Genomic DNA, 113,790 nt, shown 5'->3' with positions numbered 1-113,790 from the left:
CGGCGGCAAACTATATCGACGACCGCACCAAGATTGGTGTCGCCGTCAAGGAGTTCGGCCGTAAGGTCTTCCCAGACCACTGGTCCTTCCTCCTTGGCGAGGTCGCCCTCTACAGCTTCGTAGTGATTCTGATTTCGGGCACCTTCCTCACCCTGTTCTTCCAGGCATCGATGGTGGAGACGGTTTACACCGGCCCTTACCTCCCGATGAAGGGCGTCGAAATGTCTGCGGCTATGGCCTCGACACTCGATATCTCCTTCTCGATCCGCGGCGGTCTGCTGATGCGCCAGGTTCACCACTGGGCAGCACTGCTGTTCGTGGCGTCCATCGGCCTCCACATGCTGCGTATCTTCTTCACGGGAGCCTTCCGCAAGCCGCGCGAGCTCAACTGGGTCATCGGTTTCGTTCTCTTCATCCTTGCGATGGCTGAGGGCTTCACTGGCTACTCACTCCCCGATGACGTTCTGTCGGGCAACGGTCTCCGCATTATCGACGGCCTTGTGAAGTCGATCCCTGTGATCGGCACCTACTTCTCGTACTTCTTCTTCGGAGGCGAGTTCCCGGGTACCGACATTGTCGGACGCCTCTACATGCTGCACATCATGGTGTTGCCGGCCCTTGTGATTCTGTTCGTCGCGCTTCACCTCGCGTTCGTTGTGATCCACAAGCACACGCAGTACCCTGGCCCCGGCAAGACGCAGCAGAACGTTGTGGGCTTCCCCGTTCTCCCCGTGTACGCGGCCAAGGCCGGTGGATTCTTCTTCATCGTCTTCGGTGTGATCGTGCTCATCGCGTCTCTTGTCAGCATCAACTCCATCTGGGCTTACGGACCATACGACCCCTCACCGGTGTCCGCTGGTACCCAGCCTGACTGGTACATCGGCTTTGCCGACGGCATGCTGCGATTGATTCCGCCGGGCTTGGAGACCGAGTGGTTCGGCTACACCTGGTCCTGGAACATGTTGATCCCCATGGCAATCATGGGCCTCTTCCTCGTGCTCGTTGCTATCTACCCGTTCATTGAGTCCTGGGTAACTGGCGACAAGCGAGAGCACCACATCCTGGATCGCCCGCGCAATGCTCCAACCCGCACCGCGATTGGCGCTGCCGGCGTCACGTTCTACGCGGTCATGTGGGCCGGCGCAAGCTCGGACATCGTGGCAACACACTTCCAGCTGTCGATGGAGGGCGTGATCCACACGCTCCAGGCACTCCTCATCCTTGGACCGATCATCTCCTACGTGGTCACGAAGCGTATTTGCCTCGCGCTGCAGAAGAAGGATCGCTCCATCGCTCTGCACGGCTACGAGTCGGGTCGCATCGTTCGACTGCCCGGTGGTCAGTACACCGAGATTCACAAGCCGCTCAGCAGCTACGAGCAGTGGGAGCTGGTCAGCTACCACGACTACGCTCCGCTGATGCTCCGTCCAAACGACGATGGCAAGATTCCATTCTCCAAGCGTCTGCGTGCTGGATTCAGCCGCTGGTTCTTCGAGGACAGGATCGTTCCCCCGACCAAGGGTGAAATCGAAGAGGGACACAACGAGGGCCACTAGTCCCTGAGTGTCTTTCAGACAGCGCATCGTTAGACAGTGCAACGTCAGACAGTGCAATGGGCCCCGCAGGTACTTCCTGCGGGGCCCATTGCGTTTGCTCCACTGAAAGGATCGAGTCATGGCCGAGATCTTTACGCGCCACGTCGTGAAGGGACAACCCCAAGACCTGGTTGCGGTCTCTTCTCTGGCCGAAGCCCTGCAGCAGTCAGCTGAAGATTCGTCACTGGCCAGTCACACTGTGCTGACGCACCCCAACCCTCAGCTCATTGCTGAGCTCGCTGAGATTTGGGATCTGCACCCCATGCTCACCGAGGATCTGTTGCAGGCGGGGCAGCGCCCCAAGCTCGAGCGCTACGGCGACGTGCTTTCGCTCGTGCTGCGATCTGCACACTACGTGGACGAGCTCGAAGAGGTTGTGTTTAGCGAGTTCCACCTGCTCGTAAAGTCGCGCGCCGTTCTGATCGTGTGCCAAGACGGGCGCCTCATCGACGGCACGGAGATCCCCGAGGATCCCGAGCTAGCCGCCAAGACCCTGCGCACCACCGCACTCGCGAGTGTCCCTGACGCATACCTCAAACACCTCGGTACCGAGGGAGTTGTGTATCGCCTCATCGACGCCGTCGTCGACTCCTACTCCCCCGCTTTGGACGGGCTTCAGTTCGATCGCGAACAAATTGAGCGCCAGGTGTTCAGCGGAGATGCGGCGGCCGCCGCACGCATCTACCTGCTGAGTCGCGAGGTCATTGACGTGCTGCACGCGACCACCGCTCTCACGCGACTCGTGCAAGGGTTGCGCAATGGCGCAGATAAGTATGCGATCCCCGACGAGTTACAGACCTATCTGGAAGACGTCGCGGATCATCTCGCACACGTGCTCACTGAGACGATCGAACTCAAAGACGCACTTTCACAAATCCTGAACGTCAACGGCACGCTTGTCGCGCAGCGGCAGAACGAGGATATGAAGAAGATCTCGGGCTGGGCCGCGATCCTCTTCGCGCCAACCCTCATCGGCGCCATTTACGGAATGAACTTCGACAACATGCCGGAGCTGCACTGGGCCTTTGGCTATCCGCTTGCGCTGCTGTCGATGGTGGGCCTCGGCACCGGGCTGTGGATCGTCTTCAAACGCAAGAAGTGGATGTGACGGTGTGCCGGTGACGGCGTAGCTCCGCTACCGGCCCCCACACCGTCACTCACGCTACACCGGCACCGGCACGCCCTTCAGTGCTCGAAACTACCCCTTTCGATAGTCCGTTACCAGGCGGTAGATGAACGCGGCCATAGCCTGCCGCGACAGATCGTCCTTGGGCCAGTATTCTTTTGCGCCGCCCACCCTGTTACCGGTAGTCAGGCCTTCGTCCCACATCCAGGAGATCTCTTTGTAGAACTTCATACCCGGCTTCATATCGGTCATCGGTGACACGCTCGGAGCCCTGTAGCTCTTTACTGCAGAGTTCTTCGACGCCTCAAGGCGGTAGATGAACGCAGCCATCGCCTCACGCGACAACGACAGGTGCGGGCGGAAGGTCGGTTTGCCCGTTGGCTCGGCCCAGCCGGTTGCGTAACCCATCTCATGCATCCAGGCGACCTCCTTGTAGAACTTGTCGCTCGGCTTCATGTCTCGAAACGGGGACACCTTCGGCGCCCTGTAGTTTTTCGGGGCCTCCATGCGGAATATGAACGCCGCCATCGCTTGACGCTCAAGATTCCAGGTTGGGCGATACTCTGGTTTGCCCGCCGGCATGCGCCAACCTGTGGCGTACTTCATGCATTCCATCCAGTCGATCTCTTTATAGAACTTGTGGGTCAGAGGAGCGTCAGAAAATACTGGAACGGGTCGGGGTGCGGAACAGGGCCCAACGAAGCCCTTCTTATCGATGGTGATCGAAAACTCTTTCGTGGCGAACACACCGCCTATGTCGGCTCTGATGGTGAATCTGAACGTGCCGGTTTTCGTTGCCTTGCCCGCAATCTTCCCGCTCACCGCATCAAATGTGAGACCGTCAGGCAGCGCTCCACCGTCGATAGACAGCGTTGCAACACCGTTTCCCTTCGTCGTAATGGTGGCCGCATACACGTCGCCTACGGTTCCCTTCGGCAGAGAGCCCGGCATGATCTGAGGCACCACAACCTCGGGCTCAGTTACCTCAGTCCAGGTTGCGTGAAGAACGATGTCGGCGGTTACCGGTGAGCTCGCGAAGTCGTAGCTGGCTCCGTCGAGGGTCCAGCCTGCAAAGGTGTGTCCGTCGCGACTTGGATCAACGGGCGCGGAGACAACAGCGCCGTGTAGTACACCCTCAATTGGGTCGACCCCGCTGCCGCCGTTCGATTCGAAGGAAACCGTGTAGGTTTGTGGCGTCTCGTAGGCACCCACATCACTCAGCGGGGTCTTGCGATCCACACCGTTCTGGGCCTGTGAAAGCGTGCGCGCACCCTCGATCGCCTTGTATGCTGCACCATCCGTTCGGATGGGGGCGACGAAGTTCGTCTCGGAAACCTTCTCAAGTGTTGCGGAGGTGTTGACAGTGAACAGGCTCGGAGCGTAGGCCAGGGTCGTTTCGCTGTAGGTGACTGCCGGGTTGGCCAGCTTCGGAAGCACCGAATCCTTCACCCGAATCTGCGTTCCGGTACCGTGCACTCCCAGCGCGTTTGACAGGAACGTGGACGAGTCAATAGCGACCGCCGAGGAGTAAGCGCTCACTCCTGAGCCGCCGAGAACCGAGCTATTTCCGGCGAACGTGCTGTTGATGATTGTGTTGTCGGGAGAATTCTCGTAGTAGACAGCGCCGCCATACCTGGTGGAAGTGTTGTCGATAAACGTCGAATTGCTGATCGTCGAATTCGGTGTGGTCATGAAGCCAATTGCTCCACCGCTCTGGGCGACCGCGATTTTGGTTGAGTTTCCCCTAAAGAGAGAGTTGTCGATCAGCACTGACTTCAGGTTCGGCGTTCCAAAGATGCGGATGGCTCCGCCCGTGCTCAGATTGCCACTCGCGGAGCTGAAGTTGTTCGTGAATATGCTGTTCGTAATCTCAACGGTGCTGTCTGCTACCCCGGGCTGCTTAACGCTGATGGCGCCACCGTACTGGTTCTGGTTGCCGACGCGCTTATTGCCGTCAAAGACAGAATCGTTGATGCGAACGTTTCCACTGCCCTCGGAGCTGATGGCTCCGCCGTCGCTTCCAGCGGCAGCGCTATTGTTCGTAAAAGTCGAGTGATCAACCTCGAGCGCGCCACCGGTGACCCGAATGGCACCACCCCCACTGACACCGTCGCCGGTGTGATTCGTCTCAAAAACTGTGTTGTTCGCGATCACGTTACGAGCGGAAACACCACCACTCTTCCCCTCAACACCCGTGAAGCGGATGTTACTGAGGTTCAGAGTGCCATTCTCCGCACGAATAAACCGGGGGCCACCGTCAAGCTGCTCCCCATAAGGAACTGGGTCACCGGGTTTCCGCTCGGATCTGTTGCGCCAACGAGGGTCACGCTGATCGCTCGCGTGTTGTTGATCTGCTGAGACGAACCAGCACTCATTTCAAACGAGTACACGCCCGGGTTGAGTTCAATAGTGAGATCTGAGGTGGCAGCTTCGATCTGAGCTTTGAGCTCTTCTGCGTTCTCCACTGCAGCGTGTGCGGCATTCGGCGAGGCCGTAGCCACTATAGGCGACAAAACTAGCGCGGCAGCCACTCCCAAAGCAGCGGCTCGCGAGAATCTTGCGGCTCCCCCGGTAATCCCCAACCCAAACATTCGTTTCCAATCAGTATGTGCGCGCAAACAACACATGAAATCGGCGCGCGCCAGATGAGTCCCCCTTGGACACGAAGAAATTCTTCAACTCAACCCCCGGCCGAGTCAGAATCGCTTCAAAGGGCCTACAACGCAAAGTGCCGAAGACTTAATACGCAGATGTAAGTTTTCCCCAGTCATAGAGTAACACCGGCGTGTGGGCTCGCACACGGAGTCGCACTTCTTCAGTACGCGGAGACTCAGATGTCAGTAGCTCTAAGTAGTTCCAGTGCTCCGTCTACGAGCAACTCGTTAAACCGTGGATCACCCAGTTCGCGCTTCAGTGCGGCGACAGAACTGGGAAGCAGGTGCACCAAGAGTGGATCATTCACCGCAGCGACCGCTTGGTAGAGAAACACGGAGAACGCAGGATCGACGGACGCCTCAGGATCAGAGGCGTGAGCCGAGGCGCGCTGAAAGCACGCGAGAAATAGCTCCTGCTTGTTGGCGAAGTTAGCGTAGACGTGGGGTTGTGGCACGTCAGCGCGAAGCGCGATCGCCCCTGTCGAGGCACCCTGGTACCCGAACAGACCAAACTCAACGAGTCCCGCTTCAATTAGGAGCTCGCGATTTTCCCCGGGTCTACGCCGCGGTCGACGCGAGGACATAGCCTAGGAGAGGTCGAGGATCTTGCGGTAGTGCTCGCCCATGGGCTCGAAGCCACGATGGTTGTAGAACGAGCCAATTCTCGAGGTAGAAGCAGACAGCTGGCGCACACCACGCCCCATGCAGTAGTGCTCGTTTGCCTGCATGAGCCTGTCACCAACACCGTGGCCACGGGTCGTCTCATCAACAACAATCTCTTGCAGATGAGCGGTGAGGCCGGGTGCGTGAAGCAGGCGGGATACGGTCATGAGCGAGTAACCCACAACCTTGCCGTCGAGCTCAGCGACAAAGAGAACGTTTGCCTCTTGGTCGCGGTGACGCAGGATGTTGTCGAGCGCCACAAGAAACTCGTCGCGACCGATGGCCTCGCGGCCGGTTTGATACTGACGAGCCAGAGCGAAGAGCGCTGTTGCGTCTTCGCTCTGGCCGCGTCGAATAGAGATGCTCACAGGTATGGAACCTAGCGGGCGAAGTTACCGCGGTAGTACTCGTAAACCCAGCCGACAACGCCGACGATCACGAGAGGCAGCGACAGGAATACCATCCAGAACTGGAATCCGATGCAAACACCGAGGATCACAAGACCCAGAGCGAAGGCAAGGAAGATCGGCCACCAGCTCCACGGGCTGAACTCACCAATCTCAGGATCTCCGTCATCGATGTCAGCAAGATCGCGGTCAGCAACCTGAACGCCACCCTGCTTCTTCTTCACGAGGCCCAGGTAGGACGCGATGAATGCGGTCAGGCCGCCGGAGAGCAGGATCGCGATCGATCCGGCCCACTCGGGACCACCGTGGACATTGATGTTCCAAACGGTGTAGACCGTTGAAAGGATGATGAAGTAGGCCGTCAGCAACCAAAAGATAACAATGTTTGATTTCATGATTCAGTTTGCCTCCGGTTACTTCTGCTCGGCAATCGCGGGAGCCGGCTTTGGCTGCTCTACACCACTCACTTCAGGGTGGTGCAGATCGAAAGCAGGAGACTCCGAGCGGATGCGCGGGATAGAGGTGAAGTTGTGTCGCGGTGGCGGGCAAGAGGTTGCCCACTCGAGCGAACGACCGTAACCCCACGGGTCATCAACAGTGACCTTGGGTGCACGACGCGCAGTAATGTACACGTTCAGCAGGAATGGGATCACAGAGACACCCAGCACCATCGCACCGACGGTCGACAGCTGGTTGCCCCAGGTGACGCCATCCGCGGGCAGGTAGGTGTAGTAACGACGCGGCATGGCCATGACGCCCAGCCAGTGCTGCACGAGGAAGGTCATGTGGAAGCCGATGAAGAGCACCCAGAAGTGGATCTTGCCAAGACGTTCGTCGAGCATCTTGCCGGTCCACTTTGGCCACCAGAAGTAGAACCCTGCGAACATCGCGAAGACCACGGTACCGAAGATGACGTAGTGGAAGTGAGCCACAACGAAGTAGGTATCGGAGAGGTGGAAGTCAAGTGCGGGCGATGCCAGGATGACACCGGTCAGACCACCGAACACGAAGGACACGAGGAAGCCGAGCGACCACAGCATGGGGGTCTCGAAGGTAATCGAACCGCGCCACATGGTGCCGAGCCAGTTGAAGATCTTCACACCGGTCGGGACCGCGATGAGCATGGTCATCAGAGCGAAGAACGGCAGCAGCACTGAACCGGTGACGTACATGTGGTGAGCCCACACCGTCATGGAGAGCGCAGCAATCGAGATCGTTGCGTAGATCAGAGTCTTGTAACCAAAGAGCGGCTTACGACTGAAGACCGGGAAGACCTCAGAGACAATACCGAAGAACGGCAGCGCGATCACGTAGACCTCTGGGTGGCCAAAGAACCAGAAGAGGTGCTGCCAAAGGATTGCGCCTCCCTCACCACTGTAAATCTGAGCCCCGAAGATACGGTCTGCTGCGAGGCCAAATGCCGCGGCTGCAAGAACTGGGAAGATCAGGATGACCAGGAGTGAAGTGATAAGCGTGTTCCAGGTGAACACCGACATACGCCACATGGTCATGCCGGGAGCGCGCATCGTAATGATGGTCGTAATGAAGTTAACGCCACCGAGAATCGTTCCGAAGCCGCTGAGGCCAATGCCGAGGACCCAAAGGTTTCCGCCGATACCCGGAGAATAGGTCATCTCAGAGAGAGGCGCGTATGCAAACCAGCCGAATGAAGCAGCACCCTGCGGGGTGAGGAAGCCACCAACAGCGATCAGCGATCCAAAGGTGTACAGCCAGAACGCGAAGGCGTTCAGACGCGGGAACGCCACGTCGGGTGCACCAATCTGGAGCGGCATGAGCGCGTTCGCGAACCCGGCAAACAGCGGGGTTGCAAACATCAGCAGCATGATCGTGCCGTGCATGGTGAACAGCTGGTTGTACTGTTCCTTCGTCGGAATTATCTCGAGGCCCGGAGCAAAGAGCTGCGCACGGATCAGGAGAGCCATCAGGCCGCCGATCAGGAACCACACGAAGGAGCTGATCAGGTACATGTACCCAATCACCTTGTGGTCCGTGGACGTCAGCCACGAGACAATGATATTGCCCTTCTTCATGTTGCTATCCCTCATTATTCGTTCTCAGCCTTGGCTTCGTCACCGAAGAAGTGTGCCTGGTTCGGGTTGAGGTTGCCCTCAACCTGGCCCTTGTTGCCGGCAGCCTTCAGCGAGTCGATGTAAGCGTCGTACTCGTTCTGCGTAACAACGCGAACCTCAAACAGCATCATCGAGTGGTACTCACCGCAAAGCTCTGCGCACTTACCCATGTAAGTGCCGGTCTTGGTCGGAGTGAAGCTCATGTAGTTGGTCTGACCGGGGATCATGTCCTTCTTATAGAGGAACTCGACCACCCAGAAGGAGTGAATAACATCGCGAGTCTCAAGCTGGATCTCGGTCTTCTTATTCACCGGAAGGTAGAGAACCGGCATGGTTCCCTCTTCAGGGTTGCCCTTCTTGTCGGTCTGCACCTGGACGCCCTGGAAGTAGGCGTCGTCTTTCACGTAGTTGAAGTCCCACGCCCAGCGCTTGCCGAACACCTGCACGACGTTCTCAGGCTTGTCGTAGCGAGCTTCAATCTTGCTCTGCTCCTGTGCGGTGAAGGCGAAGAAGCCCAGCACCAGGATCACGGGAACAACCGTAAAGAAGGTCTCGATCGGCATGTTGTAACGCAGCTGCACAGGAAGCCCGGTCTGGCCCTTGCGGCGGCGGTAAGCGATGGTTGCCCAGAGGATCAAACTCCAGGTAATCACACCCACGGCGAGGAGCACGATCCAAGAGGTAACCCAGAGACCGGTGATACCCGGCGTCAGGTTCGTAGCATCCGTGGATCCTGCGGGAAGAAAGCCCCGCTGCTGCTCTGGAGTGCAACCTGCAAGCAGTAACCCAATTGAGAGTACTGCCGGGGCCGCGACCCATTTCATTCGACGATTGGAACGCACCGCATACCTTTCGAATTGTTTCTCGTCCGCACGTGAAGCGCGCGAAACTGATGACTCCCTGATAGCTTAGCGCGAACCTGAGCGTTCGCCGTACACGTAGAGGGTGTCGTGCGCACTAATTTGCGCAAATACGCGAAAAATTGGCACTAGTGGATCAGCTAAAGCTGTCTCCGCAGGCGCAACTTCCTTCTGCATTGGGGTTATCTATGGTAAAACCCTGCTTTTGGATCGTGTCTTCGAAGTCAATCGTCGCTCCGTTGAGGTACGGGATGCTCATGGCATCCACCACGACCCCGACACCATCAAAATCAACTACGGCATCGTTCTCGAGCTCTCGCTCATCGAAAAAGAGCTGGTAAATCAGGCCAGAGCAGCCACCGGGCTGCACAGCAATGCGCAGGCGGAGGTCGTCTCGCCCCTCTTGCGCCAATAGGCTACGTACCTTGTCGCTCGCGGCGACACTCAGCTTCACTCCGTGGGCCTGATCTGCGGCAGTACCCGTTGTTACAGTGCTCATACGTACTCCTCGCTCACGTGATGATCGTGGGAATTAGTCTACCTCCCACATTCGCGGCTTCTCCATGATTTCGCCAGGTAGTCTGGTAGGCGGTCGATATTGCGTCGACGGAATACTTAACAGCACACAGTGTGCACAGCGAGAGGGATTAGGCGTGGCAAAGAAGGGCGCGGCAGACGCCGCAGAGACCAACGAAGACGTCACAGAGGCGCCTGTCGGCAAGGGTCGCCCCACCCCCTCGCGCAAAGCAGCGCAGGCGGCAAACGCACGACCCATCGTTGGCTCGAAAGACAAAACGATCGCCAAAGAACAGCGCCTCCAGCAGGCGAGCGAGCGCGAGCGCGCACGCATTGGCATGATGAACGGCGAGGAGCGATTCCTCACCGCGCGCGACAGGGGCCCCCAGCGCAGGTTTGTGCGCGATTATGTGGACGCGCGCTGGAACATCGGCGAAATGCTCATTCCGATGATGCTCGTTGTGCTGATCATGACGTTCATCCCCGGCATTGTTCAGATCGTCAGCCTGGTTGTGATCTGGATCTTCGTCGGCCTTGCCGTGCTCGATGCAGTATTCCTTGGTTTCCGTCTCAAGCGGATCCTTGGCAAGAAGTTCGGCGAGGATCGCGTGCAGCCCGGGTTCCGCTGGTACGCGGCGATGCGCGCGTTCCAGTTCCGCATGCTGCGTGCACCGAAGCCGCAGGTCAAGCGCGGCAAGTTCCCGAACTAGCCAGAAAAACTACGCAGTGGCTGGCGCCCGCCACCCCATACGCTGCAGATCGCGGTTAATACGTCGCACCCATAGTGGGCCCTCGTAGATGAACGCCGTGTATCCCTGCACAAGGGTGGCGCCAGCCCGCAGGCGCTCCACAACATCTTCAGCGGTGGACACACCGCCCACCGAGATAATGCAGAACCCCTCGGGCGCAGTCGCAACGATTCGCCGCAGCACCTCCTGCGAACGATCCTTAAGCGGCTCGCCTGAAAGCCCGCCGGCTCCCATGCGCTCAACGTCAGCGTCAGCAGCGGTCAGCCCCTCGCGAGAGACAGTGGTGTTTGTTGCGATGATCCCGTCGAGGCCCAACCTCACAGCGAGCGCAACGATGCCGTCAATCTGCTCGTCACCCATATCGGGAGCGATCTTTACGAGCAGGGGTGTCGTTCCCGAAGCATCCCGCACCGCGGCGAGCAGCGGCTCGAGCGACTCAAGCTCCTGCAGGCCACGAAGGCCCGGTGTGTTCGGCGAGCTCACGTTCACCGCGAGATAGTCAGCGACGGGAGCGAGCCGTTCGGCACTCCACACATAATCTTGTGTGGCGTTTTCAACCTCGGTGACCCGGCTCTTGCCAATGTTCACACCGATGACAGGGCGATTGCGTGAGAGTCGCGCCTTCTCGACCCGCGGCAGCGCGGCAGCGGATCCTCCGTTATTAAATCCCATGCGGTTAATGAGACCGCGATCCCCAATCAGCCTGAACATGCGTGGTTTGGGGTTGCCCGGCTGGGCGTGCCGGGTGAGCGTGCCGACCTCAACATGGCCAAACCCGAGGGCCCCGAGGCCGAGGATCGCGGTGCCATTTTTGTCGAAACCCGCTGCAAGCCCGAAGGGGCTCGGAAAATCAATGCCGAGCGCAGAGACGCGCAGCGAAGGATCCGGCGCACACACCCGTCGCACGACACCGCCGAGCAGCGGAGCCGCCTGAATCACTCGGAAGGCAAGGTGGTGAGCCCGCTCGGGGTCCATCCTCTTGAAAACCAAATTGAACAGGTGTGGGTAGAGTCGCATGCCGAGTTACTCCTTGGTTGAGTCTGGTCGCGCGGCACTCGGGTGGGTGCGCAACTCTGAAATCGCTGATTCGAAGTCCGCAAGCGTGTCGAAGGCCTGGTACACGCTCGCAAAGCGGAGAAACGCAACCTGGTCAAGGTCACGCAGGTGGGGCAGGATCGCAAGGCCGATTTCATTTGCGTCGAACTGGGCAATGCCCGTGGATCGCACCGATTCTTCGACCTGTTGCGCGAGTATCGCGAGATCCGCCTCGGTGACCGGGCGACCCTGGCAGGCCTTACGCACGCCGCTCATAACTTTCTCGCGGCTGAACGGCTCGACCACACCCGAACGCTTGATCACGGTGAGGCTCGCGGTCTCGGTGGTTGTGAAGCGGCGACCACACTCGGGGCACTGCCGGCGGCGCCGAATCGAAAGACCGTCATCTGCCGTGCGTGAATCGATAACGCGGCTGTCGGGGTGCCTGCAGAACGGGCAATACATCAGTGTTCTCCTTGCTCGCGCTGAGCTGACTGTTTGAATCGAGCGGTCACGGCTTCACCGTGCGCGGGCAAGCCCTCGGCCTGGGCAAGCGCGACAAGTAGTTCGCTCGTTTCTGCCAGCGCGGCTCGATCGTAGTGAATGACCTGCTGGGGTCGCAGGAAGGTGTGGGCGCCGAGCCCCGAAGCGAAGCGAGCCGTGCCGCCCGTGGGCAAGACGTGGTTGGAACCGGCGAGGTAGTCCCCCAGACTGACCGGGGTGTAACCGCCCAGGAAGATGGCGCCGGCGTCAAACACGTTCGCGAGTACGGCGGCATCGTCGCGCGTCTGAATCTCGAGGTGTTCGGGCCCATAGGCATTGCTCACCCGCGCCGCGGTTGCGAGGTCATCGACCAGGATCACGGCAGACTGCTGGCCTCCCAGCGCGGTAGCAACACGACTCGCGTGCCGGGTTGTCGGCGCGATGACCTCAAGTTCGCGGGCGACGGCCTCTGCAAAAGCAGCCGAATCCGTCACCAGTACGGAGGCCGCGGCCTCGTCGTGCTCAGCCTGGCTGATCAAATCTGCCGCAACGAAACCGGGATCGGCTGAGTCGTCGGCAATGATCAGGATTTCGGTGGTGCCCGCTTCGGAGTCAATGCCAACGATGCCGTTGACGACCCGCTTAGCCGCGGCGACAAACACGTTCCCCGGCCCGGTGACAACGTCAACGGGGTCAAGCCCGATGGTGGGAACACCGTGCGCAAACGCAGCGATCGCCCCGGCACCACCAATCGCGTACACCTCATCAATGCCGCAGAGCGCAGCAGCCCAGAGCACGGCCGGGTGCGGAAGCCCGCCATTGTCTCGCTGCGCTGGCGAAGCGAGCGCGAGGCTCGGCACCCCTGCGGTCTGCGCCGCAACGGCGTTCATAATGACGGACGAGGGGTAAGCCGCCTTGCCACCGGGTGCGTACAGCCCCACTCGAGACACCGGCTGCCATCGCTGGCGAATCTCGGCGCCGTCGGCGAGACGAGTTACCTGCTCGGCCGGAACCTGTGCCGCTGATCCTTTGCGGAGACGAACGATGAGCTCCCGCAGAGCCGCCTCAACATCGGAGGGGCAGTCGGCGAGAGACGCCGCGACGGCCTCGGCTGGAACGCGCAGCGCGTGATCCTCGACCCCGTCAAATTTCAGCGCCTGCTCACGCAATGCCGCCTCGCCACGCTCGGCAACATCGGCGACGAGGGGTCGCACCTGTTCAACGGCGGTCTCGGCGCTCAGTGCAGCCCGCGGCACGAGGCTCAGCAGTTCGGCCCGAGAGAGGCTCTGGCCTCTCAGATCGATAGTTCGCATCACTGAGCCAGTCTACCGGTCTGCCACGGACAGCATGGGGGAGAGCATCCCCATCCAGACAAGTTCGCGCGCGCTCGCAATGAGCGCTTCTTCGGCCGCGGACGCGTCAACTTCGAGGAGTGTCGCGAGGGCGTCGGCGATTTGCCCGAGAGTGAGGTCGCCGTCACAGGCTCCCACCGCGGCGGCGAGCAGAGGATCAGCGGTCACGCGACGGGCGGTTCCACGTCCGGTAACGAGAGTGATCGCTCTCGGGGATTCCTCTCCCGGCTGATGCTCGCGCTCTTCGGTCACTCCCGAGTCAAGCAGCCAGCGGGTTTCAAGCAGCTGCGCATCGCTCATCTGGGCGGCACGGATCGCGGCTTCAAATGCAGACTGGAGCGCCTCACCGGCGTCGGGCGAGAAGGATCCTCCGGCGCGTTCGACATGGATCGGCGCGGAGTGTGAGAGGGCAGAGTGTGAGGGGGCAGAGTGTGAGGGGGCGGAGTGTGAGGGGGCCGCGCCTAGACGCTGCAGTCTGATCGATCCCAGTCCAATCGCCACAACGTTACGCGCCGCAAAATCGTCAAGCCACCCGGTCATCAGCGTGTCGAATGCTTCGGAGCCCGGCCGTGCCCCACCGTCACGCGCCCAAGTTTCGGCGTACTGCGCGGGTTCGACGCGGTCGCGCTCGATCACCCAGGCAGCGACCTGCTCGGCGCGATCCTGAGGCCCTGCGATCCACTCTTGCACTCGTTCGAGCCCGTCAACGCCCCACGGGCACTCCCAGTTTGCGAGGCACAGCAGGGTGCCGCCGGTTGTGAGGTGCGCTGGGGCGTCACGAACCACGCCCGCTACGAGGTCGTCACCGCGCATGCCGCCATCACGGTATTCGTAGCGCTCGGAGTTTTCCTCGTCTTCGCTCTGCGGGGTGATGACAAAGGGTGGGTTCGAGAGGATCAGGTCGAATTGCTCATTCGCGACCGGCTCAAACAGGCTGCCCTGACGAAACTCGATGCGATCCTGCAGGCCGTTCAGGGTCGCGTTCGCGCGGGCGAGCATGAGCGCGCGCTCGGAGATGTCGGTCGCGACGATCTTCGCACCTGGTGCGTCCGCGAGCTCGCGGGCGAGGTGGAGCGCCACGATGCCGCAGCCGGTGCCGAGGTCTAGAGCGGAGTCCAAAGCGGAGTCGAGGGCGGATCCGGCTACGCTCGGGGGCGCCTGCGCGATCAGCGAGCGAGTCGCTCCCCCGACGCCCATCACGTGGTCTGGGCGTGCGGGTCCGCGGCGCAGCTGATCGTCGAGGTCGGAGATGATCCACCAGTCGGATGCCCCGCTTGCCGCTTCGAGCGCAACCGGGTTCAGCGACAGGGCGGCGCGAAAATACTGCGACTGGGGATCCTGAGCCACCAAGCCCAGGTGCTCGGCGCCAGCGCACCCGAGTTTCGGCAGGGCAGCGTCGAGCTCATTCGCAGCGACAGCTTCGCCGAGCAGAAAAACTCGAACGAGTACTGAAAGTGGCGACGAGTTGCGCGCGGCGAGCACCCGTCTCGCCGGAGCGAACACCCCGCGCTGCCGCGCACCATCGGCCGTTGCGCTCAGCAGTGCAGAGACCGAAGCGGTGTTGTAATCGGCGGCGGTTAGATCCGCGCGCAGGCGGTCGATGAGTTCAAGATCCACCCCACTAGCGTAGGGCGTTCGCCACCGCAGCGCTTCTAGTAGGCAACCGTAAAGCGGGCGCGGTGGTGACGCGGGGTCTCGAGCTCATCGGTGATGGCCAGTCCGAAGTCTGCGCCGCCAATCGCGGACTTGCCGTTCGCGTCCTTCAGCAGCACGTCGCCGCCAACGCGGTACTCACCGGTGTACTCGCCAGCTACCCACGGGCCAAAGTCACCAGCCGGGCTGACGAAGAACCAGTCGAGGCCCTCGGGCATCGCGCGCAGGTCTTCAAGCACCGCACCCATCTCTTGCGCCTCGGGCTTAAACTCGTCGCCAAACTCGGGGGTGTCGACCAGACGCGGGCCTCCCTCGGACACGAGCAGAGATCCCGCACCGCCGATAACACCGAGGCGCACACCGGCAGCAGCGGCTTCAGCGGCGAACTCTGCGATGAGCGGCCGAACCTTGCCCGCCATATCGCCACGAGGGGCAATCGCAATGACAACAGCATCGGCGCCGTCGAGGATCCGGGCACGGTCAGCGGGCTCGGCGATGGATCCCGTCTCGTACTTCACTCCGGCAATCTGCTGTGCGGCTTCCTTGCGGCTAAAGCTGCGAACGTTGAGGCCGCGAACGGCTGCGGCCTCCGCGATGTGTGACCCCGCGTAGCCACTTCCGCCGATAATGCTCACGTTGGTTGTCACAGATTCAGGCGTCACAGATTCAGTCATCGCTGGTTCCTCACTTCTCGGGGGTCGCTGGGTCACGGCCCGACACTGACAGCAACCGGTGTCGGGCGCGCGCTATTCCCAACGATCCGAGATTACGCGAACGCCCTGGCGTCAGCGGTAACGGGCGACGGCAGTACCGTCTCCCCCGTGAGATACGCGTCGACCGAGGCCGCGGCGGCGCGCCCCTCGGCGATCGCCCACACGATGAGCGACTGCCCGCGGCCGGCATCACCAGCAACAAACACTCCGGGTAGGTCGGTCGAGTAGTCACGCTCGCGCTCGAAGGCACCGCGCGACCCAACCGGCAGCACAAACGCGGACTCTTCGATCTGCTCGGGCCCGGTGAATCCCATCGCAATGAGCACCAGATCGGCTTTGATGAGCCGTTCGGTGCCGGGGGTCGGCTCGCGGCGGCCATCAACGAAGCCGGTCTCGGCGACACGCAAGCCGCGCACCTCACCAGACTCCCCCGCCACAAACTCAACCGTCGAGGCGAGATAACTGCGCTCGCCACCCTCCTCGTGAGAACTCGACACCTCAAACAGCGTCGGGTGCACGGGCCACGGCTGATGCTCCGCCCGCTCGACACCCGGCTGCCGCCCGATCGCGAGGCTCGTAACCGACTTCGCGCCCTGCCGGTGCGCGGTACCGACACAGTCGGAGCCGGTGTCGCCGCCCCCGATCACGATGACGTGTTTGCCAGCAGCGTCAAACGGAGTTGACTCTGCCGCGCCCGACTGCACCAGGTTCGCGGCAACGAGGTAGTCCATCGCGGGCATCACACCCGCGAGGTCGCGACCCGGCAGCGGCAGTTCGCGCGGGATCGTCGCGCCCGTCGCAACAACCACCGCGTCGAAGCGGCGCCGCAGCTCTGCCCAGCTCATGTCTCGCCCGGCCTCGCTGCCACCGATCTCAACACCGCAACGGAAGCGTGTGCCCTCGGCGCGCAGCTGCTCGACGCGGCGCGCAACGAGCTCTTTTTCCAGTTTGAAGTCGGGAATGCCGTAACGCAGCAGTCCACCCGGCTCAGCGTCGCGTTCGTAAACGGCTACAGTGTGGCCCGCGCGCGTGAGCTGCTGCGCCGCGGCGAGACCGGCCGGCCCCGATCCAACCACCGCGACCGTCTTACCGGTGAGGCGAGACGGCGGCTGCGGCTGCACCCAGCCGTTGGCGAAAGCCTGATCGATGATGCTGTTTTCGATCTGCTTAATGGTGACCGCGGGCTGGTTGATGCCGAGCACACACGCCGACTCGCAGGGAGCCGGGCACGCACGACCGGTGAACTCCGGGAAGTTATTGGTCTCGTGCAGCCGCTCGATCGCGTCGCGCTCGCGACCGCGATAGGTGAGGTCGTTCCACTCCGGGATCAGGTTGCCGAGTGGGCAGCCCTGGTGACAGAACGCAACACCGCAGTCCATGCAGCGCGAGGCTTGTCGGGCAACAACGGTCGGATCCGCCGGATCCACGACGTCACGCCAGTCCTGCAGCCGCAGAGCAACCGGCCGTTTCGGGGCAAGCTCGCGCTCGCGCACCTTCAAAAATCCGCGCGCATCAGCCATGGGTCGCCTCCAAAATCTCAGTCCAAACCTGATCGCCGTCGGGGTCGGCGCCGCGCTCGTTCGCGCGCACCCGAATGTCGAGCACCCGCGAGTAGTCACGCGGAATCAGCCGCGTGAAGCGAGCAAATGCGCGCTCGGGATCGGCCTCGATCTCAGCCAAGAGCCCCGCCGCCAGCTGGGAGTCGGTCTGCTCGCTGTGCCGCTGCAGCAGCCCGACGACCTTCTCGCGCAGCGCGCTCTGTTCGAGCGCCGGCAGTTTGCCGGTGAGCGACTGTAGCGTCAGCGATCCCGAACCGACCTCGGCCGCGTTGATGTTCGCGGGGTCGAGGTCGAGCAGCACCGCCTCGCCACCCGACATTCCAGCGCCGATGTTGCGGCCGGTGGGGCCCAGGATCAACGCAAAACCACCCGTGAAGTACTCGAGCGCGTGATCGCCGGTGCCCTCGACCACTGCTGTCGCGCCGGAGCCACGCACCAGGAAGCGCTCGCCGACCACCCCCGCGATCCAGAGCGAACCGCTCGTGGCACCGTAGCCGATCACGTTGCCCGCGATCACGTTGCCCGCTGAGCCGTGGCCCGCGCGCGGGTCGGGCCGCACCACAATCTCGCCACCCGAGAGGCCTTTGCCGACATAGTCGTTGGCATCGCCGATGAGGCGCAGCGTGAGGCCCGGCGGAATGAACGCGCCGAGCGACTGGCCGGCCGAGCCAGTCAGGGTGACGTCAACCGTGCCGGGAGCGAGGCCCTCGGAACCGAAGCGCTTGGTGATCTCGTGCCCGAGCATGGTGCCGACCGCGCGGTCGATGTTGCGGATTGGCAGCTGAGCGAACACCGGATCGCGGCGCTCCAGGGCATCCGCGGCCATCGACAGCAGTTGCTGGTCGAAGTGGGTAGCCAGCTCGTGGTCTTGCTCTTGACCGTGGCGACGCGGTTCGCTGTTGTTAAACACCGGGCCGCGCAGGATCGGCGTGAGATCCAGGCCCTCGGCTTTCCAGTGCCGAATCGCGTCGTCGATATCGAGGGCTTTCGTGTCGCCGACGGCTTCTTCGATTGAGCGGTACCCAAGCTCGGCGAGCAGTTCGCGCACCTCTTCAGCAATAAAGCGGAAGAAGTTGATGACGTGCTCGGCCTGGCCGGTGTAGCGCTCGCGCAGTTCGGGGTTCTGGGTCGCGACACCAACCGGGCATGTGTCGAGGTGGCAGACGCGCATCATGATGCAGCCGGAGACGACCAGCGGGGCCGTCGCGAAGCCAAACTCTTCCGCACCGAGCAGCATGGCGATCACCACGTCGCGGCCCGTCTTGAGCTGGCCGTCGACCTGCAGCACGACGCGCTCGCGCAAGCCGTTCAGCATGAGTGTCTGCTGCGCCTCGGCGAGGCCGAGCTCCCAGGGTGAACCCGCGTGCTTCAGCGAGTTCATGGGGCTCGCGCCCGTGCCACCGTCGTGGCCGGAGACCAGGATGACGTCGGAGAGCGCCTTGGCAACTCCCGCGGCGACGGGGCCGATCCCACTCTGCGCGACGAGCTTGGTGCTGATGCGCGCGCTCGGGTTGGCGCGTTTGAGGTCGAAGATGAGCTGCTTTAGATCTTCAATTGAGTAGATGTCGTGGTGCGGCGGCGGCGAGATGAGTCCAACCCCGGGGGTCGCGTGGCGGGTGCGCGCGATCCACGGGTACATCTTTGCCGGGGGCAGCTGGCCTCCCTCGCCCGGCTTTGCACCCTGCGCGAGTTTGATCTGGATCTCGTCGGCGTGCGTCAGGTACATGCTCGTCACGCCGAAGCGGCCCGAGGCGACCTGTTTGATCGCGCTGCGCCGCTCGGGATCGAGCAAGCGCTCCTCTTCTTCGCCACCCTCGCCGGTGTTCGACTTGCCGCCGAGGCGGTTCATGGCGATCGCGAGCGTCTGGTGGGCTTCGAGGGAGATGGAGCCGTAGCTCATGGCACCCGTGGCGAAGCGCTTCACGATGGTGTCCACCGGCTCGACCTCGTCGAGCGGCACCGGTGGCCGCTGCGGGGCAAACTTCATGAGGCCACGCAGGGTCATGAGGCGCTCTTGTTGTTCATTGACCCGCGCGGTGTATTCGGTGAAGATCTCACGGCGCGCGGTGCGAGTGGCGTGCTGCAGTTTGTAGATCGTCTCGGGATCGAAGAGGTGGGGTTCCTCGCCGCGGCGCCAGCGATACTCACCGCCGGTTTCGAGGCGCTTGTGCGCGAGGGTCGCGGGATCGTCGGGGTAGGCAGCGCGGTGCCTAGCGGCGACCTCGGTCGCGATCACGTCGAGGCCCACACCGCCGAGCCGCGAGGTCGTGCCGGTGAAGTAGCGGTCCACCACGTCTTGCGCGAGCCCGATCGTTTCGAAGGTCTGGGCGCCGCAGTACGAGGCAACGGTCGAGATGCCCATCTTGCTCATTACCTTGAGCATGCCCTTACCAAGTGCCTTGATCAGTTTTGCGACGGCTTCGTCGGCGGTGACGCCCGTGATCGAGCCGTCGCGCACGAGCAGCTCCGCGGTTTCCATCGCCAGGTACGGGTTCACCGCGGCTGCGCCGTACCCGATGAGAGCGGCGACGTGGTGCACCTCGCGCACATCGCCCGCCTCCGCGATGAGGGCGACCTGCATACGCTGGCCCTCACGAATCAGGTGGTGGTGCACGGCCGAGATGGCCAACAGCGATGGCACGGGCGCAAGATCCTTGTTGGAATCGCGATCCGACAGGATCACAAATTCGGCACCCGCCTCGATGGCGGCGCTTGCTTCCCAGCACATGGCCTCAAGGCGATCGGCGAGCCCCTTAGCGGCAAAATCGACCGGGTACAGCCCCCGAATGGTCACGGCGCGCTCGCGCTCGGGATCCTCACCGAAGTGCTGAATTCGAGCCAGGGCATCGTTGTTGATGACGGGAAAGTCGAGGATCACCTGGCGAGCGTGGTCCGCCGACGCCGTGAGCAGGTTCGCCTGCGGTCCGATGCCCGTGAGCAGGCTCGTAACGAGCTCTTCACGCAGTGCATCGAGCGGTGGGTTCGTCACCTGCGCAAACTGCTGCACAAAGTAATCGAAGACGAGCCGTGGCCTGTCAGAGAGCACCGCGATCGGGGTGTCGGTGCCCATCGCCGCGAGCGGTTCGATGCCGTCGCGCGCCATCGGGGTGATGAGCAGGCGCAGCTCCTCTTCTGTGTAGCCGAAGGTGCGCTGGCGGCGGCTCGTTGACGCGGGCGGGTGCACCAGGTGCTCGCGCTCGGGTAGATCGCTCAGCCGGATCCTGCCCTCGCGCAGCCAGTCCCCCCAGGGGGCGAGCTGCGACAGCTCGTGCTTGACCGCTTCGTCGTCGCGCACTGTGCCGGTCGCGAGATCAACCGCGAGCATGCGCCCCGGCTGCAGGCGGCCACGCTGCGTCACACGCTCGGGCGCGATGTCGAGCACACCCGTTTCGCTCGCGATGACCATGAGGCCGTCTGCGGTGGTGAGATAGCGACCGGGGCGGAGGCCGTTGCGATCGAGGAGCGCAACGAGTTCGTTACCATCGGTGGCGATCATCGCGGCCGGGCCGTCCCACGGCTCCATGACCAACGAGTGGTACTCGAGAAAGTCGACGAGTTCGGGATGCAAGCCCGTTTCTGATTCCCACGCCTCCGGCACCATCATCGCGAGCGCGTGCGGCAGCGAACGACCGGCCATCACCAAGAGCTCAAGCACCTCATCGAAGCTCGCGGAGTCGCTGCCGCCCTCTGAACAAATGGGCTGCAGCGGGCGCAGATCCCCAAGCACCTCGGATTCAAGCTGGGCCTCGCGGGCGCGCATCCAGTTGCGGTTGCCGCGTACGGTGTTGATCTCGCCGTTGTGCGCGACCAGACGCAGCGGTTGCGCCAGGTGCCACGACGGGAAGGTGTTGGTCGAGTAGCGCGAGTGCACGATCGCGAAGCGCGAGGTGAAGCGCTCGTCGGAAAGTTCTTCGTAGAACCCGGGCAGCTGCAGTGTTGTGACCATGCCCTTGTACACGATGGTGCGGGCCGAGAGCGACGGCAGATAGCAGCCGGTCTCGTGCTGGACGCGCTTGCGGGTGCGGTAGGCGCGGCGTTCGAGCTGAACCGAGGTGATCTGGGCAGCTTCGATCGGATCGCTGCCGCGCGGCGCAAGAACCACCTGTTCGATGACGGGGCTCGCGGCCCGTGCGCTTTCGCCAAGCACTTCCGGCCGCACAGCCACGGGTCGCCAGGCAAGCACCTCAAGACCCTCTTCAGAGGCGATTGCGGCGATGCGATACTTTACGGCTTTTCGCTCGGTTGAGGCCTGGGGTAGGAAGACAAGGCCCGCGGCGTAGTTTCCGGGTGCCGGCAGCTTCAGCCTGGGCTGTTGCGCGTGGAGTTCTTCTCGAATGAGCTGATCCGGGAGGTCACTCAGGATCCCGGCGCCGTCTCCCGTTCCAGCGTCTGAGCCGACCGCGCCGCGGTGCTCGAGGTTTTCGAGAGCTTCAAGAGCGAGCGCAATAATTTCGTGTGAGGGCTCGCCCTTGAGTGACACAACAGAGGCAAGACCGCAGGCGTCTTTTTCATTCGCCGGATCGTAGAGACCTACGGCGTTTGGGAAATCAGGGTTGCTGTTTCGGCTCGATTGATGCTCGCTCATCGACGCCCTTTCTCTCGACGGGACGTCGGTGGCCCCCGCTCAGGGCCTTGAGTTTACCACTCGTTTATTCGGTGGAAATAATCGATAGCTAGGCTTTATGCAGAGAATGTGGCGAATTCGGGAGCCGGTTCGAAGATTCTGCGGCAAAGGCATTCTTTAACCGCAGGCCACCGGCTCCCGAAACAAGCCTGAAACAATCAGTTTGCAGAGCTGAAACCAGTCTTGTCGACTAGCCCTCGCCACCAAAACTCGAGGTATCACCAATCAGGCGAGTGTTGTCGGCGGGCACCGGCTCAACGGCCGCGCGCGCGACCTCAGCCGCGAACTCAGACACGTTGTAGAGCTTTCCGGCAGACTCGCGGCGCTCCGCGATCGCACCCGGGTTCGCGCGCTCAAGCAGCGTCGCGGTAACGGTGCCCTCGATCATGTCGCCAGACACCACCACAAACTCAATGCCACGCTCGGCAAGCTCGGGGATCCTCTCCCGCAGCGCATCTTCGCCGGCCCGCTTCGAGCGAGCAACGGGCTCATACTCGGGCATGGTCGGGGTGGTGCGAATGAAGTGCGCCTGGTGGCTCGTCACAAAGACCACCCGCGCGCCTTCGGCGAGCAGCGGCAGGGCCGCATCGAGCACCGCGAGCTGAGCGTCGCGATTGAGCTTCAGCGCATAGTCCTCCCCCATGCCACTTTCCATACCGCCGGAAGCGTTCAGCACCAGAATGTCGAGACCGCCAAACTCCTCGCGAATGGCAGCCATCATCGCTTCGAGAGACTCGGGGTCGGTCAGGTCAGCACCCTGCACGAGCGCCCGAACACCAAGCTCCCGCAACTGCGCAGCAAGTTTCTCGGCACGCGGCGCCTTGTTGCGGAAGTTCACAACAACATCGGCGCCTGCCTCAGCAAACATACGTACGGTATCGGCGCCAATTCCGCGCGACGAACCGGTAACGAGGGCCCGGCGGCCTGCGAGGCTACCTGATTCGAGTGTCTGAGTCACAAATGCTCCTATTGGTATTGAGGTTCAGTGCTCTAAGCGTAGTAGACGGAACATGCGCCATACGCGAGCGCGCCGATCACTTTCGAATCGGGTGGTGTCACAATTTCACTCGAGTGACTTGCGGTGACACCACAATGGTGTCATGATGATGTCATGGAACTTGAACAGTACGTCAGAAACATCCAGCAACAGCTGGAAACCGCGGCCGAGGCGGGTGGAGAAGAGGCCAGGATCGTGGCCGAACGACTCCTTGCCCCTTTGGAGTCAAGCGTGCGACTCGCACTCCTTGAAGCCCTGAGCGATGCAGCAAGTGAGATTACGCTTGAGCTCTCTCCCGGCTCCGTGGAGGTTCGTCTGCGCGGCAGCGATCCCGAGTTTGTGGTGTCAGCAGCCGAATCGACCGCTTCAGAGAACAACGAGCGCGACGACTCGGAAGGTGATCCCGAGCCGACTCACGCTCCTGAATTTGCAGCGACCGAACCCGACGACGGCGCGACCTCACGCACAACCCTCCGTCTCCCGGACCACCTCAAGACCCAGGTCGACGAGGCCGCGGCCCGGCAGGGCATTTCCGTGAACGCCTGGCTCGTTCAAGCGGTCGCCGCAGCAATTCACGCACCCCGTGTTCGCCAGGAACACCGGAGTGCACAATCACGCAAGAGCTTTAAAGGATGGGCACAGTCATGAACACGTTTGCAACCCCGAACCCAATCACCGCGATGATCGACATGTCGACGCGCTCCAACATTCTGGTCGTCGCCGAGGATCGCCAAGACACCACGGTTGAAATTGTGCCCAGGTCATTTCGACGAGGTGCAGACCAGCGAATGATGGATCAGATGACGGTCGATTTCTCGAACGGTCTCCTCCAGGTGATCCTCAAGCCCGCCCACCTGTATAACTGGTTCGATTTTGGGGCCGCGGTGGATGTCACCGTCAGAATGCCAAGTGGTAGCAACCTCACCGCAAGCTCCGGCATGGGAAACCTGCGCTGCGAGGGTGACTTCGACGCCGCCGAGCTGCGATCAGGCAAGGGTGAGATCAGGATCGACCGCTGCACCAGCCTGCGCTCACGCACCGGTCACGGAGACACGTACATCGGTCAGGTAACTGGGGCCGTCGACGTTTCTACTGGCAACGGGACGCTTCGCGTCGGCAGCCTCGCCGGAGACGGCGTCGTGAAGACGGCAAACGGTGACGTGTATGTATCCGAGGTTTCCGGGCGAGTTCGCCTGAAGAGTGCACACGGCAACATGATGGTGAGCCAATCGTCTGGTGAGCTGGAATTGAAGTCTTCAAACGGAAACCTGCGCGTAGAAGACGCGCTTCGGGGTTCGGTCTCCCTGCGAACCGCCAACGGGGCACTCGCCGTGGGGGTGCACGAGGGAACCGCTGCCTGGCTCGACCTCAACTCGTCCAGCGGTCGGGTGCGCAACGAGCTTGGCGAGGCGAGCGGCCCGGGCGAGGCACGGGCAACGGTAGAGGTAACGGCGCGCACGAGCCACGGCGACATTACAATCCGCCGATCCACCCCGATCGCCGCCTAGCTGGGAAAGACCGGGCTCTTTATCAGAACTCTCTCACCGTTGGAAGGGTACCAACGATCACTTCAAGAGAGTACGCTTCACCTTAAGGAGTAGGGGCGCATTCGATATTGGAGTCGCCCGGCTGTGGTGAACACCGGCAAGGAGGGGCACATGGCTGATCGGACGCTTCGCGGCACGCGCATCGGCGCGACAAGCTTGCAGGGCGAAGAGGGTGTTGAACTCTCCCCTAGACGCGCCGTCGAGTACCTCACCGACCGAGGCCGCGCCTTCACCGTCATGTTTGATGCCGATGCGGAACCCCCCGTTGAGTGGGTGGATCAGAGAAGTGGAGAGGTGGGGTTTCTCGACGACGAAGCTGGGCGGACCGCCCGCACCGAGTTCGAGGAAAAAGAAGCCTCTCAACGAACGCCCTGGGACATGCTGATCGAGCGCCGCAGCCGCGAGGAACTCGAAGAGCTCTTAGAAGAGCGTCTTCAGTTGCTCCGCGCGCGCCGCGGAGGCGCAGACTAGCTTCGGGGTTGGCAGCTAGATAGGGAGTTCATCATGGGACGCATCCACATCGACCTGTTCACCACGCTCGACGGGGTTGCGCAAGCTCCCGGCGGACCAGAGGAAGACCCGTCAGACGGGTTTCAGTTTGGGGGTTGGCAAGCCCCGCTCATTGACGAGGTCGTTGGCCAGCAGGTGCAAGACGGGATCGCGAGCATGGACGCGCTGCTGCTCGGCCGCAAAACCTACGACATCTTTGCCGCGTACTGGCCGCACCAAGAGGGCGGAACCGACGACAGCATTGCCAGGCGATTCAATCGGGTTCCGAAGTACGTTGCGTCTCGCCAGACTCTTCATCTTGAGTGGCCCGGATCCTCACTTCTCGGCCCGAACCTCGCCGAGGCGATCAGCGAGTTGCGCGAGCGGCACGACGAGGTTCACGTCATCGGCAGCCTCGACTTTGTGCAGTCACTTCTTGAAGAGAGCCTCTACGATCAACTGACGCTGTGGGTGTACCCGATCCTGCTGGGGCGCGGAAAGCGGGTGTTCGAAGACGGTGCGATTCCCACCTCGCTCAAACTGCTGGAGCCGGTCGTCGTCTCCCCCAGCGGCGCGATCATGCAGCGCTACGAGCGCCTCGAGGGCAGACCACTCACCGGCGATATGAGCGCGCGCGACTAGCGATCCGCTGTCAGTTCAAGCCTGAACATTTCTATGTAGCGTCGGAGCAGGCTGAGGTAACTCGCCTCGGCAATGTTTGTCTGATCGGTGCGATCTCGCGTGATCTCAGCGAGCAGCGGGGCCCCAAGCCCCGCCGCGATGGCCGAGTCGAGCATGAGGTCTTCTGCGTTCCACTCGAACGCGAACCCGAGCGCGAGGTGCTCGATGCCGAGCAGTGCCTCGAAAGCGCGTGCTCCTTCCCAGCCGTCGCGGTGCAGCGTCTGCAAGAAGGTCTCGTACATCTGGAGGGTTGCCGCGTCGCGCACGGGAGTTGTACTGAGTACCTGAATCACGTTGGGGTGGTTTGTGAAAGCGCGGTAGTACGCAACGCCGAAGCGGTGCATCGCCTCGGGCCAGGGCAGGTTCACGATGGCGGGATCGTGGATCTCACTCACCACCAGCTCCCGCACCAGGTCAACGATCTCCTGTTGCCCGCTGACGTAGTGGTAGAGCGAGGGTGCGCGAACACCCAGGCGCCTCGCAAGCGCCGCCATAGTGCAGGCGCTCCATCCGAACTCATCAATAATGTCAAGCGCAGCCTGCGCAATGAGAGCCTCGTTGAGCGGCGGACGGCGCGGACGCCCGGGCTTGCGTGGCTGCAGTTCTAGGCTTCGCGGTGCGCTCATCGTTGAGGCCCCCTCTCGAGTGTTGGGGATCATATCCGTAATGTTTCAGCTTGGTAAAGCCTTGAATCAGACCTTGCGCAAGAAATCTACGGCCATTAGCTTTATCAAAACACGTCGGCTTGCACAGGCGCAAGCTGCTAGCGAGAGAGTTGGCGACGCTATGACAACGCCCATCCCGACCATCAGCGGGTTCGACCGTATTGCCCCCGAAGACTCCCCCTCCCGAGAACTCACAATCTCACACGCGCGTAAGTCGTTTATGACGCCGGAGAAGGTCTCCCTGAACGCGATCGACGACGTGTCGTTCTCGATCAAGCAGGGTGAGTTCTTTGTGATGCTTGGCCCCTCGGGCTGCGGGAAGACCACGCTGCTTCGCAGCATTGCCGGGCTGGAAACGCTCGACGAGGGTCAGATCTTGCTCGGCAGCCGCCGCATCGATCAGCTCGCTCCCCACGATCGCCCGGTCAACACGGTGTTTCAGTCGTACGCGCTGTTCCCCCACCTCACGATCTCCGAAAACATCGCGTTTGGTCTGCAGATGGAGCGCAAGTCAAAAGCCGAGATTCGCGACCGCGTCCAAGAGATGTTGGATCTCGTGCAGCTCTCGCAGATGGCCAACCGCAAGCCCGACCAGCTCTCCGGCGGCCAGCAGCAGCGTGTGGCGCTCGCCCGGGCCCTTGCCAAGCAACCGGAGGTGCTGCTGCTCGATGAGCCGCTCGCGGCACTTGATCTCAAGCTTCGCCGCGGTATGCAGAGCGAACTCAAGCGCCTGCAGCGCACGACGGGTATCACCTTCGTGTTTGTGACCCACGATCAAGAAGAGGCCCTGAGCATGGGCGACCGGATCGCGGTGTTTAATCAGGGGCGACCCGAACAGATCGGCACACCCGAAGAAATCTACGAGAAGCCGGTCAGCCGCTTCGTCGCCGACTTCATCGGTGAGACCAACTTCATCAAGACCCCGGCTACCAGAGTGGATGTCGGGGGCGACGATCTCATTCAGGTGCAACTGCCGGGTGGCGATCCCGTGGTGCTGCCAAAGTCGGTTCCAACACCCGACGGTACCGTCACGGTTACGATCCGCCCGGAGCGGATCAGCCTCGCCCCGGGCGGACACCGCTTTGCGAGCGGCACGATCTCAAAGCTGGTCTACATGGGCACGGACCTTCGCTGCACCATAGCGCTCGACGACGGCACTCAGGTGAGCGTGCGGGTTCCGCCGCCGTTTCACGAGGGACTCCAGCCGGAAGCTCTTGTTTCGCTCTATGCAGAGACGACCGCGCTGCGGCCGCTCAGCCCCGAACCCGCTGAGGTGCGCTCATGAGTGTGCAGGCGCCGGAGCGAGCGCAGGATCCTGCCAGCCAGACAACACCCGCGACAGCAGCGAAACCAAACCGTCTGCGCACCCCGCGCCGACCGGGCCAACTGGGGTGGCTCGCGAGCACACCGGCGATCATCATTGGCCTGCTCTTTACCGTTGGCCCGCTCATTATCATCGTGCTGTTCTCGTTCATGTCGCGGCCGCCGCAGGGTGGCGGTGTCGTTTACGACTTCACGCTCGATCCCTACATCGGATTCCTCTTCCAGAGCGACTTCGTCGGTAACACCACCTTCGATCCTCGCTATCTGCAGGTGTTCGGGGACTCGCTCTGGCAGGCGCTGGTCACGACCGTCATCTGTCTGCTGCTGTCATTCCCGCTCGCCCTGTGGATGGCGACTCGCTCCACAAAACTGCAGAACTTCCTCGTGCTGATCGTGACGATCCCGTTCTGGACGAACCTGCTCGTGCGCACCTACGCCTGGATGCTGATCCTGAACGACAACGGGATCATCAACAATGCGTCATCTGCCCTGGGCTTCGGCAAGATGGAGTTGCTCTACACCCCCTTCGCCTCGCAGCTCGGCCTGATCTACACGTTCCTGCCGTTTATGGTGCTGCCGATCTACGCGTCACTTGCGGGCTTCGACTTCCGGCTCGCGGAGGCCGCGTACGATCTCGGCGCGCGCAAATGGGCCGTGATCCGGCGCATCATCTTGCCGATTGCGACTCCGGGAATCATCTCGGGTGTGCTGCTGGTGTTCATGCCCGCGTTCGGCTCGTACGTGCAGCCCGTGTTGCTCGGCGGCGGCAAAGTGCTGTTGATCGGTAACCTCATCGCCTCACAGTTTGGAGATGCCCGCAACTGGCCATTCGGTGCAGCACTCTCCGTCATCATTCTCGTCATGCTGATGATCGCGCTCATGGCGATCGCGTTCTACTCCCGAAAGTCGGGACGAAAGGTGGAGATCTCGCTATGACCTACACCGATGCAACCAAGCCCGTCAACGCCGTTAGTCGGCGCGACCGCAAACCGTCGCGTGCGCTTCGCCTGCGGGACTTTCCGGGCGTGGGACCCATCTCGATCTTCGCGCTCATCTTTCTCTACGTTCCGATCATCATCACGACGATCTACGCGTTTAACGACGGCTCCTCCGCGCTGGTGTGGAAGGGGTTCAGCTTCCGCTGGTTCGGAGAGGTCGCCCAGAACGCGAACCTGATGAGTTCGGTCTGGGTCTCGCTGCAGATCGCGATTGTCGCAACCGTCGTCGCCACGGTCTTCTCGATCCTGTTTGCGCTGTCGGTGGAGCGGCTACGCAGGCAGGGTAGTGCGATCGCCACCGCGATCCTGACCGCCCCGCTTGTGATCCCGGAGATCGTGCTCGCGGTCGCAACACTCGGCTTCATTCGCATGATCGGGCTGCAGCCCGGAATGTTCGCGCTGATCCTCGCCCACACCTCGTTCTGCATCCCGTTCGCGCTCATGCCGATTAGGGCGCGCCTGAAGGGCCTCGGCAACACCTACTTCGAAGCTGCGACGGACCTGGGTGCGACGAACCTGCAGGTGTTCCGCAGGATCACACTCCCGCTGCTCGTACCGGGCATCATCTCGGGGGCGATCCTGGCGTTTGTGATCTCGCTCGACGACTTCATCATCTCGAATTTCCTCTCGGCCGCGGGGGCGACCCCGCTGCCGGTGTTCCTGTTCAGCCTGATTCGACGCGGCGCGAGCCCAGCCGTCAACGTGGTGGCAACCATGCTGCTTGTGCTCGCCATCGTCGTTACCACCATCACGTTCCTGCAGTCTCAACGAAGGAGTAACAAACATGCGTAATTCACTGCGAAAATCACGGGTCATCTCGGCGCTCGCCATCGGCGCGGTCGGTGCCCTCGCCCTCACCTCGTGTGGAGGTGGGGTGAGCGATAGCGGCGGCAACGATAGCAGCGACAAGGCTTCATCGAAGTACGTCGAGGCGACGAGCGGCGAGCTCAACCTCTACACCTGGAGCGACTACTTTCCTGACGAGCTCGTGAAGAAATTCACGAAAGACACGGGGATCAAGCTCAACGTCGACTACTACGACAGCAACGAGAACCTCGAGGCCAAACTGCGCGCCTCCGACGGAGCGGGCTACGACGTCGTAGTGCCGAGCGACTACATGGTCGAGATTCTCAAGAACGACAACCTGCTGATGAAGTTCGATTCTTCAACCCTGCCAAACGGCGGCAACATTAAGGACGACTTCCTGGATGTCTACTTCGACGAGGGTCGCCAGTACTCGACCCCGTACCTCTACGGCACGACGTCGTTCGCCTACGACAAGGACGTGATCAAAGAAGATCTCACCTCGTGGAATGACTACTTCAACCCGCCGGCCTCGGCTGGCAAGGTCGGCATTATGAACGACCAGGTTGAGGTCGTGAACTCGGCGTTGCGCGCAACGGGTGGCGAGTTCTGCACGACTGACGGCACCGAGCTGCAGGCGGCACAGGATCTACTCACCGCATTCAAGCCGCACGTTGGCACGATCAACAGCGACGCGATCCTCGAGCGCCTCGCAAACGGCGAGCAGTCGATGGCGATGATCTGGAACGGTGCCGCGCACCGCGCGATGCAGGAGAAGCCGTCACTGACCTACGTGTACCCGAAGGAGGGCATCGCGCTGTGGCAGGACAACTTCACGATCCCGTCGGGCGCCAAGAATGTCGACCAGGCCAAGACCTTCTTGAACTGGATGCTTGATCCCGAGAACATGGCCGTCGCCGTGAACTTCCAGGCCTACGCCTCGGGTGTGAAGGGCACCGACGAGCTGATGTCGCCAAAACTCGCGAAGAGCGAGGCGATCGTGATTCCGAAGGGCTACGATCTCGCGAAGCCGGTGAAGCCCTGCAGCAACGAGGAGCTCACCAACTACACGAAGATCTTCGAGACCTTCAAGGGTTAATCACTCAACGGCTAATCGTTGTACTTACGTGGGCGTCGCAGCAGAGCTGCGGCGCCCACTGCTATGCCGGCCACAGCGCACAGGCCCCAGAGGGTCGCGATTGCGGATCCGAAGCGGAGCGCGGGAGTTTCACCCTCAACAAGCGGCACCTCCGCGACCATCGCGTCGGCGGTGAACGGTTTCAGCCGGGCGAGATCCGTGCCGTCGGGAGCAACGACCGCGCTCGTGCCGACGGTTGAGATGTTGACGAGAGCGCGGCCGGTCTCGATCGCCCTCATGCGAGCGATCGCGAGCTGCTGGGCACTCTCGTCGGTGTGACCGAAGTCGGCGTTGTTGGTCTGCGCAAAGATCACTTCGGCGCGGTCTCGGGTGAGCTCCACAGCCTGCTGGTCAAAGATGATGTCGAAGCAGATCGCGAGGCCCGCTCGCACGGTGCCTGCCTCGGTCGTCACATCGATCACCGGCGAGCGCTTGCCGGGAGTGTATTCCAGCTGCACCAGGTCCACAAGATCGGGAGCGAGCGCGTGGAAGAAGTCGCGGTTCGGCATGTACTCGGCGAACGGCACAGGGTAGTTCTTGTCGTAGCGCCCCGGCTCTTCGCCCGCGCTCCCCCACACAAGCGTGCTGTTGGTGTAGGTGCCGTCTTCGTTTGGCATCACCGAGCCGATGACGATAGGCGCGTTCGCGCGATCCGCAAGTTCTTCAACTTGGAACCGGCCAATGCGGTTTCCAGCGAAGTTGAACTCGGCACTATTCTCGGGCCAGACGATCACATCGACGGACTCGCCCTTGGCTTCTAACTTGTCGAGCAGGGTTTTGGTGGCCCGAATGTGATCGTTCAGCACCGCACCAGATTCACGGTCATCAAAAATGCCCGATTTCGAGTTGCCCTGCACCGCGGCAACCCGCAGGGTGCCCCGAGAGTCGAGGGCGGCATTGGGAACCAGCGCGAGCAACACAAGAAGTGCCAGAGAAGCGGCAGCGGCAACAAGGGGTGCATACCTGCGGAGCACAGGATCGCTGAGTACAGGATCACCGGGCACAGGATCACGGAGCGCAGCAGCCTCCGAGGCTTTCTGGCTTCGGGTCATAAACCACACGGCTACTGGCACCGCGCAGGCCAGCGCGATGAGACCGCTCAACCCGGCGAACCCCACCCACGAAACAGACTGCGCGAGCGGGCCGTCTGCCTGCGTGTGGACGAGCCTGCCCCAGGGGAAGCCGCCATAGGGCAGGGATCCCTGCACCTGCTCGCGCGCGACCCACAACCCCGCCACGGCAAGGGCTTGAGCGCCAGCGAGCAGCAGCGGTCGCCGGACAAGCCATGAGGTGATGGCCATTCCGCGGGTCGTGAGTGCCGCAAGGAACCCGAACAGCGCAAACCAGATAATCATGAGGCCACACAGGCCAAGCCACGGCACGGGCCCGAGGTACAGCGTCAGCCACGAAATGTGAGGCATCCAGAAAGCGGCACCAGCGGCAGCACCGATGAGGGCTCCGCGCCAGATCCGCTGTTGCCACAGCGCGACCAGGATCACGGCGACCCCCGGGAACACCACCCACCACCAGCCGAGTGACGGCGTCGCGGCGTCAAGCAGCAAACCACCCACGATGGCGAGGAGCAGCGCCTTCCACAGCGAAATCCGTGGCACCGTTTCTGACTGCGTCATCAGCTTGAACTCGAGGCTTCGACAATGCCACGACGAATGCTCCGTTTTGCCTCACGAGCAAGACGGGCGAGGTCGCCGAGCCGATCCTCATCGAGCTCTGCGCGCACACCGGCTTCGCAAGCCTGAGCGATCTGATCGAGCAGGTCAATGGTCTGTTTCGACCAGCGCACAAAGTCTCCGGCGCCGATACCGGTGTCTTCAAGCAGGCGCTCGATCGAGATTCCCCGAGACCACGCGTGCATGGTTGACGCGAGGCCCGCGTGAGGCATTTCAGTTCGGGGCAGGCGGTGGCGCTCCGCGAGATCGTCCAGTTGCACCCAGGTATCGAGCACACGGTCGTGCGCGGCAGCAAACGCCGCACCACCGGGCAACCGGGGCTCAATGTCATCGTCTCGGCGCGGCTCATAACTGAGCACACAGCACATCGCGGCGAGGCCAGCAGCGTCGAGGCCGCGGAAGGCATCGTGACGGAGGCACTCGGCAACGAGCAGGTCGCGATCACCGTAAATTCTGCGCAGCAGCTCACCCCAGGGGGTCACCTCGGGCTCACCCGCCGCGCCCTCGAGATACTCAAGCTGCAGCAGTTCTTCGACCACCCGCTCGAACGTGCGCGCAATAGTGCCGGTGCGGGAAGCGATCTGGCGCCTTCCGCGCTCAACCTTGCGGCGCAACTTGCGCGCTCGATCCTCCCAGCGCTTACGGTCAGAACCGTGTGCGCGGGCCGCTGCCGCGTCGTAACTCGCCAGCGATTCTTGTTCGGCGCGCAGTTCGCGGGCCTGATCCACCACTGCGCGGTCCGTCTGGAACTGCGCAAACGACAGCTCCAGGGTGTCGCGCGCAACCTCAAAGTTCATGCGCTGCAGCAGGTTCACGGTCATGTTGGCTGTCGGGCGGAAGCTGGACTTCACCGGGAAGGATCGCGCGCCCGCGAGATGCGCGAGCGATTCGAGCTCGACACCGTCATTCCAGACAACGATCGCGTGGCCCTCGGTGTCGATGCCGCGGCGACCGGCGCGACCGGTGAGCTGGGTGTACTCCCCCGAAGTCAGCGCCACGCGCTCTTCGCCATTGAACTTGTCGAGGCGCTCGATCGCAACGGCCCGAGCGGGCATGTTGATGCCGAGCGCCAGTGTTTCGGTTGCGTACACGAGTTTCACGAGACGGCGCTGAAACAGCTGTTCGACCACGGTCTTGAAGGCGGGCAGCAGTCCCGCATGGTGCGCGGCGATGCCTCGTTCGAGGCCCGCGATCCACTCGCTCACCCCGAGCACCCGGCGCTCTTCATCGCTCATGTCGGCGATCTCTGCGAGGGCTACCTTGCGAATCTCGTCGCGCTCCTCGCGGGTCGTCAGACGGATGCCGTCGTACAGGCACTGTCGCACGGCCTGGTCGCAGCCATTGCGACTAAACACAAACACGATCGCTGGCAGCAGCTCTGTCTCGTCGAGTGCACGCGCGATGTCGGCACGCGACACTCGTTTGGTGCGCACGGGAGCGCGGCCCCGGCTGCGCTGGTTTTGATCGTACTGATTGCGGCCGTGCTGGTTACGACCGTGCTGACCACGCGCGCTGTGGCTACGATCGTGGTGGTTACGTCCCCCGCCCGCGCCGTACTCGCTGCTTCTACCTCGTCCGCCCTCGCGGTTGCCCCGGCTGCCTCTTCCCTCAAGCATCCGCAGCTCAGGGTTCAACCGGCCTCGGGCCACCAGCCCACCGTCTTCGCCAACGTAGAGCGGCAGCAGATCCTTCGAGGTTAAGACGTGCTGGTACAGCGGAACCGGGCGATGCTCCGAGAGCACAACGTCGGTGTCGCCGCGCACCGCGTGCATCCAATCACCAAACTCTTCCGCGTTCGACACGGTCGCAGAGAGTGATACCAGTCGCACCTCACGCGGTAGGTGCAGAATAATCTCTTCCCACACGGCCCCGCGAAAGCGGTCGCCCAGGTAGTGCACCTCGTCGAGCACCACAAACGCAAGATCGTGCAGAGCCTCTGACTCGGCGTAGATCATGTTTCGCAGCACCTCGGTTGTCATTACGACAATTGGCGCGTCCCCGCGAATGTTGGTGTCGCCGGTGAGGAGACCAACCTCGTCTTCACCGTACTCAGCGCAAAGCTCGTGGAACTTCTGGTTCGAGAGCGCCTTGATGGGTGCCGTGTAGAAGATGCGCGCGTCTCGCTCGCGCCGTGCGAGGTACACCGCGAACTCCGCGACCGTGGTCTTGCCCGATCCCGTCGGCGCCGCGACCAACACGCTGCGCCCCTCTTCCAAGCGCTCACAGGCGGTGATCTGAAAGGTATCTAGTTTGTAGCCGAGGCGGGCAGAGAACTGCGCGAGCGCGGGGTAGTCGCTCACGCGGCATCCTTGTCGTCGGTGGTCGAGAGATCGTAGTTGGCGAACTCAGCGGCTCGGCGTTTATCAACGCGTCGGTCGTGCAGGATCGCTATGCCCGCCGCCGCGAAGTACAGCACAACAATGGGCGCGGCCAGCAGGAACATGCTCAGCAGGTCTGCCGCCGGGGTGGCGATACCCGCGAAGAGAATGATGACGAGCAGTGCGATGCGCCAGCTCTTCAAGATTGATGCACCGCGCACCACACCAATAAAGTTCAGCATGACGAGGAACACCGGCAGCACAAACCCGACTCCGACGACAAGCAGCAGTTTGGTCGCAAAGTCGAGATAATTGCGCGCATCCAAGAAGAATGCGTCCTTCTCCGGCTGGAACGACGCCATGAGTCTCACAATATTGGGAAGCACGATCCACCCGGCAAACGCACCACCAAGAAACAGCGGCACTGCAGCTCCGAGGAAAGCCACACCATAGAGCTTCTCGCGCCTGGTGAGCCCCGGAGCGACAAAAGCCCAGATCTGGTAGAGCCACACGGGCGAGGCAACAATCACTGCGACGAACAGCGCGATCTGCATCTTGGTATTGAACGCGCCCGTGATGTCGCCGTACGCAATAGTTGCTTGACGCCCCTGTTCGTCGAGCTGTTCGATGGGAACACGAAGAATGTCCCACACCCACGCCGACAAGAACCAACCAACCACGAGTCCAACGACAATCGCAACGGCCGAAATGAACAGCCGTTTGCGCAGTTCAACGAGGTGTGCACCGAGACTCATACGTCCTTCGGTGTTGCGCTTTTTTCGCGCCTCAGTTGCCATTCGCTCAGTTTATCCCAGGGTGCCTGCGTGTATCGCTCACGCGTCGTATGCCGCGAGGGCACGCGCGGTCCAGTCGCGCACCGCGGCGCACGCGGTGGCGGGTGACTCCACAATTATTTGCCCTGGCGCGACCTGAACAAGCTGGATCGCGGCGCGCTCATGCCAGGCCTCAACCGCCACGAGCACACGCTGCGCCGGCAGCTCCTGAATAACCTCGGGGTCAAACCCCTGGATGCTCGGCAACAATTGCGCGGGCAGCGAGGCGGTCAGTGTAAAGCTGTGCCGGTCTTCATGAGACACGGCGTCACGAGGGGGGTGAGGATCCTCCCCCTGCGTTGTCTCGACAGCCTCGAGCAGCTGAAGCTCGCTCATGTGGCCAAGCCGGAAGGTTCGTGCGGCATGACGGTCGTGGCACCACGCGCGCAGGTACCAGGAACCACCGTGCTGCGAAAGCTCAAGCGGATCCACCTTACGAGAGGTGTGGTGCCCCGCGGCATCACGATACTCAAACGCGAGCACTCGCTGCTCTTCAATCGCGGATACCGCGACCGGCAAGCGCGCATCCTCTCGATCTGCGGTGACGGTGAGCGCGGCAGTTCGTTCGGGATCGCCGAGCGCTGCACCAAGCTTCTCTGCGGTTGCGCGGGCGAGCTCCGCCGATTCCCCGGGCAGCACACCTGTCAGGGCGTGCAATCCCGCGATCAGCGCAGCGGTCTCTGCGGGAGCGAATCGTGGCGCATCATCGACACCAACCACCTTCGTGAGGCTGACGAGATCGTCATGTTCGAACGCGTCCCAGTTGATGTCGAAGAGGTCATCGTCTTGGTAGGTGAGCGTCTCACCGGGAACGCCGGCCGTTCCAAGTATCGTCACGAGTTTGCGCAACAGCGATGGGGAGACATCAAAAGCCGCGGCAAGCTCGGTCACTGTTGTGGGCCCGTGTTCGGCCAAGTAGGGAACGAGCGAAAGGAGCAGCATCACCCGGTCAGAACTCAGTACAGCCTTATGCATGTTTGCCCTCCGCGTGAGCGTGCGCAACGGCACGGAGGCGGTTCACAACGAGTGTGCGCAACTCGTCCGGGGCAATCACCGTCACGTCTGATCCGTAACCGACAAGCTCGGCGGCGAGCACGTGTGCATCGAGCATGCCGATCACGAGCTCGGGTTGCTCGTTCTCATCGCGTTCTGCACCGCGCTCTGGAATCACACCAGCGTTGACCACCACTCGCGGCGTCAGCCTGGCCTCAGCAACACTGCCCTGCCGCACCCGAACTGTTGCGAGCTGGCTTTCACTGCGGTGCAGCAAATCAGCCACGATGCCGTCCGCGCGATCGAACAGCTCAGCGTCGAAAGTCTCGGGGCTAACACGAACATCACCCGAGATTCGTGACAGCAGGAACACACGGTCTGCGTCTCGCTGCAGATCCCAGGCAATGAGGTGCCAGCGACCGTCGAGCCGATGCAGTCGAAGCGGTGCGACCATTCGCAGGAGCGGGGTATCTCGTCCAGGAAGCGTGTAGTCGAAGCGGACCACAACCCCTGCGTCAATTGCGCGCTGCAAGGGAGCAGCGGCGGGTTCTGCCGTGCCCAGACGCGGAGCGACCCCCAGGTGCTGAACGTCGAGCCCGGCACCCAGTGATTCAAGCTTCATGGCAGCGCGGCGGGACTCGGCACTCAGACTGCCCTCGCTCCAGGCAACCGCCGCGAGCCGCAGCAACATCAGCTCGCGCTCGCTGAAGCGCAGGTCTTCAGGAAACTGCAACAGCTCCTTTGAAATGCGGTAGCGCGTGAGCAAATTGTTGCCCGGCTCTAGCGGAGAATCGAGGGTCTCGATCTGAATGCCGAGCGACCGCAATAGCTCTTTGTCGCGTTCGAACTGCCGGTCGAGTGTGGCGTTGTCGCCACCGCGCCGGTAACGCTCAGAGTATCCGTACACCGACGAGAGCAGTGAACTCTTCGTCAGGCCTTCGGTACTCGCAACCAACGCGAGAACTAGACCGAAGACCCGCTGCTCGCTCGGAACGGTTGAGCGTTCGGGGGTGTTCGACACTCGTCAGCTGACTCCGAGGATGTCAACAACAAGAACGCGAGCCTTTCCGCCGGTGTTCTCGATGATCACGACCTGTGAGCCAACGGTCTTGCCGGTGAGCTCGGTGCGGAAGGTGTTGCCCGACTGAGAGATCTGAGCCTCGTTGCCGAGCGCCTTGATACCGTCTGTCCAGGTGTCAGAGAGAAGCTTCTGAGCGTTGTCGGTGACCGTCGGATCCCAGAGAACCTCGGTGACCTGAGCGACAACGTTTTCTGCGTCGGTGACCGTCGCGCCGTCGCCCTCAATGCGCACCGCAGAGCGGGTACCCTCGGGAGCTTTAACTGGGGGAACAACAACGCCGGGCCGACCTTCGTCGTTGGTCACCACGGCCGGGAAGCCGTTTGGCAGCCCGCGCATCTTGCCCTGAGCACGAAGTGGGCTTTCCGCGACCACGTCGATCACACCGACGAGCGCGGATCCCTCGTCGCCGCTAATCTGGGCGGCGTCTTTGGCCGAAATACCAACAACCACGCGGTCACCAACGGCGGCGCAGCGCACCGCTTCGCTCACGGGGTTCGACTGCTTCTTAGAAACCATCAAAAACTCGGGTCCGGCTGCCTGCCCGCTGAAGGCGGGGCTTGCGTAGACGGGAGCACTCGTCTTTGCATCGAAGAGTGCCATGTTGATGGACACGAGAGTATCTTCTCCTGCCACCTCGCTGCGATCTTTAGCTTTCTCAGCGAAGGATCGCTGCGAAACCTCAATGTCAACATCCTTCGGGATGGTCACATCGGGCAGCTCGCCGAAGCCGTTCTTTACCTTGACACCGTCGCTCAGCGCACCGGGCTTCAACTGCGAAACGCAGTCGCTCGACTGATCCTGCTGCGCACTGCAAGCAGTGAGCCCCGTGAGTAGCAGCACGGCGGCGGCAGTAGCGGGAACAATTCGACGAAGCATATGCACCTCTGCAAGAGACTGTGTGTGGTTGATCCTTGCGGATCCTCCAAGCGTGTGAACTCAGCTATCCTATCGAATCCTGGCTGGGATCCTGCACGCCGCGCTCCTCAGCGAACTTCCTCGCGTCCCGAACTTTCTTGCGCAGAATCTTGTCGCTCTTGGGACGTTCACCCACGCTCTCAGGATCCCAGGCCTCGGGGTTGCCATCGGCTCCGAGGTCGGGCAGCCAGGTCGCCAGGTCTTCGTCACTGAATTCGCTCTTCGAGGCGCGGCGCTTAAGCTCTGGGAGCACTGTGCCAGGTGCGAGCCTGCGCGCGGTGATCAGGAAGCCTGTGTGCGCCACCATGCGGTGGTCCGGCCGGACGGCGAGCCCCTCGACGTGCCAACCGCGCACCATGGTTTCAGAAGACTGCGGGTGGGTAAACAGGCCGCTCCGCTGCAGCTGCTCAGCGGTTCGCGAGAGCTGGGTCACCGTTGCAACGTAACAGATCAGCACGCCGCCCGGCTTCAGAGCCGTCGCAGCAACATCGACGCACTCCCACGGAGCGAGCATGTCGAGCACCACGCGGTCGATTGACCCCGCCTCGCAGCGCGAGGGGAGCGCGTCTTGCAGATCCCCCACTGTGATGCTCCAGTTCTCGGGAACCGAACCCGAGAATGCCGCAACGTTGCCGCGGGCAATATCGGCGAACTCCTCGCGTCGCTCGAAAGAAAACAGCTCACCCTCTGCGCCGGTAGCGCGCAGCAGGTGCAGTGAAAGTGCGCCTGAGCCAACACCGGCTTCGACCACGCGGGATCCCGGGAAGATGTCGGCGAGCGACACGATCTGCGCGGCATCCTTCGGATACACGATCGCCGCGCCTCGCGGCATCGACATCACAAAGTCTGAGAGCAGCGGGCGAATCGCGAGGTATTCTTCACCGTTGCTGTTGACCACAACGGAGGCGTCGGGCAGTCCCACCAGCTGCGCGTGCGGGATGATGCCACGGTGGCTGTGAAACTCGCCGTCGGGAACCAGGGTGATCGTATTGATGCGCCCCTTTGGGCCGGTGAGCTTGACGCGATCACCGTAGCCAAGCGGTCCGCTGGGTGAGGGGGTGTGCGTTGTGTTCTCTGTCACTTACTTGCTTCCGTCTGGTTGTGAACTACGGGCGTCTCCCCGCAGCTGAGTAAATCGTTGGCTCAGGATCGTTGCGTCGATCCCAGCCAGTGTCGGCCAGAGCGCGTGGCTCGGTGCCTGGCTCAGGTCGATGAGGTTTGGCACCCCGATCGCCACCGCGCCCGCGGCGTGTGCCGATCGCAGCCCCGTCGGGGAATCCTCAATTGCGACGCAGTGCTCGATCGGCACGCCGAGCATGGCGGCGCCGCGAAGGTAAGGATCGGGGTCGGGCTTCTCTTTCGCCACCTCGTCTCCCCCGATAATCGCTTTGAATGATCCTGCTGGCAGCATCCCAACCACCGCGTCGGCGATCGGCCGCACCGCCATCGTGACGAGCGCGCTCGGGATCCCGGCTGTCTCGAGCGACGCAAGCAGTTCAACGGCACCGGGCCGCCACGCCGGTTCACCCTTCAGCAAGCCCGCGATGACCGCGTCGCGCCACTCCGCAATAATCTCGTCCGACGACATCGGCACACCAAGCTCTTGAAACCTTGCCGCCGCCGCGCGCAGCCCGGAGCCCACCAGCCAGTGCTTTACTTCATCTGTGAGCTCGATGTCGTACCGCGCGAGCATCACGAGTTCGGCCTCAAGCCAGAGCGGTTCGGAGTCAATCAGCGTGCCGTCCATGTCCCACAGCACGGCCGCGGGGGCCGAACTGGAAGGGGGCATGGAAGAAACTTTGCTCATCCGAGCAAGTCTATCCAGCCGCGGTCGATATTCTAGAGAGAATCACCTGTCTCACCGACCCACCTGTTTTAGGAGCCCACACCAGTGACCGAATCCGATTCCCAACACCCTCGAGTGCTCATTATGGCGTTCCAGGGATGGAGCGACGCGGGCGACGCCACGACCGAGGTGCTCCAGCATCTCGGTGGGCTCATCGATGCCGAGGTGCTGCACGTGATCGCGGCGGAGGGCTACGTCGATTTTCAGGTGCATCGCCCCAAGCTGGTGTTTGACGAGGCCGGTAATCGAGTTCTTGACTGGCCGGACACCCGCCTTCTGGGGACGGTGCAGCGGCCGAGTGCGGTTCCCGAGGCGACCAGTGAACTCGCTGCTGAACTCTCGACCGAGCTCGCCAGCGAACTCGCAGCTGAACTCGCCGCCGAACCCCGCACTGAGGATCCTCAGGCGGAGACACTTCGACGACTCGACGGCACTCCCGTTACCGATCTCTTTTTGCTTGCCGGAGTTGAGCCCGCGCGTGACTGGCAGAATTTCGCCGACGAGGTGCTCGAACTTGTTGATGTGTGGGCGATCGACACCGTCATTATTTTGGGTTCGATGTTCTCAGACGCGCCCCACTCGCGCCCGATCGTCACGACTGTTTCGACCGAGAGCGCGAAGCGCCGCGCCGAGACCGGTGCCGTGCGCAGCAGCTACGAGGGTCCGGCGGGGATCGCCACCGTCATCGATCTCGCACTCGCGGAAGCCGGGATCGCTCCCATCTCGCTCTGGGCCCAGGTGCCCCACTACGTGCACAGCACGCCTTCGCCCAAGGCGACACTGGCTCTGCTCGACAAGCTCGAGGAAGTGCTCGACATCGTGATCCCCCGCGGCGAGCTGCTGGCGCAGGCAAATGAGTGGGAGTCGAACATCAACCGGATCGCCGCAGCTGACGACGAGATGTCGCGCTACATTCGCAGGCTTGAGGAGTCGCGCGATGAGGCGCTTGCTGCCGAGTCGACGGGCGATGCGATTGCGCTCGAATTCGAGAAGTTCCTCGAGGATGACCGCGAGTCGAAGCCGAAGTTTGAAGATCCGGATGAGGATCCCGGGTTCGAAGGCCCGCGAGCGTAAACCTCGGCCGTTCTGCGCCGACTGGACGCTTCCCATGAGCGGCCAGGTTACCGACGAGTGACCAGGCTAAATACACGTAGCTAAGGCAGGCTCTCGTTGCTTGCCTCGTCATTGGTCAGCGAAAAACCCTAGAGCGTCACCCCGAGCAGCGCCGAAACCGCATCCGCGATCAGCTGAGGATCGTCGACGCCACGATCAAGTGCCGCATCGAGAGTCGCGAGCATGACGGTGGTATCAAGATCGTTAGCGAGCGCCGCGCGCAGCTGTTGCAGTACCGCGAGCGAGGAGGCAGGGTCATCGCTCTGACGGGTGAGCCCCTGTTGCCAGCCCTTCAGCCGGCGAGTCGCGACCTCGAGGTCGCCGTCGCTCCACTCCCACTCCGAGCGGTAGTGATGCGCCAGCAGGCCGAGTCGAATAGCGGACGGATCCGCCCCCGCATTCAGCAGCTTCGAAACGAAGACGAGATTGCCGCGCGACTTCGACATCTTGTGTCCCTGATACGACACGAGTCCGGCGTGACAGTACGCGTGCGCAAGCGGGGTGCCGGACAACGCTGTTGCGTGGGCGGCCGTGAACTCGTGGTGCGGGAAGACGAGGTCTTCGCCACCACCCTGCACCGTGAACGCACCGCCGAGCGCGCGCGTCGCGATGACCGAGCACTCAACGTGCCAGCCGGGGCGCCCCTCGCCCACTGGGCTCTCCCAGCTGGGCTCACCCTCGCGGGCTGAACGCCACAGCAGCGGATCAAGCGCATTACGCTTGCCGGGTCGCTCAGGATCGCCACCGCGCTCAGCGCTCAGCTGCAGCATGATGCTGTGCTCGTAAGGGGCAACATCGCCGAGCCGCCACTGCGAAGACTGCTGCGCTTCATCGATGTCAAAGTAGATGTCGTGGCCGACGGCACCCTCCGTGGGTACTTCGTACGCAAACCCGAGTTGTTTCAGCTCGCGCACGGCCTCCGCGATCTCGATGATCTGTTCGGTGACCGCAACGTAGTGCTCGGGCGGGATCATGCCCATGCGGTGCATGTCTGAGCGGAAGAGTCCGATCTGTTCTTCAGCGAGTTCTTGCCAGTCGACGTTCGTGGCGTTTGCGCGCTCAAGCAGCGGATCATCGATGTCAGTGATGTTCTGCGCGTACACGGTTTCGATGCCGGCGTCACGCCAGGCCCGCTGCATGATGTCGAAGGTCAGGTAGGTGAACGCGTGCCCGAGGTGGGTCGCGTCGTAGGGGGTGATGCCACACACGTAGAGAAGAGCGCGGCCATCGGGGATGGCGGGGTGCTCAAGCCGTTGTTTTGCCGTGTTGAACAGCTTGGGGGTCAGTCCCTCCCCCGGCAGCTCGGGAAGAACGGGCGGAGTCCAGGTTCTCACAGAGCGACCCCCGTCGTCTGCTGGGCAATACCGGCTGCAGAGCTGCCACCATCGGCCGAGAGCACACCGGTGCTCAGCAGCACGATGATCGCGATACCAACAACCACGCGGTAGATCACAAAAGGCAGGAAGCTGCCCTTCGAGATGTACTTCATAAAGAGGCCGATCACAAAGATCGCAACGATAAACGCGACCACGGTGGCGATCAGCGTCATGCTCATGGGGGTCTCAGATTCAGGAGCCTTCAGCGCTTTGTATACCTGGTAGAAACCGGAGCCGAGCACGGCCGGGATCGCTAGCAGGAACGAGTAGCGAGCCGCGGCCTCACGCTTGTAACCCATGAAGAGACCCGCGGTGATGGTGCCGCCGGAGCGTGACACACCGGGGATCAGCGCGAGCGCCTGGGCGAAGCCGTAGATGAGGCCGTGCTTCCAAGTGAGCTTTTCGATCGGGCGCACCTTTTGGCCCACACGATCCGCGACGCCGAGCAGCAGACCAAAGACGATCAGGCTGATCGCGACGAACCACAGCGAACGCAGGGTCGTTTCGATTTGATCCTGAAACAGCAGGCCGAGCACCACGATCGGCACCGTGCCGATGATGATCCACCAGCCCATGAGGGCGTCGGGATCCTTGCGCGGCACCGATCCCGTCAGCGAACGGAACCAGCGGCCGATGATCCGCACGATGTCGCGCCAGAAGAACACAATCACGGCGGCTTCGGTGCCGATCTGCGTGATTGCGGTGAACGCGGCACCCGCGTCACCAATGCCCATAAGCTCGCTCGCCACTCGCAGGTGTGCGCTCGACGAGATCGGAAGAAACTCGGTCAGGCCTTGCAAAATGCCGAGCAGGATCGCCTCGATGATTCCCATGTTTCCTTTCACAGCGAGGGGGTCTCGCCCAGCCCAGACTCACGCAAACGTGACGGGGCCGCCGTCCAGAATAGCCGACGGATCCTTAATATGCGCGAAGCGGGTCAGTGTATGTGTGCAGCAGATCGGTGTATGTGCGACACAGGTCGGTGTGTGCGAAGCGGATCAGTAAGTGCGGAGCAGATCGACGAGCACACGGTGACCGAAGTCGATCGCGTCGAGTGGCACCCGCTCGTCTACGCCGTGGAACATGCCGGGGAAGTCGAGATCTGCGGGCAGCCGCAGCGGGGCAAACCCGTATCCCGTTATGCCGAGTTTCGAGAGCGCCTTGTTGTCGGTGCCTCCAGAGAGCAGGTAGGGCAGCACGCGTGCCCCAGGGTCTTGGCGCTGCAGACTCGCGGTCATCGCGTCGGTGAGTTCACCGCCGAAGGGAACCTCAAGGCCGATGTCGGAGTGCACCACCTCGATTTCGATGTCGTCACCCACGATGCGCTGCACACCCTCGAGGATCGTCGCCTGATCTGCGGGGATCGCCCGCACGTCGACCAGCGCCTCAGCCGTATCAGGGATCACGTTGTGCTTATACCCCGCGGTCAGCACCGTCGGGTTACTCGTGTTGCGCAGGCTGGCGTGAACGAAGCCACCACCCTTGCCCAATCGCATCACGAGGTCTTCGGCGCCGACCTCGGTGGGATCCTCGCCGAGAATCGCCGCGAGCTCATCGATCAGCTCGCGGGTCGTGTCACACAGATTCAGCGGCCACTCGTGCCGCCCAAGCGCCGCCACTGCCTCGGCGAGCCTGGTCACCGCGTTTTCTTGCCAGACCCGCGAACCGTGGGCCGCGGTGCCGCGAGCGCGCAGCTTGATCCAGTCGAGGGATTTCTCGCCGGTCTGAATCAGGTAAGCGCGGGTGCCTTCAACGTCGATCGAATAGCCACCGACCTCGCTGATCGCGGTTGCGGCTCCTTCAAACAGTTCGGGGTGGTGTTCAACCATGTGGTGCGAGCCGAGCTCACCGCCGGCCTCTTCGTCGGCAAAAAAAGCAAGAATCACCGTGCGGCGGGGGCGCTCGCCAGCACGCAGGAGTTCTGCGATGGCCGTCAGGATCATGGCGTCCATATCCTTCATGTCGACGGCGCCGCGACCCCAAAGCATGCCATCTTTGATGACCCCTTCGAACGGATCCACCGACCAGTTCGCCGGATCGGCTGGCACAACGTCGAGGTGCCCGTGCAGCACGAGGGCAGGTAGCTCGGGATCCGCACCCTCAACACGCGCGATGACACTTGCGCGGCCTGGATTCGATTCAAAAATTTGCGGTTCAAGCCCCAGCTCAGTGAGATAGGCGGCCACATAGTCGGCAGCTGGCCGCTCGGGTTCCGCATCTCCGCCGCCACGGTTTGTGGTGTTGATACGAATGAGATCACGCGCGATGCGCACCGTTTCAGAGAGCTGCTGCTCCCCCTCGTCTGCAGTTGCCAACATGTCCACCAGCGTATCTGGCCTCGACTGGGAGCGGGCAAATTTCATGACACCGCGTGAAGTTTGGAAGTTAAAGTACGATGGGACTTGAACTAAAGTTCGACATCACGAACAATATAGTTAGGGCCACCAACCACTTGAACGAACTCGACAGGAGTCACGCATGAACCGCGGTCAATTCGCACGACGGACCCTCGCATCGATTGCGACGGTGGTGCTTGCGATCACCGCAGCGGGCTGCAGCTCGCAGGGTGGCACGGGTGGCGGCGCTGCAAACAGCGGCACCAACAGCACCAACAGCACCAACAGCACCAGCAGCAAACCCGTCGTGCTCACCACGTTCACAGTGCTTGCCGACATTGCGAAGAACGTTGCCGGTGACCACCTAGAGGTCGAGTCCATCACCAAAGTGGGTGCCGAGATTCACGGCTACGAACCCACCCCCGGCGATATTCGCAAGGCTGCCAATGCCGATCTGATCCTCGATAACGGCTTGCACCTTGAGGCCTGGTTTGAGCGGTTTGTCGCAGATCTCGATGTGCCACACGTTGTGGTGTCTGACGGAGTCGAGCCCATCGATATTGCCGAGGACACGTACGCCGGCAAACCAAACCCGCACGCCTGGATGAGCCCTCTCAACGTTCAGATCTATGTCGACAACATGGTCGAGGCGTTTAGCAAGCTTGACCCTAAACACGCCCACGACTACGCCACCAACGGCAAGGCATACAAGGCCGAACTGCAGAGCGTGCAAGATGAGCTGGTGGATCAGCTGGCCACCCTGCCCGAGAAACAACGAGCGCTTGTGAGCTGTGAGGGTGCGTTCTCGTATCTCGCGCGAGACGCTGGGCTCACGGAGCAGTACATCTGGGCAGTGAACGCCGAACAGCAGGCAACCCCAAAGCAGATCGCGGCGGCGATTAAGTTTGTGCGCAAGAACGACGTGCCTGCGGTGTTCTGCGAGTCGACCGTGTCGGACGCGCCCGTGAAGCAGGTTGTAGATGCCACCGATGCGAAGTTTGGCGGCACACTCTATGTTGACTCACTCTCGGAGGCCGACGGCCCGGTGCCCACCTACCTCGACCTGATTCGTTACGACAGCGACCTCATCGCTTCTGCGCTGACGGGAACAGAGCTGACGGGAACAAAGCCGACAGACACAAAGCCAGCCAGCACAAAGCCAACCAGCACAAAGCCAGCCAGCACAAAAGAGGACAAGTCATGACTACGCCCGCGATCCAGGTCACCGACGTCACGGTGCACTACGGCGAGGTGCTCGCGCTCGACCACGCTTCGCTGAGTGTCGCGCCTGGCCGCGTATGTGGGCTGATCGGCATGAACGGCTCCGGCAAGTCGACCATGTTCGGAGCCATCATGGGTCGCCTGCGGCCAGACACCGGAAACGTACTCATCAATGGCGAGAACCCCGCGAAGGCCCGCAAACAGGGCACGATCGGATACGTGCCACAGAGTGAGGCCGTGGACTGGGCGTTTCCGCTGTCGGTGCGCGATGTTGTGATGATGGGTCGCTACGGCGGGATGGGGATCACGCGCCGACCACGACGCGCCGACCACGACGCAGTTGATCGCGCTCTTGAGCGCGTCGAACTCACCGAGTTTGCGGGGCGGCAGATCGGCCAGCTCTCCGGAGGACAGAAGAAGCGCGCATTCGTTGCGCGCGGGATCGCGCAGGGCGCCACAACGCTGCTACTCGATGAGCCGTTCGCCGGAGTCGACAAGCGATCCGAAGCGACAATGACCCGCCTGCTGCGTGAACTGGCGAGTGACGGGGCGACGATCCTCGTTTCCACCCACGACCTACACGCCCTGCCCGCGCTCGCCGACGAAGCGGTATTGCTCATGCGGCGTGTGCTGATGCACGGCTCCCCCGCGGAAGTCTTGAAACCGGAGAATCTCGCCCTCGCGTTTGGGCTTGATGTGCTGGACAGAGCAGAATCGCAAGACAGCACAGAACCACAACACAGCCCCCACGCACAAGACAGCGAGGACGCCGCATGAACCCCCTCGACTTTTTCCTTGAGCCGCTGAGCTACGACTTCATGGTGCGAGCACTCGCGACCGCTCTTGTTGCCTCGATCGTGTGCGCCGTGCTGTCGTGCTGGCTCGTGCTAGTTGGTTGGTCCCTGATGGGCGACGCGGTGTCGCACGCGGTGTTACCCGGTGTTGTGCTCGCCTACGTTGTTGGCGCGCCGTTCGCGCTCGGAGCCGTGATCTTCGGATTTCTCGCGGTTGCCCTCATCGGAGCGGTGCGCGACACGAGCCGAGTGAAAGAAGACGCGGCCATTGGGATCGTCTTCACGTCACTCTTTGCGCTCGGTTTGGTGCTCATCTCGGTAACCCCATCCCAAACCGACCTCAACCACATCATCTTCGGGAACCTGCTCGGGGTGTCGTGGGCGGACCTGCTGCAGGTATTGATCCTCGGTGCTGTGACGTTCGCGATCCTCATCGTGAAGCGCCGCGACTTCACGCTCTTCGCGTTTGATCCCACGCACGCGCACGCCATCGGACTCAACCCGCGTGTGCTCGGCGCCGCCCTGCTCGGTTTGCTCGCGCTGACTGCGGTTGTGGCGCTGCAGGCGGTGGGTGTGGTGCTCGTCGTGGCGATGCTGATCATTCCGGGGGCTATGGCATACCTGCTGACGGATCGTTTCAACCGCATGCTCGTCATTGCCCCGGCCATCTCGGCACTGTGTGCCGTGATCGGCCTCTACGTGAGCTACTACCTCGACACGGCGACCGGCGGCATGATCGTGTTGACACAGGGAGTGGCGTTTGCGCTGGTCTACTTCTTTAGCCCCCGGCACGGGCTGATTGTGACGCGTCTGCTTGCTCGGCGACGCCGCTCTCGGGTGACTGCCGTCACCGCTCACTGAGCCAGGTGAGCACCTGCTGCGCGTGGGTGTTCGGCGGAAAAATCGGGTAGAAGGCGTGCTCGATCACGCCGTCCAAAACAACGAGAGTCAGTCGCGAGTACAGTCGCTCGTGTCCGGGCGCGGCGAATGTGGGCAGCCGCAGCGCGTCGGCGAGGGCAAACGACGGATCCGAAAGCATCTCAAACGGGAGCCGCAGGCGCTCGACCACCTCGGATTGGTACTCCGGATCCTGACTCGACATCCCGAACACGTGCTGCACACCGGCCTCACGTAAGTCTTCGAAGTGATCCCGAAAATCACACGCCTCCGTCGAGCACCCGCGCGCGCCGGGGATACTGTCCCAGCCGTCAGGCAGGTCAACCCCGGGGCGACCCGTCAATGGATAGAGATACAGGATCGACCTCCCCTCACCGAGCTCTGAGAGTGTCACGGTTCGCCCGTCACTCGTCGTGAGCGCCAGCGCGGGCATGCGCATGCCCGCGAGGTGAGCGGCGGCCCCGTCGTCCTGCGGAACGGGCAGCCCCTTGGGAAGCTGAGAAAAATCGGTCACGGTGTTCTCCTTTTGGTGCGTCGATTTTTGATGCGTCGATTTCTGGTGCGTCGATCGGTTCGCGCTGAGATCAAGTCGGGACTGCAGCGCGGCGCGGCGCTCGGCAAGGGCCGCGATCATTCGATCCAGCTCAGAGATGGTGTCTCGGTAGACGACGAGTGAGCTCACACATTCGTCGCCGTGTTTGTGGCCCGCGTCGAGGCACTCCACAAACGGACCAGCGCGGTTCGGCGCGATCCCGGCGGCACTCAGCTCGCGGATCTCGGAAACGACTCGCAGATGCTGCTCGTTGAAGCTGCGGTAGCCATTTTCTTGGCGGTCAGGATCGATGAGCCCGATCCGCTCGTAGTACCGGATCGCTTTGACCGTTACCCCGGCGCGCTGCGCCAGCTGCCCAATGTGCATTGTCTACCTCCACGCACACTGTAAACCCTGCCCCCTGGGTCAGGGTCAAATCTCACCCAAAGACCCCGCCAGCTACGCCACGTGAACCCAAGGTCGGCAGGTGTGCCGCGGTTCTGCCTCGCGCAGCACCTCGCGCGTCACCGCCGCGATCTCGCCCTCGCCGAAGAGCAAAAATCGGATGAGGTTCGCGACAGGGTTGCCCTCGGTCCAGCGGAAGTAGATGTGAGGCATGCCCCCTGTGCGATCCCGAAGCTCGATCAAAACTGCCGCAAGCGTGTTTGGCACGTTGCTGCTTGTGATCGAGAGCACCCGGTAGCCGTCCCGGACCTCACCGTGCACCACAAGTTCTTCTTCAAAGTCAGAGCTGTCGCCAATCGTCACCTCGATAAACCACGGCTCCAGATCAGAAAGACGGTGCGCGTGCTGAGCGTGCACGAGCTTCAACGGGTACCGCGAGGTGGGCCCGGGCTCTCGGGCGATGAGGTCGATGCGTTCCGCGGTGCGCTCGGTGATCCATCGCTCTGCCTGGGAATCGAACGCGATTGTAAGCGCGCGCAACTCCGTCGAGCGGGCCACGCGCGACACAAAACTTGTCACGAGGATGCCCAGGATGAAGCACCCCGCGATTTTTATGCCCTCTGGCCGCTCAACGATGTTCGTGACGGTCGTGTAGAGAAACACCAGCGTGATGATCGCAAACGCTATCGCCGATTTGCGCTGCCGCTGGCGTTTTGCAGACAGCGTTACGGCCACGGCAGCGGACGTGATCAATACGAGCACTCCGGTCGCGTACGCACCACCCTGGGCGTTTACGTCAGCCTGGAACAGGATCGTGATGAGCATCCCAATACCCGTGAACACGAGCACTAGGGGGCGGATCGCGCGAGCCCATCGAGGCACCATACCCAGACGCGGGAGGTAGCGCGGTACCAGGTTCAGCAGCCCCGCCATGGCAGAGGCCCCCGCAAACCAGAGGATGGCGATGGTGACGAGGTCGTATGCCGTCCCAAACCCATCCCCCAGGTATTCGTACCCGAGGTACGCAATCGCTCGCCCGTTGGCGGCACCGCCCGGCTGAAATTCGGCCGCCGGGATCAGCATCACGGTCACGATAGATGAGGCAATGAGCAACACACTCATAATGAGTGCAGAACTCGTCAGCAGGCGATGCGCTCCCCGAATACGCCCCTGAGGTTGCTTCTCGGTGTCGTCGGCATCGCCCTTGATCTGCGGCATCACCGCGACTCCGGTTTCAAACCCGGAAAGTCCGAGTGCCAGCTTCGGAAACACAAGCAGTGCGATTCCAACCATCACCAACGGGCTACCGTGTTGTGTGGTGAGCGCTCCCCACCAGTCGTTTACCGCGGTGGGGTGTGCCGCCAGCTGAACAAACGAGACCACAAGAACGGTAACGTTCAGCAGCAGAAATGCTCCGACGAGGTAGGTCGCGATGCGGATTGCTTCCGCGAAGCCCCTGAGAAATACGGTGCCGAGTGCCGCGAGCAGCACCAGCGTGATGACAACCTCTTGGCCGTGCAGCGCCTTCGGCACGAACGGGTTCTCCACGAAGTGAGCCGTCGCGTCAGCAGCCGAGAGCGTCATCGTGATCATAAAGTCGGTCGCGGCAAATCCGAGCAGGGCGAGGATCGCAAGCTTGCCGCCCCACCGAGGCAGGAGTTTTGCGAGCATTGCGATCGAGCCGGCGCCGTGTGGGCTCTCACGCGCAACCCGACGATAGATCGGCAGTGCGCCGGCAAGCGTAATCACCACAAGGATGATTGTTGCGAGTGGTGCTAATAGTCCCGCGGCGAGGGCCGCGATCGCTGGCTGGTACCCGAGCGTCGAGAAGTAGTCAACACCACTGAGGCACATGACTCGCCACCACGAGGCCTTACGCCCACCATCGGGCTTGCCGTGCGGGCCCGTGTGAGTACCGGGTGCCTGTGCCGTGTCGGCAAGCAACCACCTACTTAGCCCCCCAGAAGTCATGCTGCCACTCTATCCACTCTTTGAATAGGCTGGACCACCTCTATCACGACAAAACAAAAGACCCCCGGCCTCGAGATTTTCATCTCAGGCCGGGGGCCTTTCTCATTCACGTGCGCGGAGGGGGACTTGAACCCCCACGCCCTAATACGGGCACTAGCACCTCAAGCTAGCGCGTCTGCCATTCCGCCACCCGCGCGAACGATCCGGACCACCATCGGCCGAACAGAGAATAACTTAGCACGGATACGAGTGGGGATCGAATCTGCCCGGGAATTCGCGCGCGCCGCCGAGTCTCGAACCGGGCAAAACACGCGAAAATCGGCTCAGTGCTTAGCGATTCCAGACCAGACGGCTCCCGTGGCTAAAACGAGATCAGCGGGAGCCAATTCGACGTCAAAACCTCGGCGGCCACCAGACACGAGCACCGTGGAGTGATCCCGAGCCGACTCGTCGAGCACGGTGCGAAGCTGCGTTCGCTGCCCGATCGGACTAATGCCACCGACCACGTAGCCGGTCTTTCGTTCGGCGACCGCAGGATCCGCCATCACCGCACGTTTGCCGCTGAGCGCGACGGCGAGCGCTTTCAGATCGAGTGATCCCGAAACGGGCACGATAGCCACCGCAAGCGCACCATCAACCTCGGCGAGCAGCGTCTTGAAGATACGCTCGGGGTCAACCCCGAGCGCCGCGGCCGCTTCTCCCCAAAGTCGGTCTCGCCCGGGTCGTGCGTGTAGCTGCGCACGGTGAACGGGATCCCGAGCCGCGTGAGCGCCAACGTTGCGGGGGTTGAGGCGCCAGCTACTGGTTTCTTAGACTCGCGCTTCATAGACTCGCGCTTCATAACCTCACACCTCTTTCCCATAGGCACAGCTTAACTACGGCCGCAGCCGCCGCCGCAACAGCTCGATGCGCTTCTGTAGCTGGGTTACGGATGCCTGCGCCACCGCCGGGCCGCCACACACGCGCCGTAGCTCGGTGTGAATGTCTTTGTGCGGTTCTCCCGACACCTTCGCGTACATGCCAACGAGGCTCGACAGCAGCTTGCGCTGTTCTCCAAGGGTGCGGTGCAGCGCTCCGGGCTCTTCGGCCCGATCGGGTGCGTGCTCAAGCAAGCCCTGTTTGGTCGCACTCCGCCTCGCCTGCCGGGCCTGTCGCTGCTGCAGCAGAACCTGCACCTCTTGCGGCTCCAACACCCCAGGCAGGCCCAAAAAGTCGAGTTCCTCTTCACTCTCGACCTCGGCGTACCCACCAAACTCGTCGCCGTTAAACACGGCCCGGTCGAAGTGGGCATCAGACGCCAACGCCTGGTACTTGAACTCCTGCTCCTCGAGCTCCGACGATGCACGATCCTCACGCTCTGCCTCGGCCATGAGCGCTGCCTCAGCGTCCCACATCTCCTCGGCGCTGCCCGGCCCCTCAAGAACGTGGTTTCGTTCCTTCTCAAGCTCGGCCGCGAGCTGCATGAGCGCTGGCACGTTCGGAATGAACACCGACGCCACCTCGCCGCGTCGCCGCGAGCGCACGAAGCGACCGATCGCCTGCGCGAAGAACAATGGTGTCGACGAGCTGGTTGCATACACGCCGACGGCAAGCCGGGGCACGTCAACACCCTCGGACACCATGCGCACGGCGACCATCCAACGGGAGTCTCCCTGCGAGTAGCTGTCGATCCGCTCGCTCGCCCCGCTGTCATCGGAGAGGATCAGCGCGACCTCTTCACCCGTCATCTGGTGCAGCAGCTGCGCGTAGGCCTTTGCGGAGGCGTGATCCGTCGCAATCACCAGTCCACCGGCATCGGGGATCTGCAGGCGCACCTCGGTCAGTCTGCGGTTGGCGGCCTCAAGCACCTTAGAGATCCAGTCCCCCGCAGGGTCCAGGGCGGTGCGCCACGCCTGCGAGGTGATGTCTTTGGTGTTGCCCTCGCCGAGGCGGGCCTCCATCTCTTCGCCCGCGGAGGTCTGCCAGCGCATCGCCCCGGCGTAAACCATAAAAATAACCGGTCGCACGATGCCGTCAGCGAGCGCACGACCGTAGCCGTAGTCATAGTCGGTGAGCGAGACCTTCGATCCGTCCCCCTGCGGTGCGTACTGCACAAACGGGATCGGCGCATCGTCGGAGCGGAATGGCGTACCGGTGAGCGAGAGCCTGCGCTTCGCGGATCCGTAAGCCTCGCGTATCGCATCACCCCAGCTCAGTGCGTCACCGCCGTGGTGAATCTCGTCGAGGATCACCATCGTGTCGGAGTGTTCGGTCAGCAGACGGTGCTGCACCGGTTTCATGGCCACCTGCGCGTAGGTCACGACAACACCGTGGTAGTGGCGGCCGTACCCAAGCCCATCGTTGTTCGAGTAGCTCGGGTTGAGCCGGATCCCAGCCCTGAACGCGGCATCAGCCCACTGCGTCTTCAGGTGCTCAGTCGGAGCAACCACCACGATCTGCTGCACGGTGTGATTTGCGCGCAGGATCGCGGCGAGTCTGAGCGCAAAGGTCGTTTTACCCGCGCCGGGGGTCGCCGAAGCGAGGAAGTCTCTGGGTTCTTCCTCCAGGTAAAGCCGAATTGCCTCTTCCTGCCACGCTCGCAGCGTTCCCGCCGTGCCGTGGGCGGCGCGTTCGGGGTACGCGGGGGGCAGGTGTTCGGCGGCACTCGTCCCCGGAAGGTGAAGCGCTTGATCCGAATCTGTCACAACGTTCTAGACTACCTGTGATGGCCGCGAGCATGCTCGCGGTTTACACAGGAGATCTGAAAGGGAGTGTGAAGGTGACGCAGGACGGAGCATCCACGCAGCCAGAAACCCAAATTCCTAGCGCTCAAATACCTGGCAATCAGCTGCCGAGCGTCCAAATTCCCTGGTCGCGATTCGTCGCACTTGGCGATTCGTTCACGGAGGGCGTCGGCGATCCTGACGCAGACAGCCCCGGCGGACTTCGCGGGTGGGCCGACCGGTTCGCCGAGGTGCTGAACGACCTGAATGAAGAATTTTCGTACGCCAACATTGCGGTGCGGGGCAAACTCATTCAACAGATTTCAGACGAGCAGATTGAGGCGGCACTTGACCTGCGCCCCGACCTGATCAGCCTGTGCGCTGGCGGCAACGACGTGATTCGCCCGGGCTCAGATCCCGACGAGGTCGCCGCGAAGCTCGATCGTATGGTTGCTCGCCTCAGCGAGACAGGCGCAACGATCCTGCTCTTCACGGGCGCCGACGTGGCATTTCAGCCGGTCTTCCGCTCGATTCGGGGCAAGGTTGCGATCTACAACGAGAACGTTCGTAAGGTCGCGAAGAAGTACGACTGCGTTGTTGTGGATCAGTGGGCGATCGAGGCGCTGCAGGATGAGCGCTACTGGGCTGGCGACCGTCTGCACCTGAACGCGCTCGGTCACCACACCATCGCGCAGACCGCTCTCCAGGCGCTCAACATTCCGAATGACCTGGAGCCGCTCGATCCCCCGGCGCTGCCGTCACGCAACTGGCGACAGGCTCGCAAGGAAGACGTGGTGTGGGCGCGGGAGCACCTCATGCCCTGGGTCATTCGACGCATCAAACACGTGTCTTCGGGCGACGACATCGAGCCCAAGCGCCCCCAGCCCAGCCCGGTTCGGGTTGGACGACACGCCTAGTAAGCACACAGCGCAGAGAGTAGGGTGGAGAGCATGTCAAACCTCACGAAACAGCTCGCAGAAACCGTTTCCAAGGTGGGCGTTCACGCCGCCTTTGGCGATCCAGTCGATGTCGACGGCACCAAGATCATGCCCGTGGCCTGCACGGGCTACGGCTTTGGCGGCGGCGAGGGCATGGGTGCCGGTGGGTTCGGTGGAGACGAAGACGCGGAAGCTCAGGGTGAAGGATCCGGCGGTGGTGGCGGCGGATTTGCCGTTCCGGTCGGGGCCTACGTCACTCGCGATGGCCTGACTCGTTTCGAACCAAACATCATCGCGCTCCTCGTGGTTGGTGCGCCGTTTGTGTGGGTTGCGGGTCGTGCGCTGGCTCGGGTTATTCGCGCTCTGAAGCGGTAGTTGAAATTGCGCTAGCAGCAGCGCTTCCGTTCCACACCCACGGAGTTTTTGGCAGCAGCTCGGCATCAAAGCGCTCGAGCAGTTGTGTGGCGCTCACTGTTTCTTCTGGATTCGTGAGATCCCTCGTCAGATTGAGTGACTGCGCGAGCAGCGTGAGCACCTGCTCGGGTTTCGCTCCCTGATCCTGCAGCTGCCTGAGCGTCACCGCACCGTCTCGTTTGGCGAGCCGCGCGCCGGTTGGGCCGAGCACCAGGGGTACATGGGCGTACTCGGGCGTTGGCAGACCCAGGAGTTGCTGAAGCAGGACCTGACGCGGCGTCGAACTCGCAAGATCGTCACCACGCACTACCTGGTCGATCCCCATCGCCGCGTCGTCAACAACAACCGCGAGGTTGTAGGCAATCGTGCCGTCTCCGCGGCGCAGCACAAAATCGTCGATGTCGCCATGAAGGGTGCCGAGTAGCCGATCCGGGATCTCCATCTGCGTGAGTTCACCCGGTGCCTGTAAATCCTGTGCCCGCAGACGCAGCGCAGGCAACCGGGGATGAATCGCGGCTCGTGCGGCCGCACGCTCAGCGTCGCTGCGATCACGACAGGTTCCTGGATAGGCCCCCGGTGGCGCATGCGGGGCGGTTGGCGCCGCCAGGATGTCGCGCCGGGTGCAGGTGCACTCGTACACGAGATCACGCTCTCGCAGCTGCTCAATCGCTGCTTCATAGGCGGGCCCGCGATCCGTCTGCCACACCGGATCGCCGTCCCAATCGAGGCCGATGCTTGCGAGGTCTGCCAGCTGACTTTCGGCGTTGCCTGCGTCACGCGCGCGATCCAAGTCTTCAATGCGCATCACAAAACGGCGACCGCTTGAACGCGCGAACAGCCAGGCGAGCAGCGCGGTGCGCAGGTTTCCGAGATGCAGATCGCCCGAGGGGCTGGGAGCATACCGACCGGCTCCGCCTGCTGCGGGCGAAAAAGACATGACATCATCTTCCCACGCGCAGATAGTCTGAAGTCACGGGGTGCTGCTCAAAATGCGGCCCCACAACTCGACGAGGAGATCAGCGTGGAAGAACTCGATATTTTGCACCGTGCCCTGGGGAGCCGTTTGGTCATCGAGGCAGCAGAAGTAGCAAAGTATGCCCGCGATTCTTCTCGCGAGCTTGCCATGGGTACCGCACAAGCGGTCGTGCTAGCTGAGTCCACCGTCGACGTCTCCGCCGCTCTCTCCTGGGCAAACGCAGCAAAGGTGCCCGTGAGCGTGAGGGGCGCCGGCACTGGGCTCGCCGGCGGCGCGGTCGCCTACGAGGGTGGCCTCATCATTTCGCTTGAGCGTATGAACCGGATCCTCAGCCTCGACGTACCTAATCGACTCGCTGTTGTCGAGCCCGGTGTCATCACCGCGGATCTCGATGCCGCGGCTCACCAGCACGGGCTCTTTTTTCCACCGGATCCTGCAAGCGCCCGCACCTCGACCATCGGGGGAAATATTGCCACCAATGCTGGCGGACTGCGCTGCGTCTCGCACGGGGTCACCTCGGACGCGATTGCAGCTCTGGAGGTTGTGCTCGCGGACGGCCGCGTCATGCACACGGGCGCGCAAACGCGCAAGAACGTGGTCGGGTTTGATCTCACGAGTCTGCTCGTGGGGTCAGAAGGCACGCTCGGTGTCATCACGGCCGCCACAGTGAGATTGAAGCCCGTGGCACCCGGCACACCGCGCACCTTTCGCGCGAGCTTCCCAACGCTGGAGAGCGCAGGTGATGCGGTTACCGCAATTGTGAACGGTGCCGCTCAGCCGGAGGTGCTCGAGCTGATGGACGCGCTCAGCGTCGAGGTCGTCGAGTCGTACTTTCCGAGCGGACTCGTTGTGCCCGCGGGAGCGATGCTTGTTGGGCAGACCGTGGGTCTCGATGCTCAGGCGAAAGCTGCGGCGATTACGCAGACCTGCCTGGACGCCGGTGCTGATGAGGTGGAGATCTCGGAATCGGACTCTCTGCTTGAGGCTCGCAGGCTCTCGAACCCCGCATTGAACGCTCGCGGGCTCAAACTTTCCTGCGATGTTGGCGTGCCTATCGCCGCTCTCTCCGAGGTCTTCCGTGGCATCGGAGAGATCTCGCGACAGCACGGGCTCAGGGTGTCCACCGTGGCACACGCTGGCGACGGCAATCTGCACAGCGCGGTCGAGGCACTTGATACCCCCGAGGGCATTCGCGCTGCCGATGCCGTACTTGACGACATCACACGGCTGGCATTCTCGCTCGGTGGCACGATCTCTGGCGAACACGGCATCGGATCGGTGAAGCGCCACGAACTCCCCTGGCAACTCGACGCAGTAACGCTCGACGTGCAGCGCGCGATCAAACGGGCGCTCGATCCACACGGAATATTGACCCCGGATCGCGCGATCTAGCGTTTCCGTTATTCAAGTGGTCCACCCGCATTAGACTCTGGTGGTCCATCACGTGGACCAGTGGCAGGATCGGAGCATGCGAATTCTCTCAATTCAGTCGCTGGTTTCTTACGGTCACGTCGGCAACTCGGCGGCCGTCTTCCCGCTGCAGCGCATTGGTGTCGACGTCATGCCGGTACCCACCGTCTGCTTCTCGAACCACACCGGCTACGGCGCGTGGAGCGGACCGATGCTCAGCGGCGACAACGTGCGCGACATCGTGTCAGGCATTGAGGATCGCGGCGGCCTTGAGAACGTGGACGCGGTGCTCTCCGGCTATCAGGGTGGCAACGACATCGGCGACGCGATCCTCGACGCGGTAGCTCGCGTGAAGAAGCACAGCCCCAACGCCATCTACGCCTGTGATCCTGTGCTCGGCAACGCTACGTCGGGCTGCCACGTTTCACCCGAGGTGCAAGATCTGATTCGGGATCGGGTCGTACCGCACGCAGACCTCATTGCCCCGAACCAGTTTGAGCTTGGCTTCATCACGGGCACATCGCCCGACTCGCTGTCTTCGACGCTTGAGGCGGCCGACAAGGCTCGCGCGATCGGGCCGCGCACGATTCTGGTGAAGAACGTTGTGCGACCGGATCGGGATCCCGATACCGTCGAGATGCTTGCCGTGACCGACGATGGCGCGTGGATCGTGCAGACTCCGCAGTTGCCAGGCAAGGCCAACGGGTCGGGAGACGTGACCACCGCACTCTTTACGGCCCACCTGCTGCGCTCGGGTGACGCCGCTGACGCGCTCGCTCGCACTGCCGCGAGCGTCTTCGAGCTGCTTGAGATTACCGCGGCTTCGGGCCAGCGTGAGCTGCAGCTCATCGCAGCGCAGGAGGCATATGCCAACCCAAGCATGCGCTTCACACCCACGAAGGTGCGCTAGCTAAACGCTAACCCCGGGCAAGCACGATGCCCGTAACCGCGAGCGCCACACTCGCGACGAGCATGCCGGGGCCGTTGAGAAGCGCAGCCCAGTAGCGCTTCGCCAGCACCAGGCGCACGCTGTCGATGCTCGCGGTGCTGAAGGTCGTGTAGCCACCAAGCAGACCGACCGAGATGATGCGTGCGATGTCGCTGTCGAGCGCAAGCCCCGTGAGATACCCGAGCGCGAATGATCCCGTTAGATTCACCAGCATGATGCCCCACGGAAATCGGGGCTTCAAGATGGCGGTGAGCGCGGAATCGATCGCGTAGCGAGCTGCAGCACCGATGCCACCCGCAACAGCGATCAGGAGCGCGAGTCCGAGGCCGCTCATGAGCTTGCCCCGGTAGATGGGTTGGAATCGATGCGCCCTCTTCCACGCAGACTCTTCGCTACGAGGATCCCGAACCAACTGGCCAACCCTCCGAATACGAGGGTAGCCAAGCCGTACGCCGTACCGGCGAGCATCTGGCCGTGGTCAAACATTGCGGCGATATCGGCGGCGAGCAAACTGTAGGTCGTGTACCCGCCGAGCACCCCGGTGCCGAGCAGCAGGCGGGCTTTGCGTCGCGCACCAGTGTCGGGGCCGCGAAGAGCAACCGCCTCGAGCAGAGCGCCGAGCAAAAATGCACCGCTGAGGTTGATGATGAGCACACCGAGCGGAAGCCAGTCGACCTCACCGATGAGCTCATTCAACAGGTAGCGGGCCAGTGTGCCCACGGCGCCACCGAGCGCAACAAGCCCAAGCTCGGCAAGCTTCGCGGTGGTGTTTCTCACCTGGTAATCGTAGCGCTCTCGCGGTGCGCAGATGAGAGGAGCACAGCACAGCACAGCACAGCACAGCACAGCACAGCACAGCACAGCACAGCACAGCACAGCACAGGCGAATCGCCCGCACATTCAAACCGAGAGAACGCTACGCTGTCACCGCAAGCGCAAACGGCAAGACCGCGCTTGCGCCCGCGTCCCGCAGAAGCCCTCCCGCCACGGTGATTGTCCAGCGGCTGTCGACTCGGTCGTCAACGAGCAGGATTGGACCAGCCCCAACGTCGGCAATGGCACCGGCCAGATCCGCGCCCACGGCCAGGCTTCCCCACACCCCAGCGAGCCGGTAGGCGATGTTGCCACCCGAACTGCCACGCGGGCCCTCGCCCACCAAACTCAACTGCCCGAGATACGGCAGCTTACCGACACGGGCAAGCCCAGCAGCGACAGACGTGACGAGTTGTGGTCGTGACCGAGAGGGCACGCTGACAATTGCGACTGGCCGCTCGCGCCAGCCCCACTCCGCGAGCACACGCACGCAGGCGCCAAGCAGCGCTTCAGACACCGGCGCATCCGGTACTCCAGGGGCAAACAGCTCTCGCAACGTGTTTCCCCAACCAAGATCTGTGAGGCGCGCGATCGCTCGCCCCGGCTCCAGTTGCCGCTCGGGCTTAATCTTGCCGCGCACAGGCGAGCCATCGAGCAACACACCCAGCTGATCCGCCCCGGTCGGCCACTGCCGCCGCGACTCAATCTCTACGGACACCCGGTCGAGTGAGGATGCCGCGGCACTCACCGCTTCGCCGGACACACCGCTTGGATACCAGGGTTCGGTGCAGCGATCACAGCGCCCGCAGGGAGATGCCGTACCGTCATCGAGATCGCGCTGCAGGGTCGCCATGCGGCACTCCCCCGTGCGCTGGTACTCGATCATTGAGTTCTGTTCGTTGACACGCGCTTGGCGAATGCGATCGTAGCGCTCGGCGTCGTACCGCCAGGGCTGCCCGGTAGACACCCAGCCGCCCTGCACCCGGTGCACCGCCCCGTCGACGTCGAGCACCTTGAGGAGCAGCTCAAGAGGGGTGCGTCGAATGTTCACCCTCGCCTCGAGAGCGGGTGTTGACAACGGAACATCACTCAACGCCGCAAGCACCGCCTGCGCGCGTTCCTCGTCGGGCATCGAGGCAGTCGCAAAGTAGTGCCAGATCTCCTGGTCTTCACGGCCGGGCAGCAACAGCACATCGGCGCGATCGGTGCCGCGGCCCGCGCGACCCACCTGCTGGTAGTAGGCAACGGGCGATGACGGTGCACCAAGGTGCACAACAAACCCGAGGTCTGGCTTGTCGAAGCCCATGCCGAGCGCACTCGTGGCAACGAGAGCCTTGAGCTCGTTGTCTTTCAGCATGCGCTCGGATTCTTCGCGCTCGTCGGTATCGGTGCGCCCGGTATAGGCGCGCACGTTGTGGCCGGCGTCCCTCAGCAATCTGGCTGTGTCTTCCGCGGCCGAAACGGTGAGCGTATAGATGATGCCGCTGCCATTGAGTTCTGCAATGTGGCTCAGCAGCCAGGCGAGCCGATCTTTTGAGTTCGGAAGATTCAACACCCCCAGACGCAGTGAGGCCCTGGCAAGCGAACCTCGAATCGTGACAACGCTCGAGCCACCCAGTTGTTCCTCAATGTCTGTCACCACGCGCGCGTTTGCGGTCGCTGTGGTGGCGAGCACAGGAAGATCTTGCGGTAGCCGTTCGATCAACTCGGCGATGCGGCGATAGTCGGGGCGAAAATCGTGACCCCAGTCTGAGATGCAGTGCGCCTCGTCAACCACCAGCATGCCGATGCGGTTCAGCAGATCCGGTAGCTGTTCATCGCGGAACCTCGGATTGTTCAGTCGCTCGGGTGAGACCAACAACACGTCAACCTCGTCGCGTGCGAGCGACTCCCTCGCCGCGTCCCACTCGTGCGCATTCGCCGAGTTGATCGCGACGGCCCGAACACCCGCGCGAGCGGCGGCTGACACCTGATCCCGCATCAGCGACAGCAGCGGAGAAACCAGAAGGGTCGGCCCGGCACCTCGGCGGCGAAGCAGCAACGTCGCGATGAAATAGACCGCAGACTTGCCCCAACCAGTGCGCTGCACGACAAGCGCGCGACGGCGACCCTGCACCAGCGTCTCGATGGCTTCGTACTGTCCCTTATGAAACTGCGGGTTCTCCGCGCCCGTGAGGCTCGCGAGCACGCCAAGCGCTTCACCGCGAAGGCTTTGCGAATTCTCAGTGGACTGAGTTGTCGTCTGCATGATTCCATCCTTGCAGGCGCCACTGACATTCACTCACGCATCGCTCACGCATCGCTCAGCCCCTCCTCCAGCAGGCCAGTGACTCGATACGGAATCACCTCGCGCAAGAACAGACTCATGGAGGTGCGACGAATGCCAGGACACAGCCGGATCACCTCGCTCACGCGATACAGATCATCGGGATCCTTCGCGACGACCCGCAGCAGCAGGTCGGTTTCACCGGCGGGAGCAAAGCACTCAAGCACCTCGGGGATCTTCGCGAGCGCTTCCACCGCCTCAGAAATCTTGTGCTGATCCAGCTCCAACTGCATGCTGGCGCCAACCGGACGCCCCAGCGCAGCGGGGCGCACACGTGACCCGTGCGGCCGCAGCGCCCCGGAGCTTGCGAGCTTTTCCAGTCGAGCCTGCACGGTGCCCCGCGCGAGGCCGAGCCGCTGCGCAATCATCGCGGTTGGCATACGCGCATCGGTATCAAGCTCGCGCAGGATCCTGCGATCCGTCACATCAATCTCGCTCATTTTGTACACTTTCCGCTCGCTCTACGCGATCCAAACTGGACAAAATGATCAATCAGAAACTATTCGCTTGCCCGAATCGCACTGTTTGCAGTTTACTCATCACACGGGCCCACACCAAGGGCCCCTTCAACACCGCTTCGCAATACCCCGCGACCGGTGAGGTAGACCCCTACAAGGGCTGTCCACGACAGAGGAACACATGAGCGCCATCAACGCAGCACAGCTCCAAAACCCGGGTTTTGCAAACCCCGCTCTCACCTTTCCAGATGTCGCGGCCATTCGCCCTCGATTGCGGATCACGCTCACCGCACTCACGCTCTTCACGTTGCTGGTGAGCGCAAACCTCAGCACACCGCTGTTCTCGCTGCTCGCGCAGCGCTTCGACACGGGCGCCTTCGGCATTACACTCGCCTTCTCCAGCTACGTGCTCGCCCTCATCGTCGGCCTGCTTCTATTTCGTCGAGTGGCCGACACCGTCAACCGCCGCACGGTTCTCATCGCCGCGCTCGTCACCGCCTCACTCGCAACGGCCGCGTTTGCGGTGGCACCGAGCCTCGGCTGGTTTAGCGTTGCTCGGGCGGTTCAGGGGATCGCGATCGCCTGCGCGACCGGAACCGCATCGGGCGCGCTGCGGATCCTGCTCCCCACGAAGCCCGAACTTGCCGCACGGTTCACACTTCTTGCGACCTCGGGTGGGGTTGCGCTCGGCCCCCTCATCGGAGGCGCACTCTCTCAGAGTTCAGCACCCCTCGTCGCCCCCTATCTCGTGGTCGCGATCGCGCTCCTCGCCCTTGTGCCGGCGATCCTCACCATCGCGCCGCACTTCGCGTGCCAACCTGTTCCCTCGCCTGCACATCTCGCGCTCGCCGACGCCCCGCAGCAGGCCGAGCACGGCGCCCAGGCAGCACCACCGAGTTCCACTCCGGCCAATCGTGCGTTCTGGACGGCTTCGGCCATAGGTTTCCTCAGCTTCGCGGTATTCGGATTCTGTCTGTCGCTCGCTCCCTCTCTGTTCGCAAGCATCGTTGGCAGCGACTCGCGACCGGTGATCGGCGCGCTCGCGGTGGTGACACTCGGCGCATCCGCCGCGGTCCAGCTGCTGCCGCTTCGGGGTAACTGGAGGGTGCCCGTTGGGCTCAGCATGTTGGCCGTGGGGCTCTTGGGGTTTGCCTTCGCGGCTCAGGTCGGCGGTGTGCTCTGGCTCGTGGCTTCCGGAGTGATCGCGGGTGTGGGCCAGGGGCTCGCGTTCCAGGCCGCGTTCACCCGCGCGATCGCGGCTGTGCCACCACAGCGTCACGCCTCCACCGTCAGCGGAATCTACACGGTGACGTATCTCGGCAGTACGCTGCCGGTACTCGGCCTGGGTGTGCTGGCCGAACAGCTCAGCCTCAGCACCGCCGTGACGGTGTTTGCGATCCTCGCCGCCATCGCGAGCATCGCGCTCGTGTGGTTCGCCCGAACACCAAAGTCGCCTGTGTTGCTAGCCCAGATGCCCAGTTCACCCGGGTCACCCAGGTCACCCGAATCACCCAGGTCACTCGGCGAGTAGCTCGAGCGCCTGCCGATCCGACTCAGAGTCGAGCAGCGGAGCGAAGCGCTCAGCGACGGCGCGCCTCGCGATCCTGCCCGCAAGTTGAGCGTCGCGCGCGGCGATGGCGTCGAAGAGCCCCCGGTCAATTTCGGCGGACGCGAGCTTCACACTGTTATCGAGCCCCGATCCCTCGGAGTCACGCTGCATGAGCCCGCGCAGCACTCCAGACACGGCCTGCCCGCTCATCTCAAGGATCCCGTTACCGCTCGCAGCCCAGATCGCCTCGTGAAACTCGAGGTCCGCGTCGGCGAAGTCTGCGGCATTTTCAGCGGCGGCAACACTCATCCGCTCGACGGCGACGCGCATGCGCTCGAGCTGCGCGGGAGTGTGGCGAAGCGCCGCAAGCTTGCAGGTTGATCCCTCAAGAACGACACGATACTGCACGAGCTCGGCAACGTTCAACGCATCGGTTCCCACCATTGCGCGGATCGAGCGACTCAGGTTCTTTGAGGTTGGCGCGAGCACCTGGGGACCGCCCCGCGTGCCGGGACGGGATTCAATCAGCCCCATGCTCTGCAGAATACGCAGCGCCTCGCGCACGGTCGGGCGACTCACACCGAACTGCACCATGAGGTCTCGCTCGCTCGCGAGCTGCGATCCAACCGGGATCGCGCCGGAGACGATCGCCTGCTCGATCTGATCCACGATGCGCTGGTAGGTGTGCACGGGAACTGCCGGTTCAAAATTGTGGGCCATTGTCTGGGATCTTCCTGCTGGGCGAGATTCACTGAGCTAGATTCACACTGAGCTAGATTCACACTGGCGCGATTCACACTGGCGAGAATTCGGTGCGCTCCGAACTCTACACATCGTAGCGCGCCGCCTGAAAGTGGCCGCGGCGACGGCGCGCGCTAAGTGGCCTTACCATGTATCCTGGTTTAAATTCGGCCAGCGTTCGAAAGGAACGTTCGAATGGATTGTGCGCGGCTCTCCTAATATTGGATCTCACAAGGACCCTGCGGAAGAGCCGGCGAGCACCGCCGCTCAAGTTACACACCATCCCCACCCATTTTCGCGCGGCTCCGCCGTCACCCAACTCAGTACAGGAAGCAATGATGCGACGACGCAAATCTCCCCTCCTCTTTACCGCAGCAGTGCTCGCAGCAGGATCCCTGCTGCTCGCTGGCTGCTCGGCCGGCTCGACAAGTTCCAAGGGCTCGTCAGACGGCAAGACACCAACGACGGCGACCATCGCCCTCACCGGCACGCCCACCAACCTCGACTTCACAACAACTGCGGGATCGGCGATCCCACAGGCACTAATGTCAAACGTCTACGAGGGTCTCGTTGAGGTCAACCAGGAGGGTGATGTTGTTCCCCTCCTCGCGAAGGACTGGAAGCTCAGCGACGACCGCAAGACCTACACGTTCAATCTGCAGGACGGCGTCACGTTCTCAAACGGCGACGCCTTCACGGCAAAGGACGTCAAGTTCAGCTTCGATCGTGTGAAGTCAGACTGGGTTTCCAGCCTGAAAGCGAAGATGGACGTCGTTGACAACGTCGAGGTCATCTCGGACACCGAGGTTGCCGTGCACCTGAAGCAGCCCTCAAACGCGTGGCTCTTCAACATTGCGACCCCGGTCGGCGCGATCTTCTCGCCCAACGGTGTCTCGGATCTCGCAAACAGCCCCGTTGGCACCGGCCCCTACGCGGTCGAAAAGTGGACCCCCAACGAGAGCATCGTGCTCAAGACCCGCGACGATTACTGGGGCAAGAAGCCCGGGGTTAAGCAGGTCACGCTGAAGTACTTCGCAGACGCAACGGCAACAACCAACGCGCTGCAGACCGGCGACGTTGACGCGATCGCAAACCTCCAGGCGCCGGAGCTGCTCAGCTCATTCGAATCCAACGACAAGTTCCAGGTCATCACGGGCACGTCGAGCGGCGAGGTAACGCTCTCGATGAACAACAAGACCGCTCCGTTCAACGACAAGCGGGTTCGCCAGGCAGTGCTTTACGCGCTCGACAAGCAGGCGATCATGGACACCGCCTGGAACGGCTACGGCACACTCACCTCGACGCTCGTCACCCCGACCGATCCCTACTACGAGGATCTCAACAAGGTCTACCCCTACGATCCTGCGAAGGCAAAGGAACTCCTCAAGGAGGCCGGCGCTGAGAACCTCAACATCACCTACACGGTTCCCACTCGCCCCTACGCACAGGCTGTCTCAGAGATCGTGGTTTCGCAGCTCAAGGATGTTGGCATCAACGTCACGATCAAGTCCTCCGAGTTCCCTGCTGTGTGGCTCGACGACGTCTTCACGAAGCACGATTACCAGATGACTACCGTGCTTGCCGTCGAGGCTCGGGATCTGCTCACCGTGTTCAACGACCCGAACTACTACATCGGCTACGACAACTCGGTGATCGCACCGATCGCCGCTGAGGCCGACGCCGCAGACGAGGCCGGGTACGTTGCTGGCATGAAGAAGGTTGCTCGCCAGGTGGTCGACGATGCGGCATCGGGTGTGCTCTTCCTCTTCCCGAACATCGTGGTGGCGAAGGCAGATCTGCAAGGTCTCCCGAAGAACGCCATCGTCGAATCGCTCAATCTCACCGATCTGAGCTGGAAATAACGAGCTGGAAGTAACGAACCACCTCACACCCGCTCCTGATACCCCCGAGGAAGCCGCATGGGCATACGGATTCTGATTAATCTCACGCGTTTCATCGTGACCTACCTGGTCGCGACGATCGTTGTGTTCTTGTTCATGCGGCTTATCCCGGGTGATCCCGCGCAGATTGCGCTCGGCGTCAACGCGACGCCCGAGCTGCTCGCCGAAAAACAAAAAGAGTTCGGCACCGATCAGCCACTGATCGTGCAGTACTTTGACTGGGCGGGCGGCATTCTGCGCGGCGACTTTGGTACTTCTTACCTCACGCAGACGGACATTAGTCCGATGGTGAGCGACCGGCTGCAGGTCAGCCTGATCCTCGTGCTGACGGCGATGGTCGTGGCGCTCGCGGTCGCGATCCCGCTCGGCACCTGGGCCGCGGTGAAGCACCGCAACTTCTCGGGTGTTGCCATCGGGGTTGGATCTCAGATTGGTGTCGCGATCCCGGGTTTCCTGGCTGGCATTTTGCTCGTCATGGTCTTTGCGGTGGGCCTCGGCTGGCTTCCCGCCAACGGCTGGACCCCGCCCTCCGAAGATTTCGGAGACTTCTTACGGAGACTAATCTTGCCCGTGGTCGCCCTCGCTTCCGTGCAGGGGGCGATCCTGACCCGCTACGTTCGCTCGGCTGTGCTCGAAGTGATGAGCGAGGACTACCTGCGCACGGCCCGCGCGAAGGGGCTCAGCAAAACGGGTGCCCTCGTCAAACACGGCCTGCGCAACGCGGCCATTCCGGTCATCACGGTCACGGGTGTACAGATCGCGGCGCTGATCATCGGCGCGGTGGTGATCGAGCGCGTGTTTGTGATTCCCGGGCTCGGATCGATGCTGCTCGACGCGGTCGGCAATCGTGATCTGCTGACCGTGCAGTCGGTTGTGATGGTGTTGGTCGCCATCACGCTGATCTTGAACCTGATTGTCGACGTGCTCTACACGGTTATCGATCCGCGGATGCGAAGGAGCGCCTAACCATGACCACTCAAAACATTCCTTCTCCCCCGGTGCAAGCACCGCGCACGAGCGCGATTCAGGCGCCGGGAGGATCAAGCATCGGTGATGCCGGGGCTGGTCGCCGACGGCTCTCCACGACCCTCATCATCGGGTTGATTCTTGTGGGGCTCGTTGTCGCGGCGGCGATCATCTCCTTCATCTGGACCCCGTATGATCCGGTTCAGGCCGATGCCGCCGCGCGCCTGCAGGGGCCCAGCGCTGCGCACATCATGGGCACCGACAAGTACGGTCGCGACGTGTTCTCAGCGATGCTGTACGGCGCGCGCATCACCCTGTTTGTGGGAGTCATTTCGGTCGGGATCGCGCTGCTCGTTGGTACCCCGCTCGGTATTCTCGCGGGCATTCGCGGTGGCTGGATCGAAGAGGTCGTCATGCGCACCTCAGACATCGCGCTCGCGTTCCCGGCTCTACTGCTCGCCATCATGTTTGCCGCGGTGTTTGGGGCTTCGACGCTCGTCGCCATGATCGCGATCGGTATCTCAACGATTCCCGGTTTCGCGCGAGTGGCCCGATCCGGCACCCTGCAGGTGATGAGCACCGAGTACGTGCTCGCGGCGCGCGCCTCGAGCCAGTCGCGATTCCGCATCGCGCTCAGGCATGTGCTGCCCAACATCATCGGCATTGTTGTGGTGCAGTGCTCGGTGTCGTTCGCGCTGGCGGTGCTGGCCGAGGCCGGCCTGAGCTTCCTCGGACTCGGCACACCGCCTCCGACCCCGTCTTGGGGTCGTATGCTGCAGGAGTCGCAGCAGTTCCTTGGCACCCACCCGCTGCTCGCCATCTGGCCGGGCGTCGCTATTGCGATCGCCGTGATGGGCTTCAACCTGCTCGGTGACGGTCTGCGTGACCGCTTCGATCCAAAACTGAATGGGAGCCGTTCATGACGAGCGAAGCTCAGCCCCTGCCCGGTGCCAGCACACTACTCGCTGTAGACCACCTCAACGTGCGCACGCCGTACCGTACCCTGGTCAGCGACTTCTCGCTGCACATGGCGCACGGCGAGCGCATCGGCCTGATTGGTGAATCGGGATCGGGCAAGTCGATGACCACCACCGCGCTGCTCGGCCTGCTGCCCGCTGGCGTCACCGCCGACGGTTCCGTGCAACTCGACGGCCACAAGGGCAATTTGCTTGAGGCCCCCGAGTCTGAGCTGATGCGGCTGCGCGGCAAAGACGTGGCAATGGTGTTCCAGGAGCCGCTCACCGCGCTCAACCCGCTCATGCGGGCCGGTGCCCAGGTCGCCGAGATCATGCTGCAGCACAAGCTCGCCCCCAACAAGGCCGAGGCGAACAAGCGCGCGGTTGAGATGCTCGACGCCGTCCATCTGCCCGATCCGGCGCAGGCGGCGCGGGCCTACCCGCACCAACTGTCGGGTGGCCAGCGGCAGCGTGTCATGCTCGCGATGGCGCTCGCGAACGATCCGAGCCTGCTGCTGTGTGACGAGCCCACGACGGCACTCGACGTGACCGTGCAGCGCCAGGTGCTCGACCTGATCCTGGAGCTCGTGCGGGAGCGCAACACCGGGCTGCTCTTCATCACGCACGACCTAGCCGTCGTCGCGAACATGTGCACGCGTGTGCTCGTCATGAACCACGGCGTCATTGTCGAGGAGGGCACCACCGAGCAGGTGTTCACTCGCCCCCAGCACGCGTACACGCGGGGCCTGCTCGCGGCCTCCGACCTCGATGCCGTTGACGAGACCGGGCGTCTCTTCACCGTCGCGAGCGCGCAGAACTATGTGCCGCCGGTGTTGGGTGAAGACTCGGCTCACCAGCCAGCACAGGCCAAGATCGCGTCTCCCCCGACCCCAACCTCAGCACCACCGGCAGTACGCGTCACCGATCTCGTGCGAACTTACACTCGCGGCAAAACAAGTCTGTTTAAGCCAGCTCCCCAGGTGAAGGCGCTCCAGGGCATCTCTTTTGAGGTGGCCAAGGGTGGCCGACTCGGGGTGGTTGGTGAGTCGGGATCGGGCAAGTCGACGCTGCTCCGGATCCTCGCGGGCCTCGATCAGCCAACCTCGGGCAGCGCGGTCGTTGCCGGCAACGAGGTCGCCGGTGCGAAGGAACAACAGCTGCGCGAGCTCAGGCAGAACCTGCAGATCGTGTTTCAGGACCCGATGGGATCGCTCGATCCCCGCATGACCGTCGGCCAGATCATCTCCGAGCCGCTGCTCGTGCGTGGTCGCAACGAGACCGCCTCTGAGCGCGCCACCATGGTCGCCGAAATGCTGGAGGCCGTGGGCCTGCCCGCTTCCTCGGCAAGTCGTCACCCGCACCAGTTCTCGGGCGGGCAGCGGCAGCGCATCTCGATCGCGCGGGCGCTCATTTGCCGCCCGCAGATTGTGGTGGCCGACGAGCCCGTGAGCGCGCTCGACGTCTCTGTGCGCGCGCAGGTGCTGAACTTGCTCGCGGATCTGGTCGACGAGTACGGGCTCACCCTCGTGTTTGTCTCGCACGACCTCAACGTGGTGCGGTACCTGTGCGACTCGGTGATTGTGATGCAGTCCGGTGAGATCGTCGAGGCCGGTGACACCGAAACGGTGTACCGTTCACCGCAGCACCCCTACACAAAACGCCTCATTGATTCCTCGCTCACGCTGAGGCAAGAACTCGCGGGAGTTGCATAACATGACCGATTCACCGTCAACTCAGGCATCCGGCCAAACTGCCAGCCAGGCCGCCAGCCAACCTGCCAGCCAGGCCGCCGGCGAACCTGCCAGCCAAGCCGCAGCCCAAGCAGCCAGCCAAACTGCCAGCCTCGCCGACCTCGACGCGGGCACTCTCGCCGCGGGCTACGCAAACGGTTCGCTCACGCCCACGGACGTGCTCGAAGACGTGATCGCTCGGATCGAACTGCGCGATCCCGAGCTAAATGCCATGTACCTGTTCGACGCGGATCAGGTGCGCGCGGACGCCGCGGCCTCAACCGCCCGCTGGGCCGCGGGGAGTCCCCTCAGCACCTACGACGGCGTGCCGGTCACGGTCAAGGAGAACATCGCCAGGGCTGGCCAGCCAAAGCCATCGGGCACGGCGATCCCGAACCCGCCGATTTCGCCCGGCAACGCGCCGACCACCGATCGGCTGCTTGAGGCAGGCGCCGTGATCGTCGGATCCACCACGATGCCCGACTGGGGCATGCTCTCTTCGGGGGTCTCCAGCCTGCACGGGATCACTCGCAATGGGCTCGACCCTGCGCTCACCTCGGGCGGCTCCAGCGCGGGCGCGGGAACCGCGGCGGCTGCCGGTTATGGGCCCCTGCACGTTGGCACCGACATCGGCGGCTCGATCAGGTTGCCCGGCAGCTGGCAGGGCCTCACTGCGCTCAAGCCGAGCGAGGGTCTGATCCCTCTGGATGTGCCATACGACGGTCGCGCCGCCGGCCCGCTCACGCGCACGGCAGCCGACGCCATCCGCCTCATGTCGATCATCGCAAAACCCGACGAACGCGACTACCTCACGCGCCCCTACTGCGAGATGGAGTGGTCGACCGAGCCGCTCGCGCCGAACGGCATGCGGGTCGCACTTCAGCTCGAGGCGGGATCGGGTCTGCCCGTTGAAGCCGAGACGCTCGCGGCCGTGCAGCGGGCTGCCGAGCTGTTTGCCGAGGCCGGAGCGATCGTTGAACCGCTTGAACCGTTTGTTGGTGCTGACGTGCTCGACGGTCTCGTGGACTTCTGGCGCAGCCGGTCATACGCCGACTACGAGGTGCTGAGCGAGGCCGAGCGTGCGTGTGTGCTGCCGTTCATCGCTGAGTGGTGCCTTGCGGGGGCCGATTTCTCGGCGGCGCAGACGATCCGCAACCGCAATCGTATTGACGAGATGGCGCAGCTGACGCGCGCGGCGACCGCGGGCTACGATCTGATCCTCTCGCCGGTCACACCGGTCGCTGCCTTCGCCGCGGAGGATCCGATGCCGATCACCGATCCGCTACAGACAATGGGGCACATCTCGTTCACGGCGCCCTACAACATGTCCGGGCAACCAGCGGTGTCGGTTGGGGCAGGCGTGCAAGCCGACGGTCGCACCATCGGCTTGCAGATCGCGTCGCAGATCGGCACGGACCCGATGCTACTTCGTGTGGCTGCATGGTTCGAATCCGTGCGGGGTTAGGTGGCTCGGGGTCTCAAGAACTGAGGCCTTGAAACTTGAGGTCGAGAACCCTCAGGTCTAGAACCCTCAGATCTGGAACTCTCAGGTCTAGAACCCTCAGATCTGGAACCCTCAGGTTTTCGAAACCTGACTCGGCTACCCGGCCTGTCGGTGTATTTTCTGCCCAGCGGTGTCACCCATTCCACTACCCCACCTGGTTTTTGAGTCAGTTTCCAACCGGGGTGGTGTTTCATCGTGTGGTGGTATCTGCACAGATTGGCAAGATTGTCGGTTGATGTGGCTCCGCCGAGAGCAGCATCAATCGTGTGATCAATGTCGCTTCGGTTCACGGTGACGTTGCAGCCCGGCGCCCTGCAGCGGAGATCTCTCGCAGCGAGGAAGCGCTTTATCGCAGCCGACGGCCGATACGTGTCGACGCTCAACACGTCTCCGGTCATCATGCTCACAATGACGCGTTCCCAAGAAGGCGCTAACCCTGCGACCTTGCGCACGGTCTGCGTGTCTACGGGACCGTACCCAACGAGTTCCGCTGGCACCGGGTTCGTCGCATCTTTCCTGTCGGAAGATCCCTCGGGTGGGAGCTTCCCCTCAGCCGAAAGCCTCTCCTCGGGAACGATCACTTGAACTCGGGCCTGGATAGAGGCAAGTCCCTTTCCTCGAGAAGTTAGCATCTTCGAGGGATCCGAGCCGAGCAGCATCTCAACAAAAGCATCTGTGCGAATCTCATCGAGCGAGCGTTCATCAAGTGTCTGTTCAGCGAGCGTCCGTTCACCGAGCGTCCGTTCGCCCAGCCCCCGCTCATTGCCAACGACACCCGAACCGCTGACGCCAGATGCATCGCACTCCGCGTTTCGGTTCGCGTTTTTCACCGCCCAGGCGATCTGGTCGAGACGATCCATGATGCCCTTGCCATAGATCGCAGGAACCGTCGCAACGATGTCTGTCATGCCGTCAGACTGCTCAACCAGCACCACCCGGCGAGCCTTCACCGCGTCACGGTGCCGTTCATCGAGAGTGCGGGATGCCTGTGCCTCAGCCTGGCCCCTCGCAATCGGGCGGAGCCTGCCAGATGTCTCTTCTTGCGCAACCTCCAAGACTTGCCGCTCATACGCGGCCCGCTTCGCGAGCGTCGCTTCGTCGATTCCCACTCCGATCACCTCGCCGGCGTCACAGATCACATTCGCGTGGGCCTGCGAAATCTTCCCCTTACTGAGGGCAGAATGAACCGCAGGATAACGTTCCACAAGCGTGGTCGCGCGTCCAATCTTGTGGACCATTGCACGATCTGACTCGCGAACCGCAAAACCGATCTCTGCTGCGAGAGAGCGGTGCGCAAATTCACCATGGTCAGGATGCTTCTCGGCCTTCGCAAGCTCTGCAGCTGCGTTGTCACACAGGGTCAAAAGAGCGGCCTCCCTGGCTTGCAGGGCACCCATTTTCGCTCGAATCTCAACCAGCTCAGCAATCGCAGGATCAACGACTGCCGCATATGCGTCAGACGGAGACAGACGGGATCCAACCCCAGAATCGCCCATCGTCCCGGCACTCGAGGTACCGGAAGATGGTGCAGGGCGTGGTTTAAACATGTCTCCATTACACACGGAGCCACCGACATTCACGGCCCACAAACCCAGACCAGCCAAAACTGGTGGATAACTCACCTGAACAGGAGAAAATAGCCACCTGTTAGCGAAGCAGGAAAGGCAAAGCTGAGCAAAGCCAAAACCCCACCCTAAGCCGGCGGCGTAAACCGCCCATCGATCGCGGTCCAGCCACCGTCGACGGTAAGCGTGGTTCCCGTCACAAACGACGACGCATCAGACGCGAGGAACACAACCGCTCCCGCCAACTCATCAGGTCGGGACCACCGCCCCAGCGCACTCTTCGCCGCGTAGGCCCCGTACCACTCCGGGTTCGCCGTGATCTGCGCGGTCAATGGGGTCTCCACGACCCCGGGAGCAACAACGTTCACCCGAACGCCCTGCGGCCCAAACTCGGCGGCCGCGGTCTTTGCCAGCTGGGTCAGTCCGGCCTTGGTCGCCGCGTAGACCCCCTGGCCCGGCTCGACCACCTGGGCACGAATCGAGCTGAACCCAACAATCGAGCCACCACCGTTCGCGGCAAAGCTCCGCCCAAAATGGCGAATCAGCTGGAACGAGGCGCGCAGATTTAGATTGACCACACGGTCAAACTCATCCAGCGAGTACTCGTCCATGCGCTTGCGCACGTTTGTTGCCGCCGTGAACACCATGGCCGCGGCATCCGCGAACCGCACCGCGGCAGCCTCCACGGCAGCGTCGTCCAAGACGTCGAGCTGAAATGCCTCAGCAACGCCCCCGCGATCCCGAATCAACCCCACAGTCTCCGTCGCGGCATCGAGCATACGATCCGCGACCACCACGTGCGCTCCCTGGGCAGCAAGCGCCTGGGCGGCCTCGCGGCCGATCCCGCTTCCGGCACCGATAATCACAACGGTGCGATCATCGAGGCGAAACAGCTTGGAGTAGTCGGGGGCGACAGAGTGAGACATAGGTTCCTTCGTGGAGTGAGCGGAAAGGTGAAAACTGAGCGGAATTAACTGCGCGCCACGGGCCGGATCATCGCCATTCGAGTAACGGTGAACTCCTCGATGGCGTAGCGCGGACCCTCACGGCCGATCCCCGAATCCTTCACGCCGCCGTACGGCATGATGTCGGATCGGAACCCCGGGATCTCGTTCACAACGACCCCGCCAACGTCGAGGCGCTCAACCGCTGCAAAGGCACTCTCAAGCGAAGACGTGTACACCGCGGCTTGGAGTCCGTAGCGCGAGGCATTCACGAGATTGATGGCCTCGTCAACGGAATCGACCGTGGTCAGACACACGACCGGGCCAAAGATCTCTTCGGCCCACACATCGACATCCGCTGGTACATCACCCAGCACGGTCGGGTGGACCAGGGCGGGGTTCGGCGATCCTGAACCGGCATTTCCACCCGCAGGCTCACCCGCAAGCACCTTCGCACCGGCAGCCACCGCGCGATCGATCATGGCTCGAATGCGCTCGCCCGAAGCCGCATCGATGACGGGCGCAACCCGGGTCGACGCATCGCGAGGATCACCAACAACTATCTCGCCGATGCGCGCAACGAGGCGACTCGTAAACTCCTCGGCGATCTCGCGCTCAAGCACCACACGTTGCACCGAGATGCACGCCTGCCCGTTCGCGTAGAAGCCACCAGCCAGCACGGCGTTCACTGCAGCCTCGATGTCCGCATCCGCCGCAACGATAAAGCCGGTGTTTGATCCGAGCTCAAGCAGCACCTTTCGCGGCGCAGCCTGCTGCGCAATGAGGTGGCCGATCTTCGCGGATCCAGTGAACGAAACGACCTGGGCGCGAGGATCCCGAACGAGCGTCTCCCCAACAATCGGATCACCATTCACCAGCTGCACTGCCGCCTGGGTGACGCCGTGCGCCGCCAGCACCTCGCGCGTGATCGCCACGAGCTCAAGCGTCGCGAGTGGCGTGTTCGGGGCCGGCTTCAGAATGACCGGGCAACCAGCGGCAATCGCCGGTGCAAGTTTGTGGGTTGCGAGAAGCAACGGGTAGTTAAACCCTGCGATTCCGATGACCACTCCCGCAGAGCGACGAGTGTAGTAGCCGATCATGCCCCGTCCGAGCTCCTGCAGATCGAGCGGCACGGTCTCGCCGTGAATGCGCGAGACTTCTTCTGCCGTTGCCTGGAGTGTCACCAGGGTTCGCGCGACCTCTGTGTGGCAGTCCACTCGGGGTTTGCCCGTTTCGAGAATTAGCAGGTCTTCGAGCCGCTCAGCTTCGGCCCGCACACGGTCGTGGACCGCGTTCAGAATCGACTTTCGCTCCGCGGTCGTGAGAGCGGACACCTCCGCGAATGCCTCGGTGGCGGCAGACAGCGCATCGAGAGAGTCAGCGGCCGTTGCGGTCGGGGCCTGCGCGACAACACTGTCGTCAAAGGGAAACAGGATCGCGGTGCTCTCAGACATCGGGCGCCAGTCTGATCCGATCGGCAATGCTCCTGCGGGTGCAAGGCGTGAAGCGGTGTCGTGCATGGCGGCTGTCCTCAATGTTGGGCTCGCGCCGCAGTATTCCGAATCCGTGCCTCGGTGCGACGGGTGATCGGTGCGGATCACTCTCAGCGAGGCCTCTCGATTCGAGTGGCCTTACCATTTAATATAGATCACAACACGCGGTTCAACAAAGCATGATCCACAGTGCGCCGCTCACCCCGCAGGCCCTCCGGAAGGTTCTCCATGACTCACTCGTACTCAGTTGCAGTTCTGCCCGGCGACGGCATCGGACCAGAGGTGGTTGGCAGCGCCCTTGAGGTGCTCGACGCGGCCGAGCAGCGCTTCGGGTTTCGCACCGAGCGCAGCGAGTTCGAGGCGGGAGCACAGCACTACCTGCGCACGGGCGAGCTGTTCGACGAGTTGGCAGAGAAGCTGCGGAGCCAAGACGCGATTCTATTTGGATCGATGGGCGATCCTCACGTCACCCCCGGCATCCTTGAGCGCGGTTTTATTCTCGAAATGCGCCAGCGCTTCGAGCAGGCGGCCAACGTGCGGCCCGTTCGCCTCTACCCGGGGGTTCCCTCCCCCATCACCGGGCTCACCCCCGAGCGGTGCGAACTCGTGATCGTGCGCGAAAACACGGAGGGTGCTTACGTGGGGCGCGGATCCACCGTGCACGCTGGCACCCCAAACGCGGTAGCGATGCAGGAGTCGCTCAATACCCGCGCGGGCATCGAACGCGTCGTCGATTTTTCGTTCCGTCTCGCACTGGGACGTCGTCGTAAGCTCACGCTCTGCCACAAGACCAACATTCTGGTTGCCGCGGGTCAGCTCTGGCAGGAGGTCGTGAACGATCTCGCGAGGCTCTACCCCGAGGTTGAGGTCGACTACGTGCACGTCGACGCAATGTGTTTCCACCTGCCACTCACACCGGAGCGCTTCGACGTTGTTGTCACAGACAATCTCTTTGGCGACATCATCACAGACCTTGGCGCGGTCATTCAGGGCGGCCTCGGTGTCGCTACGAGCGCCAATCTGAATCTCAGCGGATCAGCCCCCAGCATGTTCGAGGCGATCCACGGCTCTGCCCCCGACATTGCGGGCAAGGGCTGGGCGAACCCGTCGGGCGCGATCCTGTCACTCGCGCTCATGCTCGGGCACCTCGGGGAGGGTGACGCGGCACGAGCGGTCGAGGCCGCCACCGTGCAGGTGCTCGGTGAGTTGCCCGCGTTGGCCGGCGCCGAAATGGGAATGTCCACGAGTGAGGTTGGTGCGAGGATCGCCGAGCTCGTCGCGTCGGGTCAGGCAGACCTCTCGCTCGTGCCCGATTCGTTGCTGGCGACGCTGGCATCGCTTCCGGGGTCGCGGGGTCAGTAGCGGTTCAGGATCGCTCACCCCCGCGATTCAAGCGCCGCGATCCCTCGAGACACCCACCGCAGCAGGCTGCCAGTTGGGCGCGCACGATGGGCCCGACCCGTCGCTGCGCGCTCCAAGTGGTCAAAAATATCTTCAATGACACCACTATGTATCGGAAGCACAAGCGGTCGCCACATGAAGCGCATGATGCCGGAGGTTTCGGCCTCCAGCGTGTGACTCACCGTTACGTGTTCGCCATCACCTTCAATCTCAAAGCGATGCACTCCGTCGAGCCCAATCTTTGGATCGAAGCGAAACTCAATCAGGCTGCCCGGTTCGTACTTGGCCACGCTGTACTTCACCGCACCGTGTCCACCCGACGATCCGACGGCCAGGCCGCGATCCAACACCATGGGCGGCACGAGGTCCGTCACCCAAAAGTCGTCGTTTGCGCTCGCGAGGGTCTCTAACTGTTGCCCAACCGCGGCAGGATCAGCCAGAAACGTTCTTGAGTGAACGTCTAGGACACGGCTCATAACTTCTGCTCCTCAGGTTTGGCAACTCGGTCCCCCAGAACTGCACTGCTCGCCGCGAGCACGGCGTCGACCACCCAGTCCGCAACAGGCTCACCGTCGGCCTGCTGACGGACGGCCGCGTAGGGAAGTTCGATCAGCGCCAAGCGAGTGCGCCCGATCCTCTCAGCACTTAATCCCCCGAACCAATCGGCTGCAAACTCCGTGATCGCGAGTTGAACCGAGTCATTGAGGCCACGGAGTTCTTCACCGAGATCATCCGGCCATGTTGCAAGCAACCGTTCGCGACTGTACTGGAGCAGCAGGCCTGTTCCATCGGGATTGTCTGCCGACCACCGCAAGACGTGCCGTACCGCGTTTACGCGAGCGGCAGCACGGTCAGGATCCTTTAGCGCCTCGAGGTAACCGCGCTGAAAACTCCGCACGGTTCTCACCCAGAGTGTCGCGATGATGAGATCTCGAGAGGCGAAGCGGTGATACACGGACCCTGAGGGCGCCCCCAGCTGCTCCGCGATGGCGACAACAGTGGCGGCAGAGCTGCCACCGCTTGCCAGCAGTGATTGTGCCGCATCTAGTATCTGGTCCGTGGAAAACTTCGGCGATCGACCCATACCTTTATATTAGAGATGCATCTCTAATATACCAAACGACAACATGGGATAATTGCGGCAGGATCCCTCGCGCATACGCAACGGTCACCGTCTTGAGAAGGAGAGCCATCATGACTCGTCACCGCATCTTTGACATGAGCTTTGCAAGCATCTACCCGCTCTACATCACGAAGGTCGAGAGAAAGGGACACACTCAAGAAGAGCTCGATCAGGTTCTTACCTGGCTCACGGGCTACGACTCGGCAGCATTGCAGCAGACCATCACCGAAGAGATCACCCTCGAAGAGTTTTTCGACCGCGCACCCGAGATGAATCCCAACGTCGACCTCATCACCGGGGTGATTTGTGGCATTCGGGTTGAAGAGATCGAGGATCCCCTCATGCAGAAGATCCGCTACATGGACAAGCTCGTTGATGAAGTTGCTCGCGGCAAAAAGATGACGTCGATCCTGCGGAAACCTGTCGCGGCCTAGGTTGCAGCGGCTGCTACTCAATCAGCCGCTTCGCCAGCTACTCCACCAGCTTCCCCACCACCGAGTCATCAGCCGCGGTAGCGGCGAGGTTGCGGAAGGAGTCGGGCGCCTCGGCCACCGGCTCGAACGCCACCCCGCCGCCTGGCGTCCACACCATGTTGCCGCGGAAGCTGTCTTCCTGCTCAGGAAAGTCGGAGCGATTGTGGCAACCACGGGTCTCTCGGCGCGCTAATGCCGATTCGAGGGTCGCACGTGCCGCGAGCATCGATCCGTACAGATCAAAGGCGTGAGCCAAATCATCAAACCCCGCGATGTCTGGGTGGGCCGTGACGCGAGCGACCCGTTCGTCAAGTTCGTCCAGCTTCACAAGACCCGCACGAAGCCCAGCTTCGTCGCGCACTACACCGGCGTGCTCGGTCATCAGGTCGCGCAACGCGCGCTGCAGACGACGAGGACTCTCGGTGCTCTTCGCGGTGGATCGCCCGTCGCCCGAATCCCCTTCACCTCCGAGCAGCCCCTGCATCTCGGCCCGTGCTGCGGCGACTGCGGCAGGATCCCGATGCACAGTTGTCAGGCCGCTGACGTAGTTTGCCGCGTCGGCTCCGGTGATCCGCCCGTATACAAGCAATTCGATGAGCGAGTTTCCGCCGAGGCGGTTGGCGCCGTGTAGCCCACTCGAGGCTTCACCGATCGCGTAGAGCCCCTCGACTCCGGTGCCGTGATCCTCCGGCCGCACCCAGACCCCACCCATCGAGTAGTGCGCGGTCGGTGCGATCTCGATCGGCTGCTCGGTAATGTCGAGCATCTGCAGGTCGATGAGGTTGCGATACACCCGGGGCAGCTTCGAGAGAATCTGTTCGCGCGGCAGGTGCGAAACGTCGAGGTACACACCCCCGTTGGTGGTGCCGCGACCCTCAACTATCTCCGTGTAGCTTGCGAGCGCGACACGATCCCGTGTTGAGAGTTCCATGCGCTCGGGGTCGTAGCGCGTCATGTAGCGCTCCCCGAGGGCATTGCGCAGGATCCCACCCTCACCTCGAGCGGCTTCAGAGACCAGCAGCCCCGCGGCGTCGGCGGGCTCCAGGATGCCCGAGGGGTGAAACTGCACGAGCTCGGCATCGCGGATCTTTGCGCCCGCGAGCGCGGCAAGCCGGAACGAATCTCCCGTATTCTCGTCGCGACGCGACGAGGTGTTGCGCCAGATGCGGGTGTGCCCGCCGGCGGCAAGAATCACGGCATCGGCGTGGATCACGACGGGAGAACCGTCAACGATGTCAAAACCGAACGCTCCAAAGATTCGCCCGTCGCTCTCAAGCAACCGGGTGATGTAGATCGTGTCGACGATCGGCACTTGCAGTTCGGCGGCGCGGCGCATGAGCGTGCGCTGGATCTCAAGGCCCGTGTAGTCCCCCGCGTAGCAGGTGCGCCGGTACTTGTGGGCCCCAAAGAAGCGCTGGCTGATCCGCCCGTCCTCTTCGCGAGCGAAGGGCATCCCCCAACGCTCAAGGTCTTCGATGCCCTGCGCGGCTCCGCGGGCGACGACCTCAACGATTGCAGGATCGGCGAGAAAGTACGACTCGCGCAGCGTGTCTGCCGCGTGCTGCTGCCAGCTGTCTTCGGGGTCCATCGTGCCGAGCGCGGCGTTGATGCCACCCGCTGCGAGGGTTGTGTGGGCGTCGTGGGCGCGGCGCTTACCAACGGCGAGCACCTGCACTCCCCTCTCGGCGAGTTCGATCGATGCACGAAGGCCAGCACCGCCCGTGCCAATGACAAGAACGGAAGTTGCAAGAAGCCGCTCAATGCGGCTGGAGGAAGTTGAAATGCTCATGCGGACCACGTTACGGAGGCGCCGACGATTACTCCAATGAATAGTTTTAATGATTACGATGCACTTATGCTATTAACATGAATCTCGAGCAGTTACGCAGCTTTTCCGAGGTTGCGAGCATCGGCCACTTCACCCGAGCCGCCGAGCAACTACACCTTGCCCAGCCCTCACTCAGCCGGCAGATCGCCACACTTGAGGCCGACCTGGGTGTCGAGTTGTTTCATCGAGCACGCGGAAACATCACCCTCACCAGCGCGGGCGAGCGCCTGCTTCCGCTCGCACGTCGAATACTCGCCGATGCCGACACCGCGCGCGGCGAAATGGCCGAGCTCGCCGGGCTTCGGCGAGGTCGAATTCGACTTGGGGCCACCCCGACACTCTGCACAAGCCTCGTTGCCGACGTTCTGGCCGAGTTTCGGGTCCGCTACCCGGGAATCGACATCGAGATCCTCGAGCGGGGTTCGCGCAGTCTCATCGAGGCACTCATGGAGGGATCACTCGACCTCGCACTCATCGTGACGAGCGTGTCGTCGGGCGCAGCGCGTGCGGTGCTCGAGCGCGAACCAGTCTTGCGCGAGAGCCTCGTTGTTGTTTCTGCTTCCTCCAACCCCGACCCCTTTACCTCAATGGCAGGATCAGCCGCGGAGATCGAAGACCTCACCGAACTACCGCACATCATGTTCCCCAAAAACTACGACCTCCGCGTAGCGGTCGACGCGGCACTGCAGGCGCATGGTGTGCACCCCTTCGTCGCGGTTGAGGGTGCCGAAATGGACGCCGTGCTGAGGTTCGTCGAGCGCGGCATTGGTGTGGCGATTGTGCCCGCGATGGTTGCGGTTGACCGTCCACTGTTGCGCGCAACCCCACTCGCAGATTCGGCGCTGACCCGCACAGTGAGCGTTGCCCGACGCTCAGACATGACCCCAACACCAGCGAGCACGGCTCTGCAAGCTCTAATCCACGAGGTTGCCGATAAACTCACCACACCGGGTGCGGCAACCTCCGAGCTCGTGAGTCGGGTTTAGCTCAGGTGCGGCCCACGAGCCACTTCATCAGCTTCCCACCGCCCTCGTTTCGACGAGATCAGCGAACCGCTTCATCGAGCAGCGCCAACAACTGCTCCCTAGTGACCTGCTGACCTTCAGGCACGGGCTGCCCCGGTTCGCGACTGAGCATGGCCTTCCGATCAGCCGCGTAGGGAAGACAGTAGGCAGGCTGATCCCGCTCGAATCGCCAGCTTTCAGCAAGTCCCCCCGCATCGATTGCGTCATAGCCAAGGTCGTCAAACAGCGAACCCACCAACGCTTTAGCTGCGGCGTCATCACTTGCGATCGGAAGAGCCGATCGTCCGGGAGACCGGGAGGGCCGCCCAAGTATTGCCAGGTGCGCGTGAACGATACTGTTGAATCCCTTCACGACGCGCGCACCCCGAAAATGCCCCGCCACGATCTGAGAGGTGGTGGCATGTTTTGTGTCCAGTTCTGGCACCTGCCCATCCCGTTGTGGGTAGTAATTGACGGTATCAATGACCACCTTGCCGTCGAGCAAATCCGAAGGCAGAGTTCTCACCGCGCTCAAGGGAACCGAGAGAACCACAATGTCCGACGCATCCACGGCATCCTGCATCGTCACGGCCTCGACGTGACCACCGAGTGATCGGACATGTTCTTGCAGAGTATGTGGCCCCCGACTATTAGTCATCAACAAACGATGTCCGGTAGATGCGGCAAGCCTGGCAATGGCGGTGGGGATGTTTCCAGCGCCGATCGTAGAGATTGTTGTCATTCATCAACCATATCAGGTGTTCGATGTTCATCGAACACCTGATATGCCGATAGAATGATTCCATGCAAACGAGAGTCGCACGATGACCAGACCTGTTCCAGCTCCCCCGACAGAGCTAGAGCTCGCCCACGTGCTGCACGCATGTGCGGACCCGGTTCGGCTGACAATCATCGCTCAACTCGCATCCTCCAGCGAACCCATTGCGTGCGGCGCCTTCGACGTCGATGTCTCGAAAAGCACGAGGAGTCACCACTTTCGGGTTCTGCGCGAATCCGGAGTGATTGCCACTCACCGCGCCAGCGGCAACCGAATATTGAACGAGCTTCGAACCGATGAACTACAAAAGGCTTACCCCGGATTGCTCGATGCGATCCTGCAAGGAATTTCAGCACCCGAAATCACTGGCTAAACTGCGGCCCAGAGACGCGCTTCAGCTACGGCTTTCACGAGATTAAATGGTGGATCTGAGGGGATTCGAACCCCTGTGAACCACCCCGACCTTGCGCCGTTTATCGTTGATTTCATGCGGAAAATGCGTCATCTCACACAATTTCGCGCTAAGTCGATGTTGGCACGCCAACACCAGTCGTGGCAAGGAACACCGCCTGGGAGGTTGGCGTGAGTGTTGGCACGCCAACAGCCCGCGTAACACTAATGCGATTATTTAGCTGGCTAAATATGTGATTAGTGGGCTAAAATCAGTGGCGAGGAGGAGTTACTTTGACCACTGAAGCACCTGTAGGTACGGCCAAGATGGCAGAAATTCTTGGCGTCTCAGCCCCCACGCTGCGAGCACTGGCAAATAGCGGCGCCATCCCCTCACTTGACCTTGGCGCGAAACCCGGTTCCAAGTTTGGCTTCGTACCTTCTGAGGTCATCGAAGCACGCCGTCGAGCAGTGAAGCTCGAGAAGCGAACGGGCCAAAGTCAGCGTTCTCGAAACGCACGCCGAAAGGTCTTGTAGTGGGACTTCCGGCCCTAGGGGTCAACGCTTGGCAGGAAGACGTCGAGAACGTTGCTGCGCAGTTCCGCAAGGCGGTCATCTCAATCTTCGACTCGACCCAAGAGGATGCGAGCGGAAACCCGACTGCGATTATCTCTCGTCGCCCTGCACGAGTACAGCAGGTTCGAAATCCCTCAATCTCGCACGACTCAGGGCAGCAACTCGTGAAGCGGCCTTTTCAGTTCGAAATTGAGCTGCGCCCGACCGATCCCATCATACGAAAAGACATGCTAATCAGGGTCCACTTTGCCGATCGAGACCCCAATCTATGTCACTACGGCTTCACTGTCACCGACTCCGTAAACTCAAGCGAGGCGGCCCTTCGGACAATCAACACCCTCACGGAGCTGGCGGTTCTCCCGGTGATGCCCTAATGGGTATCAGGTGGATCAAGGGTAACCCCGAAAAACTCACCGAGAACCTTTCTGCATTCGGAAGCAGCTTGCATGAGGAAGCAATCGAGGCCCTTTCGCTTGTCGGAAGACAGGCGGTCATTGATATTCGCGAGGCAGTAAGCAACGCAACAACCCCTACCGGAGAAGCGAGGGCCAGGCGCGGTGGTCAGGCCGGTCGACGAGAAACTGACGCAATGTACCTCGCAATTCGACAAAACCTGGAGGCCGCGGGCAAAGAGCGGGCACAACTCTCATTCGGCTGGCTTGAGGATACGCCACAGACGACTCTTGCCCGCGTCAACTACCAGGAAGGCGGCAACAGTCGAATTGTGCCAATGCAAGCAATCCAAACGCCCCACCTGATTGCTGTCACAGAACTCAAACACAAATTAGCCCAGTTAGGATTCAAGGTCTCATGAGCCTCGATATGAGCAACGCTCGCGCCGCAATCAAGTCTCGCGTCCTCGGCCTAAGCAGCGTATCTGACGTATTCACTACAGAGGTCAAGAAAGGCTTCACGCCGCGATCCGATGCTTATGGGCGAATGGAGCCCTATGCGGTTTTGCACTTTGGGCGCCCTGTTCCTGGCTACGGGCGAACGATCGGCGACGGCGAACAGGACTATCCCCACCTTTGGCCCGTGAGCATTTTTCTCTACTGCTCAGACGGCGACTCGGCCGAGAACCTTGCAGACGAGCTAGATGCCTCCTTCCTTGACTGGTCTCCTGACGGCGACAACTCGACCGGCTTTCGTGGAGGCGCGAGCTTCTCATATGCCCTCCAGTCGACAGACAACATGCCGAGCCGAGTTGAGCTTCAGCGATATTTCACCGCAACCATCAACCTAAGCCATTCCTGAGCACTGGCTATGTATATGCTGTAAACTGTCGACATGCCTGAGTTTAGGAAATACCGGCACCGCGAGACGGGCCTAGTCAGCGAAATGCACCCCACCACCGCTCGCGGCATGGGCGATCTGGTGGCAGAGGTTCGTGAGACCGCAAAGCCCCGTGTCTCCATAAAGGACCTCCAGGCCAAGGGCGCCGCCAGCAAGTCCGAATCAAAATCGAAGGAGAGCAAGGATGTCTGATCGCGTCCTACGCGGAAATGAGACCGTTCTTCTCATCCCCGCTTACGTTGACCCACTTGGTAACGCCCAGGCGATCCATTCAAATGGACTTACGCCCCTCACGAGTGACGGGCTCACAACCACAGCGTTGAACCACTGGATTCCAGTAACGAGTTCCGGGCATCCCAACGCAAGCGGTGGCGGAAACGTCTCCTGCGCAGTGAAGGATGACATGACCCTGGGTCTCACTGATTCTGAGGCTGACACTGACCGTGTGATTTGCGATGTGGGCCAAGTTGAGGAACTCACTACTAAGCAGTTTGAGGCCGCAATGACTGGCTTTCGCGACAAGGACCTCACCGCCAACGGTGCATACAATCTCTTCAATAAGCTGACATTCGCACCTGACGTACCGTACATCATTGCCCACCGGATCGGCGTAAAGCAGACCGAGTTGGCGGTAGTTGGTGAGCGCTGGGATTACTACCTTGTTGGCACTGACGTTCAGATCCCGGCATATGCGAACGGTGCCAACATCACGGTCGGACAGACCTTCATCCCCAAGAACATCGTCCAGTTCGCCGCAGAGCTTACAGCGTAAGGAACTCCAATGACTGATACTCGAGTTACCAGTAACAAGAACGTCGAGGTACGCCTTGGCGTAGAGACGGCCATTGCCAATATCGACGCCGCCACCGAAGCGGAGATTAATGCTCTCGTCCCTGCGCGCGCAGCTATGCGGTGGGATCAGTTTGATCTCAACGTGCAGGCTTCCAGCATGGATGAGGACCCAACTCTTGAGGATGAGGCTGGCGCGCAGATGCGAGCCCTCCTTCAGTTCGGCGGAACCGCATCTTTCTTGACTCCGAAGCCTGGCGATACAGGCATCATTAAGCAGATTCACGATCTCGTCATCGTGCCCCACTCCAAGCTCGTCGTAGCGATTCGTGGAGTGCTGCCAATCTCTACGCCAGCAGAAGCGGGCCAAGTCTGGAACTTATACCGGGTTATTACCGACGCGGAGACGCACGAGCGAGCTGATACCGGATATAGCTTCAAGGTCAATTTCCGCCCCCTCGGCCAGGCTGGAATTAACGCGATCGTGCCCTCATCACCAGCAACGAGCGTCACCCTGACGCCGGTCGGTGGCTCCACGGCAACGATCGGCAAGCCGCTCTGCCTGAACGCTCTCTACGAGGGCAATGACATCACGGTAGGCGCCCAGTACACCTCAAGCGATGACGCAGTTCTTGAACCGCTACCGCACGGCTGGGCTATCCCCAAGACCGCTGGCACAGCAAGCATCACTGCCACTTACCCAGGCTCAGCACCCGGCACGCCGCTGAGCATCACCGTTTCCTAGCACTACCAACCTGGAGGATCACATGACCGAATCAATCGACGCCAGCACCAACGAGCTTGTGGAAGAAGTACAGCAGGAGCGCAAAGACTTCGATCTCCTCGACCGACTCGTCAACCGCCCAAAGCGAGACCCACAAATCGTCACCCTCTACATGAACGAGGAGCTGGGCACGAAGCTTGGCTACGTTCGAGAAGAAAAGAACGCACTAGGCGTGCCTATGGGCTACTCGAAGTCTGGCCTCGTCGGAGAGCTGCACGACGAAGAATCGAAAGACGAAGAGAGCCGCGACGGGGAGCGGATCAAGGCTCTTCAGGAGAAGATTCGTGAAACGGCCGCCGAGATCAAGCGAGACTCCCTCACGGTCACCCTTCAGTGGATTCCCCCGATTGCCGAAGAATTGCTCCAGAAGGAAAGTCTGGAGGCAGTCGGGCTCAAGTCATTGCCGGTGCCCGATAACAAGCTCGAGGAGTATCAGAAGGAGTGGTTTGCTCGCGCCCTCGTCTCGACGCTGGTGAGCATCATGGACAATTCGACAGGCGCTCGCAAGGACAAGCTGCGACTCGAGGAGGCCGCAAGCCTGCGCAACTACGCACCCAAGGAGCAGCAGCGACAGCTGGATCGGGCCCTCAACGCGCTACTCAATCGAGCCGCCATCTCCGAGGAGGCGCTCGATAGCGCGGATTTTTAGCGGGCTATCTCGCCAGCTCGGCCGGAGCGAGATATGTCACCCTGATCCGCGCGGCGATCGCGGCAGGAATACGGCCTACGGCCATGCTATTCCGGGAGGACCCAACGCTCCCTTGGCGCCACCACGACTTCCTTCTCATCGAAGCTCTGCAAATCATGGAGCAGGAGCGCTGCGGCCAATGCGGAATGCCCGTCTGGATGTGCCACGACGAAACGGGCGGCGTGCAGTTCTCCATCCAGGAAGATGAGTGCGTTGCAAAGAGGGAAATTGATCGACGCAACGACGCTGATAGCAAGAAGGGCAAGTCGGCGCATGGCATTTCCCTGAGGCCGGAGCCATACTATGTCGACGGGGCAACCTGGCTGGAGACGCGCGACACCTACTACAAGACCCTTGTCGAAAGGGCGTCCGAGGCGCAGGAAGGAATCGCAGCTTAGTTTTAGCTATGAACTAACTGTAAACTGTCTATATGTCTGAGAATTTCAATGCCCAGGGCGAAATTAGCCTCTCGATCAGCGGCATTGATGATCTCGAAGCTCTCATTACCGCAGTCGGAGCGTATAACCGCGAGACCGGTGGCACCGACGAGGCGATTGAGCGCCTCGAGCGCAATCTCAATCGACAGGCGCGCTCCGCTCGCGAAACCGCACAGGCAATGTCGGCAGGCGCGAGCGACCTCGCAAAGTACGCTGCAGGTTTTGCAGAGCTTGTGCAACAAGCTGATCTCGCAACTGACGCCATCCGAGCAGTAGCCCAGGCGCAAACTGGGGCAGGCGGCTCAGGAAATGCCTCCCAAATTTCAGCCCAGGCAATGACCCTGCAAGAGGCACAGAGGATCATCCAGATTCGTGAGGCAGAGGGCGTCACGGCAGAGCAGGTCGCCCGCAAGGTCATCACGGCCGAAGAAAAGAAGCGAGCGGCCGCGCTCGAAACCTACCAAACGCTGCAGCGCGAGAACGAAGCATGGGCGAAGCGCTACCAAGAGGGCTTCACCGACCCGAAGAGCTTTATGGGTCAGGCGAACTCAAGAGACTCATCGGCGGGCCTCAGGGCCAGCGAATCCATTTGGGCAGTAGAGGCCAAGGAGATTAGTGGGCTAAATCTCCAGTACGACGCGCATGTAAAGTCGTTCGATCGGGTCATGGCAGAGAAGTCCACAGCCTCTCAGCAGACGGCTCTCTACAACCAGTATCTCTATGACCAGGAGCGCGCCACCAGGCAGGCCAATAGCGCCACCAATGAGGCAACGGTAGCCCTCCCTCGCCTGCGTTACGCCCTCTACGATGTCGCAACCACGGCGGGCATTATGAACGCCGCAATCGGGGCGTCGGGGGCCGCCGTGCTTGCCGCCAGTGCAAGCTACGAATCAAGCTTCACCACGGTAGAGCGTACTACCGGACTTGTCGGAGACGGCGCTACACGAATGCGTGACGAGCTACTTCAACTCACGCGAGAGATCCCGCAAACCTTTGGTGAAATCTCTAACATCACGGGGCGCGGCGCTCAGCTCGGCGTCGCCACGAGTTCACTTGCCGACTTCACGGAAACCGTTGCGCAGTTCGTTGCCACCTCGGATACGGTGACACTCGATCAGGCAGTAGAGTCTCTCGGGCGAATCTCAAATCTCATGGGCGATACCGACTTTAACCGGATCGGGTCGTCCATCACGCTCGTTGGCGTCAATGCCGCCGCTACTGAGTCGCAAATCATTAAGACATCCCAGGAGCTCGCACCCTTCGGCACCTCAGCCGGATTCGCAACTCACGAGGTAATTGGTCTGGCCGCTGCGCTCGGATCGCTTGGCCAGCCGCCAGAGCGTGCCCGTTCGGCGTTTCTGTCGCTTCAGTCCGTCATGGATAAGGCAATCGGCGGAATTAACGACAAGCTCCCGGTGTTCGCTCAGCTCCTCGGCCTGAGCGCCGACGAGACTGCAAGGCTCTGGCAGCAGGACCCATCGCAGTTCGTCACCTCCTTCGTGCGGGCACTTGGCAACGTCGACAATATGACCGTCGCGCTTTCGGATCTTGGGCTCTCGGAGAAGCGCTCATCGCAGGTGTTCCAGGCGCTCGCATCGGACTCGCGCAATGCCGGTGAAGGGCTGTCCGTGCTCGAGCAGGCACTCGCCGACGCCTCGCAGGGGTATTCCGAAGGCACGGAGCTTGGCCGACAGTACGGCCTCATCGTTGACGACCTTGCAAGCAAGTGGCAAATCTTCCTCAACAGCATCATGGAAACGACTGCAGCCGTTGGTGATGCACTTGCACCAGCAGCCAAAGCCGCACTAGACATCATCACCCCCCTCGTTCAGCAATTCGCAATATTCGCGCGCTCCGCAGGCGGCAAGTGGGCCATCGGCATTGCAGCGACCCTTGCTGGGATTGCTTTCGGGTTGACGGGAATCGTCGCAACAGGTGCTCTTGCAATGGCTTCCGTTGCCGCAATGGGCACGGCGACCGCCGAGTTGTCTGCAGCGGGCGTCGGCTCCATCTTCACCCTTCGCGGAATGAGTTCAGCATTCTCCTCCGTCGCGGCCGCCGCAGGACTATCCACGCGGGCAGTGTCGGTCTTTAAGGTCACTCTGGCCAGCACGGGAATCGGGCTTATCGTGCTCGCTCTTGGCACCCTTGCCGCTGCATTCATGCAGGCAGGCGATAGCGCCGAGATGGCATTCGACAAGTACGTGGGCACGACTGCTGGATTGACGGAGGCTCTCGCCGCCGACAAAGAGGCATATAGTCAGGCAGTCGCCGAGGGGAACAATGCCGTCGCCGACTCCTTCCTTCACCTGCAGCCCAATGTTGACCTCGCAACCGGTTCCCTTGAGACAAACAACCAAGCTCTCAGCGACACCGCCTCGGTACTCGGACTTGCCGCACCTGCCTACGGAAGTGCAACGGGGGCGGTTGAAGGCTTTACGGTCGCACTTGGTGAAAACACCCTCGCCTGGGCACAGAACACCCTCATGGCGAGTGAAGAGTTTCAAAAACTTGCCTCAAGCAATCAGTTTGCAGAAACGTGGGCCGCGATGGGCGGCAACTTTAACGAAGTGCTGAACATTGCTGCCACACAGGGCCAAACTGGCGTTAGAGATTACTTCATACGGCTTGCCAACCAAACGGGGCAGTCTGCGAATGTCTACGCAAAAGGCACCGAGGGGATCTTTCAGAGCCTAGCCCGCGTAATTTTCAATGCGGGAGGATTCATTTCGGGGGCCCTAGACTCGCTTGGGCAGCTTTGGGGTAGCAAGCTCTCCACCCTTCAAAAGTTCCTCTGGTCGGGAATGACTGCCATTACTGGCGGCTTGCGTGGTGCTGGTTCCCTCGATCCCCTAAAAGATAACTTTCGTGACTTCAATGGGGTCGTGAACGGCGTTATCAATCAAGTAAAGACCGTTGGCGGTGAGGCAAACCGTGCGGGCAATGGGTTTGCCGAAGGCGCTGAGGGAGTCGACAACTTCACTGACAGTGTTGATGATGCAGGGGGCGCTTCCGAGAAGGCTGCCAAGAAAATCTACACCTTGGCAAACTACGCATCCGACCTCGCGTCGATTTGGGGCAGGGCGTTCGAGATTCGATTCTCCGGCCAAAGCACTCTTGACCAAGTGACCTCTGCCTGGATCAAAATGAAGAAGGCCGCAGAGGACTCGGCTGACGCGATAGCGAAGTACCGCGCAGAAATGGCGTCACTGAACGCAGATAAGACTACTCTCCAGTATTGGCTCATGGTGGCTGAGAACTACGGCGACTCGATTCGGGCGGCCGAGTTGCGGGCAAAAATTGGTGAGACTGATGTCAAGATCGCAGAGACTAAAAAGAAGCTGACCGCCGAGCAGGAAAAGAACAACAAGACGCTCGTCGGCAACAGCGAGGCGGCGGTCAATAACCGAAAGACGATCACCGATCTCGTCAAGAGCTACCGGGATCACATCGAGTCTCTCGCCGCGAGCGGGATGAGTAGCGAGGATCTCAAGAAAAAGACTGACGAGCTGAAGAGGAAGTTTATCGAGCAGGCCACCCAGCTCGGCTTCTCGCGAACAGAGATCAGCAAGTATGCAAAGAGCTTCGATGATGTGAAGTTCGCGATCGACAAGATTCCTCGCAACATCACAGTTACCGCGAACACAAACCCAGCGATCCAGGCGTTCAACGAGTTCAAGGCCAAGGCAGACGCAGCGACCTCCTCCATGACCAAACTTCGAAGCGCAGCTTCTAAGCCAATTCCAGGTGGGGCATTTAATAGCTTGTCTGGAGAAGCGGCAAGCGCTTCCGTTCGCACCGAGGCAATGATCCAGCTCATGAGCTTGGTGCCACGAGTGGCAAAGGCTATTGCCGATCGAGACGTTATGGCTCTCGCTGTCCTCGTTCCACAGGCCGCGCATTGGCAAGTACGGGCTGCGCGAGGATGGAAGGCGGGTGGCTACACAGGCGACGGTGGCACCGGCGAGGTCGCTGGCGTTGTCCACGGAAAAGAGTTTGTATTCTCGGCGCCAGCGGTCGCAAACCTTGGCGTTGGGAACCTGGCTCGCCTCCACGAGTCTGCCAAATCCGGTCGCGTGGGCGGCAATGGCAATGGTGGTGGTCTCGGTGCGGGCCCGATGGAAGTTGAGCTCTCACCAACCGATCGCCAGCTACTTGTAGATGTCAGGCAGGCAGTGGGCATATCTCTGGACGGAGGGGCAATGCAGCGATTCTTTGGTGCGGGTGCGGTTAATTCAGGAAGGACGGGCCAAGGATGAGTCGCGTTTTTTATATCGGCACACCGGGTCACCTCAAGCCGGTGAAAATGTTTCAGGCTGGTGGTGGACACACTTCTATGGGTTACGGAGAGAAGATTCAGTACCTTTCCGGCCGGGCGGGTATGAGAACGTCCTTCGGCTCGCACCGAGAGTACGACTTCTCTTGGCGTGGGCGCCGCGACGAACTCCAGCACCTACTCGACCTCTCGAGCGGCCTCTACGGGGACTCACCCATATATTTCATAGACCCGATGTGGGCAGACCGAAATATCCTTGCCGCGCATTGGGCGGCCCCCGTGCAGGCCACCCTTGACGCACCGCCCGTGTACGGGGATGATGCCCCTGAGGCTATTCAGACTCCCGCAAATAACCTTGATCTACCTGCGTCTGGGGCACTGCTCGTGCGCCAACCGGCCGCAAATAGTCGTGAGCATTACATTCCCATTCCACCAGGGCATTCCCTTCACTTCGGGTACGCGGGCACTCCCTCAATCGTTCGCCTCACCCCGATGCTAGGGGCCCAAAGGTCCGGGCCGGACGTGACGGCTCTCGCTGCCAATGTCACGAGCGGTAATATTCTCACAACCACCATCGCGGGGTCAGCCAGCCTGGACGGCGTGTCTATCTCAGTTTCACCCCTCGCCATCGCAGAGCTCTATGCGATGCAAGCGCAGGTTCTTCCGTCAACTGCGCAGCGGCCCGTGTCAAAGTTCCACGGCGGCAACGGGCATACCGGATGTCATTTTGAAGGCCATCCTGTCGTGACCCCATACTCAAGGCCGTATGACTCCATTGGTGTCACCGCAAAGCTCGTGGAGGTGGACGACCAGTGACCATCTCGATCAAGGTTGACGGCACAGATGTGACGCGAGAAATCACCTCGCATTCTGTGTCGGAAAACGCCACGCCCGTCAACGTTACTGAGATGAGCGGCGGCGTGAGTCAGATGACGCTGCAGCTCAAAGGCGGCAAGCGGGCCCGCCACATGCGCCGCAAGGAGGTCGAGCTTGTTGACTCCGGGCAGGGCAAGACGGTTGGGCGAGTCTCAAGCATTTCCGACCAGGAGCTCGCCGCAACGGTCACCGCAGATTCGAGAATGATCGCCTTCGTTTCTGAGCGGAAGCTTGATCCCTACGTTGGAAACTTGAGCGGCTACTTCACCTACCTCTGCTCTGTCGTAGGTATAACGAGTGGAATCGTCATCGACTCCTCCCTCTCAGCAATTCCCGTAGTTGCAACGGGGTGGAATGGGTCAGTTTGGGACCGTATAAAACAGCTCTGCTCTGCACACCGCGTCGAGGCTTCACTCGTCTCAAACAATGTGGTCTTTCGACCAATTCGGGGGCGGGTTGCTCAGACTCATCGCGATTCAGCCCGCACCGTTTCGGTCGATGACTCGAACACGGCTCAGCGAATCAAGGTCCACTATCTCGAATCTGCAGAACGTCGTACTGACCTCGCCTTCCCACTAGGTGGCTGGACCGAAGAGACGCGGGTGTTTAATGTCAAGGCTGGCGAAACCCTCGAGTTTTCGATCGACCTAAAGCCTGCTAGCGGCGAGGATGGGCCTGGAGTGAGCCTGCAGTCCATCATTCAACCGACCTGCGTTGATTTCGTTGGCCGAGACCATGTTGCCTCCTCCGTCTACTGTGTGGCAGGGAACGACGGCAAGCCAATCACTGCTTCACAGTGGCTTGCCACGGGTGGGAATCTTCAGGTGGAAATTGGAGAGGACTCGCAAACTCTCATTATCCGTGTGACTGGTTCGAGTATCGAGCAGTACGCGCCTTACCGAATCGCGGCGACGGCTGGCACAAGCAGCTACTACTCCTCCCTTCGAGTGCGTGGGACCGGGATCTTTTACAATCGCGCAACGATCGACATGGCGACTGGAAACTCAGCAGATGACTCTCCAACCGAGATAGGTGCAGAGGTGGAGAATCTAATGCTCGTTGGCTATGAATCTGCGTGGCGCGCTGCAGCCGACGCACTTTGCTCCTGGACCGGCCCAACCATGAGGCTCAATGTGACAACGCGAGGACTGAATAGAAAGGGGGACAGTGGCTCGGCCGCCTACCCCACAATCGGAGACTTCAACAACCTTTACCCGTTCGATACGTTTCAGACCTTCGATTCCAAGTGGCCCGTTGAGTCGATCGCCTCGCTAAACTCCTTCCTCTTCTCCAAAGTTGAAAACGAGTTTGAGAATCAAGCCTTTGGAAATATCGCTGGGTCTCGGGTGCTTGAGGGTGGTTTCTGGGCACGCATTTCCAGCGCGACCATTTCTCCCGCAACCGTGTCCTATCAAGCCGAAGCCGACACAACGATCGGAGACTTCAATTCCCACTACGGCGATATGTCCATTGCCTACTTTAATACTCTCGTTGGCAACTGGAGCGTTGGAGACCTTGGAATTGAGCCACTTATTCCACCCACCTAAGCCATACCTATGCTTTTGCTATAGAATTGCCGTATGCTAGCGCCACCGCAGAACACTTTCGATAGAGAGCAGTATCGCCTCATCGACTGGGTTATCGGCACGATCAGGGAGCACGATCGCCTCCTTGGTCTATCCGCAAGCTTGAGCGGAAATACGAACCTAGAGCTCAACGGATCAATCGACCAACTCAATCGCTCCGTAGACCAGCTCAACACGACCGTCGCTGAGGTCGTTTCGCTCGTAAAGAACCTCCCTGTTACGGTTAGCTCATCTAACGCAGTAACCAATATTTCAATCAACGCCTCTTGGGTAACGAAAGCCACTCTCACTCTTGAAGTCCCGGCCGACAAAAGTCGCGTTAGCATTCTCGCCACGGGGGCGGCTGAGGCTCTTGACAGGACTACGGGCGGGGTTACGGTGGCCTACCTACGGCTCGTAGTCGACAGCAGCACGAGTAGACAGTTTTCCGCGAGCAAGGATGCGGGAGCCACGGTCGTAAACAACGTCATGTCTGGCACCCATTCTCGCTCATATGCGGTCACGCCAGGCTCAACGATCACTGTTTCCGTACAGTGCATGGCCCTCAATGGCAGCGCTTTCCCAGCAAACGCCGCAAACTTCGCTCAAGTTACCGCACTTGCGACTTTTTCAAACTAGGAGATTCAAGTGGCAACAACACCCAGAGGCATTCCCCTCATCGACACGAATACCAAGATTGCCCCGTTCCAGGCACATCACAATGGGATGGCAAATGCACTGGACACTGCCCTCGGCAATTTTGACAATCGACTCTTGCCACTTGAAGGCAAAATGTCTAAGCCAGGAAAGGTACTCTGGTCCGGCTCGGTTTTCCTAAATGGCATTCAGTCGATCGACCTCACAGAATCGATTTCTAGCCAACTCAGCGGTGTTTGCTTAATCTGGTCCGAGTACGCAAGTGGTGCGGCAGTCAACGTGAACTTCACTCATCAGTTCATCTCGAAAGCCCAGGTGCAGCTCTATTCCGGTTATGGAGTGCGTCTACTGACGAAAGTCGGCGCAGACGTCGTGAGTAAGTATTTTTACGTTACGAACGACAAAATCTCGGGGAACAACGACAACAATGCCGCCCCTAATAATCGCTTGGTTTTGCGTGAAGTGGTAGGGGTGTGACCATGTCGCTCAAAACCTTAGTGACGCCGAACTGCGGGCACCACGAGTACGCGAGAAATTGTCTCCCGATGACGCAGAAGGCGTTCGTCACCCAATCGACCACTTAGAAGCGAACTCAGGCGACACAACTTAACTTTTGAAAGAGAGCAGAGGCTATGACCCACTCACCACTCACCGCCTGGACGGCACCGACGTCTAAGTACAACGACATCGGGCCTCGCGCCGTAAATCGCCTCATCATCCATCACACCGCAGGTGGAACGAATGATGGCAATATTGCCGTACTCTCATCCTCCAGCCGGGAGGTGTCGGCAAGCTATTGTCTACTTACAACTGGCGATCTTGTGGGCATCGTTCCCGAGGAGTATCGTCCCTGGACCTCGAATGCCCCAGGTTACGACAATGACCGGAACTCAGTTACTGTCGAGACCGTCAACACGACTGGGGCCCCTGATTGGGGCGTTTCCTGGGCGCAGGTCGAGAAGCTGGCCCAGCTAGCGGCTGATCTCTGCAAGCGTTACGGGTGGGGTCGGGTTGATCGCAGCCGGGTGGTTGGCCATCGCGAGGTACTCCCTGGCGGCTACACGGAGTGCCCCGGCCCATTCCTGCACGGCCAACTCAACAACATCGTGGATCGCGCCAATGCGATCCTTTCAGGCGCTACCGGCGCACCAGCACCCAATGGGGAGGAAATCGTGAAAGAATTTACCGGCGGAAGCAGCCGAAAGGCACCGCAGAAGATCAAGGGTGGCAATACCGAATACATTACGTTCCGCGATAAGTGGACAGATGACAAGTGGGGCGACAGGACTATTGCGCGAGGCCCCGGCTTCCTCTCCGGCACGATTAACATCGCCATGGAAGGCGAGGCCGGAACTCGAGTCGCCTTCCAGCTAGTTCGCGAGACTGGCGAGAACAAGAACCGACTGCAGATCGCCGACCCGCGTAAAACAATCGATTCACTCGGCAAATTGTCATTCCAGATCAACTTCAATCGTCGCCTCGCAGAGGGTCAGCTCGTTCGACTGCTAGCGCGAGTGCAGAACGGTAAAGAGGTTGAGGTCACGGAGTTCTATTGGGACGGCGGGCGCTCCGAATAACGCTGAACCTCATCTATTAGGTAGCCCTTCATGTCAGAAGCTTTCTGGATAGCCGTCGTCGGCGCAGGCGGTGTCGTGTCAACAGCTCTCTCTGGGATCGTGATTGCAATGCTTTCCCGCCAGCATAAGAGCGTAAAGAGCGTGAGGGAGCAGGTCGAGAACGATCACAAGCTCCCGGGCGGCGCCCCTTACAACCTTCGCGACAACATTGACGCAAATCAAACTGCCGTAATGAGCGAGATCCGAGGGTTGCGGAAGGATGTCGGGCGTCTCGACAATCGCGACATCGCGCGCGGTGAAGAGATTCGAGAACTCTCACGCACCCTCGGCCAGCACCTTGATTGGTCGCATGGTTGGAAATCGAAACAGGCGGAAGCCACTCACGAGATCGCTGACCGACTAGAAGACATCGAAGACACCCTCAACCCAACAAAGAACAAACCGAAGGAATAACCATGCTCACCAACCACCACAAGACTCGCCTTGCGATTTACATCGTCGGCGTGGCCGCACAGGTCACGAGCTTCTTTGTCACGCTGGTATCGCCAGAACTGGCTGGAGCCTTCTCGCAGACCGCCGACGTACTCGGAGCGATCGCTCTCACTACAGCCCTGACCAATGTGAACGATGTCACTGGGGCCGCAATACCTCAGCCGTTTACTGACGAGGTTTAGTCAGCTAATTCATCTCGGGCACCGGCCACAACGATTCGATTGTTGGCCGGTGCCCTCGCGTTTTTGCCCATGCGATCGCATGCCGGATCGCGTCAGTCGCGTGCGGTTGACCCTTTTTCCAATAACCCGTGCGCCTGAGTAGCTCGTCGGGCGCGTGGGCCTTGTAAACGTTTCGCTGAAAAATCGGTGCAGATTGGCCAGCAAGTGCCCGCATGGTCATGAGAGCCCCTTCAATCCTGAGTGCTTGAACATCCGGCTTCGGCGTGCGTCCGTCATCTACGAATGACTCGCTCACGAGAATGTCGGCCCTACAGATCACCACCTGATTGGAGATAACCCCGTCGATCCCGCTCTGCCACTGCCCATGCTCGAGTAAGCGAATCGGGTCGGAGTCGTTCACCGACCAGAGAGAGTACCCTGTCGTTCCCCCAGGGTCGAGGGTCAATAACGTTGTCATGCAGCCTTCTCCTTCGTTCTTACGGGCGCGAGCACATCCAGCCACGGGTCGATGTCCTTCAGCTTCGTGTGGAGCACTTTCTCTTTGGTGACAACATCCCAGGTGAAGGCATCTACGAACCTGTTCGCACCCTTGGACTCCCAGGTAGCCAGGAAAGCGGCCACCATTTTTCCGTCATGGCGACGCCTGGCGCGCAGTTGCCAGTATTGAACGTCGCAAGGTTCGAGCTTGACCTCCCCCGCCCTGTCAGTTCCCCTGTAGAACGTGCGACCAGTGCGAACCATCGCCACCTCCACCCACACTTCCCAGCCCGCAGCTTCAAGGCGCTTGTACTTGCTGCGCAGGGTGGATGGCGCGGCCGAAACGAGTGCTGGTGTCATCGGAGCAAGGAGTTCGCTAGGCTCATCATCGGGATTGCGCCCTCTCCCGCTTCGTGTTGTCGACGGCATTCCTTGAAGTAGGTGGCCCAGTTGCCCCAGAGACTAGCGAGATTGGTGTCAATCACAGAAGCACATCCCTTCAACTAGATAGCAGCCTTCCTCAAAGCACGGTTCACAGCACCCATTAAGCGGATGATAGTTACGAACGGCAAGCTTGTTACCGCAGCGGCATTTACACTCAGGCGTTGGCAGTTCTGCAATTTCATCACCCAGAACAGCCTCCAGCCAGTCCTTCGCCATGAATCCACGCTCGTCGTCGGCCGGGGCTGTGAGCATCCATATCAGGGCGTGGCGCACCGAGTCGACGTCACAGGGGTTTGACACTAATGCGCAGTCTGATACCCACGGAGGTGGACCTCCCAGGCCGAGCACGCGGGCATGAAGCCCAGGTACGGCCCTCGTTGGGATGATCTTCATTTCGAGATCAGCTCCGGCTTTGGCCTCCTTGAGCACCGCGAGCTGCCCTTCAGTCATCGGCCAGGGATGCACCTGCACGGGACGACTTCAGCCACGACTCACGTCTCCAATCCCTTCTTGTGCTTGCGGATGCGATTCCAAACGTAATCTCGGCTTTGCCCGATCAGGGTGGCAATCGCATCCACGGAGGTCCCCTCCTGGTACGCCTTGTAGTACAGGGCGATCGCTTCACCTTCGGGCAGGGTCAATGCCTGCTCGATGATCTCGAGCGTTTCGGGATTGAGCCGGCCCCCACGCGAATCCGTTTTTTCAAAGGCGTCAACCAGCTCATTCGGGTCGAGTCGCACAATCGACGCGATTTGCCTCTTTGAAAGCGCGTCGAATTCCGCCAGCTCTTTCGCGAGCACGCGCCGCTCCGGTCGTCCAATGAGGTCCGATGCTGCGTAGGCGGCTATCGCCTTGCCTAATAGTGTTGTCATGTTACTCCTCCAATCAGTTTCAGTATTTGAGTGTCGCCGTTGTTCTGCAGCTCTCGCTTTGCCCTACCCTCGGCAACTAGCTGTGCAACCAGCGTATCTGTGGCGCCCTTGGTTTCCATTGGCGACCTGCGGTAGACGTTCTCCATTCGCATTTCACCGCCCGCGCTTCGAATCACTTTCTCAAGCTTGGCGACTGACCGCACGAACGGCGATGAGTCCGTTGCGGTTACGAGGTGCAAGAGGTTTCCGAACCACTCTTCGCCCTGTTCGATGGCAAGAAGTAGGTCGGTTTCCTCAAGCACCCTACGACCTTCCGACAGTGCCACCAGACACGCGGCTTTCAGGATCGCATCGGACATTCGTTTGACGGACGGGTAGAGGCGCTCCTTCATCTCGGGCTGCTCGTCGGCGAGCTCGTACATGCGCTCCTGGCAGGTGACAAAGCGCTCAATCAGGAAATCGTCAATCTCCATCTCAGCAGGCTCGCCCGATGGAGCAATGCGATTGGCGGTTGACCGGAACTGGGCCGCCCACTGCTTTTGCATCGCGCGCGGGTCGATCTCGCGGCCCCGCCCTGGCTGCCGAATTCGCGGCCGCATTGCCTCCCTGGTGCGTTGATGCTCGTCACCGATCGCCCAGACGAATCGAGGAAGGAACCCGCTTTCCCAGTCGCTCGGTTCGAGCACGTCAGTTACGCCTTCGAAGGTGCCCATGTAGTGAATCGAGAAGTAGGTGCGCGCGCGCTTGTCGGAGACCTCCTTGTTGGTCGTTCTCAGCATCTTTGGCACCTCGCCGTCGTAGAGCAAGGTGAGGGCTTGTGACAAGCCAGCCAGGTAGTCCTTCTTTTTCATCTCGGCAATCTGACCGTGTGCTTCATCCTTGTTGAAGAGCGTGGCCTTCCCGTCGCGCTCAATCAGTTTGGCTCCGAGCGCTGAAGGGGACGGATCGCCACCGATGTCTGGATCGTCCTCCTCGGTGAAGCACGTTCGCAAGACCGAGTTCATGATGCGTAGCGATTCTGACTTGCCGGTAGTGGTGTCGCCGATCACAAAGCCGTAGATATTTAGACCTTTGTCACTGCCACCTTCATACGGGATGATCCCCACGGTGGAGAACACAGCTGAGAGAACAAACCAGCGATTCATGCGATGGTAGGGCCCGTTGTAGACGGAGGTAATCTCCTTCGCCCATTCAAGATAGTCGGTCCCCCACCACGACTTACCAGTGATGGCTCGGCGCTCGCTCTCGGTGAGCAGCTTGGCCGCTTCTGGGCGCTCTGGCAGGTCCGGTTTCTCGATCGTTGCCAGCGGCTCCTGCGTGGACTCGGCAACAGGCTCGGTGGCAGGCGCATCGTCAATCACGATTGCGGTGCCTGCAGCCGGAGTGGTGGCCGCCTCGGACACTCGAGGCTTCAGCTTTGACTCGACGCCCTCCACATCGCGATAGAGCCGCCGCAAACCGTATTCGCCACCCTTGTACCGGTCAGAGCACTTAGAACCATAGATCACGGAGGCCGTCTGCTGCACGCCGAGGCCCGCCAGCAAGCACTCCTCAATCAGTTTGACTGGCTTGGCGTCGGGATCCCCGACGACCTCCAAGAAAGAGCGTTGCGATTTAGGTGCGAACGCCGGAAGAAGATTGACCGACTCTACGAAATCGAGGATCTCCGGCAACTGCTCGGCGGGCGGGTCGGCGAACTGGCCCCGCGTGGACTCGCGCGCGCTTTCCCATTGCTCGAGAATCCTGTCCTCGGACCACTCCGGCCAGACCGGCGTACAGGTCAGCATGATCTCAAGCGCTTTGTCCTCGGTGAGCGCGTAGCTCGGCGTTCGCACCATGCGCCAGAGCCAGCAGCTTGAGCGGAATACAGTGTCGTGCCACCCGTCGCCAGCGCTCCACTTCCGAGGAAGCGCTAGAAGCCACGACTGGATGTGGGAAAGGTCTGCCAGCTCTGATTCAGAGGGTTCGGCAACCTTCTCGACCCCTGCGAGTTCGGCGGCCTCTTCATCGCTCATTTCCTTGTACGACTGACGTTCAGGAATGAGGTCGAGGAGTGCTTGTGGCGCATCCGGGATGTTCTTGAGCGACCCCGTATACACGCCCTCGCTAGTTCGCGAGCCAGGGCCCACCACGAGGCCACCCTCGCCACGCACATCTACGCCTGGGTGGAGCTTGGATCGGGAATTACCAATCTCGACGTCGTAGACACGGAAGTAGTGGTGACTCCCCCGTCCTTGCGCGGCGAATAGACAATGGCACTGGAGTCCTCTATGCCAGTGCTCTTCCACCATTTGCGCGCCTCTTCACCGTCAAGGTCTATGACGATGATGTTGTTTGCGAGGCCGGTACGGATGCCGTAATTACTGTAGGGCTTTTCTGTAAACCACTGCTGGATAGTGAGCGGGTCCGTGGTGGCCGCTTCCTGCCACCCTTCCATTGCTGGAATTTTCTTGCCAGGTACGGCTGGAAATACTCTAAGTCCAAGATCAGCAACTTCGAGTGCCGAGCTGAGGGCGGTGCCTGAAATGATTCGTCCTTTCGCTCAAACTGAATGTTTTGAATCTGTGCGTCGCCAGGAGTCGAACCTGGTGCCGTGTCGCTACCGAGAGGCTGGCTCGCCTCCGAGTTGCTGGCAGTCACCGCCGCCATTCAAATGCTGGTTTGCCCTGAATGGTTGGTGGCATCCGCTACCGACGCCGTGCGTGATGTAGTCGCACCCCTATTGGGTTTTGCTGCGGTGGGCTACGGCTGGATTGCCGCGCCCGCTACAGCTTTGGAGTCCCCTCTCCCATTGCGGCGATAAAACTAGAACGCCTTGCCCGAGCCCTCGGCGGCGGCCTGAAGGGCAGAATCGCCACTACCGCCCTTGTCACCCTTGTTACCCCAAGGTGACTCGGCGCCCTCCTTCGGGCGAACGCGCTGCCAACCGCGGATGCGCCAGGCTCGACGACACCCTCAAGGGCCTTGGGGGCGCGGTAAGAAATTGACGCTGTTTTCCTTCTCGCCAGCGTTTTTGAAATGATCCTGAACGCGAACGCCGATGCCAAGACGCGTACCACCAAGTTCTTCGAGAAGCGGGAGGCCCTTGCCGGTCGTCACCGCTTCCTTCGTTGCGCCAACGGCCAGGAAGAAGTTGAAGAAGTCAGAAGCGACTGCGCCAGCAGGGTTCTTCTGGGTCGGCGCCCAGCGCTGGAACAGCGGGACCATTGCGAACAGAATGCGGCCTGCGCCCACTGGCGCGCCGTCGATCACGCGCAGTTGCAAGTTCAGATACTTGCGGCCTGCGTTATTCGAGGATTCGCCATATTCGCCTACCTCGCCTTGCGAATCGTGACCTCATACGAACCTGCGGGCAGAATCTCAAAGCTGCTCGCCTCCTTGATGAGATCCTCTGCCTGGTTGTCAACTTCAGCCATGAGTGCTGTAGCCATGATGTTTCCTCCTAGATGTTTAGTGACTAATTTGGGTGGCCGGTGCCTGGGATTAGGCGGCGCCTTTTCTTCTTGGTTGGACTGGTGGGTGGTCTTGGCCTCGATCATCTCGAACAGTTTCGGCAAGTCGGGGTCGATGATGAATGGCGGCAATGAGTAGCGATTCTTGGAGATCACTACTTCACTCTCGGCGACACGAGCAACGAGGTGCGTATTGCCACTTTCGGGATCTGCCTGGTACTCGAGTATGCAACGATCGACGGAATGCCACCGATTGCGTCTTTGCTTGAGCCGGAGAGCCTTGGCAGGATTCGGTGAGCGCCTGACTCGAGGGTCTGCTCCTTGGAGTGGCAGGTAACGATCGACATAAAGTGCTTCGATTCGTGCAGCTTGCGCACGATCTCATCGGTCCAGATTCCGAGATCACCGAACACACCGAAGGTGTTCTTGGAGCCTTCGTATTTCTTCTTAATGACCTTTTCCGCCACATCTTGAGCGACGTCAAGTGTGTCGAGAATCACCGCATCGTAGCCGAAATCGGTTTTGGTGATCTCGTCAACAACGGCATTGATCTTTACGAACGCATCGCCATCGAGCGACGAAACCTGAAGGATTTGCAAACGACCTTCGACAATGGCTTCCTTGATTACGGGATCGTTCATCAACACTTCAGCACCATTGTCAATATCAATGAAGAGCACCTTTTTGAAGCCTGGCGCCTTAATGATCGAACCGGCGATACTGGTCTTGCGAGTGCCGTGCGTGCCGTAGAGCAGAATGCTCTTCGGTCGACCAACTTCCTCGGGCGGTTGAATGAACGCCGCGAATGTCGGAGTTGGAGAGTTGTGACGTTGGACATAATGATCCTCCTAGTTTGTGATTTTAGCTGACTACTTCACGCATTGGTGTTCTATGCAGCAATTGGCGTGACAACTGCTTGCTCCTGCGCGTTCTTCACTTCAAGGGAGCAGGGGAAGCAATTCACGTTGCGCTCAAACCCTCGAGAGGCTTGCCCGACTGGAGCTCGGCCCAGATGTCGAGGCCGCGCTGCCAGACAAAGTTGGCGTATTCGGGGTTGTAGTCGAAACTCAGTACGTAAAGATCGTGCTTCTTGTGCTCGTCTTCCCAACCGTCAAGGCAGGGTTATCAAACCAGCCAGTGCCGTCGCGCGCAATGAGCACGATACTCATTCGCTTGACGTCGTAACCCTGCAGCGCCTTGCCTCGTCCGTAACTCTGAAGCTGGGCAAAGTAGCCCGTTACCTTGTACTCCATCTTGACCATCTGCTCGGCGTACTGCGCTTCGCTGAGCTTGACGTCCTGGTGCCGTCGACCGAAGATCCTTCAGGGTGCCCTTTTGCATGTGCAGGAAGTCAATCAGCAACAGAATGTCTTTGCGCTTCGAACCCTTCCAGTCAAACAGATGCCCCTCACTGGGAAGAAAGAGGTCTGCGGTGGAGCCGACGCGACCATATCCAGGGATAAGCCGAGAGAGAATCGCTTCTCAACCTGCGCGTCAGGGAATCTGCGAGCAAACGGCGCAATGCGCTGGCGCTTGATGTCATCCCATTCTTGCACGATCAGCCTTCCGCTGCTCTGCGAGCCAGGCTTTCTGCCGCATTTCCTTGAGGGCATGAATTGCAGTTCCCCAAACGCGGCCAAGGTACGCCCGGTCGAGCATCGGCGTTTCCCGCATGTCGCCCATAAGGTTGCAGGCAAGGCAGTAATTGCAGCCATTGGCGAATTCGAAGCGCCGATCTTCTGCTGCATATCTCGCGCAGTCGGTGCCTTGAGAATGTCAACGCTAGCGACGAACCTCATCATCGTAAGTGCCACGATGATCCTCCAATCTGTTTTTGTTTGCGTTTTCCATTGCTGACTAATCTACACATTAGTGTTAATTCCTGTCAAGCGGTTTCTGAAATTTCCTGAAACCGTATACCCGACACCCCACCCCCCATGCGGGGCGTCGAGTTTGGGCCGCTCATCACAGAGCTCAAGGAGTGGGCAACCTCGACACAAGGCGCGCGCCTCGACCCGAGTAGCGGCTTCTCGTAGTCAACATAGAGCGACTCACCACGAGACATTTCGGCTTCTTCACTCCTTCTGAATGGCGTGCCGCAATTCAGCCTCAGGATTCCTTTTCGCGCAAGGGCTCCGCTTTCTCTCGTAGTTCTTCGATCTCTAGGTGCTCTCGATACGTCTCGACGTCGATCGGGCACCAAACAGTTGACGCTCAATCCAGTCGCGATAGTCGGCTATTGCCTCAATGATTTGGTCGATAGTCATTCGGTTCCTTTCGCTGCGCTCTTTGAGTATTTGCGCTGCAGCCTTCGCGCTTGCCTTCGATGGGTGCGTGAGCTGGGGTCCATACTTTGCCTGCAGTGCCAGCCAAACCAACAAGCACACAGGGACACAACGAGTGCAACGACAGAAGCCCAGAGTGACAAATCACCATCATCACCCCCGTCTGACGCGAGTGCTTGAGCACCTTAATGGACGGCACATCCCATCCGCACCCTTCATTCCAGTGTCTCGCTGACTCGACTGCTGCATGGACACGAGCGATTGCCGCCAATGCCGCGTCACGCTCGGCACGCACGGAGTCCACGAGTTCCTCTCGGGCCTCGATCCAACGTGGAGCACCTACTTCTTCCCACTCTTTAAGGTCCACTTCATGCTTCTTAACTGCTGCGCGTGCTTCTCGTTAGCTCAGCGATCAGGGCCCGCACATGTGGGCTATGCTTCGCACCGGCATGCGTTCTAACTCGTCAAGATCAAGTTTCCGCTCACCATTCCACTCCCGCCCAAAGTCCAGCTATAAACAGGGTCACGGCAACCGACCCGCACCACACTGCTACACGCGCGGATGTCGTTGCCTTCCGATCATCAATCCCGCTCTCAACACCGGCATTTACTAAGCCGCCAAAAGCGACGATCGCAAACGGGAGCGCGGACAGCATTAGCGCCACGGTTACGCTCATTCTCTTCCTCTCGTTGATACGGGGTTTGTCTGCGCGGCAAGCTTCCCGAGTGGCGCGAGTAGCGTTGACGGTTCCTTGTGCCCCACATAGACCGCCTCGGCCGCCTCGTACAGCGGGTATGCAATCCGGGCAAGATCGTCCCACGCTTTCTCGGCGGCGGCACGCTCAACCTCAGCAAGCATGCGCGCCCAAACTCCTGCCGTCTCTGGGCTTTGAACTCCTCAGTAGCCGTCACGCTTATTGTGAGGTTGAATATCTCGTCCGTGTTGGCGTGTATCCCTCACTCACTACGATCACCCCGCCTGCACTCGTCGCACTTGTAGAGCCACCGGAAACCCCACAGGGCTCGAACTCCGGCATGGAAGCGGCACTCTGGGTCTAGATGGGTATGGACCTTGAACGTGATCGTTGTGACGCTCATTGCCACCACCTCGCTCCCTTCCATTTGCGTGAATACCGCGAGAGAACCTGTCAGCAGCGATCTCCATGTCTGCCAGAACGTCTGCACGGTCAATCAGACCTTTTGGCGCAATCCTTTCCAAATAGTCGGCGGTTTCACGAACGGCCTCAGCACGAGCCTCGCCAATTTCGCTTCGTCTGCCGTTACCGGCTCTACCGGAGAGGCCAGGGCACCGCAGCCATATCCACGACATCTCCGACGAGTCTCGTGATCCATGGTGTCTGCTGCAAGGGTGACGCTTGGAGAGCATAACGAACGCCTTGGCGTGTACTGCTCCGATAGCTTCTCGCGTTCAACTCTCGGGGCAGTCACACAATCCGGGCACTCCCCAGAGTTCATGTGGTTGCTACCCACAAGCCCAATTCATTGCAGGTTTGGCATGTTCGGTGCGGGTGGGGTGACACCAGCAGCGATGCGTAAACGGCTCGGCGGCATCCTGAGGCGTATGCCCGTCATATTCAGGCGGCAGTTCCGCCTCGGGAACAGCGAATAGGTCCCAATGCTCCGCGCGATAATGGTTCGACACCTGGCCAGTCGGAAGCGTCGCCGGTCACGATAAAACCAGCCTACGCCAAAGCACGGTTCACCGTCCGAGTGCTTCCAAGATTTCACCACTGGAATACCAGCCAGTAAGCCACCCATCGCCGCGTGAGCGTTGTACAGCATTCGATAGTCGTACAGCTCGTCAAAAGTGTGATGACCGTCAGAGGTGCTACCAGTAACCGGGACGACACCAGCAGCAGAGAGAGCGGAGCCCTCAGTAAAACCGTCTATCCACGCATCCTCAACGTTTGAGAATGGGTTTCCGTCGATGAATACCCCGCTAGCAACTTTTCTTGGCCCGCTCCCGCTGTTCTTCGCTCGGCTCACCCACCAACAAACCAGCAGCGGCGAGAGCTTCAGCTTCTCGAAAATCGATCGCGGTTGATGCTCAGTTCAAGCTCCCACGAGTCACCAAGTGAGCGATCAAGTGTTCGCCTTTGCTCCCAGATCACCCGTGCGGCCGTTTCGACCGCTGTCTTGCGTTCTGTCTCAGTCATCGCGCCCCTCCAAGTTCGTTATGCGGGATCGTGTGCGCTTCGTAGGCATGTCCACGCTCACGGTTTCTTGTTCCATCTGACGACGGATACCACCGGCCATTGAGTGCCATTGCGCTTCAGTGCAACCCTCAAACTGCGCCTTTAGGTCGGCCTCTTCATGCGCTGCTTTCTGCCGGTCACGCACCATCGCCGAGACGCGCGCAGAAGCCTCTGCCGCACCCTCGATCGTTCGTCAAGTCTTGCTTACGCTCAGCTACCGCGCCAGCCACAGATCTGATTCCATCGCGCGCGCACGAGACCGAAACGCGCTCCGGAGTGTCACGCTTCACCGCTCTCTCCGTCCTTATCGTCAATCAGGTAAAGATCACGGGGCGTCGGCCCTCCCAACGTGTCAGTGCAAGAGTCCAACCCGAGAGGCGTTGACGCAACTAAACCGGCGTATCGCCCCAACATCGTCGTGAACCCGCCCTTTATTTCGCGCACCTCGAACGGGGTGCGTCCCGGCCTCTCATATGCCAGGCATTTCATCTCGCTGCGCTTCATTCCTCGCCCTCTCCGGTACCGGCAACCACACTCGTTGGCGGACGCAAAGGCAGAGCATTGGCGTAAGTGCCACTTTCGACTGCTTCGACTACCCGCTCTTGTACCTCGATAAGGCTGGTGCACAACTCGTCCTCGTCCATGTCGGCATCAGCCGAGTAGCCACCTTTCGAATTGCGGTGCCCAACGCTGTACTCCCATTCCGGTTCTGTCGCTTCGGGTACAGCAGCACGAGAAACCGCGGATACGCAGCAAGGATCGCGTCAGCCAACCCCACGGCTTCCTCATCGAGCAGCCCAGTAAGACACGCGTCCACCAATTTCTCGGCCAGCAGCTTTGCGAGCTCGCCACGGTCTGGTGTGTTTGGTGTCGCTTCCAAGGCGTCAGCAACGAGAGTGATTGCCCGCTTCGCCCCGTCGGGAATCGAGAGGTTGAACTGCGGGTCTGCCAGCTCTCGCAACTTGTCGATCTGTGCGCGTTTCTGTTCTGGTGTCATGGTGTCATCGTCCTTCGTACTGCCACATCACAGCGTTGCAGTAAGCGTGGACAGCCCCTTCCGTCATGTCAGTGTCGTGGTTGTGTTGAAGGTGGACTGGGTACTTGAGAAACTGGGGCGGAAAAAGCTTCCAGTTGACCGGCTTCTTGGTTATTGCGCTCGGCGGCTCTTTGTCGAGTTGCGATCTGCAGTAGAAGCACATCCCCTTCTGCCTCCGGCATACTCCTCACGCGCTTCACGCCGCTCCTGCCATGATGAAGTTGAATAATTGATCGGAAGTTCCATAGCGACTCCCCTACTTGCGTCATCGTCATTTCGTTTGTCCTATCTGCGCGAGAACCCGCACGGTAAGTCTTGCGTGAAATTTAGTCGACTAATTCACGCGCGAGCTTGGAGATATTCAGCTCACGCGCGCAGCCATCACACTCATCGGCGAGGTCAACATTGACAACCTCGAGAGAGATTTCGGGGCACCACAAATGACTGCAGATAATCGCAACTGTGCGAGCGATCGCGGTAAGTTTCCACTCGAGCTCGCATCCTCATAGCATCAATCATCTCTCGCATCTCCTCGGACCCGTGGGCCTCAAACGAAAAGCGTATTTTGGCGAGCATTCATCGCATCTCTCCAATCACTCATATTAGTGTTCAAAATTAGCTGACTAAACACAACAGTTCATGCGGCCTTCATTGTGACCGCCATAGAGGCCGATCGACCCCGCAGGACTGCAAGCACGCCCTCGTCATACGTGTTGCGCGCCACGATCTTGACGTGCTCGAATTCTTTATCAACACCTCGGCGCCAGATGCGATGAACAGCCTGATTCTCCGTTACCGCATCACCCTCAACTTCGGACATTTCGATTACCTTCGAGCAGACCTTCTGAAATCCATCGAGGCCAGTTCCAAACGCCTTTGTGACAGCCACAATGTATTGCAACCCGCCCTCGTCAAGCGGCGTAAGAAACGCAGCCTTGATTGCGTCACGTCCCACACTATTTACGTCCCCAGACCACTCAGCAACGGAAAGCCCGGCCCGAAGCATTCGCCGCACGGTGACCTTCGCAAAGCGCTTCGAATCGGTGTAGATCACGACCTTTTGGCGACCGTAGTGATTGAGAATCCCACCAACAGCATCAAGAGTTGTGCTCACGCAATCGTCGGCAAATGTCACTTCACCATTCTCGTCAAACGACATCTCTCCCAAGGTTGCAGTGCGGAGCCTCTGTCGCTGCGCAATGGGTACCTCGGCGACAAGCGGCGCGAGAGTCTGCTCAGATGAAAGCGGGTGGCGTTCCTTGAGCCACGCGAGCATGTCTCGCTCCATCTGGTCATACTGCATACGCTGAACTGGAGAGAGGTCGATGTAAACCAGCTTAGGATCAGGCACCTTCTCTTCGGCCTCGATGCGGAAGTAACTCGGCAACGATTTCACGAACTCTCCCGGCTCCTTCTCGCCAGCAATCTGCTCAATTTCCACAAGCTTGCCATTGCGCTTCACAAAGACAGGCTCGCCGAGTGCGCACCATTCGTCTTTCCAGCGGTGGAAGGATGTGTCAATCAACTTTGGCCAAAGCCAACCCGTGATGCTCCAGGCATTCTCGAATTTGTTGCCGTAGAACGTACCGCTCAGCGCGCCCTTCCATTTCGTCGGGATGGAGAGTAGAGTGCGGCGGCCGACGTTCTTTCGGTTTGCCGCGAGGATATGAACCTCGTCAACGATCAGCGCATCAAACGGCACCTTCATTTTCTTGTAGGTGGAGGTGAACACGCTCGCGCACATACGCGGGCTCAGCAAACTCGGGCCCGTGAAAGCCAAGCTGCCAAACCGGCATTGGCAACTCCGGCGCAGTTGGCAGTTTCGTGTATTTGATTACCGGCGCGCCATCGCGATCGAGCTCGGGAATGGGTTTGCCCTCGGCGTCGAGCTTGTTTCGGTGGTCCCAGTCCTGGGCTGTGAGGTACTGGGAACCTGAGAAGAAGATTCCTGGCTCCCCCGCGAGCATTGCGGCAAGGTTTGACTTCCCTGCCTTGGTCGAGTTCACTGTACGCAGATTGAGCGCCCCGTCACTCTGATCTTGCAGCGCCTCGGCCCATTGTCCAGCTGTATCTTTCACCCCCACGATCAACACACGCCCCCATTTGGCGCGGTGTACGATTTCTGCAGTCACGCCGGTCTTGCCCTGGCCCATCTGAGCCGTTGAGGAACGCACACGTTGGCTCCTCGAGCACGCCTTCGATGATCTCGTTCTGCCCATCGGTAAAGCGCGGCAGATCGTCGGTGGCGTTGGGATCGTGGGGGTGAATCTTCAAGGTCAGGCTCCTTTAGAGGTCGATCTTTTCAAAGTCGCTGGCGATCTCAAGATCGAAGATGCCAAGCGGGTTGATGCGATCAGATTAAGGAAGGTCTGGTGGCTCATCTTCGGATTCACCATCGGGTTATTGCCCTGTGCCGTCGAGTACCAGGATCCCGCCACGAACATTGCCGCGAAAGTGTAGGTGACCTGATTTGAGCCCAGCATCTTCCATCGGATAAGCGTCCCGTCGGGGAAGGGCGAACTTTGCGCAGGTCTGCGATGAGGCGCTCCTTGGCCTCACTTACGGCCACCAGCGCGGAGCTTTTTACCCCCGCACCCTCACCCTTGGAGGTGTTCTGAAATGCTGTTGTCATGATTTCTCCTTTATCTTGTCGTGCGTTTTAGCTGGCTAGTTTTGGTTCTGGGGTGCGAATGTCTCGCAGCCAAGGTTGCTGCTCCATGACGCTCTTGAGCACGGTGTCGGGTTGACCGTAGACGGGCAGGAGCGCGTAACGATCGCCGCTCGGGTGGTCGATGGTGTACAGCGCTCGGCGCCAGTGATTGTTTACTCGGAGGTAGAGCATTTTTGGGCCTTTCTCTTGGTGTCAATTCGTACCGAGCCGATGAGCAGATTGATGATGACGCAGTACCGACTTGACCACTGCGCACCTATTTTGTAGTTCCAGCCGCCACCAAAGCGGCCCATGTGACTCTTTTTGGATCTCACTTCAAGGTGAATTGTGGTGCGGCCAAACGTCCACCACTTGTCGAGGGTCCGTGTAATTTTCACGCGCCCACCTCCGCCAGATACGACGACCGGCAGTGATGCTTTTGACGTCCAGATGCTCCTGACTACCATCCTGAAAGACGATGATATTGACCTCACGAAGGACTTTTACAACAAACCCGGTTCGGTTCCTGAGCACATTGCCTTCTTTGATGTCCACCGCCCACACTTCGCCTGGCTTCGCGTCATGCCACGGCTTCGGCTCGGGATGAGCTTCAAAGTAAGCGCGCCGCCGCCGAGCTATGCACGTTGCCGCCAGGCAGTGACTCAGTGCGGGTAAATGTATAGCTCGGCCCGTAGGACTCATTTATTACGATCACCGTTTCGGGGTTAGAGTCAGGCAACTTCCGCACCACGTACTCCGGGTATTCCGGCCACCGCCACCGGCCTAGCTCGGTGTCACGCTCATGCTGGAAGAACTCACGCAACGCTTTAGCCATCGCAGACTCTAGCGAGAATCCGTTTCGACCGCCTTTGGTCACAGCCTCGCCGACCGGATGCCACTTCCGATCTCCAATAATTTCATCTGCCTTTCGACACATAAGCCGAGCAAACGTCGAATTGTTTTCAGTCTTGAGCTCGACCCCGTTACTTGCTGTGAACTTTTCCATCACTCGACCCCTTCCTCTTCCATAATCCAACCGCCCTGCTCAGACAACGCTTCCTTGAATGCGGCGATTGCATCCGATAGCGCATCGCCAACGCCCTCTGGTGCGATTCAAGGTCGAGGTCGGTCAGGTGAGTGTGAGCAAATAGGCGATTGTGTGCGCCCTCATCCCCAGCTTCGATGGCGCTCACCGTCACGGAGATGAATTTCGGCGTAACCACGATGTCAATATCGAGTTTTTCCAACTCGAATTCCAGCCCTCGCAACATTAATGTGGACATCACTTCTTCCCTTCCATTTTGGGCATGACCCGCTCAAACAGGTCCTTCACGAGCGATTCGGCCAATTCCTGAGCGTTGAGGCTAATCAGGCTCTCTAGCTCCTCAGCGAACTCCTCGCGATCTAAGTTCGAAAGTAGCCCCATGCCCTCTTCCCACTGGGAAACCTGTGCGTCGCATACATACGCTTCGACCTGCCCCTTGTCGGTTACACGTAGTTCTATCTCGACGCTGCGCGTTGAAGTCGTTTCGCTCAAACTCCAGCTCTCCTTTTCTTCGGGCCACAGTTGGAATGCTGCGGCCGCCGTTGCAATTCCAAGCACTACGCCGCCAAGCGAGTGCCACATTTCGTTTGGGAGGTCAGCATTGCGGTGCCGACGATCATCCCAGCCCACCACGACGCGCGCTTCACCCAGAGCGCGAGCTTTGCCTTCTCTCTCAGCACTCATCAGCGCACCGCCTCCACGGCCTTCGCGAGCTTTTCTTGGCTCGACGGAAGGTCAGCCCAGGCCACGACGGGATGCTGCTCTCCCAGCGACTCGATAAAGCCTTCGGTAAGCGGGATGAACTTACCGCTCTCATGCTGCACGAACTCGGCGTAGACGAACTCACCTGGGATGGGCTGCGCCCAGTCGGCCCGGTCCTTGGCCCGAAGGAGTTCCTCGCCAGAGAGGGTGATAATTATGCGCTCCGCTTCCGTGCCGGCCTCTCGGATTAAGACAGCGAGATCCTCGACCGCTGGCTTCACCGATTCTTCGACTTGGCCGATATGGTCGGCCAGTTGCACGAGGCGCTGCACGGTGTAGTAGTCCTTGGTGCCCATGATTTCTGCGCCCATTCGACGCATCGGTACACCGCTCGCGCGCGCTTCACGCATTGCCTTTGAGAGAGTGAGCTTCATGACAGAGACTTCAGCCTCAGCGGCGATCTTCGCGCGCGCGAGTGCCGTGTCGCGCACCTCAACATAGGCCGCGTATGCGCGCTGCACGGTCTCGAAGTGCGCCTGCTGCACGTCGGTGAGCACCTTTGGTTTTCCTGCCATGATTTAGGCTCCTTCGGTAGCTGGGGTGAGATTTGCGAGGCGGGCGAACACTTTGCTGGCATGTCGCTCATGGCTCGGGCGCGCCTTGTCGCGTACAACTTCCTGGTAAATCCGAGTGGCTTCTCTACGGGACATTGATAACTGAAACCCTTGCGTGAAGAGTCCCCAGTCATGGGCGTGCTCCCTCAGCTGTCTCAGCGTGTAGCCGTCTCCCATATAGTCCCGGAATGCAAGCAGAATCGGGTTGGGGTCATTGACAACGAACTCTGCGCGCGGCTCCAGCCTGATAACGTCACCGACAAGCGACATGTATGCGTCGTCCGTATCCCTTTTGCCAGTTGTGTAGTTCATGACAGGGAGGGGGTCGTTATTGACTGCTTGGCTATTGAATATCGTCATGCCGTTACCTCGACTCTGCTGATCGGATTGTCGTAGCCGAACATCTTGCCTTCGTCGTCGATGAACTGAGCGAACCAGCCAACGTAGTGCTCGGGATACTTTGCAACTTCGAGGGCATCGGCAACCTGCCAGTTATCCGGGTCCGGCGTGACAGCAGGGCAGAAACCCAACAGTGTTGTCACCGTCCCTATCTCTCCACCCTCAGGCTTCCCGACTTTCGTTCCCTCAATCTGAACACGATGCGGGCGAGGCACCTTGAATGGATCGCTCGCGGGGCTTTCGTAGTGAATCATCATTGTTGCCACGATCAATCCTCGATTCCCGCGTAGCGCATCAGGGCCTCAATGAAGTCATCCTTTGATTGCAGCTCATCATCATTGCCGTCATCAGGGTCACCCTCGCGCGCAGCCTCCATTTTGCGGTAAAGCTCGTTGAGCTCAGCGCGCTCGCCGGGCGCAACGCCCTGCCGAAATGCAGCCGGTTCTCAATCGTGTTGATCTTCTCGATGAGGTCGTAGGCAAACGATTTCCAGACTTCGAGATCCCCCTCGATCAGCGCTTCACCCATCCAGATTGCGGGCTGATCGTTGGTTGTGCCGTTATTGTCCTCGAACTCACCCGGCTCGATAATCTCTACCTGATCGGGGACCGTGCCCCAGTACGTGTTGTTACTCATGCCCCTAATTCCTCCGTCATCTTGTGAGCATCGGCTCAATGAACCGGCTCCATATGTCATCGTGATTTCCTGAGCGGATTGCCTCAGCTGCATCCTTAGGCATTTCCTCACCCCAGGAATGTGCTCGCTCATCGAGTGCTTCCGCGATCAGCTCGTAAATGTCGCGCTGCGCTCGGTCGCGCTCGATTGCAGCAATGATGATGGTTTGTCATCCTGGCCAATGCTTATGTCTGTGTTGAATATTTCATCCGCGATTTGCTCGGGTGTTTTGATACTCACTTCGCGTCTCCCCTAGTTCTCGGCATAGTAGGTCACGCCACCGACGTCGATAAACGAACGCCCGAGACCATTGCCCGCAACCGACGCATTCCAGTAGCAATTTGCCGCGTCCTCAGTGG

The 113,790-nt window shown here is 61.0% G+C and carries 112 protein-coding genes, 1 tRNA gene and 3 pseudogenes (1 of these 116 only partly in view); 46 read left to right on the top strand and 70 right to left on the bottom strand.

Features of this window, described 5'->3' with window-relative positions; genetic code table 11:
* Window positions 1–1,556, top strand: the 3' portion of a protein-coding gene (gene qcrB / locus G7068_RS00565) for a cytochrome bc1 complex cytochrome b subunit (RefSeq protein ID WP_166287409.1). Its footprint begins 55 nt before the window's first position; only the last 1,556 of its 1,611 coding nucleotides appear in the window; its start codon lies off the left edge, out of view; it ends in the stop codon at window positions 1,554–1,556.
* A gap of 118 nt (window positions 1,557–1,674) precedes the next feature.
* The gene (locus G7068_RS00560) at window positions 1,675–2,703 is read left to right on the top strand and encodes a magnesium and cobalt transport protein CorA (protein WP_166287406.1); all 1,029 of its coding nucleotides are present in this window, start codon (window positions 1,675–1,677) and stop codon (window positions 2,701–2,703) included.
* Window positions 2,704–2,793: 90 nt separating this feature from the next.
* Here G7068_RS00560 and G7068_RS00555 read toward each other — a convergent pair whose 3' ends face one another.
* The 8 genes from G7068_RS00555 to erpA form a co-directional block, all read right to left on the bottom strand.
* The gene (locus G7068_RS00555; protein WP_166287403.1) at window positions 2,794–4,875 is read right to left on the bottom strand and encodes an InlB B-repeat-containing protein; all 2,082 of its coding nucleotides are present in this window, start codon (window positions 4,873–4,875) and stop codon (window positions 2,794–2,796) included.
* Between the two features lie 62 nt (window positions 4,876–4,937).
* Entirely contained in the window at window positions 4,938–5,186 is a 249-nt protein-coding gene (locus G7068_RS00550) for a hypothetical protein (protein WP_166287400.1), read from the bottom strand.
* A gap of 365 nt (window positions 5,187–5,551) precedes the next feature.
* Complete coding sequence (locus G7068_RS00545; RefSeq protein ID WP_166287397.1) at window positions 5,552–5,959, bottom strand: TetR family transcriptional regulator; 408 nt, start codon at window positions 5,957–5,959, stop codon at window positions 5,552–5,554.
* Window positions 5,960–5,962: 3 nt separating this feature from the next.
* Complete coding sequence (locus G7068_RS00540; RefSeq protein WP_166287394.1) at window positions 5,963–6,406, bottom strand: GNAT family N-acetyltransferase; 444 nt, start codon at window positions 6,404–6,406, stop codon at window positions 5,963–5,965.
* Window positions 6,407–6,417: 11 nt separating this feature from the next.
* On the bottom strand, window positions 6,418–6,840 hold the full coding sequence (locus tag G7068_RS00535) for a cytochrome c oxidase subunit 4 (protein ID WP_166287391.1): 423 nt from the start codon (window positions 6,838–6,840) through the stop codon (window positions 6,418–6,420).
* 18 nt (window positions 6,841–6,858) lie between these two features.
* The gene (gene ctaD, locus G7068_RS00530; RefSeq protein WP_205881320.1) at window positions 6,859–8,496 is read right to left on the bottom strand and encodes an aa3-type cytochrome oxidase subunit I; all 1,638 of its coding nucleotides are present in this window, start codon (window positions 8,494–8,496) and stop codon (window positions 6,859–6,861) included.
* A 14-nt stretch (window positions 8,497–8,510) separates the two neighbouring features.
* Complete coding sequence (gene ctaC, locus G7068_RS00525; RefSeq protein ID WP_205881319.1) at window positions 8,511–9,359, bottom strand: aa3-type cytochrome oxidase subunit II; 849 nt, start codon at window positions 9,357–9,359, stop codon at window positions 8,511–8,513.
* A 172-nt stretch (window positions 9,360–9,531) separates the two neighbouring features.
* A complete protein-coding gene (erpA, locus tag G7068_RS00520; RefSeq protein ID WP_166287382.1) occupies window positions 9,532–9,894 on the bottom strand; it encodes an iron-sulfur cluster insertion protein ErpA in 363 nt (120 codons plus the stop codon).
* A gap of 154 nt (window positions 9,895–10,048) precedes the next feature.
* Between erpA and G7068_RS00515 the strand changes: the two genes are divergently transcribed.
* On the top strand, window positions 10,049–10,621 hold the full coding sequence (locus G7068_RS00515) for a DUF3043 domain-containing protein (RefSeq protein WP_166287379.1): 573 nt from the start codon (window positions 10,049–10,051) through the stop codon (window positions 10,619–10,621).
* Window positions 10,622–10,630: 9 nt separating this feature from the next.
* Here G7068_RS00515 and G7068_RS00510 read toward each other — a convergent pair whose 3' ends face one another.
* The 8 genes from G7068_RS00510 to G7068_RS00475 form a co-directional block, all read right to left on the bottom strand.
* A complete protein-coding gene (locus tag G7068_RS00510; protein ID WP_166287377.1) occupies window positions 10,631–11,677 on the bottom strand; it encodes a quinone-dependent dihydroorotate dehydrogenase in 1,047 nt (348 codons plus the stop codon).
* A gap of 6 nt (window positions 11,678–11,683) precedes the next feature.
* Window positions 11,684–12,160 (bottom strand): transcriptional regulator NrdR, encoded by a 477-nt coding sequence (nrdR, locus tag G7068_RS00505; RefSeq protein ID WP_166287374.1) that lies wholly within the window; start codon window positions 12,158–12,160, stop codon window positions 11,684–11,686.
* A complete protein-coding gene (gene hisD, locus G7068_RS00500) occupies window positions 12,160–13,491 on the bottom strand; it encodes a histidinol dehydrogenase (RefSeq protein WP_166292912.1) in 1,332 nt (443 codons plus the stop codon). The genes nrdR and hisD overlap by 1 nt, the downstream gene beginning before the upstream one ends.
* Window positions 13,492–13,503: 12 nt before the next feature.
* Window positions 13,504–15,147 (bottom strand): DUF7059 domain-containing protein, encoded by a 1,644-nt coding sequence (locus G7068_RS00495; RefSeq protein ID WP_166287371.1) that lies wholly within the window; start codon window positions 15,145–15,147, stop codon window positions 13,504–13,506.
* 35 nt (window positions 15,148–15,182) lie between these two features.
* A complete protein-coding gene (locus tag G7068_RS00490; protein ID WP_166287368.1) occupies window positions 15,183–15,857 on the bottom strand; it encodes an NAD(P)-dependent oxidoreductase in 675 nt (224 codons plus the stop codon).
* A 92-nt stretch (window positions 15,858–15,949) separates the two neighbouring features.
* The gene (locus tag G7068_RS00485; RefSeq protein ID WP_166287365.1) at window positions 15,950–17,416 is read right to left on the bottom strand and encodes a glutamate synthase subunit beta; all 1,467 of its coding nucleotides are present in this window, start codon (window positions 17,414–17,416) and stop codon (window positions 15,950–15,952) included.
* Window positions 17,409–22,040, bottom strand: coding sequence for a glutamate synthase large subunit (gene gltB, locus G7068_RS00480; protein WP_166287362.1), 4,632 nt, complete (start codon window positions 22,038–22,040; stop codon window positions 17,409–17,411). The genes G7068_RS00485 and gltB overlap by 8 nt, the downstream gene beginning before the upstream one ends.
* Before the next feature lie 229 nt (window positions 22,041–22,269).
* Window positions 22,270–23,037, bottom strand: coding sequence for an SDR family oxidoreductase (locus G7068_RS00475; protein ID WP_166287359.1), 768 nt, complete (start codon window positions 23,035–23,037; stop codon window positions 22,270–22,272).
* A 153-nt stretch (window positions 23,038–23,190) separates the two neighbouring features.
* On the opposite strand from G7068_RS00475, the gene G7068_RS00470 reads away from it, so the two are divergent.
* From G7068_RS00470 to G7068_RS00455, 4 genes are all read left to right on the top strand, one after another.
* Window positions 23,191–23,724 carry a YlcI/YnfO family protein gene (locus G7068_RS00470; RefSeq protein WP_166287356.1) on the top strand — a complete coding sequence of 178 codons (534 nt, stop codon included), beginning with the start codon at window positions 23,191–23,193 and terminating at the stop codon, window positions 23,722–23,724.
* Entirely contained in the window at window positions 23,721–24,584 is an 864-nt protein-coding gene (locus G7068_RS00465) for a DUF4097 family beta strand repeat-containing protein (protein ID WP_166287353.1), read from the top strand. The genes G7068_RS00470 and G7068_RS00465 overlap by 4 nt, the downstream gene beginning before the upstream one ends.
* Before the next feature lie 150 nt (window positions 24,585–24,734).
* Window positions 24,735–25,094, top strand: a complete 360-nt coding sequence (locus G7068_RS00460) for an RNA polymerase-binding protein RbpA (RefSeq protein WP_166287350.1) — start codon at window positions 24,735–24,737, stop codon at window positions 25,092–25,094.
* 33 nt (window positions 25,095–25,127) lie between these two features.
* Window positions 25,128–25,754 (top strand): dihydrofolate reductase family protein, encoded by a 627-nt coding sequence (locus G7068_RS00455; RefSeq protein ID WP_166287347.1) that lies wholly within the window; start codon window positions 25,128–25,130, stop codon window positions 25,752–25,754.
* Here G7068_RS00455 and G7068_RS00450 read toward each other — a convergent pair.
* Window positions 25,751–26,419 (bottom strand): TetR/AcrR family transcriptional regulator, encoded by a 669-nt coding sequence (locus G7068_RS00450; protein WP_166287343.1) that lies wholly within the window; start codon window positions 26,417–26,419, stop codon window positions 25,751–25,753. The genes G7068_RS00455 and G7068_RS00450 overlap by 4 nt on opposite strands.
* A 160-nt stretch (window positions 26,420–26,579) precedes the next feature.
* Between G7068_RS00450 and G7068_RS00445 the strand changes: the two genes are divergently transcribed.
* The 4 genes from G7068_RS00445 to G7068_RS00430 are packed head-to-tail and all read left to right on the top strand — an operon-like array spanning window position 26,580 to window position 30,682.
* A complete protein-coding gene (locus G7068_RS00445; RefSeq protein WP_166287341.1) occupies window positions 26,580–27,743 on the top strand; it encodes an ABC transporter ATP-binding protein in 1,164 nt (387 codons plus the stop codon).
* Complete coding sequence (locus tag G7068_RS00440) at window positions 27,740–28,717, top strand: ABC transporter permease (protein ID WP_166287339.1); 978 nt, start codon at window positions 27,740–27,742, stop codon at window positions 28,715–28,717. The genes G7068_RS00445 and G7068_RS00440 overlap by 4 nt, the downstream gene beginning before the upstream one ends.
* The gene (locus G7068_RS00435) at window positions 28,714–29,571 is read left to right on the top strand and encodes an ABC transporter permease (RefSeq protein ID WP_166287336.1); all 858 of its coding nucleotides are present in this window, start codon (window positions 28,714–28,716) and stop codon (window positions 29,569–29,571) included. Before G7068_RS00440 ends, G7068_RS00435 begins: the two co-directional genes overlap by 4 nt.
* A complete protein-coding gene (locus tag G7068_RS00430; protein ID WP_166287333.1) occupies window positions 29,564–30,682 on the top strand; it encodes an extracellular solute-binding protein in 1,119 nt (372 codons plus the stop codon). The genes G7068_RS00435 and G7068_RS00430 overlap by 8 nt, the downstream gene beginning before the upstream one ends.
* A gap of 11 nt (window positions 30,683–30,693) precedes the next feature.
* On the opposite strand, the gene lnt is transcribed toward G7068_RS00430, so the two are convergent.
* The 8 genes from lnt to G7068_RS00390 all read right to left on the bottom strand — a co-directional run bounded on the left by lnt (window position 30,694) and on the right by G7068_RS00390 (window position 40,356).
* A complete protein-coding gene (gene lnt / locus G7068_RS00425) occupies window positions 30,694–32,352 on the bottom strand; it encodes an apolipoprotein N-acyltransferase (protein WP_166287330.1) in 1,659 nt (552 codons plus the stop codon).
* Window positions 32,352–34,709, bottom strand: coding sequence for a DEAD/DEAH box helicase (locus tag G7068_RS00420; RefSeq protein ID WP_166287327.1), 2,358 nt, complete (start codon window positions 34,707–34,709; stop codon window positions 32,352–32,354). The genes lnt and G7068_RS00420 overlap by 1 nt, the downstream gene beginning before the upstream one ends.
* Window positions 34,706–35,524 (bottom strand): twin-arginine translocase subunit TatC, encoded by an 819-nt coding sequence (tatC, locus tag G7068_RS00415; RefSeq protein ID WP_244304568.1) that lies wholly within the window; start codon window positions 35,522–35,524, stop codon window positions 34,706–34,708. The genes G7068_RS00420 and tatC overlap by 4 nt, the downstream gene beginning before the upstream one ends.
* A gap of 36 nt (window positions 35,525–35,560) precedes the next feature.
* A complete protein-coding gene (locus G7068_RS00410; RefSeq protein ID WP_166287324.1) occupies window positions 35,561–36,535 on the bottom strand; it encodes a helix-turn-helix transcriptional regulator in 975 nt (324 codons plus the stop codon).
* Entirely contained in the window at window positions 36,528–37,574 is a 1,047-nt protein-coding gene (locus tag G7068_RS00405; protein ID WP_166287321.1) for a helix-turn-helix transcriptional regulator, read from the bottom strand. Before G7068_RS00405 ends, G7068_RS00410 begins: the two co-directional genes overlap by 8 nt.
* A gap of 3 nt (window positions 37,575–37,577) precedes the next feature.
* Window positions 37,578–38,510: a peptidylprolyl isomerase gene (locus tag G7068_RS00400; protein ID WP_166287318.1), complete on the bottom strand. Its 933-nt coding sequence runs from the start codon at window positions 38,508–38,510 to the stop codon at window positions 37,578–37,580.
* Window positions 38,511–38,574: 64 nt separating this feature from the next.
* Window positions 38,575–39,630 (bottom strand): tRNA (adenine-N1)-methyltransferase, encoded by a 1,056-nt coding sequence (locus tag G7068_RS00395; protein ID WP_166287315.1) that lies wholly within the window; start codon window positions 39,628–39,630, stop codon window positions 38,575–38,577.
* On the bottom strand, window positions 39,631–40,356 hold the full coding sequence (locus tag G7068_RS00390; RefSeq protein ID WP_244304566.1) for an HAD family hydrolase: 726 nt from the start codon (window positions 40,354–40,356) through the stop codon (window positions 39,631–39,633).
* Window positions 40,357–40,440: 84 nt separating this feature from the next.
* On the opposite strand from G7068_RS00390, the gene G7068_RS00385 reads away from it, so the two are divergent.
* Window positions 40,441–41,469, top strand: coding sequence for a proteasome assembly chaperone family protein (locus G7068_RS00385; RefSeq protein WP_166287313.1), 1,029 nt, complete (start codon window positions 40,441–40,443; stop codon window positions 41,467–41,469).
* Between the two features lie 128 nt (window positions 41,470–41,597).
* Here G7068_RS00385 and mshC read toward each other — a convergent pair whose 3' ends face one another.
* The 3 genes from mshC to G7068_RS00370 form a co-directional block, all read right to left on the bottom strand.
* Window positions 41,598–42,842 carry a cysteine--1-D-myo-inosityl 2-amino-2-deoxy-alpha-D-glucopyranoside ligase gene (mshC, locus tag G7068_RS00380; protein WP_166287311.1) on the bottom strand — a complete coding sequence of 415 codons (1,245 nt, stop codon included), beginning with the start codon at window positions 42,840–42,842 and terminating at the stop codon, window positions 41,598–41,600.
* The gene (locus G7068_RS00375) at window positions 42,839–43,717 is read right to left on the bottom strand and encodes an undecaprenyl-diphosphate phosphatase (protein ID WP_166287309.1); all 879 of its coding nucleotides are present in this window, start codon (window positions 43,715–43,717) and stop codon (window positions 42,839–42,841) included. Before G7068_RS00375 ends, mshC begins: the two co-directional genes overlap by 4 nt.
* Window positions 43,718–43,882: 165 nt before the next feature.
* Window positions 43,883–45,202: a M20/M25/M40 family metallo-hydrolase gene (locus tag G7068_RS00370; RefSeq protein WP_166287307.1), complete on the bottom strand. Its 1,320-nt coding sequence runs from the start codon at window positions 45,200–45,202 to the stop codon at window positions 43,883–43,885.
* Between the two features lie 160 nt (window positions 45,203–45,362).
* Between G7068_RS00370 and G7068_RS00365 the strand changes: the two genes are divergently transcribed.
* Genes G7068_RS00365 through G7068_RS00355 form a run of 3 tightly spaced genes read left to right on the top strand, consistent with a single transcriptional unit; the run spans window position 45,363 to window position 48,096 of the window.
* The gene (locus G7068_RS00365; RefSeq protein ID WP_166287305.1) at window positions 45,363–46,424 is read left to right on the top strand and encodes a metal ABC transporter substrate-binding protein; all 1,062 of its coding nucleotides are present in this window, start codon (window positions 45,363–45,365) and stop codon (window positions 46,422–46,424) included.
* Window positions 46,421–47,218, top strand: a complete 798-nt coding sequence (locus tag G7068_RS00360) for a metal ABC transporter ATP-binding protein (protein ID WP_166287303.1) — start codon at window positions 46,421–46,423, stop codon at window positions 47,216–47,218. The genes G7068_RS00365 and G7068_RS00360 overlap by 4 nt, the downstream gene beginning before the upstream one ends.
* Complete coding sequence (locus G7068_RS00355) at window positions 47,215–48,096, top strand: metal ABC transporter permease (protein ID WP_166287301.1); 882 nt, start codon at window positions 47,215–47,217, stop codon at window positions 48,094–48,096. The genes G7068_RS00360 and G7068_RS00355 overlap by 4 nt, the downstream gene beginning before the upstream one ends.
* On the opposite strand, the gene G7068_RS00350 is transcribed toward G7068_RS00355, so the two are convergent.
* From G7068_RS00350 to G7068_RS00330, 5 genes and pseudogenes are all read right to left on the bottom strand, one after another.
* Window positions 48,083–49,051 (bottom strand): MerR family DNA-binding transcriptional regulator, encoded by a 969-nt coding sequence (locus tag G7068_RS00350; protein WP_166287299.1) that lies wholly within the window; start codon window positions 49,049–49,051, stop codon window positions 48,083–48,085. The two genes, G7068_RS00355 and G7068_RS00350, sit on opposite strands and share 14 nt — an antisense overlap.
* Window positions 49,052–49,123: 72 nt before the next feature.
* Complete coding sequence (locus G7068_RS00345) at window positions 49,124–51,040, bottom strand: APC family permease (RefSeq protein ID WP_425280486.1); 1,917 nt, start codon at window positions 51,038–51,040, stop codon at window positions 49,124–49,126.
* A 111-nt stretch (window positions 51,041–51,151) separates the two neighbouring features.
* A tRNA-Leu gene (locus tag G7068_RS00340) sits at window positions 51,152–51,236 on the bottom strand.
* A gap of 127 nt (window positions 51,237–51,363) precedes the next feature.
* Window positions 51,364–51,866, bottom strand: a pseudogene (gene ybaK, locus G7068_RS00335) (Cys-tRNA(Pro) deacylase).
* Window positions 51,867–51,915: 49 nt separating this feature from the next.
* Window positions 51,916–53,724, bottom strand: coding sequence for a DEAD/DEAH box helicase (locus G7068_RS00330; protein ID WP_166287297.1), 1,809 nt, complete (start codon window positions 53,722–53,724; stop codon window positions 51,916–51,918).
* 20 nt (window positions 53,725–53,744) lie between these two features.
* Here G7068_RS00330 and G7068_RS00325 point away from each other — a divergent pair, with 20 nt between their 5' ends.
* Together G7068_RS00325 and G7068_RS00320 are read left to right on the top strand one after the other, a co-directional pair.
* Window positions 53,745–54,659, top strand: a complete 915-nt coding sequence (locus G7068_RS00325) for an SGNH/GDSL hydrolase family protein (protein WP_425280485.1) — start codon at window positions 53,745–53,747, stop codon at window positions 54,657–54,659.
* 33 nt (window positions 54,660–54,692) lie between these two features.
* On the top strand, window positions 54,693–55,055 hold the full coding sequence (locus G7068_RS00320; protein ID WP_166287295.1) for a hypothetical protein: 363 nt from the start codon (window positions 54,693–54,695) through the stop codon (window positions 55,053–55,055).
* On the opposite strand, the gene gluQRS is transcribed toward G7068_RS00320, so the two are convergent.
* Entirely contained in the window at window positions 55,033–56,031 is a 999-nt protein-coding gene (gene gluQRS, locus G7068_RS00315; RefSeq protein ID WP_166287293.1) for a tRNA glutamyl-Q(34) synthetase GluQRS, read from the bottom strand. The two genes, G7068_RS00320 and gluQRS, sit on opposite strands and share 23 nt — an antisense overlap.
* An 84-nt stretch (window positions 56,032–56,115) precedes the next feature.
* Between gluQRS and G7068_RS00310 the strand changes: the two genes are divergently transcribed.
* Together G7068_RS00310 and pdxY are read left to right on the top strand one after the other, a co-directional pair.
* Entirely contained in the window at window positions 56,116–57,462 is a 1,347-nt protein-coding gene (locus G7068_RS00310; protein ID WP_244304564.1) for an FAD-binding oxidoreductase, read from the top strand.
* A gap of 76 nt (window positions 57,463–57,538) precedes the next feature.
* Window positions 57,539–58,390 carry a pyridoxal kinase PdxY gene (gene pdxY / locus G7068_RS00305; protein WP_166287289.1) on the top strand — a complete coding sequence of 284 codons (852 nt, stop codon included), beginning with the start codon at window positions 57,539–57,541 and terminating at the stop codon, window positions 58,388–58,390.
* 7 nt (window positions 58,391–58,397) lie between these two features.
* Here the strand turns inward: pdxY and G7068_RS00300 are convergent, their stop codons facing one another.
* The 4 genes from G7068_RS00300 to G7068_RS00285 form a co-directional block, all read right to left on the bottom strand.
* On the bottom strand, window positions 58,398–58,763 hold the full coding sequence (locus G7068_RS00300; protein ID WP_166287287.1) for a fluoride efflux transporter FluC: 366 nt from the start codon (window positions 58,761–58,763) through the stop codon (window positions 58,398–58,400).
* Window positions 58,760–59,206 carry a fluoride efflux transporter FluC gene (locus tag G7068_RS00295; protein ID WP_244304562.1) on the bottom strand — a complete coding sequence of 149 codons (447 nt, stop codon included), beginning with the start codon at window positions 59,204–59,206 and terminating at the stop codon, window positions 58,760–58,762. Before G7068_RS00295 ends, G7068_RS00300 begins: the two co-directional genes overlap by 4 nt.
* Window positions 59,207–59,345: 139 nt before the next feature.
* Window positions 59,346–61,490: a RecQ family ATP-dependent DNA helicase gene (locus tag G7068_RS00290; protein ID WP_166287283.1), complete on the bottom strand. Its 2,145-nt coding sequence runs from the start codon at window positions 61,488–61,490 to the stop codon at window positions 59,346–59,348.
* A 44-nt stretch (window positions 61,491–61,534) separates the two neighbouring features.
* On the bottom strand, window positions 61,535–62,008 hold the full coding sequence (locus G7068_RS00285) for an Lrp/AsnC family transcriptional regulator (RefSeq protein WP_166287281.1): 474 nt from the start codon (window positions 62,006–62,008) through the stop codon (window positions 61,535–61,537).
* Between the two features lie 199 nt (window positions 62,009–62,207).
* Between G7068_RS00285 and G7068_RS00280 the strand changes: the two genes are divergently transcribed.
* Complete coding sequence (locus tag G7068_RS00280; protein WP_166287279.1) at window positions 62,208–63,557, top strand: MFS transporter; 1,350 nt, start codon at window positions 62,208–62,210, stop codon at window positions 63,555–63,557.
* Here the strand turns inward: G7068_RS00280 and G7068_RS00275 are convergent.
* Complete coding sequence (locus G7068_RS00275; protein WP_166287277.1) at window positions 63,543–64,295, bottom strand: FadR/GntR family transcriptional regulator; 753 nt, start codon at window positions 64,293–64,295, stop codon at window positions 63,543–63,545. The genes G7068_RS00280 and G7068_RS00275 overlap by 15 nt on opposite strands.
* Before the next feature lie 359 nt (window positions 64,296–64,654).
* Here G7068_RS00275 and G7068_RS00270 point away from each other — a divergent pair, with 359 nt between their 5' ends.
* Genes G7068_RS00270 through G7068_RS00250 form a run of 5 tightly spaced genes read left to right on the top strand, consistent with a single transcriptional unit; the run spans window position 64,655 to window position 71,334 of the window.
* Window positions 64,655–66,178, top strand: a complete 1,524-nt coding sequence (locus tag G7068_RS00270) for an ABC transporter substrate-binding protein (protein WP_166287275.1) — start codon at window positions 64,655–64,657, stop codon at window positions 66,176–66,178.
* A 57-nt stretch (window positions 66,179–66,235) separates the two neighbouring features.
* Window positions 66,236–67,183, top strand: coding sequence for an ABC transporter permease (locus tag G7068_RS00265; protein WP_166287273.1), 948 nt, complete (start codon window positions 66,236–66,238; stop codon window positions 67,181–67,183).
* A gap of 2 nt (window positions 67,184–67,185) precedes the next feature.
* Window positions 67,186–68,106 carry an ABC transporter permease gene (locus G7068_RS00260; RefSeq protein ID WP_166287271.1) on the top strand — a complete coding sequence of 307 codons (921 nt, stop codon included), beginning with the start codon at window positions 67,186–67,188 and terminating at the stop codon, window positions 68,104–68,106.
* Window positions 68,103–69,851 carry a dipeptide ABC transporter ATP-binding protein gene (locus G7068_RS00255; protein ID WP_166287269.1) on the top strand — a complete coding sequence of 583 codons (1,749 nt, stop codon included), beginning with the start codon at window positions 68,103–68,105 and terminating at the stop codon, window positions 69,849–69,851. The genes G7068_RS00260 and G7068_RS00255 overlap by 4 nt, the downstream gene beginning before the upstream one ends.
* 1 nt (window position 69,852) lies before the next feature.
* Window positions 69,853–71,334 carry an amidase gene (locus tag G7068_RS00250; RefSeq protein WP_166287267.1) on the top strand — a complete coding sequence of 494 codons (1,482 nt, stop codon included), beginning with the start codon at window positions 69,853–69,855 and terminating at the stop codon, window positions 71,332–71,334.
* Here G7068_RS00250 and G7068_RS00245 read toward each other — a convergent pair.
* The 3 genes from G7068_RS00245 to G7068_RS00235 form a co-directional block, all read right to left on the bottom strand.
* Window positions 71,331–72,920 (bottom strand): HNH endonuclease signature motif containing protein, encoded by a 1,590-nt coding sequence (locus G7068_RS00245; RefSeq protein ID WP_166287265.1) that lies wholly within the window; start codon window positions 72,918–72,920, stop codon window positions 71,331–71,333. The genes G7068_RS00250 and G7068_RS00245 overlap by 4 nt on opposite strands.
* 146 nt (window positions 72,921–73,066) lie before the next feature.
* Window positions 73,067–73,864, bottom strand: coding sequence for an SDR family NAD(P)-dependent oxidoreductase (locus G7068_RS00240; protein WP_166287263.1), 798 nt, complete (start codon window positions 73,862–73,864; stop codon window positions 73,067–73,069).
* A gap of 44 nt (window positions 73,865–73,908) precedes the next feature.
* Entirely contained in the window at window positions 73,909–75,336 is a 1,428-nt protein-coding gene (locus G7068_RS00235) for an aldehyde dehydrogenase family protein (protein ID WP_244304560.1), read from the bottom strand.
* 267 nt (window positions 75,337–75,603) lie between these two features.
* On the opposite strand from G7068_RS00235, the gene G7068_RS00230 reads away from it, so the two are divergent.
* Window positions 75,604–76,737, top strand: coding sequence for a 3-isopropylmalate dehydrogenase (locus G7068_RS00230; RefSeq protein ID WP_166287259.1), 1,134 nt, complete (start codon window positions 75,604–75,606; stop codon window positions 76,735–76,737).
* 14 nt (window positions 76,738–76,751) lie between these two features.
* On the opposite strand, the gene G7068_RS00225 is transcribed toward G7068_RS00230, so the two are convergent.
* Both G7068_RS00225 and G7068_RS00220 read right to left on the bottom strand, forming a co-directional pair.
* Complete coding sequence (locus tag G7068_RS00225) at window positions 76,752–77,252, bottom strand: SRPBCC family protein (RefSeq protein WP_166287257.1); 501 nt, start codon at window positions 77,250–77,252, stop codon at window positions 76,752–76,754.
* A complete protein-coding gene (locus G7068_RS00220) occupies window positions 77,249–77,860 on the bottom strand; it encodes a TetR/AcrR family transcriptional regulator (RefSeq protein WP_166287254.1) in 612 nt (203 codons plus the stop codon). The genes G7068_RS00225 and G7068_RS00220 overlap by 4 nt, the downstream gene beginning before the upstream one ends.
* Window positions 77,861–77,970: 110 nt before the next feature.
* On the opposite strand from G7068_RS00220, the gene G7068_RS00215 reads away from it, so the two are divergent.
* Complete coding sequence (locus tag G7068_RS00215) at window positions 77,971–78,333, top strand: DUF2200 domain-containing protein (protein WP_166287251.1); 363 nt, start codon at window positions 77,971–77,973, stop codon at window positions 78,331–78,333.
* A 37-nt stretch (window positions 78,334–78,370) separates the two neighbouring features.
* On the opposite strand, the gene G7068_RS00210 is transcribed toward G7068_RS00215, so the two are convergent.
* Complete coding sequence (locus tag G7068_RS00210; protein WP_166287248.1) at window positions 78,371–80,161, bottom strand: FAD-dependent oxidoreductase; 1,791 nt, start codon at window positions 80,159–80,161, stop codon at window positions 78,371–78,373.
* 77 nt (window positions 80,162–80,238) lie between these two features.
* Between G7068_RS00210 and G7068_RS00205 the strand changes: the two genes are divergently transcribed.
* Window positions 80,239–81,186 (top strand): LysR family transcriptional regulator, encoded by a 948-nt coding sequence (locus G7068_RS00205; RefSeq protein ID WP_166287245.1) that lies wholly within the window; start codon window positions 80,239–80,241, stop codon window positions 81,184–81,186.
* Window positions 81,187–81,244: 58 nt separating this feature from the next.
* On the opposite strand, the gene G7068_RS00200 is transcribed toward G7068_RS00205, so the two are convergent.
* Window positions 81,245–81,946 (bottom strand): NADPH-dependent F420 reductase, encoded by a 702-nt coding sequence (locus G7068_RS00200; RefSeq protein ID WP_166287242.1) that lies wholly within the window; start codon window positions 81,944–81,946, stop codon window positions 81,245–81,247.
* A gap of 82 nt (window positions 81,947–82,028) precedes the next feature.
* Between G7068_RS00200 and G7068_RS00195 the strand changes: the two genes are divergently transcribed.
* From G7068_RS00195 to G7068_RS00115, 17 genes are all read left to right on the top strand, one after another.
* Window positions 82,029–82,355, top strand: coding sequence for an ArsR/SmtB family transcription factor (locus G7068_RS00195; protein WP_166287239.1), 327 nt, complete (start codon window positions 82,029–82,031; stop codon window positions 82,353–82,355).
* A gap of 553 nt (window positions 82,356–82,908) precedes the next feature.
* Window positions 82,909–83,322, top strand: a complete 414-nt coding sequence (locus G7068_RS00190; RefSeq protein ID WP_166287236.1) for a DUF6093 family protein — start codon at window positions 82,909–82,911, stop codon at window positions 83,320–83,322.
* A gap of 215 nt (window positions 83,323–83,537) precedes the next feature.
* Window positions 83,538–83,762, top strand: a complete 225-nt coding sequence (locus G7068_RS00185; protein ID WP_166287233.1) for a hypothetical protein — start codon at window positions 83,538–83,540, stop codon at window positions 83,760–83,762.
* On the top strand, window positions 83,759–84,202 hold the full coding sequence (locus tag G7068_RS00180) for a hypothetical protein (RefSeq protein ID WP_166287230.1): 444 nt from the start codon (window positions 83,759–83,761) through the stop codon (window positions 84,200–84,202). Before G7068_RS00185 ends, G7068_RS00180 begins: the two co-directional genes overlap by 4 nt.
* 33 nt (window positions 84,203–84,235) lie before the next feature.
* On the top strand, window positions 84,236–84,433 hold the full coding sequence (locus tag G7068_RS00175; RefSeq protein WP_166287227.1) for a hypothetical protein: 198 nt from the start codon (window positions 84,236–84,238) through the stop codon (window positions 84,431–84,433).
* A complete protein-coding gene (locus G7068_RS00170) occupies window positions 84,426–85,013 on the top strand; it encodes a phage tail tube protein (protein ID WP_166287224.1) in 588 nt (195 codons plus the stop codon). The genes G7068_RS00175 and G7068_RS00170 overlap by 8 nt, the downstream gene beginning before the upstream one ends.
* A 9-nt stretch (window positions 85,014–85,022) precedes the next feature.
* Window positions 85,023–85,775: a phage tail tube protein gene (locus tag G7068_RS00165; RefSeq protein ID WP_166287221.1), complete on the top strand. Its 753-nt coding sequence runs from the start codon at window positions 85,023–85,025 to the stop codon at window positions 85,773–85,775.
* A 22-nt stretch (window positions 85,776–85,797) separates the two neighbouring features.
* Complete coding sequence (locus G7068_RS00160) at window positions 85,798–86,463, top strand: hypothetical protein (protein ID WP_166287218.1); 666 nt, start codon at window positions 85,798–85,800, stop codon at window positions 86,461–86,463.
* A gap of 155 nt (window positions 86,464–86,618) precedes the next feature.
* Window positions 86,619–86,900, top strand: a complete 282-nt coding sequence (locus tag G7068_RS00155; RefSeq protein ID WP_166287215.1) for a hypothetical protein — start codon at window positions 86,619–86,621, stop codon at window positions 86,898–86,900.
* 32 nt (window positions 86,901–86,932) lie between these two features.
* The gene (locus G7068_RS00150) at window positions 86,933–91,198 is read left to right on the top strand and encodes a phage tail tape measure protein (protein WP_166287212.1); all 4,266 of its coding nucleotides are present in this window, start codon (window positions 86,933–86,935) and stop codon (window positions 91,196–91,198) included.
* Window positions 91,195–92,031 (top strand): hypothetical protein, encoded by an 837-nt coding sequence (locus G7068_RS00145; protein WP_166287209.1) that lies wholly within the window; start codon window positions 91,195–91,197, stop codon window positions 92,029–92,031. Before G7068_RS00150 ends, G7068_RS00145 begins: the two co-directional genes overlap by 4 nt.
* Complete coding sequence (locus G7068_RS00140) at window positions 92,028–93,638, top strand: hypothetical protein (protein ID WP_166287206.1); 1,611 nt, start codon at window positions 92,028–92,030, stop codon at window positions 93,636–93,638. Before G7068_RS00145 ends, G7068_RS00140 begins: the two co-directional genes overlap by 4 nt.
* 33 nt (window positions 93,639–93,671) lie before the next feature.
* Window positions 93,672–94,295: a hypothetical protein gene (locus G7068_RS00135; protein WP_166287203.1), complete on the top strand. Its 624-nt coding sequence runs from the start codon at window positions 93,672–93,674 to the stop codon at window positions 94,293–94,295.
* A gap of 9 nt (window positions 94,296–94,304) precedes the next feature.
* Window positions 94,305–94,790 carry a hypothetical protein gene (locus tag G7068_RS00130; protein ID WP_166287200.1) on the top strand — a complete coding sequence of 162 codons (486 nt, stop codon included), beginning with the start codon at window positions 94,305–94,307 and terminating at the stop codon, window positions 94,788–94,790.
* A 155-nt stretch (window positions 94,791–94,945) separates the two neighbouring features.
* A complete protein-coding gene (locus tag G7068_RS00125; protein ID WP_166287196.1) occupies window positions 94,946–95,890 on the top strand; it encodes a peptidoglycan recognition protein family protein in 945 nt (314 codons plus the stop codon).
* 30 nt (window positions 95,891–95,920) lie between these two features.
* The gene (locus G7068_RS00120; RefSeq protein WP_166287193.1) at window positions 95,921–96,343 is read left to right on the top strand and encodes a hypothetical protein; all 423 of its coding nucleotides are present in this window, start codon (window positions 95,921–95,923) and stop codon (window positions 96,341–96,343) included.
* 2 nt (window positions 96,344–96,345) lie between these two features.
* The gene (locus tag G7068_RS00115; RefSeq protein WP_166287190.1) at window positions 96,346–96,564 is read left to right on the top strand and encodes a hypothetical protein; all 219 of its coding nucleotides are present in this window, start codon (window positions 96,346–96,348) and stop codon (window positions 96,562–96,564) included.
* Window positions 96,565–96,568: 4 nt separating this feature from the next.
* Here the strand turns inward: G7068_RS00115 and G7068_RS00110 are convergent, their stop codons facing one another.
* From G7068_RS00110 to G7068_RS00050, 16 genes and pseudogenes are all read right to left on the bottom strand, one after another.
* Entirely contained in the window at window positions 96,569–97,021 is a 453-nt protein-coding gene (locus G7068_RS00110; RefSeq protein WP_166287187.1) for a hypothetical protein, read from the bottom strand.
* Entirely contained in the window at window positions 97,018–97,401 is a 384-nt protein-coding gene (locus G7068_RS00105; RefSeq protein WP_166287184.1) for a hypothetical protein, read from the bottom strand. The genes G7068_RS00110 and G7068_RS00105 overlap by 4 nt, the downstream gene beginning before the upstream one ends.
* A gap of 117 nt (window positions 97,402–97,518) precedes the next feature.
* Complete coding sequence (locus G7068_RS00100) at window positions 97,519–97,935, bottom strand: hypothetical protein (protein ID WP_166287181.1); 417 nt, start codon at window positions 97,933–97,935, stop codon at window positions 97,519–97,521.
* A 41-nt stretch (window positions 97,936–97,976) separates the two neighbouring features.
* A complete protein-coding gene (locus tag G7068_RS00095) occupies window positions 97,977–98,357 on the bottom strand; it encodes a hypothetical protein (RefSeq protein ID WP_166287178.1) in 381 nt (126 codons plus the stop codon).
* Window positions 98,354–100,549 carry a DUF3987 domain-containing protein gene (locus tag G7068_RS16570; RefSeq protein WP_280116226.1) on the bottom strand — a complete coding sequence of 732 codons (2,196 nt, stop codon included), beginning with the start codon at window positions 100,547–100,549 and terminating at the stop codon, window positions 98,354–98,356. Before G7068_RS16570 ends, G7068_RS00095 begins: the two co-directional genes overlap by 4 nt.
* On the bottom strand, window positions 100,513–100,884 hold the full coding sequence (locus G7068_RS16360) for a bifunctional DNA primase/polymerase (RefSeq protein ID WP_280116225.1): 372 nt from the start codon (window positions 100,882–100,884) through the stop codon (window positions 100,513–100,515). The genes G7068_RS16570 and G7068_RS16360 overlap by 37 nt, the downstream gene beginning before the upstream one ends.
* Before the next feature lie 428 nt (window positions 100,885–101,312).
* Window positions 101,313–101,621 carry a hypothetical protein gene (locus G7068_RS00085; RefSeq protein ID WP_166287172.1) on the bottom strand — a complete coding sequence of 103 codons (309 nt, stop codon included), beginning with the start codon at window positions 101,619–101,621 and terminating at the stop codon, window positions 101,313–101,315.
* Between the two features lie 343 nt (window positions 101,622–101,964).
* Window positions 101,965–102,564, bottom strand: a complete 600-nt coding sequence (locus G7068_RS00080) for an AAA family ATPase (protein ID WP_280116224.1) — start codon at window positions 102,562–102,564, stop codon at window positions 101,965–101,967.
* Between the two features lie 312 nt (window positions 102,565–102,876).
* Entirely contained in the window at window positions 102,877–103,071 is a 195-nt protein-coding gene (locus G7068_RS00075; protein WP_166287170.1) for a hypothetical protein, read from the bottom strand.
* A 1,505-nt stretch (window positions 103,072–104,576) separates the two neighbouring features.
* Window positions 104,577–104,771, bottom strand: a complete 195-nt coding sequence (locus G7068_RS00070; protein ID WP_166287167.1) for a hypothetical protein — start codon at window positions 104,769–104,771, stop codon at window positions 104,577–104,579.
* The gene (locus G7068_RS00065) at window positions 104,768–104,953 is read right to left on the bottom strand and encodes a hypothetical protein (protein ID WP_166287164.1); all 186 of its coding nucleotides are present in this window, start codon (window positions 104,951–104,953) and stop codon (window positions 104,768–104,770) included. Before G7068_RS00065 ends, G7068_RS00070 begins: the two co-directional genes overlap by 4 nt.
* A 624-nt stretch (window positions 104,954–105,577) precedes the next feature.
* Window positions 105,578–105,766 (bottom strand): annotated as a pseudogene (locus G7068_RS16710) (WDGH domain-containing protein); the annotation flags it as partial.
* Window positions 105,767–105,801: 35 nt separating this feature from the next.
* Window positions 105,802–106,101: pseudogene (locus tag G7068_RS16705) on the bottom strand (WDGH domain-containing protein); the annotation flags it as partial.
* Window positions 106,102–106,902: 801 nt separating this feature from the next.
* On the bottom strand, window positions 106,903–107,307 hold the full coding sequence (locus tag G7068_RS00060; RefSeq protein ID WP_166287161.1) for a hypothetical protein: 405 nt from the start codon (window positions 107,305–107,307) through the stop codon (window positions 106,903–106,905).
* Window positions 107,308–107,983: 676 nt separating this feature from the next.
* Entirely contained in the window at window positions 107,984–109,078 is a 1,095-nt protein-coding gene (locus G7068_RS00055) for a DEAD/DEAH box helicase (RefSeq protein ID WP_166287158.1), read from the bottom strand.
* Window positions 109,038–109,520, bottom strand: coding sequence for a hypothetical protein (locus tag G7068_RS00050; RefSeq protein WP_166287154.1), 483 nt, complete (start codon window positions 109,518–109,520; stop codon window positions 109,038–109,040). The genes G7068_RS00055 and G7068_RS00050 overlap by 41 nt, the downstream gene beginning before the upstream one ends.
* Window positions 109,521–109,608: 88 nt before the next feature.
* Here G7068_RS00050 and G7068_RS00045 point away from each other — a divergent pair, with 88 nt between their 5' ends.
* Window positions 109,609–109,806, top strand: a complete 198-nt coding sequence (locus G7068_RS00045; RefSeq protein WP_166287151.1) for a hypothetical protein — start codon at window positions 109,609–109,611, stop codon at window positions 109,804–109,806.
* Between the two features lie 199 nt (window positions 109,807–110,005).
* Here G7068_RS00045 and G7068_RS00040 read toward each other — a convergent pair whose 3' ends face one another.
* From G7068_RS00040 to G7068_RS00005, 8 genes are all read right to left on the bottom strand, one after another.
* A complete protein-coding gene (locus G7068_RS00040; protein WP_166287148.1) occupies window positions 110,006–110,188 on the bottom strand; it encodes a hypothetical protein in 183 nt (60 codons plus the stop codon).
* A gap of 418 nt (window positions 110,189–110,606) precedes the next feature.
* Window positions 110,607–110,831: a hypothetical protein gene (locus G7068_RS00035; RefSeq protein WP_166287145.1), complete on the bottom strand. Its 225-nt coding sequence runs from the start codon at window positions 110,829–110,831 to the stop codon at window positions 110,607–110,609.
* Window positions 110,832–110,979: 148 nt separating this feature from the next.
* Window positions 110,980–111,282 (bottom strand): hypothetical protein, encoded by a 303-nt coding sequence (locus tag G7068_RS00030; protein WP_166287142.1) that lies wholly within the window; start codon window positions 111,280–111,282, stop codon window positions 110,980–110,982.
* The gene (locus tag G7068_RS00025; RefSeq protein ID WP_166287139.1) at window positions 111,279–111,725 is read right to left on the bottom strand and encodes a hypothetical protein; all 447 of its coding nucleotides are present in this window, start codon (window positions 111,723–111,725) and stop codon (window positions 111,279–111,281) included. Before G7068_RS00025 ends, G7068_RS00030 begins: the two co-directional genes overlap by 4 nt.
* The gene (locus tag G7068_RS00020) at window positions 111,725–112,318 is read right to left on the bottom strand and encodes a hypothetical protein (RefSeq protein WP_166287136.1); all 594 of its coding nucleotides are present in this window, start codon (window positions 112,316–112,318) and stop codon (window positions 111,725–111,727) included. The genes G7068_RS00025 and G7068_RS00020 overlap by 1 nt, the downstream gene beginning before the upstream one ends.
* Before the next feature lie 3 nt (window positions 112,319–112,321).
* Window positions 112,322–112,717, bottom strand: coding sequence for a hypothetical protein (locus G7068_RS00015; protein ID WP_166287133.1), 396 nt, complete (start codon window positions 112,715–112,717; stop codon window positions 112,322–112,324).
* Complete coding sequence (locus G7068_RS00010) at window positions 112,714–113,022, bottom strand: hypothetical protein (RefSeq protein ID WP_166287130.1); 309 nt, start codon at window positions 113,020–113,022, stop codon at window positions 112,714–112,716. Before G7068_RS00010 ends, G7068_RS00015 begins: the two co-directional genes overlap by 4 nt.
* Before the next feature lie 28 nt (window positions 113,023–113,050).
* Complete coding sequence (locus G7068_RS00005) at window positions 113,051–113,392, bottom strand: hypothetical protein (protein WP_166287127.1); 342 nt, start codon at window positions 113,390–113,392, stop codon at window positions 113,051–113,053.
* Window positions 113,393–113,790 lie beyond the last annotated feature (398 nt).

The sequence above is a fragment of the Leucobacter viscericola genome (genome assembly GCF_011299575.1).
Classification (GTDB): Bacteria; Actinomycetota; Actinomycetes; order Actinomycetales; family Microbacteriaceae; genus Leucobacter; species Leucobacter viscericola.
Note: the sequence above shows the minus strand (reverse complement) of the source record. Positions and strands in the feature narration are given on the sequence as shown.

What these genes read in the sequence shown, in the direction of transcription:
- G7068_RS00560 (WP_166287406.1), top strand. Translation starts at nt 1,675, where the DNA reads ATGGCCGAGATCTTTACGCGCCACGTCGTGAAGGGACAACCCCAAGAC.
- G7068_RS00545 (WP_166287397.1), bottom strand. Translation starts at nt 5,959, where the DNA reads ATGTCCTCGCGTCGACCGCGGCGTAGACCCGGGGAAAATCGCGAGCTC.
- G7068_RS00535 (WP_166287391.1), bottom strand. Translation starts at nt 6,840, where the DNA reads ATGAAATCAAACATTGTTATCTTTTGGTTGCTGACGGCCTACTTCATC.
- ctaD (WP_205881320.1), bottom strand. Translation starts at nt 8,496, where the DNA reads ATGAAGAAGGGCAATATCATTGTCTCGTGGCTGACGTCCACGGACCAC.
- ctaC (WP_205881319.1), bottom strand. Translation starts at nt 9,359, where the DNA reads ATGAAATGGGTCGCGGCCCCGGCAGTACTCTCAATTGGGTTACTGCTT.
- erpA (WP_166287382.1), bottom strand. Translation starts at nt 9,894, where the DNA reads ATGAGCACTGTAACAACGGGTACTGCCGCAGATCAGGCCCACGGAGTG.
- G7068_RS00510 (WP_166287377.1), bottom strand. Translation starts at nt 11,677, where the DNA reads ATGCGACTCTACCCACACCTGTTCAATTTGGTTTTCAAGAGGATGGAC.
- nrdR (WP_166287374.1), bottom strand. Translation starts at nt 12,160, where the DNA reads ATGTATTGCCCGTTCTGCAGGCACCCCGACAGCCGCGTTATCGATTCA.
- hisD (WP_166292912.1), bottom strand. Translation starts at nt 13,491, where the DNA reads ATGCGAACTATCGATCTGAGAGGCCAGAGCCTCTCTCGGGCCGAACTG.
- G7068_RS00490 (WP_166287368.1), bottom strand. Translation starts at nt 15,857, where the DNA reads ATGACTGAATCTGTGACGCCTGAATCTGTGACAACCAACGTGAGCATT.
- G7068_RS00485 (WP_166287365.1), bottom strand. Translation starts at nt 17,416, where the DNA reads ATGGCTGATGCGCGCGGATTTTTGAAGGTGCGCGAGCGCGAGCTTGCC.
- gltB (WP_166287362.1), bottom strand. Translation starts at nt 22,040, where the DNA reads ATGAGCGAGCATCAATCGAGCCGAAACAGCAACCCTGATTTCCCAAAC.
- G7068_RS00470 (WP_166287356.1), top strand. Translation starts at nt 23,191, where the DNA reads ATGGAACTTGAACAGTACGTCAGAAACATCCAGCAACAGCTGGAAACC.
- G7068_RS00465 (WP_166287353.1), top strand. Translation starts at nt 23,721, where the DNA reads ATGAACACGTTTGCAACCCCGAACCCAATCACCGCGATGATCGACATG.
- G7068_RS00460 (WP_166287350.1), top strand. Translation starts at nt 24,735, where the DNA reads ATGGCTGATCGGACGCTTCGCGGCACGCGCATCGGCGCGACAAGCTTG.
- G7068_RS00455 (WP_166287347.1), top strand. Translation starts at nt 25,128, where the DNA reads ATGGGACGCATCCACATCGACCTGTTCACCACGCTCGACGGGGTTGCG.
- G7068_RS00450 (WP_166287343.1), bottom strand. Translation starts at nt 26,419, where the DNA reads ATGAGCGCACCGCGAAGCCTAGAACTGCAGCCACGCAAGCCCGGGCGT.
- G7068_RS00445 (WP_166287341.1), top strand. Translation starts at nt 26,580, where the DNA reads ATGACAACGCCCATCCCGACCATCAGCGGGTTCGACCGTATTGCCCCC.
- G7068_RS00440 (WP_166287339.1), top strand. Translation starts at nt 27,740, where the DNA reads ATGAGTGTGCAGGCGCCGGAGCGAGCGCAGGATCCTGCCAGCCAGACA.
- G7068_RS00435 (WP_166287336.1), top strand. Translation starts at nt 28,714, where the DNA reads ATGACCTACACCGATGCAACCAAGCCCGTCAACGCCGTTAGTCGGCGC.
- G7068_RS00430 (WP_166287333.1), top strand. Translation starts at nt 29,564, where the DNA reads ATGCGTAATTCACTGCGAAAATCACGGGTCATCTCGGCGCTCGCCATC.
- lnt (WP_166287330.1), bottom strand. Translation starts at nt 32,352, where the DNA reads ATGACGCAGTCAGAAACGGTGCCACGGATTTCGCTGTGGAAGGCGCTG.
- tatC (WP_244304568.1), bottom strand. Translation starts at nt 35,524, where the DNA reads ATGGCAACTGAGGCGCGAAAAAAGCGCAACACCGAAGGACGTATGAGT.
- G7068_RS00410 (WP_166287324.1), bottom strand. Translation starts at nt 36,535, where the DNA reads ATGCATAAGGCTGTACTGAGTTCTGACCGGGTGATGCTGCTCCTTTCG.
- G7068_RS00400 (WP_166287318.1), bottom strand. Translation starts at nt 38,510, where the DNA reads ATGCTTCGTCGAATTGTTCCCGCTACTGCCGCCGCCGTGCTGCTACTC.
- G7068_RS00390 (WP_244304566.1), bottom strand. Translation starts at nt 40,356, where the DNA reads ATGAGCAAAGTTTCTTCCATGCCCCCTTCCAGTTCGGCCCCCGCGGCC.
- G7068_RS00375 (WP_166287309.1), bottom strand. Translation starts at nt 43,717, where the DNA reads ATGGGAATCATCGAGGCGATCCTGCTCGGCATTTTGCAAGGCCTGACC.
- G7068_RS00370 (WP_166287307.1), bottom strand. Translation starts at nt 45,202, where the DNA reads ATGTTGGCAACTGCAGACGAGGGGGAGCAGCAGCTCTCTGAAACGGTG.
- G7068_RS00365 (WP_166287305.1), top strand. Translation starts at nt 45,363, where the DNA reads ATGAACCGCGGTCAATTCGCACGACGGACCCTCGCATCGATTGCGACG.
- G7068_RS00360 (WP_166287303.1), top strand. Translation starts at nt 46,421, where the DNA reads ATGACTACGCCCGCGATCCAGGTCACCGACGTCACGGTGCACTACGGC.
- G7068_RS00355 (WP_166287301.1), top strand. Translation starts at nt 47,215, where the DNA reads ATGAACCCCCTCGACTTTTTCCTTGAGCCGCTGAGCTACGACTTCATG.
- G7068_RS00350 (WP_166287299.1), bottom strand. Translation starts at nt 49,051, where the DNA reads ATGCACATTGGGCAGCTGGCGCAGCGCGCCGGGGTAACGGTCAAAGCG.
- G7068_RS00345 (WP_425280486.1), bottom strand. Translation starts at nt 51,040, where the DNA reads ATGACTTCTGGGGGGCTAAGTAGGTGGTTGCTTGCCGACACGGCACAG.
- G7068_RS00325 (WP_425280485.1), top strand. Translation starts at nt 53,745, where the DNA reads ATGGCCGCGAGCATGCTCGCGGTTTACACAGGAGATCTGAAAGGGAGT.
- G7068_RS00320 (WP_166287295.1), top strand. Translation starts at nt 54,693, where the DNA reads ATGTCAAACCTCACGAAACAGCTCGCAGAAACCGTTTCCAAGGTGGGC.
- gluQRS (WP_166287293.1), bottom strand. Translation starts at nt 56,031, where the DNA reads ATGTCTTTTTCGCCCGCAGCAGGCGGAGCCGGTCGGTATGCTCCCAGC.
- pdxY (WP_166287289.1), top strand. Translation starts at nt 57,539, where the DNA reads ATGCGAATTCTCTCAATTCAGTCGCTGGTTTCTTACGGTCACGTCGGC.
- G7068_RS00300 (WP_166287287.1), bottom strand. Translation starts at nt 58,763, where the DNA reads ATGAGCGGCCTCGGACTCGCGCTCCTGATCGCTGTTGCGGGTGGCATC.
- G7068_RS00290 (WP_166287283.1), bottom strand. Translation starts at nt 61,490, where the DNA reads ATGCAGACGACAACTCAGTCCACTGAGAATTCGCAAAGCCTTCGCGGT.
- G7068_RS00285 (WP_166287281.1), bottom strand. Translation starts at nt 62,008, where the DNA reads ATGAGCGAGATTGATGTGACGGATCGCAGGATCCTGCGCGAGCTTGAT.
- G7068_RS00280 (WP_166287279.1), top strand. Translation starts at nt 62,208, where the DNA reads ATGAGCGCCATCAACGCAGCACAGCTCCAAAACCCGGGTTTTGCAAAC.
- G7068_RS00275 (WP_166287277.1), bottom strand. Translation starts at nt 64,295, where the DNA reads ATGGCCCACAATTTTGAACCGGCAGTTCCCGTGCACACCTACCAGCGC.
- G7068_RS00270 (WP_166287275.1), top strand. Translation starts at nt 64,655, where the DNA reads ATGCGACGACGCAAATCTCCCCTCCTCTTTACCGCAGCAGTGCTCGCA.
- G7068_RS00265 (WP_166287273.1), top strand. Translation starts at nt 66,236, where the DNA reads ATGGGCATACGGATTCTGATTAATCTCACGCGTTTCATCGTGACCTAC.
- G7068_RS00260 (WP_166287271.1), top strand. Translation starts at nt 67,186, where the DNA reads ATGACCACTCAAAACATTCCTTCTCCCCCGGTGCAAGCACCGCGCACG.
- G7068_RS00255 (WP_166287269.1), top strand. Translation starts at nt 68,103, where the DNA reads ATGACGAGCGAAGCTCAGCCCCTGCCCGGTGCCAGCACACTACTCGCT.
- G7068_RS00250 (WP_166287267.1), top strand. Translation starts at nt 69,853, where the DNA reads ATGACCGATTCACCGTCAACTCAGGCATCCGGCCAAACTGCCAGCCAG.
- G7068_RS00245 (WP_166287265.1), bottom strand. Translation starts at nt 72,920, where the DNA reads ATGTTTAAACCACGCCCTGCACCATCTTCCGGTACCTCGAGTGCCGGG.
- G7068_RS00240 (WP_166287263.1), bottom strand. Translation starts at nt 73,864, where the DNA reads ATGTCTCACTCTGTCGCCCCCGACTACTCCAAGCTGTTTCGCCTCGAT.
- G7068_RS00235 (WP_244304560.1), bottom strand. Translation starts at nt 75,336, where the DNA reads ATGTCTGAGAGCACCGCGATCCTGTTTCCCTTTGACGACAGTGTTGTC.
- G7068_RS00230 (WP_166287259.1), top strand. Translation starts at nt 75,604, where the DNA reads ATGACTCACTCGTACTCAGTTGCAGTTCTGCCCGGCGACGGCATCGGA.
- G7068_RS00225 (WP_166287257.1), bottom strand. Translation starts at nt 77,252, where the DNA reads ATGAGCCGTGTCCTAGACGTTCACTCAAGAACGTTTCTGGCTGATCCT.
- G7068_RS00220 (WP_166287254.1), bottom strand. Translation starts at nt 77,860, where the DNA reads ATGGGTCGATCGCCGAAGTTTTCCACGGACCAGATACTAGATGCGGCA.
- G7068_RS00215 (WP_166287251.1), top strand. Translation starts at nt 77,971, where the DNA reads ATGACTCGTCACCGCATCTTTGACATGAGCTTTGCAAGCATCTACCCG.
- G7068_RS00210 (WP_166287248.1), bottom strand. Translation starts at nt 80,161, where the DNA reads ATGAGCATTTCAACTTCCTCCAGCCGCATTGAGCGGCTTCTTGCAACT.
- G7068_RS00205 (WP_166287245.1), top strand. Translation starts at nt 80,239, where the DNA reads ATGAATCTCGAGCAGTTACGCAGCTTTTCCGAGGTTGCGAGCATCGGC.
- G7068_RS00200 (WP_166287242.1), bottom strand. Translation starts at nt 81,946, where the DNA reads ATGACAACAATCTCTACGATCGGCGCTGGAAACATCCCCACCGCCATT.
- G7068_RS00195 (WP_166287239.1), top strand. Translation starts at nt 82,029, where the DNA reads ATGACCAGACCTGTTCCAGCTCCCCCGACAGAGCTAGAGCTCGCCCAC.
- G7068_RS00185 (WP_166287233.1), top strand. Translation starts at nt 83,538, where the DNA reads ATGTACCTCGCAATTCGACAAAACCTGGAGGCCGCGGGCAAAGAGCGG.
- G7068_RS00180 (WP_166287230.1), top strand. Translation starts at nt 83,759, where the DNA reads ATGAGCCTCGATATGAGCAACGCTCGCGCCGCAATCAAGTCTCGCGTC.
- G7068_RS00175 (WP_166287227.1), top strand. Translation starts at nt 84,236, where the DNA reads ATGCCTGAGTTTAGGAAATACCGGCACCGCGAGACGGGCCTAGTCAGC.
- G7068_RS00170 (WP_166287224.1), top strand. Translation starts at nt 84,426, where the DNA reads ATGTCTGATCGCGTCCTACGCGGAAATGAGACCGTTCTTCTCATCCCC.
- G7068_RS00165 (WP_166287221.1), top strand. Translation starts at nt 85,023, where the DNA reads ATGACTGATACTCGAGTTACCAGTAACAAGAACGTCGAGGTACGCCTT.
- G7068_RS00160 (WP_166287218.1), top strand. Translation starts at nt 85,798, where the DNA reads ATGACCGAATCAATCGACGCCAGCACCAACGAGCTTGTGGAAGAAGTA.
- G7068_RS00155 (WP_166287215.1), top strand. Translation starts at nt 86,619, where the DNA reads ATGGAGCAGGAGCGCTGCGGCCAATGCGGAATGCCCGTCTGGATGTGC.
- G7068_RS00150 (WP_166287212.1), top strand. Translation starts at nt 86,933, where the DNA reads ATGTCTGAGAATTTCAATGCCCAGGGCGAAATTAGCCTCTCGATCAGC.
- G7068_RS00145 (WP_166287209.1), top strand. Translation starts at nt 91,195, where the DNA reads ATGAGTCGCGTTTTTTATATCGGCACACCGGGTCACCTCAAGCCGGTG.
- G7068_RS00135 (WP_166287203.1), top strand. Translation starts at nt 93,672, where the DNA reads ATGCTAGCGCCACCGCAGAACACTTTCGATAGAGAGCAGTATCGCCTC.
- G7068_RS00125 (WP_166287196.1), top strand. Translation starts at nt 94,946, where the DNA reads ATGACCCACTCACCACTCACCGCCTGGACGGCACCGACGTCTAAGTAC.
- G7068_RS00120 (WP_166287193.1), top strand. Translation starts at nt 95,921, where the DNA reads ATGTCAGAAGCTTTCTGGATAGCCGTCGTCGGCGCAGGCGGTGTCGTG.
- G7068_RS00115 (WP_166287190.1), top strand. Translation starts at nt 96,346, where the DNA reads ATGCTCACCAACCACCACAAGACTCGCCTTGCGATTTACATCGTCGGC.
- G7068_RS00110 (WP_166287187.1), bottom strand. Translation starts at nt 97,021, where the DNA reads ATGACAACGTTATTGACCCTCGACCCTGGGGGAACGACAGGGTACTCT.
- G7068_RS00105 (WP_166287184.1), bottom strand. Translation starts at nt 97,401, where the DNA reads ATGACACCAGCACTCGTTTCGGCCGCGCCATCCACCCTGCGCAGCAAG.
- G7068_RS00100 (WP_166287181.1), bottom strand. Translation starts at nt 97,935, where the DNA reads ATGACTGAAGGGCAGCTCGCGGTGCTCAAGGAGGCCAAAGCCGGAGCT.
- G7068_RS00095 (WP_166287178.1), bottom strand. Translation starts at nt 98,357, where the DNA reads ATGACAACACTATTAGGCAAGGCGATAGCCGCCTACGCAGCATCGGAC.
- G7068_RS00075 (WP_166287170.1), bottom strand. Translation starts at nt 103,071, where the DNA reads ATGGTCAAGATGGAGTACAAGGTAACGGGCTACTTTGCCCAGCTTCAG.
- G7068_RS00070 (WP_166287167.1), bottom strand. Translation starts at nt 104,771, where the DNA reads ATGAGCGTAACCGTGGCGCTAATGCTGTCCGCGCTCCCGTTTGCGATC.
- G7068_RS00065 (WP_166287164.1), bottom strand. Translation starts at nt 104,953, where the DNA reads ATGCTTGCTGAGGTTGAGCGTGCCGCCGCCGAGAAAGCGTGGGACGAT.
- G7068_RS00060 (WP_166287161.1), bottom strand. Translation starts at nt 107,307, where the DNA reads ATGACACCAGAACAGAAACGCGCACAGATCGACAAGTTGCGAGAGCTG.
- G7068_RS00040 (WP_166287148.1), bottom strand. Translation starts at nt 110,188, where the DNA reads ATGCTCTACCTCCGAGTAAACAATCACTGGCGCCGAGCGCTGTACACC.
- G7068_RS00035 (WP_166287145.1), bottom strand. Translation starts at nt 110,831, where the DNA reads ATGGCTAAAGCGTTGCGTGAGTTCTTCCAGCATGAGCGTGACACCGAG.
- G7068_RS00025 (WP_166287139.1), bottom strand. Translation starts at nt 111,725, where the DNA reads ATGAGTGCTGAGAGAGAAGGCAAAGCTCGCGCTCTGGGTGAAGCGCGC.
- G7068_RS00020 (WP_166287136.1), bottom strand. Translation starts at nt 112,318, where the DNA reads ATGGCAGGAAAACCAAAGGTGCTCACCGACGTGCAGCAGGCGCACTTC.
- G7068_RS00015 (WP_166287133.1), bottom strand. Translation starts at nt 112,717, where the DNA reads ATGACGATATTCAATAGCCAAGCAGTCAATAACGACCCCCTCCCTGTC.
- G7068_RS00005 (WP_166287127.1), bottom strand. Translation starts at nt 113,392, where the DNA reads ATGAGTAACAACACGTACTGGGGCACGGTCCCCGATCAGGTAGAGATT.